Here is a 111,967-nt window from a genome sequence, read left to right as displayed (position 1 = left end):
GTACGTCGCGGTGAGGTGGGCGAAGACGACCACGTTGCCGCGGTAGCCGGTACGCGGTGAGAACCCGCCGCCGCAGGTGATCACCCGCAGCTCGGCGCGTGGGGAGGGGCCGTACACCCGGGTGTCCGGGAAGGTCCTGGCGTCGTGCACCTCGACCGCGTGGACCGTGAACACCGCCGTCCGGCCGTCCGCGCGCGGGACCTCGATCGAGGCGCCGCGGCGCAGCGCACCCAGGCGGTAGAACACCCCCGGGCCGGCGGAGTCGTCCACGTGCCCGGCGATCACGGCGGTGCCGGTGGCGCCCGGGGTGATGCCCTCGCGGTACCAGCCGGCAAGGTCGCGCCGGTCGGGCGGAGGCACTTCGAGATGGCCGCTGCGGTCCAGGCCGAGCCCGATCAGCGGGGCGTCCACCCGGATGGAGGGGATCCTGATCCGCCCGGGCGGCGAGCCGACCAGCGGGGCGATGCCGGGGCCCACGACGCCGGCGGCGGTGAGTGCTTCGGCGGGGGAGGGCAGCGGAGGCCCGACCGGCTCTCGGGAGCCGCTGGTCACGAGCCATACGCCGATGCAGGCGGCGAGCGCGACGAGGCCGCCGTGGCGGGCGGTCGGGCGGAAGTCGCGGGCCATGCCTACCCCCTCCGCCTCTCGTCCGAGGTGACTGGCCGTCGCCCGGCCCCGCGAACGGGGGGGACCTCGCGGGGCGGGCGACGGGGACGGTACCGGTCGGACCGCGGCCGGAGCCGCGGTGGGCGTCCGTCAGCTCCGCGTGCCGCTCGCCCGGCGACGCAGGAGCCAGGTACCGCCGACGGCGGTGACGGCCAGTACGGCCGCTCCCGCCGCGATCTTGGCGGGGTCGGTGGTGGTGGTCGTGCCACCGCCCACCCCGGAGTTGACGTGACCCTGCGGGCCGCGTTCGGTGACCACCAGGTCGCCGGTGGCGAACTTGCCGTTCGCGCAGGTCGCGCCGATGCCGTAGGTGCCGGGACGGGTGCCGCGGGCCACCTGGAACTGTCCCACGACCACCTCCTTGTGGGTGCCCGGGACCAGCTTGAACCGGCCGCCGCCCACCGTGGTGGCATCGCCGTCCGCGTGGCTTCCGGGGCCGCAGGCCGTGGTGTTCACGGTGACGGTCGCGCCCGGGGCGGCGGACTTGGGCCAGACCTCCAGCGTCGCGAAGTCCCCGGGTGCGAAGCCCACCATGCCGAGGTCCGCGGCGGCGACCGCGCCGGCGACCGGGCCGGTGAACGCGACGGCGGTCAGCGCGGTCGCGGTCAGCACGTGTGCGGTACGTCGGCGCATGGGACTCTCCCTGAAGACACGGGGTCGTGTGTCCGAGGAAACCCGGCCCGCCCGTCACGCGCCTGCTGATGTTCCGTCAGGTCGGCCTCGTCGCGCCTCGCTGCGGGACGTTCCCGCAGGTCAAGGTGAGAATGTGACCATCCGGGCCGCCCGCGCCGTCCGGGTGACCGGGCCCCCGGACGGCCGCCGGTGGCTGTCTGGGCCGGGCACCGGCCGGTCGTGCACCAGCGGTGCGTACGGTGGTGGGGCGCAGCGGAGCCGGGCCTCCCGGCCCGGCAGTGGAGTGCTGCGCCACATCCGAGGGAGGGCTCCGTGACATCGGTCGAACGGCCGCAGGAGACGATCATCGCCGCGCTCCCGTTCTTCGTGTACGGGACCCTGCGCCCCGGCGAGGTCAACCACACGCTGTTCCTGCGCGGCCGCACGGCCGCGGAAGAACCCGCCACCCTGCCGGACGCGGCCCTCTACGACGGTCCGGGCTATCCCTTCGCGGTCCACCGGCCCGGCACCGCCGTCGTCGGGGTGCTGATCACCGCCGAGCCCGGCGCGTACCGGGAGCTGCTGGCCGAGCTGGACCGGCTGGAGGAGTACGAGGGGCCGGGGCGGCCGGGGAACGTCTACGACCGGTTTGCCCGTGAGGCCCTGCGCCCCGACGGCACCGCGGTGCGCGCCTGGGTCTATCTGGCGTCCCCGCTGATCGCCCGCGGCCTGCGGGAAAGGGGGACGGAGATACCCGGGGGAGACTGGTTCAACCGCTCGGCCGACCCGTTCGGACACAGCCCGGAGTCCGGCCGGGACGCGTCCTAGAGTCCCTCGGCGCCGCGGTTGCGCAGGCGCTGTCCGTACTGCTGGAGCACCCACAGCTCCTCCTGGACCGCCGCCAGTTGCTCCGGCGGCGCCTGCGCGCCGAGCCGTGACAGCGAGCCCTGGATCTCGTGGACCCGACGGTCGACCGCGCGCAGCCGGACCTGGACCAGCTGGACCCCCGCGTAGACCTCGTCGACCGTCTTCGCGTGGATCGGCTCCACCGCCAGCTCGGTGACCAGGGCGCGCACGGTGTCGTTCGGCGCGGCCTCGCGGACCCGGGCCACATAGTCCTCGGCGGCGGGGGCGGCGCCGCCCGCGTCCTGGATCGCCTGGCGCACGGCCGCGTACGGCGGCGCGGTGAACTCGTCGATCCCGTACGCGTCGAAGGCCGGGGACACCAGGGCGGGCCGCTGCAGGGCGAGCTTCAGCAGCTCGCGCTCGGTGCGGTGGGCGGGGCTGCGCAGGTTCAGCGCGGGGCCGCCGGCCGGCTGGGCGGCGGGCGCGGGAACGTCCTCGTAGGCCTGACGGCCCCCCCGCTGCCGGTTCCCGCCGGGCTGCTGCCCGCCGGGCCGGCCACCCTGCGGTGCACCGCCCTGGCCGCCCTGGCCGCGTTCACGCGCCCAGCGGGCGAGCTGCGCGACCCGCTTGACGACGAACTGCTCGTCGCGGATGCCCAGCATGCCCGCCAGCTGCACCGCCGACTCGTGCTGGATGGCGATGTTCTTGATGTTGGCGACGACCGGCGCCGCCTCGTCCAGCGCGGCGGCCCGCCCCGCCGGGTTCTCCAGGTTGTGCCGGGAGACGATGTGCCGCAGCGCGAACTCGAACAGCGGGGTGCGGGCCTCCACCAGGTTCACGACGGCCGCGTCGCCCTGCGCGAGGCGCAGGTCGCAGGGGTCCATCCCGTTGGGGGCGATGGTGATCGAGGTCTCCGCCGCGAACTTCTGGTCGTCCTCGAAGGCCCGCAGGGCAGCCTTCTGTCCGGCCGCGTCACCGTCGAAGGTGAAGATCACCTCGGCGGTGGCGTTGTCCATCAGCAGACGGCGCAGGATCTTGATGTGGTCGCCGCCGAAGGAGGTGCCACAGGTCGCGATGGCGGTGGTGACGCCCGCCAGGTGGCAGGCCATGACATCGGTGTAGCCCTCGACGACCACGGCCCGGGAGGTCTTGGCGATCTCCTTCTTGGCCAGGTCGATGCCGTACAGCACCTGGGACTTCTTGTAGATCGCGGTCTCGGGCGTGTTCAGGTACTTCGGCCCGTTGTCGTCGTCGCGCAGCTTGCGCGCGCCGAAGCCGACCACCTCGCCGCTGGTGTCGCGGATCGGCCACATCAGCCGGCCGCGGAAGCGGTCGATCGGCTTGCCGCTGCGGCTGTCCTGGGCGAGCCCGGAGGTGATCAGTTCCTTGTCGGTGAAGCCCTTGCCGCGCAGGAAGCGGGTCAGGTGGTCCCATCCGGCCGGGCTGTACCCGACGCCGAAGTGGGCGGCCGCGGCCTGGTCGAAGCCGCGCTCGGCCAGGAACCTGCGGCCGATCTCGGCCTCGGGCCCGTCCAGCTGGTCGACGTAGAACCGGGCGGCCTCCCGGTGTGCCTCGACCAGCCGGATGCGCTCACCGCGGCCGCTGGTGCCGGCGGTGTAGCCGCCCTCCTCGTAGCGCAGGGTGATCCCGGCCAGGCCGGCCAGGCGCTCGACCGCCTCGGAGAAGGAGAGGTGGTCGATCTTCATGACGAAGTCGAGGGTGTCCCCGCCCGCCTGGCAGCCGAAGCAGTGGTAGAGGCCCTTGCTGGGGCTCACCTGGAAGGAAGGGGACTTCTCGTCGTGGAAGGGGCACAGGCCCTTGAGGTTGCCCCCGCCCGCGTTGCGCAGCTGGAGGTAGTCGGAGACCACGGCGTCGATCGGGACCGCGTCCCGTACCGCCTTCACGTCGTCGTCGTTGATCCGTCCTGCCACCCGTGAAGTCTACGGCCGAGCGCGGACAAACCCGTCAGGCCCCCTCCGCCGGGATCAGCGAGGCAAGCGGAACCGACGGGTCCGCGAGGGCCTCGCGGTCCACCGGCGCCTTTGACCTGATCAGGGCCTGGATGTGCTCGGTGACGTCCCACACGTTCACGTTCATTCCGGCGAGGACACGGCCCTCGGAGAGCCAGAAGGCGATGAACTCCCGCTTACCGGCGTCGCCCCGGATCAGTACCTGGTCGTAGCCACCGGGCGGGGCGTACCCGGAGTACTCCAGGCCCACGTCGTACTGGTCCGAGAAGAAGTACGGCACCCGGTCGTAGGCGATGTCGTGTCCCAGCATGGCCCGGGCGGCGGCCGGGCCTCCGTTGAGCGCGTTGGCCCAGTGCTCGACCCGCAGCCGGGTCCCGAGCACGGGGTGGTGGGCGGCCGCCACGTCACCGACCGCGTGGATGTCGGGGTCGGAGGTGCGCAGGGCGGCGTCCACGGCGATTCCGCCGCCGTGCTCCCGGTCGACGAGGGCCAGCCCGGAGGTCTCGGCGAGGGCCGTCCGCGGCGCGGCCCCGATCGCGGCGAGCACCGCGTGCGCGGGGTGCTCCTCGCCGTCGTCGGTGCGGGCGGCCAGCACCATGCCGTCCTGGCCGATGATCTCCGTCAGCCGGGCGCCGAAGTGGAAGCGGACCCCGTGGTCGGCGTGCAGGTCGCCGAAGAGCCGGCCGATCTCGGGGCCGAGCACGGCGTGCAGCGCGGTGGCCTCCGGCTCGACGACGGTCACCTCGGCGCCGTACCCGCGGGCCGCCGCGGCGACCTCCAGGCCGATCCATCCGGCGCCCGCGATCAGCAGGTGTCCGTTGTCCCGGCCGAGGCCCGCCAGGACGTGGCGCAGCCGCTCGGCGTGCGCGAGGCGGCGCAGGTGGTGCACCCCGGCCAGCCCGGTGCCGGGGATGTCCAGGCGGCGCGGTTCGGCGCCGGTGGCCAGCAGCAGCTTGTCGTAGTGCACGACCGTGCCGTCCCCGAGGACCACCTTCTTGGCCTCGCGGTCGAGGTGGACGGCCGGCTGGCCGAGGTGCAGCTCGATGTCGGAGGCCGCGTACCAGGACGGTTCGTGCACGAAGACGCTCTCGCGCTCCTCCTTGCCCGTCAGGAACCCCTTGGACAGCGGGGGGCGTTCGTACGGATGGTCACGCTCGTCGCCGATGAGGATCACCCGCCCGGTGAACCCCTCCGACCTCAGTGTTTCGGCCGCCTTCGCCCCGGCGAGCCCTGCGCCGACGATGACGAATGTCCGGTGTGCGTCGACCACCTGATGCCTCCTCATAACCTCTACGCCACATGCGACCACATGCGAGCGTCCCGCACTGAGCCTGCCGCGTGAAGGGGGAGTGGCTCGATCGGCTCACCCTTCGGCGCGTCGGGTGCGGCGGGTGAGACGCGCGTGCAGGGAACGGGCGGAAGCGTCGGTGAGACACGCGATCTGATCGATGACCGCCCTCTTCCTGGCCCGGTCGTCCGGGGCGGCGTCGAAGATGGCCCGGAACTGCGGGTCCAGGCCCTCGGGGGCGCGGGCGCTGAGCGCCTCGGCCAGTTCGGCCAGGACGATGCGCTGGTCGGCGCGGATGCGCTCCTGCTCGTCGCGCTGCATGACGTACAGGTCGGCGACCGCCTTGAGGACCGCGCACTCGTTGCGCGCCGCGCGCGGGACCACCAGTTCGGCGCCGTACCGGGTGAGGCGGCCCGAGCCGTACGCCTCCCGGGTGGCGCCCTCGGCGGCCAGGCAGAAACGGCCGATCAGCTGGCTCGTGGCGTCCTTCAGACGGGCCTGGGCGACCGCGGAGCCGTCGTACCCGTGCGGCCACCACTCCTGCTCCATCAGCCGATCGAGGGCGGCCCGCAGCTCCTCGGGGGAGGTGTCGGCGGGGACGTAGCGGCCGATGGCGACCTGCCAGATCGCCGCGCGCTCGGGCTCGGCGAACAGCAGGTTGGGGTCGAGGTGCCCGGCGTGCAGGCCGTCCTCGAAGTCGTGCACGGAGTACGCGACGTCGTCCGCCCAGTCCATGACCTGCGCCTCGAAGCACTTGCGGTCGGCGGGCGCGCCGAGGCGCAGCCACTCGAAGACCGGCAGGTCATCCTCGTACGCCCCGAACTTGACCGAGTCCGGGTCGGTCGGGTGGCCGCCGCGGGCCCACGGGTACTTGGTGGCGGCGTCCAGGCAGGCCCGGGTGAGGTTGAGGCCGACACTGACGGGCTCCCCGTCCGCCGGGCCGGGCACGAACCGCTTGGGCTCCAGCCGGGTCAGCAGGCGCAGCGACTGGGCGTTGCCCTCGAAACCGCCGCAGTCCTTCGCGAACTCGTTGAGCGCCTCCTCGCCGTTGTGGCCGAAGGGCGGGTGGCCCATGTCGTGCGAGAGGCAGGCAGCCTCGACGAGGTCGGGGTCGCAGCCGAGCGCGGCGCCGAGCTCCCGTCCGACCTGGGCGCACTCCAGCGAATGCGTGAGGCGGGTACGGGGGCTGGCGTCCCAGTCGTAGGAGCGCGTGCCGGGGGTGACCACCTGGGTCTTCCCGGCGAGGCGGCGCAGCGCGGCCGAGTGCAGGACGCGGGCGCGGTCGCGCTGGAAGGCGGTGCGGCCGGGGCGTTTGTCGGGCTCGGCGGCCCAGCGTTCGGTGTCGGCCGGGGCGTAGGGCGAGTGGAGGTCGTCTGCGGGGGCGTGCGTGGTGCCTTCCATGACAAGACGGTAACCGCAACGACTGACAAACCGGGATCAGGCGGAGACGAGTTCCGGCCGGGTGCGGGCGGCGGGGCGGCGCAGGGCCTCGTCGTAGCGGTGCAGCAACAGCCGGGCCAGGGCCGGGTGGTCGCCCAGCGGGGCGGCCGCGAGGGCGGGCGAGGCCGCGGCGGTCTGGGCGGCGAACCGGCCGGGAGCGGCGAAGTACGAGGCCACCGCGATCCGGTGGTGGCCGCGGGCGGCCAGCGCCCGGAGAGCCTCGGGGGCGGTGGGCGCGGCGGCCGAGGCGTAGCCGGGCACCACCGGGACATCGCCGAGGCGGCCGGAGAGCAGTGCGGCGGTGCGGCGGGTGTCGGCGGCCGACTCGGGGTCGCGGGAACCGGCGGCGGCGAGCACCACGGCGGTGCCGGCGGTCCAGCCGGCCTCCACGAGCCGTTCGTACAGGGCCTCGACGAGCAGCGGGTGCGGCCCGAGCGGGGCGGCGACGCGGGTCTCCAGGTGGGTGGCCCGGGCGGCGGCCTCCGGCAGGTCGCGCTTGACGTGGTACCCGCGGCCGAGCAGCAGCGGGACGAGGACGGCGGCGCCGGACACCGCGCGCAGGGTGTCGTCGAGCAGCGGCTCGTTCAGCTCGATGTGGCCGAGCCGGACGTCGAGCCGAGGGCGGAGCTCGCGGACCCGTTCGAGGAGGGCGAGGGCGGTGTGCAGGGCGCGCGGGTCACGGCTGCCGTGGGCCACGGCGACGAGGGTGGGCTGCTGCATGGGAGGTCTCCGAGGGGCGGGTGCGGGGCGGTCGCAGTCCGCTGAGCTGCGTGCCGAGCTGGGTGGTGATCCGGGCCAGCAGCTCGGCCGCGCTGCCGAACGGGAGGGAGGGGAGGGAGGTCGGGGAAGGCAGGGAGGGCGGGGAGGGCGGGGAAGACAGGGAGAGGCTGTCGGGAGGGTGCACCGGCTCCGTCATGAACCGATCCTGCGGGGTGCAGATTGCGGGTGCGTTGCGCCGGAGTGACAGGTGTTTACGGAGGGCTCACTCGTTCATTCGTACGAGTGAAAGGGGGTGGTGGCGGAACTCCCGGGCCGGTGGTGATCGTCAATGTGTGCGAACGGTATGTGCGGGAGGGGCGGTCATGAAGATCAAGGGCTGGGCGAGGGCAAGGGCGCGGGCGACCGCGATGGCGACGCCGGTGGCGACGGTCAGGGCGCGGGCGAGGGCGCGCGCGGGCGTGGCGGTGAGAGCGTTGGCGGACCGGCGGGCGGGGTGGCCGCGGCGGCTGCGGGGAGTCCCGGGCAGACGGCTGGCGGTGCAGGCAGTGATGGCGGGCTGTGTGCTGGCGCTGCTCCCGTCGGCGTGGACGCACGCGTCGGCCGCCGACCGGCTGCGGTCGACGGCCGACGCACCCGCCGCCGACGTGGCGGTGGTGTTCGGAGCAGGCCTGTGGCGGGGGCGGCCCACCCCCTATCTCGCCGACCGGCTCGACGCCGCCGCCGAGCTGTACCGCACGGGCAAGGTGCGGGTGGTGCTGGTCACCGGGGACAACAGCCGCAAGGAGTACGACGAGCCCGACGCGATGCGCACCTACCTGACCGGGAAGGGGGTGCCGGACGGGCGGATCGTCAGCGACTACGCGGGCTTCGACACCTGGGACTCCTGCGTGCGGGCGAAGGAGATCTTCGGGGTCCACCGGGCCGTGCTGGTCACCCAGGGCTTCCACATACGCCGGGCCGTCGCCCTGTGCCAGGCGGCGGGCCTGGACTCGTACGGCGTCGGGGTCGCCGACGTGCACGACGCCACCTGGCGCTACGGCCAGGCGCGCGAGTTCCTCGCGGCCGGCAAGGCGGCCGTGGACGCGGCCTTCAAGCCGGCCCCGCACTTCCTGGGACCGAAGGAACACGGGGTGTCGCGGGCCCTGGCGGCTCTGGCAGAGTGAGCACCGCCGCATATGACGAATCGTCATATGCGGGGTCGGTCGGTACGAGCGTCAGGGGTGGAACATGGCTGGAGTGGATCTGAGCGGCAAGGCCGTCGTCATCACCGGCGGGGCCCGGGGGCTGGGAGCCGCGGCGGCGCGGGCCGTCGTGGACGGCGGCGGCCGGGTCCTGATCACCGACGTACGGGAGGAGGAGGGCGCCGAGACCGCCGCGAAGCTCGGCGACGCGGCCCGCTTCCTGCGGCACGACGTGACGAGCGAGGCCGACTGGGCGGCGGCGCTGGAGTACGCGGTCGCCCAGTTCGGCCGGATCGACGGCCTGGTGAACAACGCCGGCATAGCCTCCGGCCGGCTGCTGGAGCACGAGAGCGTCGAGAGCTTCCGCCGCGTCGTCGAGATCAACCTGGTCGGCGTGTTCATCGGGATCAGGACCGCCATCCCGCTGCTGCGCGCGCAGGGCGGCGGGTCCATCGTCAACATCTCCTCCGCCGCCGGCCTGACCGGGCTCGCGCTCACCGCCGGGTACGGCGCCTCCAAGTGGGGGGTGCGGGGCCTGTCGAAGATCGGCGCGGTCGAGCTCGCCGAGGCGGGCATCCGCGTCAACTCCGTGCACCCCGGTATGACGCTGACCCCCATGACCGCCCCGGTCGGCATCCGGGCGGGCGAGGGCAACTACCCGGGCGCCCCGATGGGCCGCGTCGGCGTCCCCGAGGAGGTGGCCGCCGCGGTCGCGTTCCTGCTCTCCGATGCCGCCGGCTACATCACGGGCGCCGAGCTCGCGGTGGACGGCGGCTGGACCGCGGGCCTGACCGTGAAACACCTGACGGGCCACTGACCCACGCGGAGGCCGCACAGAATGTGCGTGCGGCCGGCGGGAGCGCACGGCCACGGTCCGCCCCGTGGAACATGACGAGCACATCACCGCACCCCTGCTGCGGGCGGCCGGTGCTCCGCGGCGCCCTCACCGGGGGCGGCGGGCCGCGCTGAGGCGGAGCACCCCGAGCCGTAACGCGGGGCGGCGGCCCGTGTAACACCGCCGACGCATGCTGAACCGTATGCACACGCCGGGATCCACCACCGCCACGCACTGCCCCTACTGCGCGCTGCAGTGCGGGATGAACCTGCGCCCCGAGCCCGGCGGCGCGGGTGTGACGGTGGAGGAGCGCGCCGACTTCCCGGTCAACCGGGGCGCACTGTGCGGCAAGGGCCGTACCGCCCCCGCAGTGCTCTCCTCCCGGGTGCGCCTCACCGAGCCGCTCGTCCGCACCCACGCAGGGCGGCTCGAACCCGCCACCTGGGAGGAGGCTCTCGACGCCGTGGCCGCGGGCCTCGCCCGTACGGCCCGCGCGCACGGACCGGACGCGGTCGGCGTCTTCGGCGGCGGCGGGCTCACCAACGAGAAGGCGTACGCGCTCGGCAAGTTCGCCCGCGTCGCCCTGCGCACCTCGCAGATCGACTACAACGGCCGCTTCTGCATGTCCTCGGCCGCCGCCGCGCACCAGAGGGCCTTCGGGCTCGACCGCGGCCTGCCCTTCCCGCTGGAGGACATCCCCCGCACCGGCTGCGTGGTCCTCGTCGGCTCGAACCTGGCCGAGACCATGCCGCCCGCCCTGCGCTACCTCACCGAGCTCAAGGCCAACGGCGGCACCCTCATCGTCATCGACCCGCGCCGCACGCGCACCGCCGAACAGGCCGACCTGCACCTGGCCCCGCGCCCCGGCACCGACCTCGCCCTCGCCCTCGGCCTGCTGCACCTCGTGGTCGCCGAGGGCCGCACCGACGAGGAGTTCATCGCCGCCCGCACCACCGGCTGGGAAGAGGCCCGGGCCGCCGCCATGGCCCACTGGCCCGAGCTGGTGGAACGCATCACCGGCGTCCCGGTGCCGGCCCTGCGCGAGGCGGTCGGCCTCTTCTGCGCCCCGGACTCCGCGATGGTGCTGACCGCCCGCGGCCCCGAACAGCAGTCCAAGGGCACCGACACCGTCGGCGCCTGGATCAACCTCTGCCTGGCCACCGGCCGGGCCGGCCGCCCGCTCTCCGGCTACGGCTGCCTCACCGGCCAGGGCAACGGCCAGGGCGGCCGCGAGCACGGCCAGAAGGCCGACCAGCTCCCCGGCTACCGCAAGCTCACCGACCCGGCCGCGCGGGAGCACGTCGCCGGGGTCTGGGGCGTCGACCCCGACAGCCTCCCCGGACCCGGCCGCAGCGCCTACGAACTCCTCGACGCCCTCGGCACCGACGTGAAGTCCCTCCTTCTGATGGGCTCCAACCCGGTCGTCTCGGCCCCCCGCGCCGCACACATCGAGGACCGGATCCGCTCACTGGACTTCCTCGCCGTCGCCGACGTCGTGCTCTCCGAGACGGCCGCCCTCGCGGACGTCGTCCTCCCCGTCACCCAGTGGGCGGAGGAGACCGGCACCACCACCAACCTGGAGGGCCGCGTCCTGCTGCGGCGCCGAGCCCTGACCCCGCCCCCGGGCGTCCGCAGCGACCTGGACGTCCTGCACGGACTCGCCGCCCGCCTCGGCGTCGAAAAGGGCTTCCCCACCTCCCCCGAAGAGGTCTTCGACGAACTGCGCCGCGCCTCCGCCGGCGGCCCGGCGGACTACTCCGGCATCACCTACGACCGCATCGAGGCCGAACAGGGCGTCTTCTGGCCCTGCCCCGAGGGCTCCACGGGCACCGAACGCCTCTTCCTGGACCGTTTCGCCACCGACGACGGCCGGGCCCGCTTCGTCCCCGTCGCCCACCGTGACGCCGCCGAGGTCCCCGACGCGGACTACCCGCTCCTGCTCACCACCGGCCGCGTGGTCGCCCAGTACCAGTCCGGCGCCCAGACCCGCCGGGTGGACGAGCTCAACGAAGCCGCACCCGGCCCGTTCGTGGAACTGCACCCCCGCCTCGCCGCCCGCATAGGAGCGGTCGACGGCAGCCCGCTGGCCGTCACCTCCCGCCGCGGGCGCGCCGTGGCCCCGGCCCGCATCACGGACGCCATCCGCGCGGACACGGTCTTCATGCCCTTCCACTGGCCGGGCGAGGGCCGCGCCAACACCCTGACCAACCCGGCCCTCGACCCCACCTCCCGCATGCCGGAGTTCAAGATCTGCGCGGTCCGCGTCGAACCGGCCCAGGGCCCGGCCTGACCGGCCCCGCCTACTTCACGGGGAGCGGTTCCAGGACCACCGCACCGGGCAGCGCCGCGGCCATGTCGTAGGCGTAGACCCCGGGCCGGACCCAGATGAACCAGTTGCCGGCGGCGACGATGGTGTGCCCGTACTCCCGGCGCCCCACCGCAATGCTGTCGCCGATCTCATCCCTGCTGTAGCGGGCCGTGCTCAGCACGTCGATGTCGTTGTAGACGGTGGTCCCACGGTGCTGCACCTCGCAGACCGCATCCGAGCCGAACTTGTTCTCGTTCCGCAGGGTCACCTTGCAGTCGAAGCCGCCCTTCCCCAGCGCGTCCACCACGTCGTCGACCGTGGCGTACTCGGGACCGGTCGGCACATTACTCGGCATCGGCGTCAGCGGAGGGCGGCCTCGGTCCCTGTCGACGAGGCCGCACGCGCTCAGCGTCAGCAGCATCCCCAGCAGCAAGGAGACACACTTCGGTGTGCGCATGGGTCAGTTGCTCCTCGGCGGTGTGGGCGCCGGGCCCGGACTGGGGGAAGGGGTGCCGGGTTCGGCGGGACCGGTTCCCGTCCCGGTGTGCGGCCCGCCGCCCTCATGGTAGATCGGGTCGACGGAGACGTGGTGTCCGGCCGGGGTCTGCGACTCCAGCTGCCGTACGGCGGTGGCCCGTTGCTCATCGGTGAGTGCGTGCCAGGCCATGGCGTCGTCCAGATGCGGCTCCAGCCTGTCCCAGTTCTCGCCCCGGGTCTTGATGTCGAAGGCCCGGTTGCCCGACTCGTCGCCGTACTGCTCGTTCAGCTCCCGCACCTCGGGGGTGTCCGCCGCGTACAGGGTGAAGAGCTGCTTGTCGGTCCTCGCCCCGTAGGGCTCTTCCTGCATGCGTTGCAGGTGGTAGGCGCTCATGCGGATGTTCTCGTCGGGATTCTCCTCGATGTACTTGGTCAGCTGGGCGTCGTCGAGGTCCCCGAGGAAGGTGCCGTCCGGGAGCGTGAACGCCCTCCGGTTGTCCCCCATCACCGCTCGCGCGGTGTCCGGCTTCATGTGCGTGATGCCGAGGGACTTGTCGGGCTTGAGGGTCTGCTGCAGCGTCCAGTTGAAGATCCGTCCCGCCTGGGCCAGCGGGCCGGTCAGGCCGGGGCTGAAGTTCTGGTACCACTGCTGCTCCTGCCACAGGATCGCCAGGAGCAGCTTGCGGCTGATGCCGGTCTCGGCCGCGGCCCGGTTCACCGCGGCGAACTGGGCCGGAGAGACGTTGATCGGGTGCAGCCCGTCCGTGCCGCCCGCCAGGGCCAGGGCGACGGCCAGCGGGGACCCGGGCGTCAGGGCCTCCTTGGCCAGCTCGGGGTCGGAGACGGCGGTCAGCCCCTCGATCGTGCGCAGGGCGCGCGCCGTGTCCACGTCGGCCTGGCCGGCCTTGCGCAGGGCTTCGGTGATGATGCCCTGCGCGTGGTTGACCGGTTCGAGGTGCTCGGTACTGCCCTGCGGCACCATGACGGGCTTCGACAGCTGGACCCGGCCGCTGTCGTCGACCTTCAGCTCACGGGCGCGGGCGTAGTCCAGGGCGCTGTTCAGGTCCCGCTGCGCCGCCGTGATCGCCTCGGCCAGGTCGTCGTAGACCTTGGCCATCGCGCGCAGGGCCAACGCGGAGGTCTCGTAGTCGTCGGCGTGCTTCACGAACCGTTCCGTGGCGGCGCGTCCGGCCTCGCCGACCCAGCACCGGTCGACCGTCCGGGCGACGTCCTGGCGCGCGTACGAGGCGAGGCCGTCGCACTGCTTCGCCACGGCCACCGCGTCGTCGGCCGCGGTGCGCCACTTCTGGGGGTCAGCCTGCTTCAGCTCGGGTACGGAAACCATCAGGCGTCCTCCAGCACGCCGCCGGCCGCGCGCAGCCGGTCGGCTATCGCCTGGTCCTCGGCGTTGACGGCGTTCGTACCCGTGGTCAGGGCGTCGGCCGCGTCGTCGACCAGGTCGGCGAGGTCCCGGAGCCGGCGCTGCCAGGCGGCCACGCAGTCGTTGCTGGCCGTCCCGGCCGCCCATCCGGCGTGGCTGCGGCCGACGGCCTCGGCGTCGTCGAGCGTGGACTTTCCCCGGGCCTCGGCGTTCGCCGTACGGATCCCGGACGCCTTGGAGCGCACGGGGCCGTGGACGAGGGCGAGGTCGGGGTCCCCCGTGGCAGGGGCCGGGGTCGCGGAGGGGCTCGCTGAGGGAGCCGGTGACGGCGACGGACCGGCCGAGGCCAGACGCAGGGCGGCGTCCCCCTTCGCCCGTGTCCATTCCGCTTCGAAATCGAACGTCATGTCCCCAGCCTTGCACACCCCGATTCGCCATGAGGTGCCTGTTTTTGACAGGACATCAGCCGGATGCGCAGCGGTCCGGCAGCCGATCGTCTCGGACATGTGTCCGATCCGCATCGGGGTTCCCGGCCGGGGGTAACCATCGGTCACGCACCGGACTCAGAAAGTGCTCGCACGCCCCTCGTGGCAGCCATGTGTCTTACCCCACACTGAATGCGGTGCCCCCGTCCTCGGAGCCCTGGAGGTCGCCCCCGTGCAGACCCGGACCCTGACCGTGAACGCGAGCGAGTCCTCGGAGGCCGAAGCCGTGGACGAAGAGCCCGAGGTACTGGAGCTGATCGAGCCGGTACCTGTGCAGCGCAGGCGGGAGAGCGACGGGAGCGGGGGCGGAGCGGGACCCTCCGCCGACCTGTTCCGGCAGTACCTGCGCGAGATAGGCAGGATCCCGCTGCTCACCGCCGCCGAGGAGGTGGATCTGGCGCGGCGCGTCGAAGCCGGACTGTTCGCCGAGGAGAAGCTCGGCAACACCCCCGACCTCGACTCCCAGCTCGCCCTCGACCTCGACCGGCTCGTCGTCATGGGGCGCATGGCCAAACGCCGGCTCATCGAGTCGAACCTGCGGCTGGTCGTCTCCGTCGCCAAGCGGTACGTGGGCCGCGGGCTCACCATGCTCGACCTGGTCCAGGAGGGCAACCTCGGGCTGATCCGGGCCGTCGAGAAGTTCGACTACGCCCGCGGGTACAAGTTCTCCACCTACGCCACCTGGTGGATCCGGCAGGCGATGTCCCGTGCCCTCGCCGACCAGGCCCGGACCATCCGCGTGCCCGTCCACGTCGTCGAGCTGATCAACCGGGTCGTCCGCGTACAGCGCCGCATGCTCCAGGAGCGCGGCTACGAGCCCACCGCCGAAGAGGTCGCCGTCCACCTGGAACTGACCCCCGAGCGGGTCCTGGAAGTACTGCGCCTCGCCCAGGAGCCGGTCTCCCTGCACGCCCCCGTCGGCGAGGAGGAGGACGTCGCGCTCGGCGACCTCATCGAGGACGGGGACGCCGCCTCCCCTGTGGAGTCGGCCGCCTTCTTCCTGCTGCGCGAGCACCTGGAAGCGGTCCTGTCGACCCTCGGTGAACGCGAGCGCAAGGTCGTGCAGTTGCGGTACGGGCTCGCGGACGGACGGCCGCGCACCCTGGAGGAGATCGGCCGCATCTTCGGCGTGACGCGCGAGCGGATCCGCCAGATCGAGTCCAAGACCCTCAACAAGCTGCGCGACCACGCCTTCGCCGACCAGCTGCGCGGCTACCTCGACTGAAACGGGCACCCGGCCGGAACGGGAAGGGGCGCCCCGAAGGACGCCCCACCCGCTCATGGCCGGCTCAGTCGACCTCGGCGACCGCCTGCGCGAACTGCGCCGCGTACAGCCGGGCATAGGCCCCGCCCGACGCGAGCAGTTCCTCGTGCGTGCCCTGCTCCACGATCGAGCCGCTCTCCATCACCAGGATCAGGTCGGCGTCGCGGATCGTGGAGAGCCGGTGCGCGATCACGAAGGACGTACGGCCGTGCGCGAGCCGCGCCATCGCCTTCTGGATCAGCACCTCGGTACGGGTGTCCACCGAGCTCGTCGCCTCGTCCAGGACCAGGATCACCGGGTCCGACAGGAACGCCCGGGCGATGGTGATCAGCTGCTTCTCGCCCGCGCTGACCCCCGCGCCCTCGTCGTCCAGCACCGTGTCGTAGCCGTCCGGCAGCGTCCGGATGAACCGGTCCGCGTGCGCCGCCCGCGCCGCCTCCTCGATCTCGGCGCGCGTGACCTCGCGCGAAGCGCCGTACGCGATGTTCTCCGCGATGGTCCCGCCGAACAGCCAGGTGTCCTGGAGCACCATGCCGATACCGCCGCGCAGTTCCTCGCGGGTCATCTTGGCGATGTCCACCCCGTCCAGGGCGATCTCCCCGCCCGTGACCTCGTAGAACCGCATCAGCAGATTCACCAGGGTGGTCTTGCCGGCGCCCGTCGGGCCGACGATCGCCACCGTGTGGCCCGGCTCCACCGAGAGCGAGAGATTCTCGATCAGCGGCCGGTCCGGCTCGTAGCGGAAGGCCACCTTGTCGAAGGTGACCTGGCCGCGCAGCTCCTGCGGACGCTCCGGCACATCGGCGTCGCGCTCCTGCTCCGGGGCGTCCAGCAGCTCGTACACCCGCTCCGCCGAGGCGACACCGGACTGCACGAGGTTCGCCATCGACGCGACCTGCGTCAGCGGCATCGAGAACTGCCGGGAGTACTGGATGAAGGCCTGCACGTCACCGATCGACAGGGTGCCGGAGGCGACCCGCAGCCCGCCGACCACCGCGATCAGCACGTAGTTGATGTTCGAGATGAAGAACATCACCGGCTGCATGATGCCGCTGACCAGCTGCGCCCTGAACGAGGCCCGGTACAGCGCCTCGTTCTGCTCGGCGAAGAGCGCCGCGGACTCCTTCTGCCGGCCGAAGACCTTGACCAGGTTGTGCCCGGAGTACATCTCCTCGATGTGGGCGTTGAGCGTGCCGGTCGTCTTCCACTGCTCCACGAACTGCGGCTGCGACTTCTTGCCGATCTTCGCGGCCACGTAGACCGAGACCGGTACGGTCCCCACCGCGACCAGCGCCAGCAGCGGCGAGATCCAGAACATCATCGCCAGCACGCCGACGATGGTCAGCAGCGAGTTCAGCAGCTGACCCATCGTCTGCTGGAGCGTCTGGCCGATGTTGTCGATGTCGTTCGTGGCCCGGCTCAGCACCTCGCCGCGCTTCTGCTGGTCGAAGTACGACAGCGGCAGCCGCGACAGCTTCGCCTGGAGCTCCTCGCGCATCCGGTACAGGGTGCCGTTCATGACGTGGTTCGACAGCCGGGTCGCGACCAGCATCAGCAGACCCGCCAGGGTGAAGACCACCAGCGCCCAGACCGCCACGACCCCGACGGCACCGAAGTCGATGCCCCGGCCCGGGGTGAAGTCGGTGCCGGACAGCATGTCCGCCATGCCGTCCTGGCCGCGGGCGCGCATCCCGTCCAGCGCCTGCTGCTTGGTCACACCGGCCGGCATCTCCCGGCCGACGATCCCCGCGAAGACCAGGTCGGTCGCCTCGCCGAGGATCTTCGGTCCGACGACCGCGCAGGCGACGCTGCCGACGACGGCCAGGACCATGCCCCACAGCTTGGCCCGGTCCTGCGCGAGCTGGGCCAGCAGCCGCTTGCCCGATCCCCTGAAGTCCAGGGACCGCTGGGCCGGCCCCATCATCATCCGTCCTCCGGGCCCGCTCATGCGGCCTCCGCCTCCGTCAGCTGGGAGAGCACGATCTCCCGGTAGGTCTCGTTGCCGGCCATCAGCTCGTGGTGGCGTCCCTCACCCACGACCTGCCCCTCGTCCAGGACGATGATCCGGTCGGCGTCGCGGATCGTCGCGACCCGCTGGGCGACGATGACCACGGTCGCGTCCTCGGTCTCGCGGGCGAGCGCCGCGCGCAGCGCCGCGTCCGTCGCGTAGTCCAGGGCCGAGAAGGAGTCGTCGAAGAGGTAGATCTCCGGGCGCTGCACCAGCGTGCGGGCGATGGCCAGACGCTGACGCTGGCCGCCGGAGACGTTGGTGCCGCCCTGGGTGACGGGGGCCTCCAGGCCGCCCTCCAGCGCCGAGACGAACTCCTTGGCCTGGGCCACCTCCAGGGCCTGCCACAGCTCTTCGTCGCTGGCGTCCGGGCGTCCGTAGCGCAGGTTGGAGGCGACGGTGCCGGAGAACAGGTAAGGCTTCTGCGGCACCATGCCGACCGTCTTCGCCAGCAGTTCGGGGTCGATCCGGCGTACGTCCTCGCCGTCGACGAGCACCTCGCCGCCGGTCGCGTCGAACAGCCGGGGGACCAGCCCCAGGAGGGTGGACTTGCCGCTTCCGGTGGAGCCGATCACCGCCGTGGTCTCGCCGGGACGGGCCAGCAGGTCCACGCCGCGCAGGACCGGGGCCTCGGCGCCCGGGTAGCGGAAGTCGGCGCCGCGCAGCTCCAGGACGCCGCGGCGGGTGAGTTCGCGTACCGGGTCGGCGGGCGGGACGACGCTGGACTCGGTGTCCAGCACCTCCTGGATGCGCTCGGCGCAGACCTCGGCCCGCGGCACCATCATGAACATGAAAGTGGCCATCATCACGGCCATGACGATCTGCATCAGGTACGCGAGGAAGGCCGTCAGCTGGCCGATCTCCATGCCGCCGCTGTCGACGCGCATCGCGCCGAACCAGATCACGGCCACGCTGGAGATGTTCACGACCAGGATCACGGTCGGGAACATGAGCGCGAGGAGCCGGCCCGAGGCGAGCGAGACGCCGGTGAGGTCGGCGTTGGCCTCGCGGAAACGGTCCTTCTCGTAGTCGTCCCGGACGAAGGCGCGAATCACCCGGTTGCCGGTGATCTGCTCGCGCAGCACCCGGTTCACGGTGTCCAGGCGGTCCTGCATCAGGCGGAACAGCGGCCGCGTCCTGAAGACGATGGCGCCGACCGAGATCCCGAGCACGGGCACCACGGCCAGCAGGACGCCCGACAGCCGCACGTCCAGCGAGAGCGCCATGGCGATGCCGCCGACGCACATGATCGGCGCCGAGACCATCAGGGTGAAGGTCATCAGCACCAGCATCTGGACCTGCTGGACGTCGTTCGTCGTACGGGTGATCAGGGACGGGGCGCCGAAATGGCCCAGCTCCCGGGCGGAGAAGCTCTGCACCCGGTCGAAGACTCCGGCCCGGATGTCGCGCCCGACGGCCGCGGCCGTGCGGGCGCCGTAGTAGACGGCGCCGACGTTGCAGACGAGCTGGACGAGCGAGACGCCCAGCATCAGCGCACCGAAGCGCAGGATGTAGCCGGTGTCGCCGTTGACGACACCGTTGTCGATGATGTCGGCGTTCAGGGTGGGGAGGTAGAGGCTGGCGCTGGTCTGCAGGAGCTGCAGCAGGACCAGCGCCGCGATGGGTTTGCGGTACGGACCCAGATGGGTCCGCAGAAGTCGTATGAGCACGCGCAGGCTCCGGTCGGCACGATCGAGGGGGTTCAACCCATCTTCGGCCAATCGGTCCGACGATCCCCACCGGATTTCGCAAAGGCCGGTCAAAAGGACCAGCCGCGCGGCGCGGGTCCTACGACCCCCGCGCCCGCCCGGATCCGGCGGCGCTCAGAACGCCCCGGGGTGGATCTGCTCCCGCGTCGCCACGTACTGCTGGCGCACGCCCTGCCAGGCCGGGAAGTCCTCGTCCGGCTCGAAGACCTGCGCCGCGGGGGCCGGCCAGACCGGCGGGGCGTGCGGCGCCAGGGTGCCCTGCGCCACACCGAGGGCCCAGGCAGCCTGGCGGGCCGCGCCCAGAGCCGCGTAGTCCGCCGGCGCGGGCACGACGACCTGGGTCCCGAACAGCCCGGGGGCCGCGGCCTGCACGGCGGGCAGCTCGGCGGCCGCGCCCAGCAGGAACACCCGGCGGATCTCGACCCCGCGCGAACGCAGCACGTCGAGGGCGTCCACCAGCCCGCACAGCATGCCCTCGAAGGCGGCCCGGGCCAGGTGCTCGGGCTTCATCGAGTCCCGGCGCAGCCCCGTGAGGGTCCCGGCGGCGAGCGGCAGGTTCGGCGTCCGCTCACCCTCCAGGTACGGCAGGAGCACCAGGCCGTGCGCGCCCGGCGTGGACTTCAGCGCGAGCCCGGACAGCCCCTCCAGGTCGGTGCCGAGCAGCTCGGCGGTGCCGCGCAGGGCCCGGACGGCGTTGGAGGTGTTCACCACGGGCAGGTGCATGCCGCTGGCGTCGGCCAGCGAGGTGATCAGCCCGCCCGGCTCCGACAGCGCCTCGTGGTGCACCGCCATCACCGAACCGGAGGCACCGAGGGAGACCACCGCGTCGCCGGGGCCCAGCCCCAGGCCGAGGGCCGCGGCCATCGTCTCGCCGGTACCGGCGGAAATCAGCAGCCCCTCGGGCGTGGTCCCGGCCGCGTCGGCCGGGCCGAGGACCTCCGGCAGCAGGGCCCGGTGCCCGAGCGCCAGCTCCACCAGGTCGGGCCGCCAGGCTCCGGCGGCCGCCGACCAGTAGCCGGTTCCCGAGGCGCCGCCGCGGTCGGTCGTACGCCGGGCCGGGCGGCCCAGCAGCTGCCAGACCAGCCAGTCGTGCGGCGACATCAGCACGGCCACCCGGCGGGCCGCCTCGGGCTCGGTGCGGGCCAGCCAGGCCAGCTTCGCGACGGGCTGCGCGGAGTGCGGGACCGAGCCCACCGCCTCGGCCCAGGCGTGCCGCCCGCCGAGGGCCTCGGTGAGGTCGGCGGCCGCGACCTGGCCGCGCTTGTCGTTGCCGACGAGGGCCGGGCGCACCAGCGCGCCCTGCGGGTCCAGCGGCAGCAGGGCGTGCTGCTGCGCGGAGACGCCGATGGCCTGGACGCCCTCCAGGATCCCGCCGCCGGCGGCCTCGCCGAGCGAGAGCAGCCAGGCCTGTGGGTCGGTGTCGTGGGGGCTTGCGCCGTCGGGTTCGCCCGCGGGCTGCGGATGGGGTGCGTACCCCTGGCGCAGCACGGCGCCGGTCTCGGTGTCACAGACGACGATGCGTGTGAAGGCGGAAGAGCTGTCCAGCCCGGCGACTATCCCCATGCGGAGAATTCTGCCGCACGCGGGGCCGGTCCTGACCGTCCCGGAGCCCCTGAAACCACATGGGTCCCAGGGGCTCCGGGCACGGCCGGTGACGCATCAGGTGTTACTGGTGCCCCAGTCGTCGTCGCCGACCCCGCCACCCGTACGGCCGCGCAGGCCGGGCACCCGCCGGGCGAGCGATTCCGGCACGGCGCCGCCGGCCTTCTCGCTCACCACGGCGAAGGCCTTCCCGGCGTACTCCCGGCCGGTGTGGCCGGCGGTCTCGGCGGCGTTGCGCACCGCCGGGTTCTGTGCGATCTGCCGGGCGGACTTCTTGAGCTGCTCGTAGCGCTCGCGCCCGGCCCGGCTTCCGAGCACGTACCCGAGGGCCAGTCCGACCACGAACGTGACCTTGTACCGCATGCCTGTCACCCTTCGTCGTGTGGTGCCCGGCCTGCCGTCGATACCGATTGGCGGAGCACCCCCCTGCTTGCGCTAATCTATGTCTCGCAACGGGCGCTCGCCCCCCGGCAAGGCCGGAGGTGCGCCGTTCGATGCACCGCAGCAATCCCCTGTAGCTCAATTGGCAGAGCAGCCGGCTGTTAACCGGCAGGTTACTGGTTCGAGTCCAGTCGGGGGAGCGCAGTCCCCTGTAGCTCAATTGGCAGAGCATTCGGCTGTTAACCGGAGGGTTGCTGGTTCGAGTCCAGCCGGGGGAGCAAGGAGAAGAGGACCCTACGGGGTCCTCTTCTGCTTTTGTCGCCCGTTCCGGGAACCGGGCAGCCCTCGGCGCGGTCTCTCTGAGCAGACGAAGCCGATCATGCGAGGCATCCGAAGCAGGAGATCGTATGAGCGGCTATGCTGCGGCAGACGGCGCGCACACGTGTACGCGCCACGCCGTGAAGGGGCGGTAGCTCAGCCGGTTAGAGCAGCGGACTCATAATCCGTCGGCCGTGGGTTCGAGTCCCACCCGCCCCACCGCGAGCCGCAGGTGCAGAAACGATCGCACCTGCGGCTTCGGCGCTTCCGGGGGCTGTTGTGCCATCAGGCGAGCCGAGCTCAAGCCTTTGGCTGGGAACCACCTGGGAACGAGAGTCCCCCGCTTGGACCTGCTCGCGCCGTCGGCGCGGCACGAGGGAGGCTGCCTTCTCGGCCGCGTCGCGCCCGACTCCACCCAGCAGGTGTGAGTACAGGTCTGTGGTGATCGTCACGGTGGAGTGCCCGAGGCGCTTCGACACGATCACCATGTCGACCCCGGCGGCGAGCATCAGCGACGCCTGCCCGTGCCGCAGGTCGTGCAGCCCCACCCGCCGCAGCCGCCGGCGCTCCCTGTCGGGCAGGTGTGCGTCGTCCTCGAACCGGACGGCGTCGATCTGGCCGCCGAAGAGCTTGGAGACGTGATCCGGGCGCAGGGCATCGCCGTTATGGGCGAACACGAGCCCGTGGTCCCGGTACGCCGACTTCCACTTGCGGCGCTCCTCCTCCCGCCGCAGCTTGTGACTCAGGAGCGCACCGACGGCCAGCTCGTCGAGGTCGATGATCCGGTCCTCACCGCTCGCCGTCTTGGGCCGGGAGAACATCAGACCGATGTGTCCCCCTTCGCAGTACGGGCAGGCCACGGGAGGCATGTCCCGCTTCTTGAGCCCGGACACCTGCACGATCGCTGCCGCATGACGATGACCCGCCGGGCCCTCGACGACCGCCTGCCCAGGGACCAGAGCGTGGCCCTGCGCATCCGCCTCGACCTCGACCAGGCCGAGCCCGGTCTGCGTGAAACCGTCGCAGGTCTGCGGCGCCAGGTCGACGGCTCAGCAGCCGACGGTGACGGGATGCGCAGCGCCATCGCTGCCCGCTTCGCCGACCAAGAAGCGGCGCAGCTCGATGCGTAGCTGACAAGCGCGCCCTACGAGCACAGCCCCGCCAACCAGCGGAACTGTGCTTTGTAAGGGAAAACGTCAGGCCCAGTCAGCTGAGGGCTGGACCGCTTCCCATCCGCCCAAGTGAGGCAGAGGAGCGTGCTTGGCGGCGCCGGGCGGCAGCGCGGCGATGCACGCGGCCGAGCAGGCATTGACGAGCAGTGGCAGGACGTCGGTGGCGACCACGAGCGAGATCCACCGCTGGTGAAGTTCTTGTCCCTCCACCGGTCCGTCACAGACACTGCATGTGCTGATTGCTGTCGTGCCCCACTGCTTCGGGTCCAGTGCGGCGAGGTGGCCGCCGGACTGGACCTCGCTTGTCGTCCGCAGCCGGGGGAAGGGCGGGCGGTACTTGAAGTTGCCGAACAGCGAGCGGGTGCTGACCGTGCTCCTCGCCAGCTTCGAGCACCGGGTGATCTCGTACGGGAGCCAGTGCAGCCGGTGGGACGTGTACGGGCTGAACTCCTCCAGATTCGTCATCGCGCCGATCTCCGGCGGAATGCGCACGAGATTGCTGCCGTAGAGCCTCAGATGCTTGACCTCGGTCAGTCGGGCGATGCTCGCGGGCAGAGTGATGACGTCACGCCGCTCTTGCGGGCTGAGCTCGACGAGCGGGTTGAACTCCTCCCGGCCGTCCGCGGCCGCCTCGTCGACGAGGGCGAGAAGGCGCAGCCAACCCGCCGAAGACGTGTCCTGCTGCTCTCCGTGGAAGCCGACCCGGGCACGTGGTTGCACCTTGTACTGGTTGAAACAGGCGCAGCGTTCCCGGTGGATGGGCTGACCGTCCGGCCCGATTCCTGCGGGCCATCGGTTCGCGAACAGGCGGGGCTCAGGGCTGGTGGCATCCATACGGCCAAGATAGGAACCCCGTAGGACGATCGCACTGGGATTCGGCACTAAGCGCTGTGCACGTCCTGACTGCTGCGATGCATGGTCCAGGCTCGGGCGGCAGCGATCAGGGGGGCACGGTGCGGCGCCGGGTCGCTGGCAGCGCGGCTCTCCCAGACACTGCACAGGGTGGCTGCGAAGGTGGCGACGGCCGAGGGCTCGGCGGTGCTGTAGGCGGGCACCGCTTGGGCGAGGGCTTCGGCCTGCTCCGCGGTGTGGCCGGCGTGGATGAACCGCGGGATGGCGAATGCTGCGTCAGCCCACGCCGGGCCGGGGCAGGCAAGGGCCCAGTCCAGTACGCGGATGCCGTCTCCGGTGGCAAGCATGTTCAGCGGCGACACGTCGGAGTGGACGAGGGCCCCGCCTTCGAGATCAGGGGAGCGGTCGGCAGGGAAGAATCCGGCGTAGCGGATGTGCAGGGGCTTCTTGCGGACCTGCTCGGGCCACGGTGTCTCGGACATGGTGGTGAGCGCGTCGAGGAAGGGGCCGAGATCGGGTGAGCCGGGGCTGAGGTCTGGGTGTGGACCGACGAGGTATTCGTACCCAGTGAGCAGCCAGCCGTCGGCGTCGACCTGCCAGAGCACGCGGGGGGCGAGCGGTGCGACGCGGGTTACGCGTGCTTCGTAGTCGTACATCCACGCCGTGGGCTCGTCGCTACGGGTGCCCTTGACGAAGACGGGCCCGGTGGCGGTGTGGAGGGTGCAGGCGAGGCGAGCCATGACGCCGGTCTCTGCGGTCTCGGCGTGCTCGACGGGGCCGGTGTAGGTCTCGACGGCGCCACGGGCCTCGGGTGGGAGTTCAAGCCATGCGGTGCGGTCCACCCGCGTACTCCTCGTGCAGAACGGAAGCCGGTCCCCGGCTCGGCCACAGAGTGGCACAAGCCGAGGACCGGCCGCAGGCGGTACGTCAGGCGTTCTTGGGGCTGTTGTGGCAGTTGGCGTGGCACTGTGAGCAGTCGGCGAGGTCCAGCTCGGGCCAGAACTCCATGTCGATCACGAACCCGGCCGCGACGATCGCGTCGACCGTCCGGGCGCGCAGGGCCTTGCCCCCGCCGTGCTCCTCCTTGTCGAGGAATCCGGGCTGGTGGTGGACGAACTTGCCGATCGTGCCCGAGCAGAAGTCCTGGTACGCCTGCGTGTGGAGCAGGAAGGCGTGCCAGAAGTCATCGACGAGCGGTGACGGGCTGAGCGGGGTGTCGCTGTACGCGCCGGCCGCGAGGAAGGCGATCATCTGGCCGACGCCGCGGTCGGCCTTGTCGTCGGTCAGCTCGGGGAACTTGGCCTGCATGTTGGACACGAGCGTCGCGCGCAGCTTGGCGCCGATCAGGTTCCGCGCGTCGGTCGCGGGACGTTCCTGGATTACGGTCACGGTCCTTGCCTCCTTGGTCAGTGGTGCATGGGACGTGCTGCCTCGGCCGGCGCGACTGGGGACGGTGCCAGCCGAGGCGTGCCCCGCCCGCCCGGGATCTGTCGGGTCATCCGAGCGAGCGGGGAGATCAGCGCGCCGGAAATCCGGCGTCGGGGAAGGTCATGGCCGACAGCGCGTCGCGGTGGCCGAGCTCAGCGGTGGTCATGGTGGCGAGCGCGGCGGATCCCGCGGCGGTGCCCAGCACCCATATCAAGCTCAGGAACCGGCCCACCGGATCGCCGGATACGGCTCTGCCCTGCGAGGCGTGGCGCGCGGTCATGCCGCGTTCTCCTGTGCCTGCTTGCGCTGGACGATGAGCCGCTCGAACTGGATGGCGTACAGCTCGACTTGGTCTGGTGTGAGGACGAGCACGGACTCGGCCGTAACGCCGTCGTCGTAGTGGACCAGGACCGGCAGCGCGCCTTGCTGGGCCCGGTGGTCGTACACGGCGTCGCGTCGCATGGGGGCCACGTAGGTGGCCTGTGCCGGTACGGGGCGCAGGGTTGCTCCGTCGGCCGGCGCCGACCACTCGTCGCCGCCGCCCGGCGGGCGCAGGTGGTACGTGCTGGCGCCCACTCTCGGCAGCGTCACGACGACGCCGATCCGTCCGTCCTTGGCGGTGTCGCGGGCGAGGTCGCCGAGCCGTGGGACGGTCCGGCCGTTCCTAACTCGCCGCCCTGTGAAGGGATATGCGGTGTTGGTCGTCCTGTCATACCCCAGAAGTTAGGGGCGCGTCAGGGGTCCAATATGAATCGGAGGAATACCGCCCTCATCCGTCCAGGTGGAAGCGGTCTGACATGCGGCGCAGCTTCTCGCGGGTAGCGATTCGCTCGGCGTAGACGATGCCTCGGAGGGTCGACCGGGCGATCGGATGGTTCCGTACGAGCTGGGGGGCGATCCGCTCCGCGGTCTCCAGCTCGGCGAGCGCGCGGTCGCGGTTGCCGTCCCACAGCCACGCGCGGGCGAGGTCCATGTGGTGATGGCCCTGGCGGGAGTTGGGAAGGGCGGCGACGAGCTCGGGGGCGGTGCGACGGTTTATGGCGAGGGCCTTGGTCTGCTCGCCGGTCTCCAGGGCGACGCTGATCGCGTGGATCTGCACGTTGCCGGGGGAGAAGGTGACCGAATGGCGGTCGTAGATCGGTGGGTTGTGATGGCCGGTCATTCTGCGGGCAGCGTCGCGGGCGTGGTTGATCCGCTCGTCGGCCTCGGCCGGTCGGCCGGCACGGGCCGCGGTGACGGCGGCGCGCAGGTGGAGCGTGCCCCACATCCGTAGGGCAAGCGGCTCGCCGAGCTCGTACTCGCGCTGCACGCTGGCGATGGCCTTGTCGGACAGGGTGATCGAGTCGTCCCAATCGGCGGTGGCCCACATGTCCCAAACGCGCATCCAGTCGGCGAGGGCGGGCATGACGGGGTCGGCGGAGAGGCGTGCCGCCCATGCGGCGCGCTCCGCGGCCATCGCGACGAGTTCGGGGTGCCCCAAGGCGTGCGCGGCGGTGTGGGCGAACTTGCACGCTACGGCATAGATCGCGAATGCCTCCTCGCGCTCGTGGCCCGTCGCGGCCTCGGCCAGGGCGCGGGCCTCGCGCAGAAGGTCGGGGAGGGTGGCAAGGATCGCCGTGTTGGCCGCCGCATCTCGCAGGCGGTGCAGGCGGGTCATGTCCCGCCACAGCTCACCGGACGCGCGCGGGGCGCCGTCGAAGATCGGAGCGAGGTCATAGCGGCGCAGCTCACGCAGGATGGATGCCGCCGAGACCTGCCACTGATTCTCGGCGGGGCTACTCGCGTACGGCCGGCCGATCAGGTCATTGGGATGGACGTGTAGCTCGGCGGCGACGAGGTTCAACAACCCGACCCGATCGAGCTCGATCAGGCCGCGCTCCATCTTGGACACCCAGCCCTGAGTCTTCCCCAAGGCTGCGGCGAGGTCTGCCTGCGGCATCCCGAGCCGCAGCCGGGCCCGCCGGACACGACGACCGATCTCCTCGGCTTCCTCCAGCATCAGTGCACCCCCTGCACTTCGGCGGTCAGGTCCTCGGTCTCTCAGACCGGGCCCGCTCACCAGCACCGTACCGAGGCGGGGCGTTGGGCGCTGCTGTTCGACCCTCTCGCAGCATCGCCTTTGCGTTGCAGGGCTACCGCAGGGGGCACCTCACGTTGGACGGGAGTCGACGCCGTGGTGCCTGTCTAGCCTGGCGAGCTCTACGCGTGCACGATGGGCCGCTTCACGGGGTTGATGCGTGTACCAACCCCGTGCGCCGCAGATTCAAGAACCTTCTTCCAGTCCGTGGCAGGAAGCCAGGGCTTGCCCATGAGATGTGCAGTCCAGTGAGCAAGGTCAGCCCATGTCCTGAGCCGATGAACTTCGATTGAGTACGCGTTGGCATCGATATCGGGATCGCAAGCAGCGTGGTGGGCGCACCAGCGGACCGCATCCGGATGGCTCAAGATATCGCCGTAACTGACAACGGTTCGAGTGCCAGGCGGGGCCGCTGCCTTCGTCTCGGCTTCCCAGGTCCGGACAGCCTCCTGCTGCTTCATGATCTTGCCGTAGTCGATCCAGATGCGTCCTTGACCGTCAGCGATCGGTGCCTCGCAGGCATCGCAAACGGCAACGAGCTCGTGGGTAGTCATGGCCGGGATATTGCCTGGCGGTCATGAGCTGCTGCTGGCGATTGGCCAAAAGGGTGAACCCCGGCGCGACTTCAGCGTGAGAACAGGCTGGGAACCGATGGGAACGGACGCACCGGAAAGAGGAGGCAGAGATCGTCACGTCGAGGCGGCGCACGTGGGCCGTGACCAGCCAAAACGACAGAGTGGATCACCCGGCGGCATCCTCCGGATCGTCCTCGATCGGACTCATAATCCGTCGGCCGTGGGTTCGAGTCCCACCCGCCCCACCGCAAGCCGCAGGTGCAGAAACGATTGCACCTGCGGCTTCGGCGTTTCCGGGGCGGGCACGCGGCCTCAGGCCCGGCCGGGCGGGGCGGCGGGGCCCGCGCGGGATGGGGGGTCCCGCCCGGGTGGGCGTCGGGTCCGCTCGGCCGGGGGCGTGGCCGGCGGCGCGGCGGCGCCGGCGGCGCGGCGGCGCCGGCGGCCGAGCAGCGGGAGCACGTCGGTGGCCACCGCGAGGGAGATCCGCCGCTGCTGGAGTTCCGGCCCCTCCGCCGTTACGCCATGGAGCGGTCCGGATCCGCGTGCGGGGCGGATCCGGTTTCGGCGCGCCGGGCCGCTGGAAGCCGCTAGAAGTCCTCCGTTTCGTCCACGAGGTGGCGCAGGACGTCCGTCAGGTCCTGGCGGCGGGCGTAGGCCGTGCGCTGGCGGTGGGCGCCCGAGCCGTCGCGCAGGAGCCCGGCGAGGGTCTTGGCGGCGTGGTCCAGGTCACCGGCGGCGGCCAGTTCCGGGGCGACCAGGTCCAGCAGGGCCTCCGCGAGGTCGGCCGCCGGGAGTTCCGCGCCCGTGTACGGGTCGAGGCCGAAGCCCTCCAGGCCGTCGTGGGCAGCCCGCCAGCGCGCGAGGCGCAGTACGTCGTCCCGTACGGCCGGCTCCGGGCGCTGCTCGGCGATCTCTCGGAGCGCCGTGGCCACCAGCGCGCGGGCCAGTTCGGCCTGGAGGACCGCCGAGTCGACGCCCGGGGACATGTCCGGTGCGCGGAACTCCAGCGTCGGCCAGTGCCCGGAGGGCCGGAGGTCCCAATAGACCATCTTGGTGTCCAGGGCCGCCCCGGAGCCGAGCAGGGTCTGCACGGAGCGCCGGAAGTGGGCCGTGGACGTGAAGTGCGGAGGCAGGCCCGCCGAGGGCCACCCGGACCAGGCCATCGCCCGCCAGCTGCAGTGACCGGTGTCGCGGCCGCCCCAGAACGGTGAGTTGGCGGCCAGCGCGATCAGCGTGGGCAGCCATGGTCTGATCCGGTTGGACACCGCCACCGCCGTGTCCACGTCGAGCGTGCCGATGTGGATGTGGCGGCCGCAGCTGACCAGGGTGTCGGTGAGCGCGCCGAAGCGGCGGTGCTGCTCGCGCTGGCGCGGCTCGTCATCCGTCAGGTGCAGCGGCCCGTCGACCGCGACGACCGGCGAGGGCGCGGCCAGGAGCCGGCAGCCGTGGGCGCGGGCCGCCCGGCCGAGGGTGCGCCGCAGCGCGGCGAGCTCGGCGCGCAGCGAGGACGCCGAGTCGGCGACCGGGGTGGATATCTCCACCTGGTAGCGGGTGCCCTCGGGATGCATCTCGCCCGGCAGCCCGGCGGCCGTCGCCAGGACGAGCGGGGCGGCGGGGACCACCCGGAGGGTGCGGGCGTCGACGAGCAGGAACTCCTCCTCGACGCCGACGGTGAGGGGCACGGTGGGGCGCACCGTGTTCTGCGTCGTGCCGGTGCTCGTGGTGCTGTTGCCAGGATCGATCACTACGCCTCCCTGGACATACGAGTCTTTTCATCATGAGCTGAACACGAGGGGAGGAGCGCGCGGCGAATCAGTCAAATGTCCGGTGATAGTGGCGAGTTACCGGCAACGAGCCGCCCGTGCCGGGAGCCCGGAGCAGGATGGGGCGACTGTTGCCGGTGGGTGAAGCGGGCGGGCGCACCCTGGGGGCGCCGACGGGCCGGTGCTTATCATCCGATGTGACTCGTACCAGTGCGCCAACCCGCCCCCGACGCAGGCTGTTCGCCGACCTGACCCCGCTGCGCACGTCCCCGGACTACCGGAGACTGTGGCTGGGCGGGACGATCTCCTGGGTCGGCCAGGCGATGACCGCCCTCGCGATCTCACTCCAGGTCTACGACATCACCCGCTCCAGCTTCGCCGTCGGGCTGGTGGGGCTCTTCTCCCTCGTCCCCCTGATCGTCTTCGGCCTCTACGGCGGGGCCATCGCCGACACCGTGGACCGGCGCAAGCTCGGCCTCTACAGCTCCCTCGGCGCCGCGGGGCTGTCGGTGGCGCTCGCCGTGGCCGCACTGCTCGGCCGGCACCACGTCTGGTTCCTGTACGCCGTCGTCGCGCTCCAGGCCGTCTGCGGGGCGCTCACCGGCCCGGCGCGGTCCGCCATGATCCCGAGGCTGCTGCCGGCGGAACAGCTGCCGGCGGCCAACGCCCTGAACTCCGTGACCATGACCTTCGGGACGATGGTCGGCCCCGCCCTGGGCGGCCTGATCGTCGCCCTCGGGGGATACGAGTGGGCGTACCTGATCGACGCCGTCACCTTCACCGCCGCGCTCTACGCGATGTGGCGGCTGCCGTCGATGAAGCCGGACCGGGCGGAGGGCGCGCGGGGCCGGGCCTCCGTCGTCGACGGACTGCGCTTCCTCGGCACCCGGCCCAACATCCGGATGACGTTCTTCACCGACATGGCCGCCATGGTGCTGGCCCAGCCGAAGGCGCTGTTCCCCGCCATCGCCGTGCTCTGGTACGGGGACGACGCGAAGACGGTCGGCCTCATGATGGCCGCGATCGCCGCCGGGGCGCTGCTCGGCGGGCTGTTCTCCGGCTGGCAGGCACGGATCCGGCGGCACGGGCTGGCGATCCTGCTCGCCGTCGCCGGATGGGGCCTGGCCATCGCGGTGTTCGGCCTCACGCGGCACCTGTGGCTCGGGCTGTTCTTCCTGGCGCTGGCCGGGTACGCGGACACCGTCTCGATGGTGTTCCGCACCACCATGCTGCAGGCCGCCACCCCCGACGACATGCGGGGGCGGCTCCAGGGCGTCTTCATCGTGGTCGTCGCGGGCGGGCCCCGGCTCGGGGACTTCTTCGCCGGGACCGTCGGCGACCTGACCTCCCCGGCTGTCGCGGTCACGGGCGGCGGGCTGGCCTGCGTGCTGGTGGTGGGCCTGCTGGCCCTGCGCTGGCGAAACTTCGCCCGCTACGACGCGCACTCTCCCCAGGCCTGAGCCCTGTCGCCGGGCCCGCCGCGACCGCCGGCCCCGGCGGTCCGGGGCGACGGCTGTCGTGCCGGGCCCGGTGGGGCCGCGGGTGGCCGGCCCCGCGCGGAGTCCGGTCGCGGTGCCACCTACGCGTCGACCGGTTCGCGGGTGCGTTCGCCGCCCGTGGTGCCGGTGTTGACGGTGCCGGACGGTTCGAAGAGCAGGATGTGGGCCTCCTCGTCCGCCGACGGGCAGTGTTCCGCCCCGCGCGGGACCACGTACATCTCGCCGGGTCCCAGGACCACGTCCCCGTCGCGCAGGCGGATCGTCAGGGTGCCGGCGACCACGAGGAAGAGCTCGTCGGTGTCCTCGTGGGTGTGCCACACGAACTCGCCCCGGACCCTGGCGACCTTGACCTCGTAGTCGTTGACGCGGGCGATGCGGCGCGGTGCCCACTGCTCGGTGAAGCCGGCCAGCTTCCCGGCGATGTCGATCTTCTGTGTCGTCATGCGGACAGCCTGGCGGCCGGTGCGCGGGGGGTCTTGTACGTTCCTGACATGGCCGCGATACGTCCGCGCAGCACCGTCAGCGCCTGGCAGCCGCCGGTGCCGGGCATCGCCGAGGTCTTCCACGCCCGCTTCACCGAGCACGCGTACCCGGCCCACGTGCACGACACCTGGGCGCTGATGATCGTGGACGGCGGGCGGGTGGACTTCGGCCTCGACCGGGAACGGCACGGCGCCGGAGTGTCGGACGCGGTGGTCCTGCTGCCGCCCGGGGTGGTCCACGACGGGCGGACCGTGACCGAGGCGGGCTTCCGCAAGCGCGTCCTGTACCTGGAAACCTCGGTGCTGCCGGAGCGGCTGACCGGAGCCGCCGTGGACGCGCCGCTGCTGGCCGATCCCGCGCTGCGCGAGCGCGTGCACGGGCTGCATGTGGCGCTGGGGGAGCGGGACCCCCTGGAGGCCCAGTCGCGGCTGGCCTTCGTGCAGGAGCGGCTGCACGGGTGGCTGGCGGGCCGCGGGGGGCCGCCGGTGGCGACCGCGGCGGCGCCGGGTGCGCGGCTGGCCGTACGGCTGCGCGAGCTGCTGGACGCGCGAGTGGTCGCCGGGATCACCCTGGAGGAAGCCTCGGCCCGGCTCGGCCACGTCCACCCCACCCATCTGATCCGCAGCTTCCGGACGGCCTTCGGGCTGCCGCCGCACGCGTACCTGACGGGTCGGAGGGTGGCGGTCGCGCGGGGGCTGCTGCTGGCGGGGGCGAGGCCGGCCGAGGCGGCCACCGAGGCCGGCTTCTACGACCAGGCCCATCTCGCGCGGCACTTCGCACGGCACGTCGGAACCAGCCCGGCCCGCTTCGCCCGGTCCGGTCCGGTGTGAGTGAGCCGAGTGCGCCTCGGGCGGGCGGCCGTCCGCTTCAGGCGGGCGCCGGGCCGACGATGCCGCGGGCCACGCCCAGGGAGACCAGGTCCTGGGGGCGGATGCGGAGCTGGTCGGCCGTGGTTGGGGCGGCCGACGGGGGGCGCTTGAGGATGGCCGCGGCCAGTTCCGGGGCGATGACCGAGAAGTAGCTGTCCGGGGTCACCCAGGTGTTCCCCGGGGCGGCCAGCGCGAGGGCGCCGCCCGAACCGCCCTCGCCGATCAGGAGGGTGGTGACGGGGACGGTGGCCGCCGCCAGCGCCGCGAAGGCGTCGGCGATGGCCGGGCCGGCGCCCGCGTGCTCGGCGGCCGCGTCGTTGGCCGCGCCCGGGGTGTCCACCAGGGTGAGGACGGGGATGCCGAGCCGGTCCGCGAGGCGGACCACGCGGGCGGCCGTGCGGTACCCCGCCGGCCGGGTCGCCGTCCCGCACTGGGCGGCGTAGGCCACGGCCCGGCCCTCCCGTAGCCCGAGCCCGCACAGCATCCCCGGGTCCGTGCCGCCCGCCCGGTCCCCGGAGAGGTGCAGGCGCAGCTCGAAGTACGCGTCCAGGTACGCCTCGGCACGCGGCCGGCCGGGTTCGCGGGCCTGCCGTACCGCGTCCCATCCGGTGGCGGGCGGGCGTACGTCGGCCAGTGCGGCCGGGGGCTCGACCGGCTCGCCGGAGCGGGGCGCGGCCAGGACGCGGAGCCAGCGCGCGAGGGTGCCCGGCAGGTGGGCGGCCGGGACCACGGCGTCGACGTGCCCGGCGGCGTACTGGCCTTCGGCGCTGTACGCCGCCGGGTCCGCGTCGGCCGGCCGCACCCGGGACCCGGCGAAGCCGACCTGGGCGCCGGGCAGCGCGAGCACCACGTCGGCGCCGGCCCCGAGGGTGGCCCAGCCGCCACCGGTGGTCGGGTCGCGCAGGACGGCGAGCTGGGGGAGCCCGGCGGCCCGGGTCAGGACGCTCTGGCGGGCCACCCGCTGCAGTTGCGTCAGCGCGAGCATGCCCTCCTGCATCCGGGAGCCGCCCGTGGCGATGAGCGAGACCAGGGGCAGGCGCTGCTCGCGGGCGTGCGTGTACGCGGCTTCGAGCCGGTCGCCGGTGCGCTGCCCCAGGGAACCGCCCAGGAAGCCGAACTCGAAGGAGATCAGGACGGCTTCGCGGCCGCCGATGAGGGCGGTGCCGGTGACGACGGATTCCTGCTCGCCGGTGCGCTCGGCGGCGCGGGCGCGGGAGGCGTCGTACCCGGACCAGGCCAGCGGGCCGTCGGTGGGGGACTCCCGGTGGGGTGCGGGCAGTTCGGCGAACGTGCCGGGGTCGGTCACGGAGGCGATGGCCGCGCGGGCCGAGAGGCGGGTCGTCGTCACGGGTGCACCCCAGGTCGGATCGGTCGAAGTCGTCTCCGGGCGACAGTACTTGGGCCGGTCGGCGACGGTCAGCCCGCGAACCGGACGGCGTACGGCGCCCCGACGGCCGTCGCCAGGCCGGCGCGCAGCAGCCGCAGCGCCCTCTCGGGCAGACGGGGCCGGCGCCGGGCGCCCAGGCTTCGGCCGATCGGACCGCCGGCCCCGCACCACAGCCCGTCGAGCCGGTGCGCAGGTGGCGGCGCCCACGGCCGAGGTGACGAAGGCCGCGGCCGGGGCGACGGGCACGACGGCGGCGACCGGCGCCCCGCGGCGCCGACAGGCGGTCACGGCAGCGGCAGGGCGATCTTCAGCGCGTAGGCGGCGACCAGGCCGTAGCCCAGGCGGAAGGTCCAGACGCGGGCGGTGGCGGAGATGCGGGCGCCCGCGAGGGAGCCGAGCGCGACGAGGGCCTGCTGCCAGAGGAGGGAGGCCGCGCCGACGCCGACGAGGAACGCGGCCCCCGACGGGCCGGAGCCGAGGGCGGCGCCCTGGGCGGTGGTGAGGGCGGCGAAGTAGAGGGCGGTGGTGGGGTTGATCGCGGTCAGGGCGACATAGCGGGCGAACGCCTTGGCCGGCCGCAGGCCGGTGGCCGTTCGCGTGGTGCCCCCGGTGCCGGCGTCCTGCCCGGGATCCGGCACCGGCGGGACCGCCGGCTTCGGGCGGGCTCCGGAGAGGCCGTGGGCCGCGATGGCCAGCAGGATCACGGCCGAGACCAGCCGGACCCAGGCCTCGACGGGGGCGACGTGGGAGGCCACCCAGGGGCCGACGGCGGTGGCGAGGGCCGCGTAGCCGAGGTCGACCACCGCGATGCCGGTGGCCGCGGCCACCGCCGTCCGGCGGTGCCGCATCGCCTCCTGGAGCAGCAGCACGCTCATCGCACCCATCGGCATCGCCACGCCCAGACCGGCGGCGGCACCCGCCAGGGCCGGTGTCATCAGTTCGCTCATACGGGCGAGGGTCGGGCTTCATCCCCGCGCTATGGACGCGAATACCGGGTGCGGCTGCGAGAATCGCGGCATGGACCGCCTCGACAGGGAAATCCTCGGCATCCTGCAGCAGGATGCGCGGATCTCGTACCGCGATCTCGGCGTCCGCGTCGGCCTCAGCGCCAACGCCACCGCGGACCGGGTGCGGCGGATGCGCCGGGACGGGGTGATCCTCGGGTTCACCGTCGTGGTGGACCCGGCCGCCGACACCGCCGGCGGTCTCGTTGTCTTCATTGACGTCACCCTCCGCCAGGACACCACCAACGAGGAGTTCGAGCGTCGGGTCGCGGGGCTGCCCGGGATCACCGAGGTCGTCCATGTGACCGGCGCGCACGACTACCTCGTACGCGCCCGGGCCGCCGACCCCGCAGCCCTCGACGGCCTGCTGCGCCGCCTGAAGCGGGAGGCCGGGGTGGCCCACTCCAACACCCGGATCGCCCTGCGCGCGGCCGACCGCCCCGGCCGCCCCTGACACCCATCGGTCCTCTCCGACACACCCTCCCGGGCGGCCGTACCCCCGGCCCGCCAGGCCGCCAGGCCGCCAGGCCACCAGCCGGCCGGCCGCGCCGTCGCCGTCAGAGGGCCGACTCCCACGTCACCGTCGTGCCCCGCGCCCCCGCTTCCGTGCGCCCGTCGTCCGTCACGGTCAGGCGGACCCGGCCCGGGGACGACGCGTCCACCACCACCTCGACGGAGGCGACCCCGTTGCGCCGGTGCGCGGCGGCGAGGGCGCCGCGCAGGGCCGTGAGCAGGTCGCCCGCCACGGTCGGCGGGAGCAGGGCGTCCACCGCGCCCGCGAAGTGCACCGCCGGCTGGAAGCCGAGCAGGACCGCCGCGCCGTCCGTCTCGCGCAGGACCCGTCCCCGGAAGGTGGTCGGGGCGTCGGTCGGCGGCTGCTGGAGGGCGAAAATGGCCGTGCGGACCTCCTGGATCGTGGAGTCCAGCTCGTCGACGGCGCGGGCGAGTTCGTCGCCGACGGGGTCCCCGGAGGGGGCGTTCTCGGCGCGCCGCCGCGTGCTCTCCAGCATCATCTCGGTGGCGAAGAGCCGCTGGACCACCAGGTCGTGCAGGTCCCGCGCGATCCGGTCGCGGTCCTCGTACACCGCGAGCTGCTCCCGGTCGTGCTGGGCGTCGGCCAGGACGAGGGCCAGGGCGGCCTGCGAGGCGAACTGCGAGGCGAGCAGCCGGTCCACCGCGTCGTACACCGGGCCGCCCCGGGCGCGCGGCAGGGCCAGGGTGCCGATCAGCCGGCCGCCGCTCCGGAGCGGAAGCATCATGCTCGGCCCGAACCGTATCCGGACGTGCGTGGTCATCCGCGGGTCGGTGGCCGAGTCGTCGACGAAGACGGGTTCGCCGCCCAGAAGTTGTTCCAGTACCGGCGATCCGGGGGCGATGGCCGTCCCCACGAGGTCCCCGGGATCCCCCTGGGTGGAGGCGGCCACGATCTTCATACCGCCCTCGGGTGTCGGCTGGAGGACCACCCCGGCCGCTGCGTCGGCGAGCACCCGGGCCCGTTCGGCCACGCACCTCAGGGCGTCCGCCGCGGGGCGTCCCGCCAGCAGGGTCGTGGTCACGGCGGCGGCCCCGTCGATCCAGCGCTCCCGGCGGCGCGCGGTCTCGTACAGCCTGGCGTTGCCGATCGCTGTGCCGGCCTGCGCGGCCAGGACGCGCACCAGCGCGAGGTCCTCCTCGGTGAAGGGGCCGCCGTCACGCTTCCCGGTGAGGCAGAGGTTGCCGAAGACCTCGTTGTGGACCCGGATCGGGACGCCGAGGAAGCTGTGCACGGGCGGGGGGCCGGGCGGGTGGCCGGGCGGGAGGCCGGCTGCCCGCTGCTCCTCGGTCAGGCCCGACGTGAACAGCGCGGTCACCAGGACGCGCTCGGGGTCGAGGATGCCGAGCGCGCCGTACCGGGCCGAGCACAGCTCGGCCGCGGAGTCCACGATGCGCTGGAGGGTGGCGCGCAGTTCCGGTGCGGAGCCGACGCCCAGTACGGCCTCCAGCGCGGGGAGGCCCGCCGGGTCCTCGTCGGACCGGTCGGCGGGCCTCTCCTGACCTGCGTCCGTCATCCGGCCAGCGGGTTGAGGACCATGGGTGCGATCTTCCCTTCGAGCATCGCGCCGAGCCCCAGTACGGCGCAAACGTCCGGCCGTTCGGCGATGGCGACGGGCATTCCGGTGGCGTCCCGCAGCATCTGGTCCAGACCCGGCAGCAGGGCGCTGCCGCCCACCATCATGATTCCCCGGTCCGTCAGGTCGGCCACCAGGTCGGGCGGGCAGTCGCGCAGCACCTTGCCGATCCCGTCGAGGACGGCGGTCAGCGGGGTGTGGATGGCGTCGCGCACGGCCGCGGTGTCCACATGGACCGAACGCGCCAGGCCGGTGGCCACGTCACGGCCGTGGATGAGGGTGGACGCGGGCCCCTCGGAGGTGAGGCCGTTGCCGTGCAGGGCCAGTTGGAGCGGCCGGACGGCCTGGCTGGGCAGCATCAGCTCGTGCGCGTGGCGCAGGTGCTGGACGACGGCGTGGTCGATGGCCTCGCCGCCGACGGGGATCCGCTGGGCGGTGACGATCGAGCCGAGGGAGAGGACGGCGACCTGGGTGGCCGCGGCCCCGCACACCATGATCATCGTCGCGGTCGGCTGCTCCACGGGCAGTCCGCAGCCGACGGCCGCCGCGATCAGGGTGTCGACCAGTTCGACGCGCCGCGCCCCGAGCCCGACCAGGGTCTCCACGGCGGCCCGCTGGGCGAGCGGGTCCGCGTCGTGCGGGGTGCAGGCGGCCGCCCGCAGCCGGGGCTTGCGCCGCAGGGCGCGCCGCAGCTTCTCGCCGAGGAGGTGGCGCAGCATCCGCTGGGCCATCTCGATGTCGACGACGGTGCCGCCGGAGACGGGGCGCACGACCCTGATGTAGTCGGGCGTGCGGCCGGTCATCCGCTCGGCGAAGGTGCCGACGGCGATGAGTGCGCCGGTGCGCGTGTTGACCGCGGCGACGCTGGGTTCGTCGACCACGAGGCCGGCGCCCTTGACGTACACGCGGGTCCTGGCCGCCCCCAGGTCGACGGCGACGTGGCAGCGGCGCAACTGCTCAAGACTGACGGTCACGGCAGTACCTCCCGAGAGCGCTGACGCAAGAGGACCGGCGGAGTGCCGGTCGCTTGTCCTATCATCTCGGGCATTTCGGGCTATCCGCCCGTTGTAATGCTCCGGTCGTGGGTGTGTCGCGGCCGTGCCGCGCCTGCATGGGGGTGGATTTCTGTACCGACAGGCACCACCATGCCCGCACCGCACGCGCTACTCGCGCGTAACAAGGTAAGGGGGCACCGATGCTGACGGTACGACAGGGACTGATCGCGCTCCTGGCGCTCTGCCTGGCGCTCACGGCCTCCGCCGCGGCCCACGCCTCCGGCCGGGGCCCGGCCCCCGCCGCTGACCGGGCATCACCGCGCAGCCCGGTGGTCTTCGTGCACGGCTACAACGCCGACCCCGGCGTCTGGGGAGCCCTCCGCGCCGACCTGCGCGCCGACGGGTACACCGACGCGGAGCTGTTCTCCTTCGGCTACGACACCCACCAGTCCGTCAACGAGGTCCTCGCCGGGCGGCTCGGCACCTACGTCGAGCAGGTCCGCCGGGAGACCGGCGCCGCCACGGTCGACCTCGTGGCGCACTCCTTCGGCTCGCTGGTCAGCCGCTGGTACGTCAAGTTCGGCGGCGGCACCGACACCGTGGATCACTGGGTGTCGCTGGCCGGCCCCAACCGCGGCACCTCCACCGCGTGGGCCTGCGCCCTGTGGGACCAGGCGTGCCGGGACATGACCCCCGGGTCGTACGTGGTGAAGAACCTGGGCAGCGGGGACGCCACCCCGGGCGCGGTGAAGTACGCGACCTTCTGGTCGGACTGCGACGAGGTGATCAACCCGGACGACAGCGTCCCGCTCACGGGCGCCACCAACACGCCCGTCGGCTGCCTGGCACACAACGACCTGCTCGGCGACGACGCGACCTCGGCCGGGGTGCGCGCCTTCCTCGCCTCCTAGAAGGCGCGCGGCGAGTGCTGCTGACGCGCTGTTTAGGGGATACGGGCGACAGTGGGGGAGGCCGCCGCATCCTGAGGGGGAAGCACCGATGCCGGACCGGGTCCGCACCCGCACCACCGACGCACGGCCCGCGCCGCCGCGGCGTCCCGTCACCCGTCTGCGCCTCACCTGCCTGTACGGCGGGGTGTTCATGCTGGCCGGGACGGCGTTCCTGGCCGTGACCCTCCTGCTGGCCGAGCAGGCCGTGAGCAGGGGCAACGGCCCCCTGCTCGAAGTGGGCCCGGAAGGCCCGGTCGCCCTGGCGGCCGCCCGCTGCCCGGCGTCGGCGAACGGCGGGCCGCCCTCCTGCGAGTCCCCCGGCCGGGACCGCGCCCACGACCCGCTGTTCCTGTCGGCCCTGCCGGTCCTGGCCGTGCTCGGCCCCCTGTCGGCCGGCGCGGGGTACCTGATGGCCGGGTACGCGCTGTCGCCGCTCCGGCGGATGACCCGCACCGCCCGCGCCGCCTGCCGCTAGGGGGTGTCCGCCACGGGCGTCTCGCCGTCATGCCGGACTCGCGGGCCGGGCCGACACGTCCTGGGTCGTGGTCACGCGCTGGAGCAGGCCGTAGGTGAACTCCGCCACGCAGGGCCGCCCCCGCGCGGTGAAGGCGAGGCGCCAGCGGGTCGGCGCGGTGCCCTCCATCGGCCGGACCGGCGCGAAGGCCCGCGCCACCTCGTCCACCGTCGCAGACCAGGGCAGCAGGTCGTCCGGCGAGTCCAGTACGGGCCCCCGCGCGCCCGGGGCCCGCACGAGCCACTCGTTCCACACCGCTCCGTCCGGCGCGGCCAGCACCTCGAAGCGCAGGTCCGGCCAGAGCGGCAGCGGCCACTGCAGGGCCTCGCACTCCAGGTCGCCGATCGCGCGGTGCCCGGTGGACTCCGGGGGTCCGAGCACCGAGCGGTACCGGGTCAGCGCCCCGCGCGACCGCGGTGAGCGGACCATCGCCTGCCAGCGCTTGTTCGCCTCCCGCTGGTCCGCGAGCGAGGCGCCCAGCCGCCGGCGGGCCTCGTCGGCGAGGTCCGGCTGGAAGTCCGCCATCCGCCGCAGCAGCACCAACTGGAACGCGGCCGGCCCGAAAGAAGTCATGGAGGGAACGATTCCACACAGGATCCTTACGTTCTCGGGATCCGGATGTTGTCTCCCAGCGCGTAGCCTGCGGGCGCCATGAACTATTGCCACGCCTGCCGGAGGCACCTCAACGGCGCATTGGCGTGCGCCGGATGCGGAACGCCCGCCGAGTACCTGATACCCGCCGCCCCCACCGCCGGGCCGCCGCAGCAGCCCGCGGTCGAGGGGCCCGCCGCCGAACCGCCGGCCGCCCTGGCGGACGTGTTCGCCGACTCCCTCGTGGTGCTGTCCGCCCCGGACGGGCGCAGGTCCGGCGCCCGCCGCCGGGCCGCGAACCGGCGCCGCCGCCGCACCGTGGTGTCACTCTCGCTCGGGGTGCTGCTCGCCGCCGCGGCCTCCCTGACCGTGGCGGGCATGGCCGCCGACGGGGAGCGCACCGACCGGGCCTCCGACGTCGTCCTGACGGACGACGCACCCCGGGAGCCCGCTCCGCTGCCGGACGCCCCGACGGCCGGCGCGCCCACAGGCCCGGGGAAGGCCACCGTGAAGGCCCCGGTCGCGGCCACGAAGAAGGCCGGCTCCCCGGCGCCCTCCGAGAGCGTCGCACAGCCCGGTCCGACCGGCGCCGCGTCCTCCCCCGCCCCCACCTCGTCGGTGCGGGCGTCCCGCACTCCCGGTCCGGGGACGTCCGTACAGGGCAGTGGCTCCGGTTCGCCGTCACCCGGCGGCAGCCCCACCCCGACCTCGACCGGCACGCCGGCGCCCGAGCCGACCAAGGACTGCTGGATCTTCTGCGGCTGGTTCTGAGCGGCCGCGGGGGCAGCGGGGGCCGCCGGGGCCGTCATGCAGACGTCCGCGGATCGGGGTCGGGCACCTCCCCCCGGGCCCGGATCAGCCCAGCATCCGTTTGAGCAGGTCCCGCAGTACGGCCCGCTCCGCGGGGGACAGCCCGGCCAGCGGCTCGCGCGCGAAGTCCAGCGACTCGCGCAGCCGCTCCGCCGTCCGCAGCCCCTCCTCGGTGGGGGCGGCCAGCTTGACCCGCCGGTCGGCGGGATCCGGACGGCGTTCCACCAGACCGCGGCTCTCCAGCCGGTCGATGATGCCCGTCACGTTCGAGGGCTCGCACCGGAGCTTCTGCGCGATGCGGCGCATGGGTGTCGGCTCCAGGGCGAGCAGGTTCAGCACCTTGGCCTGGGCGCCGGTCAGCTGATGGCTGGCTGCGGCGTGCTCGTACTCCATGTGGTACCGGCTCACGACGTCACCGATGAGTTCGACGACCTCGACGGTCACTGGGTCTGCGCGATGACTGGGCATGGATCCAGCGTACCCATTTACTTGACAACATGAAATATCCAGGCGCATGGTTGTTTCACCCAGTGAAGCAATTTCGTTCTGACCAGGAGCGCCGCAATGTCTGAGATCCCCGCCGTGAGCCGCGAGTGGCACATCGTCCGTCGCCCGCAGGGCTGGCCCGTCGCCGAGGACTTCGCCCTGCGCGAGGTGCCCGTGAACGCCGAGCCCGCCGCCGGCCGGATCCTCGTGCGCAACCTGCACATGTCCGTGGACCCGTACATGCGCGGCCGGATGAACGATGTGAAGTCCTACATCCCGCCCTTCCAGCTCGACCGGCCGATGGAGGGCGGCGCGGTCGGCGAGGTCGTCGCCTCCAGCGCCGAGGGCTTCGCCGTCGGCGACCATGTCCTGCACGGCCTGGGCTGGCGCGAGTACGCGGAGCTCGACGCGAAGCACGCCACCAAGGTCGATGCCTCGCTCGCCCCGCTCTCCACCTACCTGGGTGTCCTCGGTATGCCGGGCCTGACCGCCTACGCCGGCCTCTTCGAGGTCGCCTCCTTCAAGGAGGGCGACTCCGTCTTCGTCTCCGGCGCCGCGGGCGCGGTCGGCGGTCTCGTCGGCCAGTTCGCGAAGATCAAGGGCGCGTCCCGGGTCGTCGGCTCCGCAGGCTCGGACGAGAAGGTGACGCTCCTCACGCAGAAGTACGGCTTCGACGCCGCCTTCAACTACAAGAACGGCCCCGTCGCCGAGCAGCTGCCCGCCGCCGCCCCCGAGGGCATCGACGTCTACTTCGACAACGTCGGCGGCGACCACCTGGAGGCCGCCATCTCCTCCATGAACGTGAACGGCCGCGCCACCCTCTGCGGAGCGATCGCCCACTACAACGACACCGAGGCCGCCCCCGGCCCGCGCAACCTGATGCAGGTCATCGGCAAGCGGCTGCGCCTGCAGGGCATCCTCGTCAACGACCACGCCGGACTCCAGCAGCAGTTCGTCCAGGACGTCGCCGGATGGCTGCGCTCCGGTGAGCTGCGCTACGACGAGACGGTTGTCGAGGGCGTGGAGAACGCCACCTCCGCCTTCCTCGGCATGCTCCGCGGGGAGAACACCGGAAAGATGATCGTTTCCTTCACCGGTTAGGCTCACCCCACAACCGTCGTGGCCCGTGGGCGCGAGTCGCGGCGATCACCAGGAGGAACATTCTTCATGTCCATCCAGCAGTCCGACGTCGCGTACACCGCCGTGGCCACCGCCGAGAACGGCCGTGACGGCCGCGTCGCCACCAACGACGGCCGGCTCGACGTCGTCGTGAACCCGCCCAAGGAGCTCGGTGGCAGCGGCGCCGGCACCAACCCGGAGCAGCTCTTCGCCGCCGGCTACAGCGCCTGCTTCCAGGGCGCCCTGGGCGTTGTCGCCAAGAACGTGAACGCCGACATCTCCGGCTCCACGGTCACCGCCGAGGTCGGCATCGGCAAGAACGACGACGGCTTCGGCCTGATCGTCAAGATCTCCGCCGTGATCCCGAACGTGGACGCCGCCACCGCCAAGGAGCTCATCGAGAAGGCCCACGAGGTCTGCCCGTACTCCAAGGCCACCCGCGGCAACATCACCGTCGAGCTCGCCGTCTGATCCGGCAGCCGCACAGCGAGGGCCGCACCCCGATCGGGGTGCGGCCCTCGCCGTAGACTGGCGCCATGCACGATCTTGCGGGGGGTTTCCGGTACCTGCTGGCCGGACAGCGATGGGTGTTGCGACACGGCCGGTGGCTGGGCTTCGGGCTGCTGCCCGGGCTCGTCTCGCTCGCCCTCTACGCCGGCGCCCTCATCGGGCTCGGCTACGGCGCCGACGACCTGACCGCCTGGGCGACCCCGTTCGCCGACGACTGGTCCGCCTTCTGGCTCGGCCTCTTCCGCGGCTTCCTCACCGCCCTGTTCTTCGGCCTCGGGCTCTTCCTCGCGGTGATCACCTTCACCGCCGTGACCCTGCTGATCGGCCAGCCCTTCTACGAGTCCCTCTCGGAGCAGGTCGACCGCAGCGAGGGCGGCGAGGTCCCGCAGTCCGGCCTCCCGCTCTGGCGGGAGCTGTGGATCTCCGCCCGCGACAGCGTCAAGGTGCTCGGCCGGGTGGTGCTGTACGGCATCGGACTCTTCGTGCTCGGCTTCGTCCCGGTGATCGGCCAGACGGTCGTCCCGGTCCTCGGTTTCTGCGTCTCCGGCTACTTCCTGACCCAGGAGCTCACCTCCGTGGCGCTCCAGCGCCGCAAGATGGAACTGCCCGAGCGGCTGGTGCTGCTCCGGTCGCGGCGGCTGCTGGTGCTGGGCTTCGGCGTGCCGCTGGTGCTGGCGTTCCTGGTGCCGCTCGTCGCGGTGTTCCTGATGCCGGGCGCGGTGGCGGGAGCCACGCTCATGGCGCGCGACCTGATGCGCACCGACGACACCCCGGCCGCCGAGGCCGCCCCCGCCGGCTTCGGACCGCCGCCGCCCGCGTTCTCGTAGGCCGTCCGCCGCGGAGCCCTACGACACCACCTGACAAAGCCCTACGGGCGCTTCTTCAGCAGCAGGATGGCCCCCGCCGTGTCCTCCCCGCCGTGGGCCGCCGGGTCCGCGGCCAGCCGGCGGTGCATCAGATCCAGGTACGGGGAGATCAGCTCGGCGCTGACCCGCTGCTCCTCGGCGGTGCGCAGCAGGGTGCCGGTCGCCGCGACCTGCATGGCGAGGTTCGACACCACCCCGGAGGTGAAGTCCCGCGAGGTGAGCCGCTCGGCGGCGTTGCCGATGAAGAAGCCCATCGCGCCCAGCCACTCGGACAGCAGCGGAGACAGGTCCTTCGGGGCGATGTCCTCGCCCTCGGTCAGCGCGAAGGCGTGCGAGATACCGGCGAACATCCCGTACATCGCGCTGAGCAGCGCCACGTCGTGCAGGGCGGCGTGCCCGGGGTCCTCCCCGACGAAGCGGGCGCCGGCCGGGACCTCCAGCGTCGCGCGGTGGGCGTCGAAGAGGGCTTGCGAGCCGCTGTAGAAGACGTATCCGCCGGCCTCCGGGACGCCGATCATGTCGGGTGTGGCCATGATCCCGCCGTCCGTGTACCGGGCGCCGCGGGCCTCGGCCCAGGCGGCCCGGGCCCGGGCGTCGGCCGGGGTGCCGGTGGTGAGGTCGACGAGGTCCTTGCCGGTCAGGTCGATGCCGTCCAGGGTGGAACGCACGCTGGCGTCGTCCAGCAGACAGGTCACGACCAGCTCGTTCGCCGCGACGGCCGCCGCGGCGCTCGGGGCGACGACGGCGCCCTCGGCGGCGAGCGGTGCGGCCTTGGCGGCGGTGCGGTTCCAGACGGTGAGGGAGTGCCCGGCGGCGAGCCAGGTGCGGGCGAGGGCGGTGCCCATGTCGCCGAGTCCGAGCAGGGTGAGCGATTTCCGCGATGTGGTGTCGGTCATGGCGTTTAGCCTGGTTGCAGGCAGTGCGGTGCTCAAGTACGCACTTCGGAGTGGGTGGTTACCCCGAAGTGAGCGAGCAGGTGGGGAGGATGCGCGATGGCGTTGACACGAAGGCCCGGTGCGGACGAGTGCGGGATCGCCGCGGCGATGTCCGTGATCGACGGCAAATGGAAGGTGTCGCTCCTGTGGACGCTGGAGCAGCGCCCGCGCCGTTTCGGCGAGCTGCGCCGGCTCGTCCCCGGCGTCTCCGAGAAAGTCCTCGCCGCCCAGCTGCGCGAGCTGGAGACCGACGGCATCGTCCACCGCGAGGTGTACGACGAGGTCCCGCCGCGCGTCGAGTACTCCCTGACCCCGCTGGGACGGGACCTGAACGCGGCCCTGGAGCCGTTGGGGGAGTGGGGCACGAAGCACCTCCTCCCGGATTCGGCCTGAGTGCGTTGCCGGCCCGGCCGGAGATCGGTTGCCGGCCGCCGCCCGCCCCCGGCGGGCCCGTAGTATGCATGGCAGCAAATGCCAAGGCTGTCTCCCACTGCCCTTGAGTCCGCCCTGGCCCGGAGCTTCGGCGGGGGGCCGGAGTCGCGCAGCGGCTTGCCGAGCCACGACCGGCCACCGGGCCGAGGACCGACCAGCAGTAGGGACACAGCAGTGACAGTCAGTACCGAGGGCACGGCGACCGTGCTGCCCCCGGGCGGACCGGCCGCGCCCGCCCGTCCGATACCGGCGACCCGGCGGGGGATCGGCTCACGCGGCACGCTCCTGCTCCTCGAAGCCGCCGTCGCCTTCGCCGCGGCGCTCGTGCTGCCGCTGCTGGCCCGCGGCTTCAAGCTGAACCCCCTGGACCGGATCGCGCAGGTCAGCGGCCTCGCCGCGATCCAGCTGCGGTTCGCGCTCATAGGCCTGGTGTTCATCGGCGCGGTGGCGCTGGCCGTACGACTGCGCGGGGGCCGGCACTTCGACCTCGCCACCCGGTTCGCCTCCGCCGCCCTCGCCGGCCTGGCCAGCGGTTTCGTCGCCGCCGGAGCGGTCGTCGCGCTCCACGGGACGCCCTGGCCGATGTTCGGCCTCAACGGCGACAGCGGCCGTATCGTCGAATGGGCCCAGGCGGTGGCCAACGGCCGTCCCTCGGGCTCGCCGGTCTACCCCCCGGCCCCCCTCCACACCCTCGGCCACTACGCCGAATGGTTCCGCGGCGGCAACACCGCCTACGCCTTCAAGGACCTCCAGATCCTCGGCGCCGCGGCGTTCGGACCGCTGGTCTACCTGTGCTGGCGCATGCTCCTCGGCCCGGTCCGGGCCCTCGCCTTCGGCGTCGCCCCGGCCTTCGCGCTGATCGACGCGTACAAGCCGTACAGCCAGACCGTCCTCGTCGTGCTGGTCCCCGTCCTGGTGGCGATGGTGGTGTCGCTGAGCCGCAGCGGCACGTGGAACTGGCGGCCGCTGCTGCTCAAGGGCGCGGGATTCGGCGCGCTGCTCGGCCTGATGTTCCTCACCTACTCGGGCTGGTTCCTGTGGAGCGCGGGGGGTGTGCTGTTCGCCGCGCTGCTGTACTTCCCGTGGCGGGACGGCCGGCTCGGCCGTCTCAAGGGCGCGGCCTTCCTCGGCGCCTCCCTGGCGGCGTTCCTCGTGGTCGCCGGGCGCTACCTCATGGTCATGCTGACCGAGGGACAGACCACCAAGGACTACAACTTCCGGTTCGACAACTTCACCGACCCGGCGTACTACCTCATGTGGCGCACGGACATGCCCGGCAAGGTCGGCGAGTGGCCGCTGCCCGGCGAGTACGGCGGGGTCGGGCTGTTCGCCCTGGTCACCTTCGCCGGCCTCGGCGCCGCGATCTGGCTGGGCCTGCGCAAGCCGATGGTGGTCACCATCGCCGCCATGTTCATCAGCGCGTGGGTGATGCGCATGTACATCGCCTCGCACATGTACGAGACGCAGACCGTCCAGCTCTACACCCGCACCAACAACCAGCTGCTCTACTGCGGGCTGCTGCTGTGCGCGCTGGTCGTCCACCTGGTCTCGCTGCGGATGGCCGAGCGCCGGACGCAGCCCGCGGCGGACACCGTCCCGGCGCGGACCACGCCGGGCACCGGCTTCCCCGGCCGTGAGGGCGCGGTGATCGGAGCCCTGTGCGCCCTGCTGCTCCTCCTCGGCACGGTCTCCTCCTCGATGGCCGACCGCTACATGCCGGCCAAGGAGAACACGTACCGGATCCTGCCCTGGGTGTCGCACACCATCACGGAGCGGGACGGGAGCTGCCCGAAGTACGCGCCCGGCGGCACGTGCTCCAAGGACGGCGACCAGAGCTGGCTCGGCTTCATCCGATGACCCCGGGGGACCGATGACTTCCGCACTGACACGACTCGCCGACTGGTCGGCCGGAACCCCCCGACGGCTCTGGCTGATCTCGTTCGCGCTGTTCTTCACGCTCACGGGCTCGTGGGCGGCCGCCAGCCCCATCGGAAGCTCCCCGGACGAGCACGCGCACTTCATCCGTGCCGCCGCCGTCGCCCGGGGCCAGATCGGCGGCACCGAGGTGATGGTCCCGCACACGGTCGCGGGCATCGAGGGGCACTTCGCCGAGACCGGCGTGCAGCTCCCCGAGTGGTACCGGAACCTGCCCACGGTCCACGAGTGCTACTCGTGGAAGCAGCGGCAGCCCGCCTCCTGCGCGCCCTCGCCCGGCAATTCCGGGAAGATCGCGCAGGCCACCACGGCGGCCGGCCGCTACCACCCCGGCTACTACCTGGTGACCGGCTGGCCGAGCCTGCTGGCCGACGGCCCCAAGGGGCTGTACCTCATGCGCTTCATGTCGGCGCTGCTCTGCTCGGCCCTGCTGGCGAGCGCGGTGGTCACGGCCGCCGAATGGCGGCGGCGCTCGCTCGCGATGCTCGGCGTGTTCGCCGCGGCCACGCCGATGACGCTCTACATGTCCGGCATGGTCAACCCCAGCGGCGGCGAGATCGCCGCCGGGATCCTGGTGTGGACGGCCCTGCTGTCGATCGTCCTGTCGCCCGACCCCGTGCTGCTCAACCGCCGACTGGCCCGGCTCGGCATCGGCGGCCTGGTGCTGATCAACATCCGGCCGCTCGGGCTGATCTGGTTCGGCGGGGCGGTCGTCTTCTGCCTGCTGCTGACACAGCGGCGCGGGCTGCTGGGACAGGTGCTGCGCCGCAAGGCCCTGTGGCTGTGGACGGCTCTGCTGGGGCTGGCGACGGCCGGTGCGCTGCTCTGGGCGGCGAAGCATCCCGACAACTCGAAGATCGACATCCCCGACTCGCTGACCACCGGCGTGGCCGCGAAGCGGACCCTCGGCAACACCGAGGTCTACATCAAGCAGATGCTGGGCTTCTTCGGGTGGCTCGACACCCCCGCCCCGGCCTTCATGTACCTGGTGTGGATGGCCGTGCTCACCACCGTCGTGGTGCTGGCGCTCGTCCACGGCCGGGCCCGCGAAGTCGTTGCCCTGCTGGGCATGCTGATGGCCGTCGTGATGGTGCCCGTGGTCGCGCAGGCCTCGCAGGCGGAGCGCATCGGCATGGTGTGGCAGGGCCGCTACCTGCTGCCCTTCGCCGTCGGCCTGCCGCTGATGGCTGTACTGATCTGCGCCACGCGGGCCCCCGAGCGCGGCCTGCCCTGGCGGCGACTGGTCGGCCTGTCCGTCGTCGCCCTCACCCTGGCCGACGTGGCGGCCTTCTACTGGACGCTGCGCCGGTTCGCCGTCGGCACCGCGGGGTCGTGGGTGGCGACCTCGGCGCACTGGGCGCCGCCCGGCGGGTGGGTGTTCTGGACCTGCCTGTACGCGGCGGCCGCCGGCGCCGTCGTACTGCCCGCCCTGCTCCCGGACCGCAGGGACGAGGCCGTACGGTTCCCGAACCTGGGCAGTCCGCGTACGGGCGGCCGCTCGCGGGTGCCCGAGCCCGCCTGACGCACCCCGCGCGACGCCGTCCCGCCCTGGCCCGTCAGACGGCGGGGCCGATCGCGGCGGTCACCACCGACGGGGTGCGGTCGTCGGCCTCGGCGAGCAGCGCGCCGCCCGGGGCCCACACGGCCGAGCGGCCGCAGCCGGTCCACGGGCCCGCCGGGCCGACGTGGTTGGCGAGGACGACGTACAGGCCGTACCGTTCGGCGATGCCCGGGTGCACGGTGGCCCGCTCGCGGATCCCGTCGCCGGTCCCGTACAGGGAGCTGGCCAGGTGGACCCGGCAGCCGGCGGCCGCGCCCCGGCCGGGCAGTTCGGGGAAGTGGTTGTCGTAACAGACGCCCAGCGAGAAGCGGACCCCGAGGAGCTCGAAGCACCCGTCGCCCGTGCCGGGCTCGAAGAGGTCCTGCTCGTGCCGGAACAGGTGCTGTTTGCGGTACGTCGTCACGTGCGCGCCGTCCGCGTCGTGGACCAGCGTCGCGATGACGGGCCGCGGGCCGTCGCCGGGCAGGGCCACGTTGACCGCGGTGGCGATCCCGGCGGCGCGCAGCGGGTCCAGCCGGGGGTCGTCCGCGCCGGTCCACAGACCGGGGTCGGCGGCGAGCGCGTCGAGTTCGTAGCCGGTGAGCGTGAACTCGGGGAACACCACCAGTGCGGCACCCTGCTCACGGGCCGTCACGGCGAGGGCGGCGGCCCGGGCGGCGTTGGTGCGGACATCGGCGGGGGCGCACGTCATCTGTGCGGCGGCGATCTTCACCGGTTCAGGATGCCAAGCCGTCCGCGGCCTCCTTCAGCAGGGCCAGCAGGGCCGAGGCGGCGGGGGAGGGGGAGATCCCGCGCGGGGTGGCCGCGTAGACCCCGCGGCGCGGGGCGTCGTCCGGGTGCAGGGGGACGAGTACGAGGTCGGGACGGACCGAGGAGGCGGCGAGCTCCGGGACCAGCGTGACGCCGAGCCCGGCCGCGACGAAGCCCTGCTTGGCGATCCAGTCGGCGGCGACGAAGCCCGTACGGGGGCGGAAGCCGCTCGCCAGCGCGGAGTGCATGAGGGTCTCCTCGGGGCGGGTGCCGGCGGCGATCCAGTCCTCGTCGGCCAGTTCGGCCAGCCGCAGCCCGGCGCTCCCGGCGAGCCGGTGGCCGCCCGGCAGGGCCACGTACATCCGCTCGTCGAGCAGGTGGTGCGGGGTGCAGTCCCGGGGCGGCCGCCCGGAGGTGTCGGCGACGACGGCGAGGTCCAGTTCACCGGCCGCGAGGAGGGCGAGGTGCCTGGCGGACGGACCCTCGGTACGGGTGACCGTGACGGCGGGGTGCCGGGCCCGGAAGGCGGCCAGCGCGCGCGGCAGCAGCGCGGCGTCCGCGGTGGAGAAGGAGCCGATCCGCAGCCGCCCGGCGCCCAGGGTGCGCAGCGCGTCGAGCTCGGCGCGGGCGGTGCGCAGACGTTCGCCGACGGCCTCGGCGTGCGGGAGCAGGAGCCGGCCGGCCTCGGTGAGGCGGACGCCGCGCGGGAGGCGGTCGAAGAGCGGGGTGCCCCACTCGTCCTCCAGGGTCTGGATCTGCCGGGAGACGGCGGACTGGGTGTACCCGAGGGAGCGGGCGGCGGCCGTGAAGGACGCCAGCCGGGCGACGTGCAGGAAGACCTCGTACAAGCTGTGCGGAGTCGGCATGACGGCCATGCTAGGGATGTGCCGTCCTCATGGACGGTCCGTCACCCGCCGTGCGGTGACCACGGGCTGACGGTGCGGATCAATCTGCATAAAATGCCGGTGTGATCTTCATTGTGGTAAAATTCCCCGTCAAGCCCGAATACGTCGACGCGTGGCCCGACAAGGTCGCGCCGTTCACCCGCGCCACCCGTGCCGAACCGGGCAACCTCTGGTTCGAGTGGTCGCGGAGTCTGGAGGAGCCGGACACCTACGTGCTGGTCGAGGCCTTCCAGGACGACGCCGCCGAAGCGCACGTCACCTCCGAGCACTTCCGTGCCGCGCTGGAGACCATGCGGCCGATGGTGACCCGTACGCCCGAGATCGTCAGCACCACCATCGAGGGCGCGACCGGCTGGAGCCGGATGGGCGAGCTCCAGGTCGACTAGTCGACGCCTGCGACACCTACGCCTCCGGGCCCCGCAGCAGGGTCAGGAAGGCGCGGAAGGCGGCGGGCATGTCCACGGACTCCGGGTCCAGCAGCCACTGGTACTGGAGGCCGTCCATGACCGCCGTCAGCAGCGGCGCCGCCTCCTGCGGGGTGAGACCCGAGGGGAGGCGGTCGCCGAACTCCGCACGCAGCACCGCCGCCATCTCCGCGCGGACCTGGGCGTAGCGCTCGGTGAAGAACTCCCGGGCCGGGTGTCCGTCCGTGACGCTCTCGCCCAGCAGCGCCGAGAAGGTCTGCACGATGCCCGGGCGCATCGCGTTGTAGTCCACCAGTGAGGCCAGCAGGTCCAGCCGCCAGGTGTCCGCCGCCGCGCGCGAGCCGCCGCCGGTGTCCCACCGGTCGCGCTCCTCCAGCACCGCGACGAGCAGCGCCTCCTTGGTCGGGAAGTAGTGCAGCAGCCCCTGCTGGGTCAGGCCCACGCGCTCCGCGACCGTGCCCAGGGACGCCCCCCGGTAGCCGCGCTCCGCGATCACCTCGACGGCCGCGCGGACGATCTCCCCGCGCCGCTCCTCGCTCCTCGCCCTGGCCATCGCCATGGCACCCCTTCCGTCCACTCCCGTCGGCAGGACCGTAGGAGGACCGTACGACATTCGAAATATCACGAAGAGATCACAAAGCCTACCGTGCAACAGGCCGCAGGTTCACGATGGGGGCACCCGCACCGCGCCGCACCGCGCAACCGCACGCACTCGACGAGGAGGCTCGGCCGTGACCGACGCCGATCAGGTCCGCGATCAGATCCGGGAAGACGCCGTGGAGGCGGCGCTCGACAAGCTCGACCTCGACACCAAGACCCTGCTCCTGGCGGGCCAGGACATGTGGTCCCTGCCGGCGGTCCCCGCCATCGGGCTGCGCTCCCTGGTCATGTCCGACGGCCCCGTCGGGGTGCGCGGCGTGCGCTGGACCGCCGACGACCCGTCCGTCGCCCTGCCCTCCCCGACGTCGCTGGCCGCCGCCTGGGACCCCGGGCTCGCCCGCCGCGCCGGCCGGCTCCTCGCCCAGGAGGCCCGCCGCAAGGGCGTCCACGTCCTGCTCGCGCCGACCGTCAACCTGCACCGCTCGCCGCTCGGCGGCCGGCACTTCGAGTGCTACTCCGAGGACCCGTACCTCACCGGAGCCATCGGCGGCGGCTACGTGAGCGGCGTCCAGGACGGCGGCGTCGGGACCACGGTCAAGCACTTCGTCGGCAACGACGCCGAGACCGACCGGTTCACCGTCGACAGCGTCATCGCCCCGCGCCCGCTGCGCGAGCTGTACCTGGCCCCCTTCGAGGCCATCGTCGAGAACGCCCGTCCGTGGGGCGTCATGACCGCCTACAACCAGGTCAACGGCACGACGATGACCGAGCACCACCACCTGGTGAACGAGGTCCTGCGCGGCGAGTGGGGCTTCGACGGCTGCAACGTCTCCGACTGGACGGCCGCCCGCTCCACCGCCGGCGGCATCCTGGGCGGCCTGGACGTGGCCATGCCCGGCCCCACCACCGTCTACGGACCCGCCCTCGCCGAGGCCGTCCGCGCCGGGGAGGTCCCCGAGTCCGCCGTCGACGACGCCGTGCGCAACGTCCTGCGCCTCGCCGCCCGCGTCGGGGCCCTGGAGGGCGCCCCCGCGGTCGTCGAGACCCCGCCGGCCCCGGTCGACGGCCGGGCGCTGGCCCGTGAGCTCGCCGCCCGCGGCTTCGTCCTCGTGCGCAACGAGGACGGCGCCCTGCCGCTGGACGCCTCCGCCGGCCGCACCGTCGCCCTCCTCGGGGCCGCCGCGCGCGACGCCCGGGTGCTCGGCGGCGGCAGCGCCACCGTCTTCCCCGAACGGATCGTCTCCCCGCTCGACGGACTGGCCGCGGCCCTCCCGGACGGGGCCCTCACCTACGCCGTCGGCGCCGACCCCTGCGAGGAGCCCGCCCCCGCAGGCAAGGGCTTCGAGCTCGTCGCCGTGTGCCGCGACGCCTCCGGCGCGGTCCTCGGCGAGGGCGCCCTGCCCACCGGACAGGTCCAGTGGATCGGCGACGACCTGCCCGCGGGCGCCACCTACGAGACCATGGCGAGCATCGAGGTCCGCGGTACGTTCGTACCGCGCGAGAGCGGCGAGCACGCCTTCGGCACCCGCGGACTCGGCGCCTTCTCCCTCGCCGTCGGCGGACGGCCGCTGTGGAGCGGCGTCCAGGAGATGGGCGACGAGGCCGACCCCTTCGAGGCCTTCTTCGGGGCGCCCAGCGTGCGGGGCCGTGTCACCCTCACCGAGGGCGAGCCCGTCGAGGTGTCGCTGACCTGCCAGGTCCCGGACACGCGCGGGCTCCCGATGCGGGCCGTCATGTTCTCGCTGCTCCATCTCGGCCCGCGGCGCGACCCCGACGAGCTGATCGCCGAGGCGGTCGCGGCCGCCCGCGCCGCCGACACCGCCGTCGTGGTCGTCGCCACCACCGAGCGCGTCGAGTCCGAGGGCTTCGACCGGAGCGACCTCGCCCTCCCGGGCCGCCAGGACGACCTGGTGCGTGCCGTGGCCGCCGCCAACCCGAACACCGTGGTCGTCGTCAACGCGGGCTCCCCGGTGGAGCTCCCGTGGCGCGAGGACGTCGCCACCGTCCTGCTGACCTGGTTCCCCGGGCAGGAGGGCGGGGCCGCGCTGGCCGACGTACTCCTCGGCGAGGCGGAGCCGGGCGGGCGGCTGCCCACCACCTGGCCCGCGCGGTTCGCGGACGCGCCCGTCACCGAGGTCGTGCCCGCCGACGGGCGCCTGGAGTACGGCGAGGGCCTCTTCATCGGCTACCGGGCCTACGAGAAGCACGGCGTCGCCCCCGCCTACCCGTTCGGGCACGGCCTCGGCTACACCGACTGGGCGTACGAGTCCCTGGAGGCCACGGCCGACGCCGTACGGGTCCGCCTCACCAACACCGGCACCCGCCCCGGCCGTGAGGTCGTCCAGGTCTACCTGGCGCCCCTGCGGGACACCGTGGAGCGGCCGGCGAGCTGGCTGGCGGCCTTCGCCGGCGTCACCGCGGGGCCCGGCGAGAGCGTCGAGACCGAGATCCCGCTGCCCGCCCGGGCCTTCGAGATCTGGGACGAGGAGGCCCGCGCCCGGCGGCGGATCCCCGGCGCCTACGAGGTCCGCGCGAGCCACGCGCACGGCGACACCCGGCTGACCGCCACGCTCGACATCGCGTGACACACCGTATGGCCGGAAATCACCGCTGAAAGCCGGTCCGGGGGCGGGTCCTGACACCCGCCCCCGGACCCTGCGCGCACGGCGGCGTCAACGCGGCGGTTCGGCGGCCGTCACCTGGCGGTGCGCCAGTTCCGCCAGCCGCGCCTGTCCGTCCTTGCCCGGGTGGAACCAGTCCCAGCGGCTCAACTGATCCGCCGCGAAGGGGTACTGGAAGACCGCGCCGCCGTCGTAGCGGCACAGCGCGTCCTTCCCGCAGACCTCGCGCAGCACCTCGTTGTACTCCACCACCCGCGCCCGCACCTGCTCGCGCCGGGCCGTGGCCCCCGTGGCCAGCGACAGCGGATCGGCGAGCATCGACTGGCAGATGCCCAGCTTCCAGACCTGGCGCACCATCGGCAGGTCCTTGCCCTGCTCCCACAGCCGCTGCAGGTCGGGCACGCTGGAGACGTACACCTGGGAGGCCGGGGACGCGGCCCGCAGCTGTGCCAGGGCCTGCTCGAAACCGGACCGGAACTCCGCCACCGGGGTCATCGACGAAGCGGTGGGCCGGCAGGCGTCGTTCGAGCCCACCATCACCGTGACCAGGTCGGGCTTGTGCGCGGCGGCCGCCGTCAGCTGGCCCGGCAGGTCCGCCATCCGCGAGCCCGTCACCGCGTAGTTCCAGCTGCGCTCGGGCACCGCAGCGTCCCCGAGCAGCCGGGCGGCGAGGGAGCGGACGGCGGGGTCGTTGCCCGTGGCCCAGGAGACCTCGGGGCAGTCGGCAAGGACCGAGCAGGCGTCGAAACCACGGGTGATGGAATCACCGGCGGCCGCGATCGAGGTGGGCGCCGTGTTCCAGCGCGGTGCCGACTGCGACCCCCGCTCGCCCGGATCGGCCGGTCCGCCCGACTGACACCCGGTCAGGGTCCCGGCCAGCAGCGCGACCACCGCGCCCGCGCCCGCGAGAGCACGGCGCGTGCGGCGGCGGGCGGGGGTGGTGCGCATGGGAAGGACCCCTCCTTGTCGACCCCGCGTCGTCCGGGGGGTCCTGCTGAGTGAAAGCTCCGTGTTTACCGGCCTTGGAGCGACCGTACGTCACACCAGGACCCCTGGCGCACGGTAGCTTTTTCCCGTGGCGTTTCAGCCGCAGGTCCCGTAGCGCAATGTCAAATAATTTCCGTTACATTACATCACGTCACAAACTGTCCCTTTTCTGGAGTTTATTCCCGACCTCGTCCACCACTGGAGGTCCCGGTGACGACACGTGGAGTTCTGTACGTGCATTCCGCACCGCGCGCGCTCTGCCCGCACGTGGAATGGGCCGTAGCGGGCGTGCTCGGGGTGCGGGTGAACCTCGACTGGATCAGGCAGCCCGCCTCCCCGGGCACCTGGAGAGCCGAGTTCTCCTGGCAGGCCGAGGCGGGCACCGCCTCGAAGCTCGCCTCCGCCCTGCGCGGCTGGCACCTGCTGCGCTTCGAGGTGACCGCGGAGCCCTGCCCGACCGCCGAGGGTGAGCGCTACAGCTCCACACCGGAGCTGGGCATCTTCCACGCCGTCACCGGTCTGCACGGCGACATCCTGATCCCGGAGGACCGGCTGCGCGCCGCGCTGGCCCGCTCCGTGCGCGGCGAGACCGACCTGGAGGCGGAGATCTCCAAACTGCTCGGCAAGCCCTGGGACGACGAACTGGAGCCCTTCCGCTACGCGGGCGAGGGCGCGCCCGTCCGCTGGCTCCACCAGGTCGTCTGAGCCGGGACGCATCCCGTGCACCTGAAAGGGCCCCGCACGGCGACTGCCGTGCGGGGCCCTTTCACAGGGAACCGGTTCAGACGCTGCGGAACGCCAGGGTGACGTTGTGGCCGCCGAAGCCGAAGGAGTTGTTGATCGCGGAGATCGGGCCGTCGGCCGGCAGCTTGCGCGGCTCGTTCACGACGATGTCCGCGTCGATGTCGTCGTCGAGCGCGTCGACGTTGATCGTCGGCGGGGCCACGCGGTGGTACAGCGCCAGCACGGTCGCGACGGTCTCGATGCCGCCCGCGCCACCGAGGAGGTGACCGGTCATCGACTTGGTCGCGGAGATCGCGATGTGGTCGAGGTCGTCGCCCAGGACCTTGCGCAGGGCCTTGATCTCGGCCGTGTCACCCTGCGGGGTGGACGTGGCGTGCGCGTTGACGTGGACCAGCTCGGCCGGGTCGAGACCCGTGTTGTCGAGCAGGTTCTGCACCGCGGCAGCGACACCGCGGCCGGTCGGCTCCGGCTGCGCGATGTGGTGGCTGTCCGCGGACAGGCCCTGGCCCAGCACCTCGCAGTAGACCCGGGCGCCGCGCCTCGCGGCGTGCTCGGCGGACTCCAGGACGACGACGCCCGCGCCCTCGCCCAGGACGAAGCCGTCACGGGCCTTGTCGTACGGACGGGAGGCCGTCTGCGGGCTCTCGTTGTTCTTCGACATCGCCATCATGTTGGCGAAGGCGGCGATCGGCAGCGGGTGGATCGCGGCCTCGGTGCCGCCCGCGACGACCACGTCGGCGCGGCCGGTACGGATCATCTCGACGGCGTAGCCGATGGCCTCGGCGCCGGACGCGCAGGCGCTGACCGGGGTGTGCACGCCCGCCTGGGCGTTGACCTCGAGGCCGACGTTGGCCGACGGGCCGTTCGGCATGAGCATGGGGACGGTGTGCGGGGAGACCCGGCGCACACCCTTTTCCTTCAGTACGTCGTACTGGTCGAGCAGAGTGGTGACACCGCCGATACCGGAGGCGATCACGGTGCCCAGGCGGTCGGGCGCGACGGACTCGTCCTCGCCCGCCGGGGCGGTGTAGCCGGCGTCGGCCCACGCCTCGCGGGCCGCGATGACGGCGAACTGCGCCGAGCGGTCCAGCTTGCGGGCCAGCGGCCGGGGCAGGACCTCACTCGGGTCCACGGCGACCGGGGCGGCGATCCGTACCGGGAGTTCGGCGAAGCGCTCGCCCTCCAGGGGCTTGACGCCGGAACGGCCGGCGAGCAGACCTTCCCAGGTCGAAGCGCTGTCGCCACCCAGCGGAGTGGTTGCGCCGATACCGGTGACGACCACGGTGCGATTGGTCGGGCTCACAGGAATTCTTTCTCCACGTCTCAGAGGGTGCTGAATTGTCACGGCGCCACCGCCGGGTGGCGACAAACGCTCGTCAGGCTCAGGCCTGGTGCTTCAGGATGTAGTCCGCGGCGTCGCCGACCGTCTTGAGGTTCTTGACGTCCTCGTCCGGGATCTTGACGTCGAAGCGCTCTTCGGCGGCGACGACGACCTCGACCATGGACAGGGAGTCGACGTCCAGGTCGTCGGTGAAGGACTTGTCGATCTCGACGTCCTCGACCGGGATGCCCGCGATCTCGTTGACGATCTCGGCGAGGCCCTCGACGATCTCCTGCTGCGTGGCGGCCATGTGGCGCTCCTTCTCTGGGTAACTGGGTAAGACAGACCGGGATGCGGATCCCGGCCCTAGGGGAGGGTAACGACCGTCGCGGCGTAGACGAGCCCCGCCCCGAAGCCGATGACGAGCGCGGTGTCGCCGCTCTTCGCCGCTCCGGTCGCCAGGAGCCGCTCCATGGCGAGCGGGATCGAGGCGGCCGAGGTGTTGCCGGTGGTCTCCACGTCACGGGCGACCGTGACGTGCTCCGGCAGCTTCAGAGTCTTCACCATCGAATCGATGATCCGCATGTTCGCCTGGTGCGGGATGAAGACGTCCAGGTCGTCCGCGGTGATCCCGGCGGCGTCGAGCGCCTGCTGGGCCACCTTGGCCATCTCGAAGACGGCCCAGCGGAAGACCGCCTGACCCTCCTGCGTGATGGCCGGGAACTTCTCTCCGGCGTCCTTGCCGAGGTACTCGTCCCACGGCACGGTCTGCTTGATCGTGTCGGACTTGTCGCCCTCCGAACCCCACACCGTGGGGCCGATGGCCGGCTCGTCCGAGGGACCGACGACGACGGCGCCGGCGCCGTCACCGAACAGGAAGGCCGTCGCGCGGTCCTCCAGGTCCGTGAGGTCCGAGAGCCGCTCCACGCCGATGACGAGGACGTACTCCGCGGAACCCTCCACGACCATGCCCTTGGCGAGCGTCAGGCCGTAGCCGAAACCGGCACAGCCCGCGGAGATGTCGAAGGCGGCGGGCTTGACCGCGCCGATCCGGTGCGCGATCTCGGTCGCGACGGCCGGGGTCTGCTTGAAGTGCGAGACCGTGGAGACGATCACCGCACCGATCCGCTCGGGGGCCACACCGGCGTCGGCCAGCGCCTTGCCCGAGGCCTCCACCGACATCGCGGCGACGGTCTCCTGGGGCGAGGCCCAGTGCCGGGTCGCGATACCGGAGCGGGAACGGATCCACTCGTCGGACGAGTCGATGGTCTCGAGGATGACCTCGTTGGGCACCACACGGGTCGGGCGGTAGCCGCCGACACCGAGGATGCGGGCGTAGGGGGAGCCCTTGGCCGGCTTGATCTTGGACATGCTGTGTGGGCTCCTTCTCTCAGACCGTCAGTTCGGCGACCAGCGCCGCGGCCTTCTCGAGATCGTCCGGGGTCTTCAGCGCCACGCTCGGTACGCCCTTCAGCGCGCGCTTGGCCAGACCCGTCAGGGTGCCGCCGGGGGACAGCTCGATGATCCCCGTGACGCCCAGTTCGGCGAACGTCTCCATGCACAGGTCCCAGCGGACCGGGTTCGCGACCTGGCCGACCAGGCGGGCGACGACGTCGGCACCCGTGGCGACGACGAGGCCGTCCTTGTTCGAGACGTACTTCAGGGCCGGGTCGGCCGGGGACAGGGCCTCGGCGGCCTTCTCCAGCTCGGCGACCGCGGGGGCCATGTGGTGCGTGTGGAAGGCGCCCGCGACCTTGAGGGGAACGACCTTCATGGAACCCTCGGGCTTGTCGGCCTGCAGGGCTTCGATCTGCTCCATCGTGCCGGCGGCCACGATCTGGCCCGCGCCGTTGATGTTGGCCGGGGTCAGGCCGAGCTTCTCGAGGTGTGCGACGACTACGGCGGGTTCCCCGCCGAGCACCGCGGCCATGCCCGTCTCGGTGACGGCGGCGGCCTCCGCCATGCCCAGCCCGCGGGTCCGGACGAACGACAGCGCGTCCTTCTCGGGCAGTACGCCGGCGATGGCCGCGGCGGTGATCTCACCGACGCTGTGGCCGGCGACGGCCCCGAAGGACGAGGTGGAACCCAGCGCGGAGGCGGACAGCAGACCGGCGGCCACCAGCAGGGGCTGGGCCACCGCGGTGTCGCGGATCTCCTCGGCGTCGGCCGTCGTGCCGTAGCGGGCGAGGTCCAGCTTGAGGGCGTCCGACCACTCGGCGACGCGGTCAGCGGCACCGGGGAGGTCGAGCCAGGGAGTCAAGAAGCCGGGCGTCTGAGCGCCTTGGCCGGGAGCGACGAGTACGAGCACCCTCACACTCTCTCTTGTGGATGGTCCCTGCCGCCCGTGGGGACAGGGACCAAGAACCGTCGGGGTAATTGTTGATGTCCAACAAAATGCTAGGACTGCGTGTCGCCGTCGGCCAGACGCCCCAGAATCAGGGCGATCCGCAGGGTGAACGCCGATCGGACATCGGACGGCGACCATCCGGTGACGTCGGTCACACGTCGCAGCCGGTAGCGCACCGTATTGGGGTGCACGAACAGCATCCGGGCAGCCCCTTCGAGGCTGCTCGCCTGCTCCAGGTAGACGCTCAACGTCTCCAGCAGTGCTGACCCCGCCTCCTCAAGCGGTCTGTAGATCTCCTCCACCAGTTGTTCCCTGGCTGCCGGATCGGAGGCGATCGCGCGTTCCGGCAGGAGATCATCCGCCAGGACCGGCCGCGGCGCGTCCTGCCACGCCGTACAGGCCTTCAGCCCGGCCGCGGCGGCCTGCGCCGACTTCGTCGCGTTCAGCAGGTCGGCCACCACCGGGCCGGCCACCACCGGACCCGCGGCGAACGGCCCGATCAGGGACTTCGCCACCTGCATCGGGTTGTCGCTGCCACCCGCGATCACGACCAGACGGTCCCCGAGCACCCCCGTCAGGACCTGCAGCTTGTGGTGGCGGGCCGCGCGCCGGATCGCCTCGACCGTCAGCTCGCTGTCGCCCTCGGGCGCGGTGCCCAGCACCACGCACACGTGCTCCGGGGAGTTCCAGCCCAGCGCCGCCGCCCGAGACAGCGCGCCCTCGTCGGCCTCGCCCGACAGCACCGCGTTGACCACCAGGGACTCCAGCCGGGCGTCCCACGCCCCGCGCGCCTCGGCGGCCTGCGCGTACACCTGGGCGGTCGCGAAGGCGATCTCCCGCGCGTACACCAGCAGCGCCTCACGCAGGATCGACTCGTCACCGGGGGCCGCGACCTCCTCGATCGCGGTCTCCATGACCTCGATCGTGGTGCGCACCATCTCGACGGTCTGGCGCAGGGTGATCGCCCGGGTCAGCTCGCGCGGAGCCGTACCGAAGACATCGGTGGAGATCGCCTGCGGGGTCTCCGGATGCCGGAACCACTCGGTGAACGCGGCGATACCGGCCTGCGCGACGAGGCCGATCCACGAGCGGTTCTCGGGTGGCATCGCCCGGTACCACGGCAGGGTCTCGTCCATGCGCGCGATCGCGTTGGCGGCGAGCCGGCCGGAGGACTTCTCCAGACGGCGCAGCGTCGCGGCGTGCGGATGCGCGGGAACGGGATGCGCGGAGTGTGTGGCGGGGGAATGCTCACGTTCGGGTTGAGGCACGGGACAAGACTGCCTTATCGGGAGGGCTGCGCCGAGTCCGGTCCCGTGTCCGCGCCCGGCCCCGTCCCGCGGCTGGGGCTACCGTGGCCCTCATGATTGATGTACGCCGAGGCGCCGAACGGTACGAGGGAGGGGACCCGGCCGCCGGGATCACCACCCGGCACGCCTTCTCCTTCGGGTCCTTCTACGACCCGGACAACCTGCGCTTCGGTCCCGTCCTGGCCTGCAACGAGGAGACCCTCGCGGCCGGCGCGGGCTTCGACGAGCACCCGCACAGCCACACCGAGATCGTGACCTGGGTGATCGACGGCGAGCTCACCCACCAGGACAGCACCGGGGAGAAGAGCCTCGTCCGGCCCGGTGACGTGCAGCGGCTCAGCGCCGGATCCGGGGCGCGCCACGTCGAGCGCAACGACGGCGACCGGCCGCTGCGCTTCGTGCAGATGTGGCTCTCGCCGCTCGCCGCGGGCGGCGACCCCTCGTACGAGGTGCTGCGGGGCGTCCCCGACGGCACGCCCTACGAGGTCCGCGCGGCCGGGGCCGCGCTGCACGTGCGGCGGCCGGGCGCGGGCGAGCGGGTCGCCGTACCGGCCGCCGAGCGGGTGTACCTGCACGTCGTACGCGGGGACCTGCGGCTGGACGGGGCGGAGCTGGGCCCGGGGGACTCGGCGCGGATCACCGCCGAGAAGGGGCTGGAGATCGTCGCCGGGTCCCCGGGGGAACTGCTGATCTGGGAACTGCCGGGCTAAGGGGTGTCCCTGCACGCCCCCGCTCAGGCGGAGCGCAGTTCGGTCAGGACCGCGTCGGTGAACGGGGTCCAGGCCTCGGTCGCCCACGGGCCGAAGGGCCGGTCCGTCAGCGCCACGCACGCGGCGCGCGCGTCCGGGTCCACCCACAGGAAGGTGCCGGCCTGGCCGAAGTGGCCGAAGGTACGCGGGGAGGAGGTCAGGCCCGTCCAGTGCGGGGACTTGCCGTCGCGGATCTCCATGCCGAGGCCCCAGTCGTTGGGGGACTGGCTGCCGTACCCCGGCAGGACGCCCTTGAGCCCCGGGTGGACGACGGAGGTGGCCTCGGCGACGGTGCGGACGTCGAGCAGCCGGGGCGCCTGCAGTTCGGCGGCGAAGCGCAGCAGGTCGGAGACGGTGGAGACGCCGTCCTTGGCGGGCGACCCGTCCAGGGTGGTCGACGCCATGCCCAGCGGCTCGAAGACGGCCTGGTGCACGTACTCCGCGAAGGGGATGCCGGTGGCCTTGGCGATGTGGTCGCCGAGCTCCTCGAAGCCCGCGTTCGAGTACAGCCGGCGGGTACCGGGCGCGGCCATGGCGCGGTGCTCGTCGAAGGCCAGGCCGCTGGTGTGCGCGAGCAGGTGACGGACCGTCGACCCTTCGGGCCCGGCCGGTTCGTCCAGCTCGATCGCCCCTTCCTCGTACGCGACGAGGGCGGCGTACGCGGCGAGCGGCTTGGTGACCGACGCCAGCGCGAAGCGGTGGTCGACGGGCCCGTGCGAGCCGGCGAGGCTCCCGTCGGCACGTACGACGGCCGCGGCGGCGGTGTCCACGGGCCAGGTCTCGATGATCCGCAGGCTTTCCATGCCGCTCACGGCGTCCTTGCTGTCCATGCGGCCGAGCCTACTTGCTTGGAGTGCACTCGAGGGTTCTAGCGTGGGGCCATGAGCCAGAGCGGGAGCCGGAGCCAGAGCCTGACGCAGACGCGGTACACGATCAGCGAGGTGGAGGCCCGGACCGGTCTGAGCCGGCACACCCTGCGCTGGTACGAGCGGATCGGCCTGATGCCGCACGTGGACCGCTCGCACTCGGGTCAGCGGCGCTTCACCGACAAGGACCTCGACTGGCTGGGCTTCGTGGGCAAGCTGCGCGCCACGGGGATGTCGGTGGCGGACATGGTCCGCTACGCCGAGCTGGTCCGCGAGGGCGAGCACACCGTCGGGGAACGCCGTGACCTGCTGGAACGGACACGGAGCGAGGTGCGGGCGCGGATGGCGGAGCTGACGGACGCGCTGGCCGTACTGGATTACAAGATCGACATGTACGCGATGAAGACGGTCTCGGGGAAGGGACGGCAATGACGGAGTACGCAGACACCCTGGAGCAGGCCGAACTCGGCAGGGGCGGCCCGCTGGTCGGCGTCCAGGGCCTGGGCTGCATGGGCATGAGCGAGTTCTACGGCGACACCGACGAGCCGGCCGCCCGGGAGACCCTGGAGGCGGCGCTGGACGCCGGGGTCACCCTCTTCGACACGGCGGACGTCTACGGCCGCGGCCGCAACGAGGAGTTCCTGGCCCCGTTCGTGGCCGCGCACCGGGACGGGATCACGCTGGCGACGAAGTTCGCCATGGAGCGCAATGACGACCCGGCCTACCGGGGCGTCCGCAACGACCGCGCGTACGTCCGCGCCTCCGTCGAGGGCAGCCTGCGCCGGCTCGGCGTGGACGTCATCGACCTCTACTACATGCACCGGCGCGACCCGGCCGTCCCGTTCGCCGAGTCGGTGGGCGCCATGGCGGAGCTGGTGCGGGAGGGCAAGGTGCGCCACCTCGGGCTGAGCGAGGTCACCGGCGCGGAGCTGCGCGAGGCGCACGCCGTGCACCCGATCGCGGCGCTCCAGTCGGAGTGGTCGCTGTTCAGCCGGGACGTGGAGCGCAGCGCGGTGGCCGCGGCGGCGGAGCTGGGCGTGGCCTTCGTGCCGTACTCCCCGCTCGGCCGGGGCTTCCTGACCGGGGCCTTCGCGGACGCGTCGGCCGAGCTGTCGCGGGACGACTTCCGGCGCCACCAGCCGCGGTTCACCGGCGACAACGCGAAGGCCAACGCGGCGTTGCTGGACCCGGTCCGGGAGATCGCACGGGAGCTGGGTGCGACCCCCGCGCAGATCGCCCTCGCCTGGGTCCAGCAGCGTGCGGCGGTGCACGGGCTGACCGTGGTCCCGATCCCGGGCACCCGCCGGGCGGAGCGACTGCGCGAGAACGTCGCGGCGGCCCGGATCACGCTCACGCCGGCGCAGCTGGCGCTGCTGGAGCCGATCGCGGCGCAGGTCGCCGGGGACCGCTACCCGGACATGACCTTCACCTCGGCGGCCCGGGAGGAGTGACCGCGGCCCGTCCCCTCAGGGGTGGCGCTTCCGCAGCACCGCGAAGGCACCCCAGAGGGCGAGGGCGGCCAGGACCAGGACGATGCCCGTCTCGACGGACTGGGTCGGCCAGTAGTGGGCGTACGGGTGGTAGTCGACGTACTGCCTGGTCACATCCAGTTCGGCGGGGCACAGGTCGTGGCTGCTGGAGCGCGGGCAGGCCCATTCGGGCAGGCGCCCGCCGGAGGACGTGATGAAGCCGAAGTCGGTGGTGAAGGCGTCCCGCGGCGGATGCGGAAACGGGATCCCCAGGGGGGAGGTGACGGTCCGGGTGGACAGGAAGGACCAGCGCAGGGCGCCGAGCACCGCCATCACCAGGCCGGTGACCAGCCCGGTGACCGCCATCGCGGCGACCGTGCGCCGTACGAGCTGGCCCACCAGTGCTCCGACGGCCACGCCGAGGAGGCAGTACGCGGGGAGCACCGTGCCCAGCGTCGCGTAGGGCCCCGGTTCCGACCACGAGTAGTGGTCCATGGCGGAAAGGGGCAGCCGGCCGAACTGGTGGATCTGGCCGAAGGCGGCCGCACTGGCCACGGCGGCCACTGCCGCCGCGACGACCTTCGAGGCGAGCCAGGACTTCGGCGTCGACGACTGAGTCAGGGCCAGGCGGTAGGTGCCGCTCTCCAGTTCGCGGGCGACCATCGGGCCGGCGACGAACGCCCCCGCCAGCAAGGGCAGGAGCAGTGCGGCGAGCCCGCCGTATCCCATGGGCTCCCGCAGGTCGCGCAACGGGTCGGTGCCGGTCGGGGCGCTCGCCCCGGCGGCCTGCCACCGGAGCGCGACCACAGCGGCCAGGCTCGCGGCGACGGCGGCGGCCAGGGCCCACAGCGCGAGCCGGTGCTGGCGGACGGTGACCCAGTGCGGGCCCTTCAGGGTCAGCATGCTCATGCCCGCACCGCCTCGGCGGTGCGGGGGCCGATGGTGAGGGCCGGCGCGCCGGGGGAGCGCAGATGGGCGAGCAGGAGTTCCTCCAGTGACGGGTGGGCCGTCTGCCAGGTGCCGGCGTCGAGCGGGCCGTGCGGCCTCGCGAGGGCCGTGAGCAGGCGTCCGCTCGTCCGTGACTCGACGACGGTGTGGGATGCCAGGTCGTCGACGGCCGCTGCGGGTCCGGTGACCAGCCGGTGTGCCGCGACGATGTCGTCGACAGGGCCGGAGAGACGGATGCGGCCGCCGTCGACGAGCAGCAGGTGGTCGCAGACGTTCTCCAGTTCGGCGACGATGTGCGAGGACATCACCACGGACGTGCCGTGGTCGGCGGCGTCGGCCATCAGCGCCCCCATCAGCCGGTGCCGGGCCAGTGGGTCGAGGTCCGCCATCGGTTCGTCCAGCAGGAGCAGGCTGGGGCGTTTGCCGAGGGCGAGGGCCAGGGCGACCCGGGTGCGCTGGCCGCCGGAGAGGGACCGGATCCGGGCGCTGCCGTCGAGGCCGCCCTCCCCGACGATCCGCTCGGCGCTCTGCGCGTCCCAGCGGCCCGGGTTGAGCTCGCGTCCCATGCGGAGGGTCTCGTCCACGGTCAGCTGCGGATAGAGGGGCTTGTCCTGGCCGACGTACGCCGTCTCCTCGCGCGGCGGTGCGCCGATGGTGCCCTCGGTCGGGCGGAGCAGGCCCGCGGCGAGCGCCAGCAGGGTCGACTTGCCCGCGCCGTTGGGGCCGACGAGCGCGCACACGCTGTGGGCCGGCAGCCGGAAGGAGCAGTCGCGCAGGGCCCAGCCGCGCCGTCGTGCGTAGCGCACGCCCAGCCCCGTCGCCTCGATCACCGGATCGTCCGTCACGTGTCGTCCCCCTTGAAGTGTTGGTCCAGTACGGAAGTGAAGAGCGCGGCCACGTCGTCCCGTTCCATCCCCGCGGCGCTCGCGCGCCGTGCCCACTCGGCCAGTTCCGCGCGCAGGGGCGAGTCGGCCGGGGCGCCCCCCAGGGACCTGCGCACGAAGGTGCCCATGCCCCGGCGTCCCTCCACCAGGCCCTCGCGCTCCAGCTCCCGATAGGCCTTGAGCACCGTGTTCGGGTTGATGGCCGTCGCCTCGACGACCTCGCGCGCGGTGGGCAGCTGATCGCCGGGTGCAAGCAGGCCCAGGCGCAGGGCCTGCTTGGTCTGGTGGACGATCTGCAGGTAGGTGGCCATGCCGCTGCGCCGGTCGATGCGGTACTCCAGCACGTCCAGCACCCTTTCACTAGTCAAGTAGTGAAAGGGTGCCGCGCGGGGCACCGCATGTCAACGGGCTTTTCTCCCGGGCGTGTTGAGGGCGACTGGTGCTACTGGTGCGACTCGGCGGTGAAGCGGTCTCGGAGGGTGGCGTACTCGACGTCGGTCAGGAGGCCGGCCGAGTAGAGCTCGCTCAGGTGCCGCAGCCGCTCGTCGCCGGAGCGGCCGCGGGCCGCGGCGACCGGGGTGCGGCTGCGCGTGGCGGCCAGGACGGCCGCGGCGAACGGCAGCGACTCGTGCACCGCCCCGTAGCCCACGCCGAAGACGGCCGTCGAGAGGTCGTGGTCGGGGCGGGGGTCGGCCGGGGTCTGCCGGGGCTCGCGCAGCAGCAGCCGCAGGTGACCGCCGGCGCCGCCCGGGGAGCGCCATTCGACGCCGGCCAGCTCGGCCAGCGGGTACTGCTGGTCGCCCGCCTTCCACTTCGTGCCCGTGGCGCCGGTGCGCGACCACTGGAAGGCGACCGAGGAGCCGTCGAAGCCCACCCGCGCGTCGTGCGCCTTCAGCTGGAGCGGCGGCTCCGGTACGTCGACCAGGAAGCGCGGGGCCGGCTCGGCGGCGTCCGGCCCGAGCCGGGAGCGCAGGGCGGCGGCGAACGCCGCGGCCGATGTCGCGCGCTCGCCCGGCAGCACCATCCGGTACGGGTCGCACGCCTCCTTGAGCTGACCCGCGGCGGCCTCCATCAGCGGATCGGCGCCGGGGCGCGGGACGGCACGCAGAACCACCGTGTCCCGCCTTCCGGCGGTCACGGTCACGGTGGACACCGCTTCCAGGGGAATCCGGCGCGAACCCAGCGCTTGCCACAGTCTCGGCGTTCGCATCCCCCGTGCGAAGCGGATGAGCACCGAGTCCGAGTCGAACTCCCAGACGGCATGGTTTCCGGCCAGTACGTCACCCATGCGCCACATGGTAAAGGGAGCCACCCCCGTGCGTCCCCCTCGATGCAGTGGCCGATTTCCGCGCCTCTACGCGCGTCAGTCCTGCTCTGTCCCGGAAATTCCGCGTCGGCACACGTCGTCGCCGGTCGCGCACACAATGGAAGCGAAGCTGCCGGTTCCGATCTTGGCGAAGTTGGCGACCGAATCCGTACCTGGCGCGAAATAGCCGGTGTGGCTCTTGGCCCTGGCCGAGGAGAGCAGCCGCGCGCCGAACTCCGGGGACACCGGATCGGCGCCGTGGCCCACACCGCCGAGCTCCAGGTGCGGCACGTCCGCGATCCAGTCGCCCTCGTCGCGGGTCGCCCAGACCCGGGCCGAGGTGCGCAGGTCCTGGACGTTCTCCGCCCGCATGCCGGGGCTGCCCGCCACCACCACGTCCGTGACCCGCCTGGGCAGCTCGCGTGCGGCGACCCCGCACACCACCGACCCGTAGCTGTGGCAGAACAGCGCCACGCTGGAGTTCCCGGGCAGGGACACCGTCAGGTCCTTCAGGCGGACGGCGCCGTCGAAGGCCATCCGGCCCGTGGCGGCGTCCACGCCGACCCCGGTGGGGGAGGTGTAGCCGGCCCAGGCGATGACCGCCGTCCGGCTCTTCGGCGAGGCCGCCCGCTCGGCCCCGTACAGCGCCTCGGCCATGCCGACCGGGGAGGTCAGCCGGCGCTGGGTGCGCTCGAAGGTGAGGAGGTCGGTGTCCACGCCCGGAACGATCACCGAGACCCGCTCGGCTTCGTCGAGGTCGCCGAAGACCTCGGCCACCCGGCCGCCGCCGGTGGGGTCGAAGGCGAGGATCTGCCGGCCCGGCTCGGCGAGCGAGGCGAAGCGGTGGGAACGCCGGGTGGCCTCGGCCCGGTCGGCCGGGGTCAGCGCGACGTCGCGGCTGCGGGCCTCCTCCACCAGGCGGGCCTTCTCCAGGCCGCGTTGGTTGGCCCGGTAGCGCGTGGTGACCGGCGCCCCGTCGAGGTTGCCCACGACGAGCGGGTGACCGTCGGCCAGACGGGCCCGCTGCGCACCGTCGAGGGCGGCGAAGAAGCGGGCCACCGTCCGCACGGGGGCGTCCGCCGGCGGCACCGGGCGGCCGTCCAACAGGGCCGTGGACCAGGCGTCGAGGGCGGCGGCCCGCAGCGGGGTGCCCCCCTCGGGCCGGTGCACGGCCGTCCAGCCGGTCGTCGCCAGCATGATGAAGACGACCGCCAGCGCGAGCAGGGTGCGCAGGGCGGCCGGGCGCGGGTCGGCGCCGGGAACGGTGGGGTGGGCGAGGCCGGGCAGATTCACTGGGACCAGCCTAGGAGACCGATTCCGGCCGCGGCGCGCCGGGTGACGGGGTTCACGCCCGACCGTGGGACCCCGTACGGGGTGGAGCCCGCGCCGCCGAACTTCGGGGGGAAGATCCGGAATGCCGCTTTTCGGTGGTGACTCAGCGCCAGCGTCCTGCCAGAGCTGGGGTGATGCCGTCGAGGTACGTGTCCGTCAGCCGGCGGATCGCCTCCACGCTGGTGTCGTCCCCCTGCCCCCAGAGCCGCCCCGTGACCCTCATCACTCCGAAGAACGCGGCGACGGCCACCCGGGGCCGCGGGTCGGCGTCCACGTCCAGGCCCTCGCGGGCGGCGATCAGCCGGGAGATCCGCTCCTCCAGGCCCGTGGAGCGCCGCAGGTGCACGGCGAGCAGGGCCGGCGTGGACTCGATCAGCCGGTAGCTGCGCATGTAGAGGTCGACCGGGACCACCCCGCCGAGGGCACCGTCGACCGTGTCCCACGCGGCGAGCACGGCGCCCCGCAGGGCTTCGAGGGGCCCCTCGGCCGGCGGCCGGGCGTGCAACTCCGCGACGAAGTGCGACTCCATCAGGTCCTGGACGGCGAAGACGACCTCTTCCTTGTTGGCGAAGTAGCGGAAGAAGGTGCGCTGGGACACGGCCACCGCGGCGGTGATCTCGTCGACGGTGGTGCGCTCGTACCCCTGGGACACGAAGAGCACGAGGGCGGCGCGCAGCAGCGCGCTCCGGGTGCGCCGTTTCTTGCGTTCGCGCAGTCCGGTCTCCCCGGTCACCGCGGTCCCCCCGGTCCCCCCGGTCACCGCGGTCCCCCCGGTCCCCGCGGTCCCCCCGGTCACCGCGGCCGCCGGGGCGGCCGGCGCCGTCCGCTCCTCGATCGTCACCGCCGGGCTCCTTTCTGACGCCGAGGGCGGTCAGAGTACCCGTGACCGACGGCGCGGCGGCCGATCCGCCGAGCCGTTTCGCGAAGGCGCGGCGACCCCGTCCGGTCACGCGATCGGGGGGTCGCGGATGACACGTTCGGGTCGGCCGTGAACGGCGTCCGCAGCCGTACCGGGGCGGGCGCGGGCCCGCCGCTAGGGCTTCCGGAGGGGTCAACTCCGTACGGGTGGACGGCCCGCCGGACGGTTCCGCCCGGGCTGTCGCCTATCAGGGTGGACCCGGCCGGCCCCTCTTCCGTACGACCGTCACCGCAGGTCAGCGTGGTGTCGGCGGAGCACCGGAAGCGGTCCGGGCGCCCGCCGTCCACAAGGAGTTGACCCGTCATGCGTACGTGTGGAATCACCCGCGTCATCCCCGCCCGCGTCATCCCCGCCCGAGCCACCACCGCCCGAGCCACCACCGCCCGCGTCACCGCCACCCTCGCCGCGACCGCCCTGGCCCTCACCGCCCTCATCCCGACCGCCGCCGGTACGGCGCACGCCGCGGGCCCGCCGGGCCTCGGGGCCTGTGCGAGCGGACAGCTGTGCCTGTGGGCGAAGCCGGACTTCAAGGGCACCCGGCAGACCCACGAGCTGAGCACCCTGGACATCAACAGCTGCACCGCCCTGCCCGCCGGCACCAGCGCCCAGTCTCTGGTCAACCGGACCGGGCGGCCGGTCACCACCTACCAGTCGGCGGAGTGCGCGGAGACCGGCGAGTTCCAGACCTATCCGGGCGACGGGGTCTGGCTGCCCCAGTCCCCGTACCAGGTACGCGCCTTCAAGGTGTGGGAGCGGTAGCCCCGCGCTGCGCCGGCGGGGCGGTGGCCGGGGCCGCCGTCCCGCCCAGCCGGGCGACCTCGCCGCGCAGCGCCCGTACCTCCGCCTGGAGTTCCAGGATCGCCGCCAGCTGGAGCCGCTCCGCCTGGTCGTCGCGCTCGAAGCGGGAGATGAACCACGCCGCGATGTTGGCGGTCACCACACCGAGCAGGGCGATCCCGGACAGCATCAGGCCGACCGCCAGGACCCGGCCGAGGCCGGTGGTGGGCGAGTGGTCGCCGTACCCGACCGTCGTCATCGTGGTGAAGGACCACCACACGGCGTCGCCCAGGTTCTTGATGTTCCCGTCGGGCGCGTCCCGCTCCACGCTCAGCACCGCCAGCGAGCCGAACATCATCAGCCCGACGACCGATCCGGCCACGTACGTCGTCAGCTGGATCTGCGGGGCCATCCGGGCCCGCCGGCCCACCAGCAGCAAGGTGGCCACGAGCCGCAGCAGCCGCAGCGGCTGCACGAGCGGCAGCACCACGGCCGCCAGGTCCAGCCAGTGGGTCCGTACGAACCGCCCGCGCTCCTCGGAGAGGGCCAGCCGCACCAGGTAGTCGGCGGCGAAGGCGCCCCACACCACCCACTCCACAGCGGTGCAGGCGCCGTGCACCCGCGCACTGGCGTCCGGAGCGACGATGGGCACGGCGTACGCCACGGCGAAGGCCACGGCGAGGACGAGCAGCGGGGTCTGGCTCCGCCGCTCCCAGAGCAGCCGGCGGGATGGTTCCTTCATGCGGAGCATCGTAGGCAACGCACAAAGGGGCGCGGGCCCCGGCCGGAGCCGGGACCCGCGCCCACGCCCGCCGCGAGGCGACTACGCGTCGCCGCCGGCCGCGCCCGGGTCCGCCGCCGCCACGTCGAGCAGCTGGTACTTGTCGACGGCCTGCTTCAGCACCGAGCGGTCCACCTTCCCCGCCTTGGCCAGCTCGGTCAGCGTCGCCAGCACCACCGACTGGGCGTCGATGTGGAAGAAGCGCCGGGCCGCACCGCGCGTGTCCGCGAAGCCGAAACCGTCCGCGCCCAGCGAGGTGTACGCGCCGGGCACCCACCGCGAGATCTGGTCCGGAACGGAGCGCATCCAGTCCGAGACCGCCACGAACGGCCCCTCGGCGCCCGACAGCTTCCGCGTCACATACGGCACGCGCTGCTCCTCCTCCGGGTGGAGCAGGTTGTACTCCTCCACCTCGACGGCCTCGCGCCGCAGCTCGTTCCAGGAGGTCGCCGACCAGACGTCCGCCCGGACGTTCCACTCCTCGGCGAGGATCCGCTGCGCCTCCAGCGCCCACGGCACCGCCACGCCGGACGCCATGATCTGCGCCCCGATGCCGCCCGCGGTGCCCTGCGAGACGCGGTGGATGCCCTTGAGGATGCCGTCCACGTCCACGTCCGCCGGCTCCGCCGGGTGCTGGATCGGCTCGTTGTAGACGGTCAGGTAGTAGAAGACGTCCTCCGCCTCCGGGCCGTACATCCGGCGCAGACCGTCCTGGACGATGTGCGCGATCTCGTACCCGTAGGCCGGGTCGTACGCCACACAGCCCGGGTTCGTCGAGGCCAGCAGCTGGGAGTGACCGTCCGCGTGCTGCAGGCCCTCACCCGTGAGGGTGGTCCGCCCGGCGGTCGCACCCAGCACGAAACCGCGCGCCAGCTGGTCGGCCATCTGCCAGAACTGGTCACCCGTGCGCTGGAAACCGAACATCGAGTAGAAGACGTAGACCGGGATCAGCGGCTCGCCGTGCGTCGCGTACGCCGAACCCGCCGCGATCAGCGAGGCCGTGCAGCCCGCCTCCGAGATGCCGTCGTGCAGCATCTGGCCCGTCGGGGACTCCTTGTACGCGAGCAGCAGGTCGCGGTCGACCGCCTCGTACTGCTGGCCCAGCGGGTTGTAGATCTTGGCGCTCGGGAAGAAGGCGTCCATACCGAAGGTCCGGTACTCGTCGGGCGCGATCAGCACGAACCGCTTGCCGATCTCCTTGTCCCGCATCAGGTCCTTGAGGATGCGGACGAAGGCCATCGTGGTGGCGATCGACTGGTGGCCCGAGCCCTTCTTCGCCGCCGCGTAGGTCTTCTCGTCCGGCAGCGGCAGCGGCTTGGCGCGCACCACACGGGTCGGCACGTAGCCGCCGTGCGCACTGCGCTGGTCGTGCATGTACTGGATCTCGGGCGAATTGCGGCCCGGGTGGTAGTACGGCGGCGCGCCGCTCTCCAGCTGCGCGTCCGTGATCGGGATGTGCAGCCGGTCGCGGAAGCCCTTGAGGTCGTCGACCGTCAGCTTCTTCATCTGGTGCGTGGCGTTGCGGCCCTCGAAGTTCGGACCCAGCGTCCAGCCCTTGACCGTCTGCGCCAGGATCACCGTCGGCTGGCCCTTGTGCGCCTTGGCCGCCGCATACGCCGCGTAGACCTTCTTGTGGTCGTGACCGCCGCGGCCCAGGTGCTGGATCTGGTAGTCGGTCATGTTCTCGACCATGGCGCGCAGCCGCTGGTCCCCGCCGAAGAAGTGCTCGCGGATGTACGCGCCCGACTCGGTGGCGTACGTCTGGAACTGCCCGTCGGGGGTGGAGTTCATCTTGTTGACCAGGATGCCGTCACGGTCCTGGGCCAGCAGCGGGTCCCAGGAGCGGTCCCAGATCAGCTTGATCACGTTCCAGCCGGCGCCCCGGAACTGCGACTCCAGCTCCTGGATGATCTTGCCGTTGCCGCGCACCGGACCGTCGAGGCGCTGCAGGTTGCAGTTCACGACGAAGGTCAGGTTGTCCAGGCCCTCGCGGGCGGCGATCGACAGCTGGCCGAGCGACTCGGGCTCGTCCATCTCGCCGTCGCCGAGATACGCCCAGACGTGGGACCTGGAGGTGTCCGCGATCCCGCGCGCCTCCATGTACCGGTTCATCCGGGCCTGGTAGATCGCCCCCAGCGGGCCGAGGCCCATCGAGACCGTCGGGAACTCCCAGAAGTCCGGCATCAGCCGCGGGTGCGGGTAGCTGGAGAGGCCGTACGGGGCCTTCGACTTCTCCTGGCGGAACGCGTCGAGCTGCTGCTCGGTGAGCCGGTCCAGGAGGTAGGCGCGGGCGTAGATGCCGGGGGAGGCGTGGCCCTGGAAGAAGATCTGGTCGCCGCCGTCGCCCTCGTCCTTGCCCCGGAAGAAGTGGTTGAAGCCCACGTCGTAGAGGGAGGCGGAGGAGGCGAAGGTCGCGATGTGGCCGCCGACGCCGATCCCGGGACGCTGGGCGCGCGAGACCATGACGGCCGCGTTCCACCGGGTGGCGTTCAGGACCTTGCGCTCGATCTCCTCGTTCCCGGGGAAGAACGGCTCGTCCTTGGTGGCGATCGTGTTGACGTAGTCCGTGCTGCGCATCTCGGGCACGGCCACACGCTTCTCGCGCGCCCGCTCGATCAGCCGCAGCATGAGGTAGCGGGCGCGTTCACGGCCCCGCTCGTCGACCGCTGCGTCCAGGGAGTCGAGCCACTCCTGGGTCTCCTCCGGATCGAAGTCCGGGACCTGACTCGGGAGGCCGCCAATGATGATCGGATTGCGATCGGATGCGGAAGCCACGCTGTTCCTTCGCTGTCGGGGAAGTCGTGCTGAGGTCGTCACTGGGGGGCGCCGCCTCCCATGGTCTTACGCTCGGCCGCCTTCGTCATCCGTACCAATGGGTAATCCCTGCGATCGACGGGGATGCCCGGCAGGGTGGAGGGGGCCCGGCGAAGTGCGGACGGGTCCGGTTCCGCGGTGCGGGGTGGCGGGTGCGACCAAACCGCAACCTTACGCCCAAGGCGGTCGCCGGCTCCGGGAGGCCGTTCGTCCCTCAAACAGGTAGGAAAGTCCTCATGCGATGCGAATGAGCTGGAATGGTGTGGGATGAATCACCAGAGGTGCACACGAGCACGCTGAAAGTTGCGGCGAGACGGCCGTAATCGTCACCGTTTCGACGGTCTCGGCGGCCGGGTACTTGCGCGATCCGCCGCGCCCGTGTGGACTACGCCCAATGCTGCGCGTACGCGCGCCGCCGAAGACATTCACCGAACATGAGCAGGAGGCACCCCGTGAGCGCGACCGCGGACCACGCGGAGAGCCTGGCCGCCCGGCTGGGTTTCCAGTCCGAACAGGTGGTCCAGGAGATCGGCTACGACGACGACGTCGATCAGGAATTCCGTGACCTCGTCGAAGAGCTCGTCGGCGAACTCGTCGACGAGGAGTACGACGACGTCGCCGACGCGGTTCTGCTGTGGTTCCGCGAGGACGACGGCGATCTGACGGACGCGCTGGTCGATGCCACCGAGCTGGTCGAGGACGGCGCACTGATCCTGCTGCTGACCCCCAAGACGGGCCGTGACGGCTACGTCGAGGCCAGCGACATCAGCGAGGCCGCCGAGACCGCCGGTCTTTCGCAGACCAGGAGCGTCAGCGTCGGCAAGGAGTGGGCCGCCACCAAGCTGGTGACCCCCAAGACCGCCGCCAAGTCCAAGCGCTGAGCCGCGCCCGCTGCCGAGCGGACACGCTTCCACACCCCGCCGACCAGGTGATCCCGGTCGGCGGGGTGTGTGCGTTTCCCGTGATTCGTGTGTTTCGCGGATCCGGGTGGGCCGGGTCAGGATCTAGGCTGTGACTCACCCGAACAGCCCAACGCGGGGATGCGGGAACGAAGGGATGCGAGAGATGGCGATCGAGGTCGGCGACAAGGCCCCGGACTTCGAGCTCAAGGACAACCACGGCGCCACCGTGCGGCTCTCCGACTTCCGGGGGGAAAAGGCCGTGGTGCTGCTCTTCTACCCGTTCGCCTTCACCGGTGTCTGCACCGGCGAGCTGTGCGAGCTGCGCGACCAGCTCCCGCGCTTCCAGAACGACGACGTCCAGCTCCTCGCCGTCTCCAACGACTCCGTGCCGACCCTGCGGGTCTTCGGGGAGCAGGAGGGCCTGGAGTACCCGCTGCTGTCGGACTTCTGGCCGCACGGCGAGACCTCCCGCGCGTACGGCGTCTTCGACGAGGACAAGGGCTGCGCGGTCCGCGGCACCTTCATCATCGACAAGGACGGCGTGGTGCGCTGGACTGTCGTCAACGGACTGCCCGACGCGCGTGACCTGAACGAGTACATCAAGGCGCTCGACAGCCTCTGAGCGCGACTGCGCGGGCCGTTACGCGCAGTTCCCTGCGAAAACCGCTAACCGGCGGGAACCCGTCACTAGGATCGAAACGTTGATCCGGTAGCAACCGCACGACGGGGCACCGCCCCACACAGAACCCAATGGAGGACCCGTGGGAGTCAGCCTCAGCAAGGGCGGCAACGTCTCGCTGACCAAGGCCGCGCCTAACCTGACGGCGGTCATCGTCGGTCTGGGCTGGGACGCTCGCACCACCACCGGTGTCGACTTCGACCTCGACGCCAGCGCGATCCTGACCAACGACCAGGGCAAGGTCGCCAGCGACGCGAACTTCGTCTTCTTCAACAACCTGAAGAGCCCCGACGGTTCGGTCGAGCACACCGGTGACAACACCACCGGTGAGGGCGAGGGCGACGACGAGGCGATCAAGGTCAACCTCGCCGGCGTCCCGGCCGACGTCGCCAAGATCGTCTTCCCGGTCTCGATCTACGAGGCCGAGACCCGCCAGCAGAGCTTCGGCCAGGTCCGCAACGCCTACATCCGCGTGGTGAACCAGGCCGACAACACCGAGCTCGCCCGCTACGACCTCTCCGAGGACGCCTCGACCGAGACCGCCATGGTCTTCGGCGAGCTCTACCGCAACGGCGCCGAGTGGAAGTTCCGGGCCATCGGCCAGGGCTACGCCTCGGGCCTGCGCGGCATCGCGCAGGACTTCGGCGTCAACGTCTGAGTCCGAGAGCAGTTCGTCCGTCCGGCGCCGTGCACTGTGTGTGTACGGCGCCGGACGCGCTTCGCCCGCTGCACGGGCTGCACCGCACCACCGCACCACCGCCACATCGCCACCGTCGTCCGGGGAGGACCACAACATGGGCGTCACACTCGCCAAGGGGGGCAATGTCTCCCTGTCCAAGGCCGCACCGAACCTCACCAGGGTTCTGATCGGTCTCGGATGGGACGCGCGCTCGACCACGGGAGCCGACTTCGACCTCGACGCCAGCGCGCTGCTCTGCAACGGCGGCCGGGTGCTGGGGGACGAGTACTTCGTCTTCTACAACAACCTCAAGAGCCCCGACGGCTCCGTCGAACACACGGGGGACAACCTCACGGGCGAGGGCGACGGCGACGACGAGTCGATCATCATCGACCTCACCAAGGTGCCGGCGAACGTGGACAAGATCGTCTTTCCGGTCTCCATCCATGAGGCGGACAGCCGCCGGCAGAGCTTCGGCCAGGTCAGCAATGCCTTCATCCGGGTGGTCAACCAGGCCGACGGTCAGGAACTGGCCCGCTACGACCTCTCCGAGGACGCCTCCAGCGAGACCGCGATGATCTTCGGCGAGGTCTACCGGTACGGGGGCGAATGGAAGTTCCGTGCAGTGGGACAGGGGTACGCGTCGGGGCTCCGGGGCATCGCTCTAGACTTCGGGGTCAACGTTTCGTAAAGCCGTACACAGACGCATGGGGTGCCAGGTGCCAGTGGTTCTGAAAACCTTCGGCTGGTCGTTCGCCATCACGGCGCTCGGCCTTGCCTTTGCCGCGTGGCAGTGGGGGTGGGAAGCCTTCGGGGTCGTACTGATCCTGTCGATCCTCGAAATCTCCCTGTCGTTCGACAACGCGGTCGTCAATGCCGGAATCCTGAAGAAGATGAATGCCTTCTGGCAGAAGATCTTCCTCACCGTCGGCATCTTGATCGCCGTGTTCGGTATGCGGCTGGTCTTCCCGGTGGCGATCGTCGCCATCAGCGCGAAGGTCGGCCCCATCGAGGCGATCGAGCTGGCACTGGACCAGCCCGAGCAGTACGAGGCCCTGGTCACCGACGCCCACCCGGCCATCGCCGCGTTCGGCGGAATGTTCCTGCTGATGATCTTCCTCGACTTCATCTTCGAGGACCGCGACCACAAGTGGCTCGCCTGGCTGGAGCGCCCGCTGGCCAAGCTCGGCAAGGTCGACATGCTGTCGGTCTGCATCGCCCTGATCGCGCTGCTCGTCTCGGCGATGACCTTCGCCGTCAACGCCCACACCAGCACCGGCCACCAGGACAAGTCCGCCACCGTGCTGCTCGCCGGCGTCGCCGGCCTGATCACCTACCTGATCGTCGGCGGCCTGTCCTCCTACTTCGAGGACAAGCTGGAGGAGGAAGAGGAGCGCGAGCACGAGGAGGAGGAGAAGGCCAAGGCCGCGGGCAAGCCCGTCTCCGCCGTCGGCCTGGCCGGCAAGGCCGCGTTCTTCCTCTTCCTCTACCTCGAGGTCCTCGACGCCTCGTTCTCCTTCGACGGGGTCATCGGCGCCTTCGCCATCACCAACCACATCTTCTGGATGGCGCTCGGCCTCGGTATCGGCGCCATGTACGTCCGTTCGCTCACGGTCTACCTGGTCCGCCAGGGCACCCTGGACGACTACGTCTACCTGGAGCACGGCGCGCACTACGCGATCGGCGCGCTCGCGGTCATCCTGCTGGTCACCATCCAGCACGAGATCAGCGAGATCATCACCGGCCTCATCGGCGTGGTGCTGATCGCGGCCTCCTTCTGGTCCTCGGTGCGCCGCAACAAGCGCCTGGAACTGGAGGGTTCCACCGTCGACGCATGACCGCGCCGTTAATGCGGAACGCTCCATTGCGGGGCGGTCCGCCGGGTTCACGGACCCGGCGGGCCGCCCCGCTTTCCGTAGGCTTCGCGGGGATCAGGGGATCAGGGGACCAGGGGGTAGGGGATGGGATTCTTCGACGGCATCATGGGCAGCCGGGCCGTGCAGTTCCAGTCGGGCAGTGCCTCGTCGAACGCGATCGAGCTGACCAAGCGACAGCCGACGGTGTCGCTCACCAGGCAGGGAGCCGTCCACGGCAATCTGCGCGTCAATCTGTCCTGGCGCATGCGCACCTCGGACATCGGCGGCCGCTCCGGCCAGAGCGGCCAGCTTTTCCGCCACCCGTTCAAGCTGTTCAAGCCGGACATGGTGCAGGCGCACACCCAGGGCATGGTCAACGTCGACCTCGACATGGGCTGCCTGTACGAGCTGACCGACGGCACCCGCGGCGCCGTCCAGCCGCTGGGCAACCTGCTGGGCGACCTCAACGACCCGCCGTTCGTCAAGCTCAGCGGCGACGACCGGTTCGGATCGGGGTCCGGGGAGACCCTCTACATCAACCTCGACCACGCCGACGACATCAAACGGCTGCTGGTCTTCGTCTACATCTACGACCAGACCCCGGCCTTCGACCGGACGCACGCCATGGTGACCCTCTACCCGGTGACGGGCCCGCGGATCGAGATCCCGCTGGACGAGCGGCACCCGCAGGCCCGGTCCTGCGCGGTGGTCTCCCTGGAGAAGGTCAAGGGCGAGCTCGTCGTGAAGCGCGAGGTGAAGTTCGTGTACGGGTTCCAGTCCGAGCTGGACCGCCTGTACGGCTGGGGGCTCCAGTGGGGGCGGGGCTACAAGAGCACCAAGAGGTGACCCCGGAGCCCCGCAGCGCCGGGGGCGCGTCCCGCTCGGCAGTGGACCGGCTCGCTCAGTGGCGGATGAACTGCGGGCCCTGCGCCGGCAGCCGGAAGGACGGGTCGCCGCCCGGACCCGGCACCGGAGCCGGGGACACCGGCTGCGGATACCCGTAGGCGGGCTGGGCGGCCGGCGGGGCCTGCGTCGGCGGGGCCATCGCGGCCGTCCGCTCGGAGGCCCCGCCCGCCGGGCCCGCCGCGGCCGCCGCGGGGCCGGAGGCCACACCCGCCTCGGCCTCGGCGGCGTTCTCGTCGACCGAGATCCCGTGGTCGGTGGCCAGCCCCACCAGCCCGTCGGAGTAGCCCTCGCCGAGCGCCCGGAACTTCCACCCGTCGCCGCGGCGGTACAGCTCGCCGCAGATCAGCGCGGTCTCCGCGCCGGTCTCGGGCCGCACGTCGAAGTAGGCCAGCGGCTCCGAGCCGCCGGTCGCGGTGGCGTCGTACAGCAGGATCCGCAGGTCACGGACCCGCTGGAAGGGGACGTCCTCGGCCGAGGCGACCACCAGGATCCGGTCCACGCTCGGGGTCACCGTGCGCAGGTCCGCCTGGACGGCGTCGGTGATCGCGTCGCCGACCTGCTTCTTGCCGAGGCGCCAGACGGCTCCCGAGGGGTGCCGGGGCTGGTTGTAGAAGACGAAGTCCTCGTCCGAACGCACCCGGCCGTCCGGGCCCACCAGCAGCGCCGAGGCGTCCACGTCCGGCACCTCGGGGCCGCCGGTCCAGCGCAGCACCGCCCGGACCGCCACGGGGGCCACCGGGATGTTCGAGCCCTTCTGCATCGCGTGCGTCATGCACGTCATCCTGCCCTCCCGGGGCGGGGCCGGACAATGCGGCCCCCCGTATGACCCCACAGGGCCTTGACCGATTGCGGTACCGATCGCGCGAGCTGGGCATGGTGCAAGAGGGTTACCTGAACTTCATGTGCTCGAGGAACTCTTGACTCACGTTCGTACGTACTATTACCGGCCATGCCAGTCGGGCCGCCGAGGCAGTACGGGGGATAGCACATGCGTCACTTTGGGCACGTATCGCCCACGGTCCGTAAGGACCTCTTCCACCAGGAACCGGCGGAATTCACCGGAGCCTCGCCCGCCCACGTCCTCGCGGCCGCCCTCGGCGCGACGCTCTACAGCCCCGCCACCCGCCCCGCCCTGGCCGCCGACGTCCGCAAGCAGGCGGGCCGCGGCGTCGTCTCCATGGTCCTCTGCCTGGAGGATTCCATCAGCGACGCCGACGTGACGGGGGCCGAGGAGAACCTCGTCCGCCAGTTCGCCGACCTCGACGGCGACGCCGGCGAGCTCCCACTGCTCTTCATCCGCGTCCGTACGCCCGAGCAGATACCGGACCTGGCGCGCCGCCTGGGCCGCTCCGTACGTCATCTGGCCGGATTCGTACTCCCCAAGTTCGACGAGCGGCGCGGCATCCCCTTCCTCGAAGCCGTCGCCGACGCGGAGGCCGCGACCGGAAAGGCCCGGCTGTATGCCATGCCCGTCCTGGAGACCCCGGAGCTCCTCCACCTCGAAACCCGCGTCGAAGCCCTCGCCGGCATCTCCCGCACGGTCAACAGCCACCGCGAGCGGGTCCTGGCGCTCCGCCTCGGCGTGACCGACTTCTGCTCCGCCTACGGGCTGCGCCGTACCCCCGACATGACCGCCTACGACGTCCAGATCGTCGCCGGCGTCATCGCGGACGTCGTCAACGTCCTCAGCAGGGCCGACGGCACCGGCTTCACCGTGACCGGCCCCGTCTGGGAGTACTTCCGCAGCCAGGAGCGCCTCTTCAAGCCCCAGCTGCGCCGCAGCCCCTTCCTGGAGGAGGGCGTCGAGGAACTGCGCACCGCGCTCATCGAACACGACCTGGACGGGCTGCTCCGCGAGATCGAACTCGACCGGGCCAACGGCCTGCTCGGCAAGACCTGCATCCACCCCGCCCACGTCCCGCCCGTGCACGCCCTGTCGGTCGTCTCCCACGAGGAGTTCTGCGACGCCCAGGACATCCTGAGACCCGAGCGCGGCGGCGGCGGGGTGATGCGCTCTGCTTATACGAACAAAATGAACGAGGTGAAGCCCCACCGGGCCTGGGCCGAGCGCACCATGCTGCGCGCCGAGGTCTTCGGTGTGGCGAAGGAGCAGGTCGGCTTCGTCGACCTGCTCACGGCCGGGCTCCAGGTATGAGCGGGCCCGTGCCGAAGCGGACGACGAGGAAAGGCAAGACGATCGACGAGGTGTGGTCGGGTACCTGGGTCGCGGACCGGCTGGGAGTCGCCCTGCACGACTCCGAAGGGGGCCCGCGGCCCGGACCGCGGCTGAGCCCGCGGCTCACGGACCTGCTCGGACTGGCCCTGCGGCGCAACCCCAAGCGCGCGCACCTGCTGGTCTCGCAGGTCCTGGGCAAGCACGTCCCGCAGTCCCCGCACACGGTGTACGCCGCCGGGTACGGGCTCGGGACACGCGTACGGGCACTGCTCGGCGAGGAGGCCGCCGAGGCGGCCGTGGTCCTCGGCTACGCCGAGACCGCCACCGGGCTCGGCCACTGCGTCGCCGACGGCCTGGGCCCCGCCCCGTACCTGCACTCCACCCGCCGGCCCGTGCCGGGCGTCGCGACCGCCGGCGGCTTCGAGGAGGCGCACTCGCACGCCACCTCCCACCTGCTGCTGCCCGAGGACCCCGCGCTGCTCGCGGGCGACGGGCCGCTGGTCCTCGTCGACGACGAGTTCTCCACCGGCAACACGGTCCTGAACACCATCCGCGACCTGCACGCCCGCCACCCCCGCTCGCGCTACGTGGTCGTCGCCCTCGTCGACATGCGCTCCCCGGCCGACCGCGACCGGCTCACCGCCTTCGCCGCCGAGCTGGGCGCCCGCGTGGACCTGATCGCCCTCGCCTCGGGCACGGTGTCCCTCCCCGACGGGGTCCTGGACAAGGGCCAGGCCCTGGTGGAGCGGCACGAGGCCGAGAGCCGGGCCCCGGTGGAGCAGCACGAGGCCGCCGACGCCGTGCACGTCGCGGCCACGCCCACCGGGACCCCGGAGGTCGTCCGGGTGGACCTGGGCTGGCCGCGGGGGCTGCCCGACGGCGGCCGCCACGGCTTCACCCCCGCGCACCGGCAGCGCCTGGAAGCCGCCCTGCCGGACCTCGCCGCCCGGCTCACGGCCGCCCTCGGCACCGACCCCGGACGGCTCCTCGTACTCGGCAACGAGGAACTGATGTACGCGCCGCTGCGCCTCGCCAAGGCTCTGGAGGAGACCGGCGCGGCCCGCGAGGTCCGCTTCTCCACCACCACCCGCTCCCCGGTCCTCGCCGTGGACGACCCCGGCTACGCCATCCGCACCCGGCTCGTCTTCCCGGCCCACGACACCCCCGCCGACGGCCCCGGCGACCGCTACGCCTACAACGTCGCCCGCCCCGCGCACGGCGCCGGCTTCGACACCGTCGTCGCCGTCGTGGACTCGGCCGGCGACACCCCCGAACTGCACACCGGGCTCCTCGCGGCCCTCGCCCCGCACACCGGCCGCCTCGTCCTGGCCGTCGTCCCGTCCTACATACCGCCCCGGGCGTCCGCACCGACCGCAGCCCCCGTGGCGGCCGTACCGTCCGTACCCGCCGTGGCGTCCGTACCCCCCGTGGCGGCCGTACCCCCCGTGGTGTCCGCACCCCCCGTACTTTCCGTGGCATCCCGTACGTCCCACCACCGGCAGGAGCCGACCATGTCCGAGCCCCTGCGCGGCCCCGCCTTCTCCTCCTACGCCCCCGAGGACGTCGGCTGGCTGCTCCAGGACCTCTCCGGCGTCCGGCTCGAAGCCCCGACCGAGGAGCGCGAGGAGGCCATCCAGGCCGGCGGCGCGCACTACGCCGAGTCCCTGCCCGTCGAGTACCAGCCCTCGCCCCAGTACCAGGAGCTCTACCGCAGCGCGCTGACCGCCTCGGCCGCCCGCGTCGCCCGCGCCGTCGGCACGGTCACCGAGACCGTCCTCGCCGAACGCTCCCCCTCCCCGGTCCTGGTCTCCCTGGCCCGCGCCGGCACCCCCGTCGGCGTGCTGATGCGCCGCTGGGCCCGCGCCCGGCACGGCCTGGACCTCCCGCACTACGCCGTCTCCATCGTGCGCGGCCGCGGCATCGACGCCAACGCCCTGCGCTGGCTGGCCGCTCACCACGACCCCGCCGACGTCGTCTTCGTCGACGGCTGGACCGGCAAGGGCGCCATCACCCGCGAGCTGAAGGCCGCCCTGCGGGAGTTCCCCGGCTTCGACCCGGAGATCGTCGTCCTCGCCGACCCCGGCTCGTGCGTGCCCACCTACGGCACCCGCGAGGACTTCCTGATCCCCTCCGCCTGTCTCAATTCCACCGTGTCCGGACTCATCTCGCGTACGGTTCTCAGGTCCGACCTCGTCGGACCCGCCGACTTCCACGGCGCGAAGTTCTACCGCGAGCTCGCCGGAGCCGACGTCTCCGTCGAATTCGTCGACGCCGTCGCAGCCCACTTCGACACGGTGGCGGACGCCGTCGACGAGGAGGTCAAGGAACTCCTCGCGGCCGACCGCACTCCCACCTGGGAGGGCTGGGCGGCCGTCGAGCGGATCAGCGAGGAGTACGGCATCCACGACGTGAACCTCGTCAAGCCCGGCGTCGGCGAGACCACCCGCGTCCTGCTGCGCCGGGTGCCGTGGAAAATCCTGGCGCAGCGCGGCGCCGGGGCCGATCTGGACCACGTACGGCTGCTCGCCGAGCAGCGCGGCGTCCCGGTGGAAGAGGTCGACGGACTGCCCTACACCTGCGTCGGGCTCATCCACCCCCGATTCACGCGCGGCGCCACCGGCGCCGACGGAAAGGCTGTGGCCTCCAAGTGACTGTCCTCGTAGCCAGTGACCTCGACCGTACGCTCATCTACTCGACGGCCGCACTCGCTCTGACCATGCCCGACCCGGTCGCCCCGCGGCTGCTGTGCGTCGAGGTCCACGAGAGCAAGCCGCTGTCCTACATGACGGAGACGGCCGCGGCCCTGCTGGCGGAGCTCACCGAGGACCCGTCCGTCGTCTTCGTCCCCACCACCACCCGCACGCGCAAGCAGTACCAGCGCATCCGCTTCCCCGGCCGCCCCGCCCGGTACGCGATCTGCGCCAACGGCGGTCAGCTCCTCGTCGACGGCGTACCGGACCGCGACTGGCGGCGGCAGGTCGCGGCCCGCCTCGCCGAGGAGTGCGCCCCGCTGGAGGAGGTCCACGACCACCTGCTGGCCACCGCCGACCCGGCGTGGCTGCGCAAGGCCCGGGTCGCGGAGGACCTCTTCGCCTACCTCGTCGTCGAGCGGGCCCTGGTTCCCGACGAATGGCTCAAGGCCCTGGCGGAGTGGGCCGGGGCCCGCGGCTGGACCGTCTCCCTCCAGGGCCGGAAGATCTACGCCGTGCCGCGCCCGCTCACCAAGAGCGCGGCGCTGCACGAGGTCGCCCGCCGGACCGGAGCGACCACGACCCTGGCCGCCGGCGACTCACTGCTCGACGCCGACCTGCTGCTGGCCGCCGACGCCGGCTGGCGCCCCGGCCACGGCGAACTGGCCGACGCGCGGTGGACCGCGCCCACGGTGACGGCCCTCGCCGAGGCCGGTGTCCTGGCGGGCGAGGAAATTGTGCGGGCATTCACCCGCGAGGCCGGGCGGCTCGGCAGACTGGACGCATGAGCAAAGGCAACAGCACGAAGATCACGGACGAGCTGTACCAGTACATGCTCGACCACAACCCCCCGCTGGACGCCGTCCAGCGGGGGCTCGTGGCGAGGACGTACGCCAAGTTCCCCGACGTCGCCGGGATGCAGTCCGCGGAGGAACAGGGGCCGCTGCTGGCCTTCCTCGTCCGCCTGACCGGCGCCCGCCACATCGTCGAGGTCGGCACCTTCACCGGCTTCTCGGCCCTGTCGATGGCCCAGGCACTGCCGCCCGACGGGCGCCTCATCGCCTGCGACGTCTCCGAGGAGTGGACGGCGTACGGCAGGGAGGCGTGGGAGGAGGCCGGCGTCGCGGACCGCATCGAGCTGCGCATCGCGCCGGCCCTGGAGACCCTGCGCGCCATGCCCGCCGAGCCCCACATCGACATGGCCTACGTGGACGCCGACAAGGAGAGCCAGATCTCCTACTGGGAGGAGCTCGTCCCGAGGCTCCGCCCCGGCGGACTGATCGTCACGGACAACACGCTGTTCCACGGCACGGTCCTCGACGCATCGGCCACCGGCTCGGCGGCGGGCGTGCGCGCCTTCAACGACCACGTCACGGCGGACCCGCGCATGGACTCCGTCCTGCTGGCGATCTCGGACGGCCTGACGCTCTCGCGCAAGCGGTAGCGGGGGCAGCGCGGGCGGCGGCAGACGGCGGCAGGCGGCAGCGGACGGGCGGGCGGCGGGCGGCGGGCGGCGGCGGGCGGCGGCCTCGGGGGTCAGCCGCAGCCGCCGCCCCCGCAGCAGCCGCCGCCTCCGCCGCCCATGGGACGGGCGGGCGCGGGAGCGCTGCTCGACCCGCCCACGGCGACCGCGGACAGCAGCTTGACGGTGTCGGCGTGCCCGGCCGGGCAGTCGGCGGGGGCGGAGGACTCGGCCATGGGGCGGCTCACCTCGAAGGTGTCGTCGCAGGTCCGGCAGCGGTATTCATAACGAGGCATGCGCACAGGCTAAGCGCGTCCGCCGCCCCCGCGCTACGGCTCTCAGACGGTGTCGGGCCGCGCGAGCCGCCTCTGCGCCATGCGTGCCCGGTCCTCCCGGGCCGCCTGCTCGGGGTGGCGGGCACGCCAGTACGGATTGTCGTGCGGCAGCGCGCTGCCCACCCGCCCGTACATCCCGAACCACATCAGCATCACGCCGACGACGAAGCTGAACAGCACGTTCTGGATCTTGAAGGCCAGGAAGTTCAGCCCGGTGTCCAGCAGCGCGAGGTTCACGAAGCCGCTCGCGATGAACAGCACGCCCAGCACGATGTTCAGTGTCGAGGCGAAGGTCCCGCCCACCACCATCCCAACGATGAGCAGCCCGCCGATGCAGATCGACAGGACGCTCAGCGCGCCGTTGGTGTTCAGCGCGAGCACCGTGTCGCCGCCCGTGTCGAAGAACCCGATCCGGTCGATCAGGCCCAGGATCCCGAAGACCACCAGGAGCAGACCGGTCAGCCCCGCCCCGACCCGGTACACCTGGCTGAGCTTGTGATCGATGGGCAGGTGCTCGTCGAGCCGCGCGTTGACGGGGTGCAGGGCCCGCCGCACGCGCCGCGCCACCCAGTGCGGATCCTGCGGCACGACCGGCCCGTACGGCTCGTGGGCCACGTAGGGCGCGTAGTGCTCGTGGGGCTCGGTGCACCCGTACGCCGCGTGGGGCGCGTACGGCGCATGGGGCGCGTGGGGCGCGTGGGGCGCGTGGGGCGCGTGGGGCACCGGGGGCACCTGGGACGCACGCGGCTTGTGGAAGGTATGGGCAGCCATGGAGGCCTCCTCTGCTCCGTCCCGTACCCCCAGCATCCGCCGCCCACCACCCCACGACAACCAGTACGAGGGCGGGGTGCGGGCCGGGGCCGGGGGAGCGGCGGCGGCTGGAGGAGGCAGTGCGCCCTGAAGCCCTGAAGGAGGACGGACCGGCGGGAGCGGGCGATGCCTCGGGGGTGTCCGGCGGATCAGGGCCGGGGCGCCGATCCGCCGGACACCCCTAGGCGTGGCCGCGCTCCTCCCGGATTCCGGTCACCACCCGGTTCACCGAGGCCCGTACGGCCTCCATCTCCTGCAGGAACGCCCAGTAGTCCGGGTGCCGCCCCTCCAGCCCCTCCAGCGCCCGGCCCACCCGGGCCACCGCATCGTCCAGCGGCCGCGCATGCCGCGGATCCGGCACACTGCGGCCGGCCATCGCCAGCCGCTGCGCGTCCCGGATCGCGAAGCGGGTCCGGTCCACCTCCGCCTGCGGATCCCGCGCCACCGCCTCCAGCCGCGTCAGCCGGTCCTGCGCAGCCGACACCGCCTCGTCCGTCGCGTCCAGCGCACCGCGGACCGCCTCGATCAGCGTCCCCACGTCCGCCCAGCGCTGCTCGTCCCGGGCCCGGCCCGCCTCCCGCAACTGCTCCTCGGCCCGTGCCACGTCCCGTACCGCCTGGTCCGGCACGTGCTGCAGGTCCTGCCAGCACGCCGCACTGAACCGCCGCCGCAGCTCGCTCAGCACCGGATCCACCCGGTCCGCCCGGTTGCGCAACGCCTGCGCCCGCGTCCGCAGGCTCACCAGCCGCCGGTCGATCTCCGCCGCCCGCTCCGGCAGCCGCGCCGCCTCGGCCCGTATGGCCTCCGCGTCGCGCAGGATCCGGTCCGCCCGCTGCACCGTCTCCTGCACCCCGTGCCGGGCCGCGCCCTGGTTCAGCTTGGTCAGCTCCGGCCCCAGCGCCGCCAGCCGCGCCGCCAGGTCGTCCGCCCGCATCCCCTTGGCCCGTACGGCGTCCAGCGCGTCGCTGGCCCCGATCAGCGCGGCCCTGGCCCGCTCCCGGGCCGGCGCGACCCGCGCGAGCTGCGTCTCGGCCTTGTCCAGCAGCGGCTGCAGGCCCTGCGCGAACCGCTCCAGCTCCTCCTTGACCCGCACCAGTTCATCGCGGGCGCGGGTCAGCTCGTCCCGCGCCCGCGTGGCCGCCGAGGCATCCAACTCCGCCCGGTCCAGGTCGTGCGCGTCGACCGCCTCGATGTAGACGTGGCTGACCTGATCGATGCGCTGCCCGAGCGCGGCGAACCCCTCGGTCGCCTGCCGCGCCGCGGGCGAACCGTCCGCCGCTGCGATGGTCTCGATCGAGATCCGCAGATCCCGCTGCGCCGTGTCCAGCTCGTAGAACGCGGCCGCGGCGGCGTCCTTGGCCGCCTGCGCATCCGCCCGCCGACTCTCGTCCCGCCCACCGAACCACCGCCGGGATGCCGTCGTCACAGTCCCTCTCCCGTAGGTGTCCGCCATGCCCCGGTCCATTCTCTCCCACGGGAACCGGTTTGCGTGGGGGGCCTGCCCGCCATGTAGGCTGTCCACTCATCCACGGGTGCGTAGCTCAGGGGTAGAGCGCTGCTCTTACAAAGCAGATGTCGGCGGTTCGAAACCGTCCGCGCCCACCGTGCTTGACCAGGCATTTCTTGATGACGGGCTTCCGGGAGACTTTCCGGGAGCCCGTTTTGTTCACCGGGTGGCCTTGCCGGTCGGCATTCTGCGCCCACCAGGTAAGTTGCCCGTGTGTCCACCTGTGTCAGAGCCGCCTTCGCCGGCCCCGCGGCCGTCCGGTCGAGCCGCCGGGTGTTTCCGGCGGTGCTGCTGGCCATGTCGGCGGTACTGACGGGCTGTTCCGGCGCGGGAGCTCCCGATCGCGCGGCCGGGAGCTCGGCTGCGCGTGACAGTCTTCCGGAGCAGAGCACGGCCCCTCCCGGCCCGACCGCGCCGGCCGTCTCTCCGGCTGCTCAGCGACTGATCCCGGTGCGGGGCAGGTACTTCGGCGTCAGCGCGCTCGAGACGCCGTGGTCGCCCCAGGAGACGGACATGGTGGCGCAGCGGGCGGGTGCGCGACCGAACCTGCTGGAGTACTTCGCGAAGTGGACCGAGGACTATCGCCGGGACGCCGTCGACGCGGCGTACCAGCAGGGCGCTGTCCCGCTGCTGACGTGGGAGCCCTGGGGCTCGGGCGCGGCGGGGACCGAGCAGCCGGAGTACGCGCTGGCGGAGATTTCCAACGGTCGCCACGACGCCTACATCAGGCGCTTCGCCCACGACGTGAAGGCACACGGCCGGCCGGTGATCCTGCGGTTCGCGCACGAGATGAACGGCACGTGGTTCCCGTGGGCGGAGCAGCGCAACGGCAACAGCGCCGGCGAGTACGTGGAGGCCTGGCGCCACGTCCACGACATCTTCACCGAGGCCGGCGTGCGCAACGTGGCCTGGCAGTGGAGCCCGAACATTCTGCGCACGGTGGAGAAGGTCCGGCTGCAGCCGTTGTACCCCGGCGACAAGTACGTCGACATCATCGGCCTGAGCGGCTACCGCAAGCACGAGATGCGGGCCGCGGACGTCTTCGAACCGGCGCTCAGGGAGATGCGGGCGTTCACCCGGAGGCCTGCCCTGATCGCGGAGACGGGCGCTCGGCCCGGCGACGACAAGGCCCTGTGGATCGCGGACTTCTTCACCTGGCTGCGGGGGCGCCCCGACGTGATCGGCTTCGTGTGGTTCGAGCGGAGCATCGAGCAGGGGGGCAAGCAGGACTGGCGGTTCGCGGAGACCGCCGAGACGCAGAACGCCTTTCGCCAGGGGCTCGCCGACCTGGACCTCGCGGACGCTCCGGGCGGCGAGCCGGTTCTGTCGGGCTGAGCGTCCGGTCTGATCGCCGGGGCGCGCGAAGCCGCTCGGCCAGGCGCGGAAACCGGGTCCGAGGCCGTCTCCCTCGCAGGCGAGGGAGACGACGGCCCGAAGCCCCCCGCGGCTGCCGGTACTCGGGCCGGTGGAGAGAGAGTCAGCCGGACTGCCGGGCGGTCGACACGAGGTCGATTCCGCTGAGTCCTGTCCTGAAGGACTGGGTCGTCGCCGGGTCGGTGGAGAAGCGCCAGTCGGCGCCGCCGCCTTCGTTTTCACTGCGCTCGAACCAGATGAACCCGATGACGTCCGGCACCTTGTCGAGCCAGGTGAAGAAGTCCGCGGTCCAGGGTGCCTTGAGGGGGCCCGGCCGGGCCCCGGTCTCGGTGATGAGCACCGGGTGGGCGGCGAACTTGCGCAGGGCTTCCAGGGTGGGGTCGAACACCTGGGCGGCATTCTTCTCCTCGGCCGCGTAGCCCACCAGACCGACCCAGTCGACGTACTCCTTACCCGGGTACAGGGCCTGAAGGCTCACCTTCGGTACGGGGCGCAGGATGTTCGGACTCCACACCCAGATGACGTTCTCCGCTCCGGCGGCCTCGAAGAGCTGGTGGATGTGCTGCCACGCCTTGACGTAGTCACCCGGCTTGTTGCCGCTGCGCTGCTCGGACCAGGGGTACCAGTTGCCGTTCATCTCATGGGCGAAGCGCAGGGCGACGGGCCACTTGTGATCACCGATGCCCTTGGCGAAACGACTGATGTACGCATCGTGCTCGCCCGCCGCGATGGACGCCAGGGAGTACGCGGGCTGGTCCAGCCCTGCCTTGGGCCCCGCCCAGGGTTCCCAGGAGAGCACGGGCAGCATGCCCTGCCGGTAGGAGGCGTCGACCGCCTCCGGCTCGAAGTCCTCCGTCCACTTGACGAAGTACTCGACCATGGTGGGGCGGGTGCCGGCTGCGGTGGCCACCTTGTCGATCTCCGAGCTGGACCACGGTGCTTCGAAGGTGCTGACGCCGAAGTGCTTGCCCTTCGGCGCGAGGAAGTCCGCGCGATTGGGTATCGGCTTGTCGGTTGAGCCCGGCTTGAGTCGTTCGGTGATGCCCGGCTTGTCCTCCTGCTGTCCGAAACCCGCGAAGGCGGGCGTCGCGTTGGACTGCACCAGCAGGTACACGCCGTAGCTGAGCCCGCAGAGCAGCACCAGGTTGAAGGCCATCCACAGGCGAAGCCGGATGCCGGTACCGCGGTTCCACCAGCGCAGGCGCCTGCGGCGCCGACTCTTGGCCCTGGCCCTAGACACTCATCATCACCGATCCGAACAGCAGGGCTCCGCCGAGGAGGTAGGGGATGACGACCAAGGGGCTGCGGGCGCTCTCACCGGCGAAGCTGTCGGCGCGTGTGCCCCAGCTCGCGTTGTGAGCCATACGGAAGAACCCCAGCAGGCGTACGGGCAGCAGGAGGAACGTGTTGATCAGCATGAAGACCGGGAGGAAGAACATGTCCTGAGGGCGGTAGGCGAAGTGCCTGCCGAACCTGACCGCCATGGAGAGGATGGACATGACGGCGGCGAGGGCCAGGATGAACAGCAGTGCGTGCCAGGGCACTTCGGGCAGGGGCAGCTCATTGTAGATTCCGGGCTTGTCCCGCTGGAAGGCGGAGACGCCCCACGAAGCGAACGTGCCGAGCAGGACGAACGGGACGAGGATGTCCGCCATGTAGAAGAGCCACAGGATCTTGGCGTGCCGCAGCATCCACCAGAACATGCGCATCGTGTTGTACTGCGAGCCGCGCGCCCAGCGGTACTGCTGCTTCGCCAGCTTCTTCAGTTCCAGGGGGGCGTCCGTGTACACGAGGGACGTGGACTGGTAGACGCACTTGTAGCCGGCCTTGAGCGTGTAGTTCGTCAGGGTCCGGTCGTCGCTCACCTCGAGGAAGACGCCCAGGAACTTCTCGCTCAGGAAGTCTTCCATGCATCTGTCGAGTATGTGCTTGCGGAACGCGATGGTGCGGCCGGGCAGGCAGCCGACGGTGCCCACGACGCTCATGGCGGGCAGCGAGTACTGGCACCGGACGCTCTCCAGCCAGTCCGCCCAGCGGGTCAGGACCGAACGGCCGGGGTCCAGGATGCGCTGGCGGGTGGTGACGCCGCCGACCTTGCGCTGGCGGAACGGCTTGATCAGCTCGGTCAGGGTGTCCTTGGTCCAGATGGTGTCCGAGTCGACGAGCACCGCGATCTCACCCGTGGCGTGTTCCAGGCCGACGCGCAGGGCATTGCGCTTGCCGGGGATCTCGGTCCACAGCCACATCACACCGACGTCGTCGCAGATCCGTTCGAGCTCGGGATTCCGTCGACCGTTGATCACGACGATGATCTCCGTCGGCCGCTGGTCGATGATGCGCCGGAGAACGGACCTGAACAGGTCCTCCGGCTCGTCGACCACCGGGATGATGACGGAAGTGGAGGCGTCGTAGGACCGGGTCCAGGGCTTGTAGCGGCGGGCCAGGAAGATGCGAAGCACCCAGAGTGCCCAGATCATCGTCATGAAAACGGCGAACGGGTAGACGCTCCCGTGATTCCACCATTCTCTGATCTCAAGCAGAAACGCGAGCATGTGCCATCCTCGGAACCGGGCTGTCAGGCGCAGGGCGCGTGACCGCACGTGTCCCGTCTGTGTGTAGAAAAAGTGAAGAGATTGCGACGGCTCTGGCGAGCGGGTTTTCTGGACTCGGTCAAGCTATGGGAGCTAACGAGCCTCGAAACTGTCTCAATTCGGTCATTACGGCTCAATGGTCTCGCCTGCGAGTCCTAATCGTTCCAGGACTGATGTCGAAAAGATGCCCGATCCGTTACAACCCTTCTGGGTCGCCACTGTGGGTCGTCTGGTGAATTCGTGCGTGTTCTGCGGGTTTAAGGTGTTGATCCGAACAGTGAAACAACCGCACACAGGGCGGCTGACCGAGGGGGCCGCATGCCTTTCCGCGTCACAGTAATAGGCACCGGCTACCTCGGTGCCACGCATGCGGCCTGCATGGCCGAGATCGGACACGAGGTGCTCGGGGTCGATGTCGACGCCGAGCGGGTCGCCGCGTTGCAGGCCGGCCGGGCGCCCTTCTACGAGCCCGGTCTGGAGGCTCTCCTCGCCAAGCATGTGGCCGACGGCCGCCTGCGGTTCACCACGTCCTACGAGGAAGCGGCCGCATTCGGCGACGTGCACTTCTCCTGCGTGGGAACACCCCAGGTCGAGAACGGCTATGCCGCGGACGTGCGCTACGTCGACGCGGTGATCGAGCAGCTCGCGCCCCACCTGAAGCGGCCGTGCCTGGTGGTGGGCAAGTCGACCGTGCCGGTGGGTACGGCCTCTCGCCTCGCCGATCGGCTGACCGAACTCGCGCCGGTCGGCGAACTCGCCGAGCTGGCCTGGAACCCGGAGTTCCTGCGCGAAGGCTTCGCGATCGAGGACACCCTGAGTCCCGACCGGCTGGTCTTCGGGGTACGGTCCGACGCGTCACGGGCGACCCTCGAGGAGCTCTACCGGCCCGTGACCGACAAGGGGACGCCGGTCGTCGTCACCGACTTCCCGACCGCAGAGCTGGTCAAGACGTCCGCCAACGCCTTCCTGGCCACCAAGATTTCCTTCATCAACGCCATGGCGGAGGTCTGTGAGGCCGGCGGAGCCGACGTCGGCAAGCTTGCCGAGGCGCTCTCCCACGACGAACGCATCGGCGGCCGGTTCTTGCGCCCCGGTGTCGGATTCGGCGGGGGCTGCCTGCCCAAGGACATCCGCGCATTCATGGCCCGGGCCGGAGAGCTCGGTGTCGATCAGGCACTCACCTTCCTCCGGGAGGTGGACTCCATCAACATGCGCCGCCGCACGCGTACCGTCGAACTGGCGCGGGAACAGTGCGACGGGCAGTTCCTGGGCCGCAGGATTGCCGTGCTCGGCGCAGCGTTCAAGCCCGACTCCGACGATGTGAGGGACTCACCCGCACTCAACGTGGCGGGCCGGATCCAGCTGATGGGGGGTGACGTCACGGTCTACGACCCCAAGGCCATGGACAACGCGCGCAAGTCCTTCCCGACCCTCGGCTATGCCCTGAGCCCGGAGGACGCCCTCCAGGGGGCGCATCTCGTCCTTCTGCTGACCGAATGGGAAGAGTTCCGCAACCTGAATCCGGAGAGGCTTCGCGATGTGGTCGCCGTACCACGGGTCGTCGACGCCCGCGGAGCACTGGATCCCGCGCAGTGGCGTCGGGCCGGATGGACCTATCGGGCACTCGGCCGGCCGTGAAACACCCCGCGTCCGGGGACGAGTGAAAACGCGCTGACCGGCATTGCGGAAACTCGCGGTGTGAACCTGAAACAGGCCCTGGCGGCGTTGAAGTGGATTGTGTGCGTTCTGACAGGGAATTGCGTGACGTGACGCGTTTTCCCCTGATATGCGAAGACCCCCGGCCCTGTGGGGCGGGGGTCTTTCGGTCGGCTCAGGCGTTGGGGCGCTTGCCGTGGTTGGCCTTCTTCTTCTTGCGGGCCCGCTTCTTGTTGCCTCGCTTGGCCATGGTGACAGTCTCCCTACTCTCGGTGACCTGCATGACGCCGCCAGTCTAGGCCCGGACCGCCGTGCTCGCATCAGCGCCGGGAAGTCCCGCGGTCTTGGCCGCCGCCCCGGGGCGTGGGATCGTCGGAGGATGGGCGACTGGCTCGCGTGGGGCGCGGTGGCCGCGGCGGTGCTCGCGGCCGTGCTGGTACTGGTGGTCACGGAGCGCTCCCTGGGCGCGGGCTTCGAGCGGAAACGCGACGAGGAACGGGAACGGCTGCTCGCGCACCTCACCCGAACCGCCGGGCCCGACGACGCCGCGCAAGGACCCACTCTCGCCGTGCCGGGGCCCCGGAAGTTCGAGGACGTCGGCGGCATCCGGACCCCGGACGCGCACGCGCAACTCGGCGACCGCCGGGACGACTTCACCCCGATCCTCGTCGAGTACTACGCCTACGGGCTCACGCAGGCGCGCAGCAGCTTCGGGACGAGCCAGCGGTTCGCGGGAGCCGGGGCGGCGATCCTGCTCCTCGGCATCGGGCTCGCCGTCCGCAAGGCCGAAGCCGGCGGGGAGCTGTACCTCGGCATCGTCACCAGCGCGACGGGCCTGGTCACCACCCTGATCGGGCAGCTCTTCCACCGGCGGGCCGACATCGCCCTGCGGCACATGGCCGACCAGACCGCCGCGCTGCGCGACGACCGCCGGGCCGCCGAGACGACCCAGCAGGCCATCGGGCTGCTGGAGACGGTCGACGACCCCGAACTGAGGGCCCGCCTCCAGGCCGGCCTGATCATGAAGCTTTCCGGGGCCGAACTGCCCCGGTGAGCGGGATAGTGGAGATATGTGCCGATCGATCAAGACCCTGCGGCCGCCCGCCATCCCCGAGAAGGCCACCGAGGAGGAGATCCGGGCCGCCGCCCTGCAGTACGTACGGAAGGTGTCCGGCTTCCGGGTGCCCGCCGCACACAACCGCGAGGTGTTCGACGCGGCGGTGGACGCCGTCGCCGAGGCCACCGCGGCCCTGCTCGACGGCGTCCACGTACGGGGGCAGGCCGCCCCGGCGTGATCCGTCGCCTATGCGGCGGCGCGGCGGCGCAGCACCCACACCCCGCCGGCCAGGGCGCCCACGGCGAGGGTGCCGCCGACGGCGATCCGGGCCGGGCTCATCGAGCCGACGCTGCCGCCCGTGCCGCCGCGAGCGGCACCCGGGGTGACCTGGAGGGAGACGGAGACGCTCTCGCCGCCCGGGCCGCCGCACTCGAAGGTGACCCGGTGCGTGCCGGGATTGGCGTTGGAGAAGACCGTGGCGTTGCCGAAGAGGTTGGTGGCCTCGAGGTTGCCGGGAGTCAGCCGAACCTCGTTGAACGCGGTCGACGTGACCCGGGCGACCTTGGTGCCGCACCCCGTGACGTTCAGGGCGACCCGGCCGCCCGGGGCGACCGCGGTGGGGGAGACGCCGGCCGACGGGGCCGCGTGGGCGAGCGTGACGGGTGTGGCGGCGGTGACGATGAGGGCGGCGGCCGCGGCGGTCATCAGACGGCGCGGAGCGGCGGACCGCGGACGGGGCGCGGTGGCCGGCGGCTGGGCGAGCGACGTGGCGGGCATGGAGAGAACTCCTCGGCTCCTCGAAACGGCGCGACCGGGCCACGGATGTGACGCGGATGAGGTTGCGCACCGTTCTCCGGACGCTAGGAGCCCGGGCCGGAGGCGGCGATCGGGGCCGGGTGAACGGGTGAGCCACTGCTCCGCCCGGGGGATCCCTCCCCCCGGATCAGACGCTCGCCCCGGAGCGCGTCCGCCCGGCCGACCGGACCGGACGTCACCCTCCTGCGCCCCTAGGGCCTCCTACGCCCCTACGTCCCCTACGCCGCCGGGGACGCGGCCGGAGCCGAGGGCGGACGGCGTACGAGGAAGGCAGCCAGCGCGCCCGCGGCGAACAGGGCGACGATCGACACCGCCGTGCCCAGCCACTGCGTACCCAGCCACTGGGTGCCGAAATAGCCGAGGGCCACGCTGTAGCCGGCCCACGCCATGCCGGCCAGAACCGACCACGGCAGGAACTCCGCCACCTTGCGCTGCGTCTTGCCCGCACCCAGGGACACCACGCTGCGCCCCGCCGGGGCGAAGCGCGCGATCACCACCAGGGCCCCTCCACCGCGCGCGAGGGCCGCGCCCAGGCGCTCCTGGGCGCGCGTCAGCCGACGCGAGCGGGCGATGGCCCGGTCCAGCCTGGCCCCGCCGCGCCGGCCCAGCCGGTACGCGGCCATGTCACCCAGCACCGACGCCGTCGTCGCGATCACCAGCAGCAGCAGGATGTCCGGCACCTGCTCCGGCCCCGGGACCGGCACGGGACCCGCCGCACCGGCGGCCGCCGCGGCCGCCGCAGCGGTGATCACCAGCACCCCGCTCGGCAGCACCGGGAGGAAGACGTCGAGCACGATGGACAGCGCCACCAGGGCGTAGATCCATGGGCTCGCGGTCAGCGACCCCAGAGTCTCAAACAAAGCGGGACTCCCCAGTCCGGTTGACGTGCTGCGGCATGAAGCGCCGCGACGTCGCGGGGGAGCGGCAGGGGCGGCTGACAGCCATACAGCGTACGCCCGGCACTCCCGCCCCGGGTGCCCGGGGCGCACCGCGCACCACCGCCGTGTCAACTCCGCCGCCACCCACCCCGTCCCGTACTCACCGCGCCTGCCGGACGCGGCTATTCCGCCGCGGTGAGCTCCCGGTCCAGCACCGTCACCAGCCGGGCGCCCCGACGCTTCTTGCGCGCCTGGTCCAGCCGCAGCCGCGCCGTCCGCCCGGACAACGCCAGTGTCATCAGCTGGTTCCCGAACCACGGACCGCCCGTACGCCGCCAGTTCAGCGGCGGCCGCCCCGTCCGCCCGTGCAGCGAGAAGCCGCGCCCCAGCCACCGGCCCGTACGCGACCAGCCCAGCCGGAACCCCCACTTCACCACGGTATGGATCGAATTGTGGACCGGTGAGCACGTCAGCTGGAATATGCGGGAGGTGCTCGGTATTCGAGGCTCGGCCACATACGCGTGGTGCACGTCCCCGGAGAGCACGCACACCGTCGCTGGCGCCCGGGGCCCCGTCCCGACCTCCTCGATCAGATCCGTCAGCGCCGCGAACGACGCCGGGAACGCCGCCCAGTGCTCCAGATCGCTGCGCCGCCGCAGATCCTCACCGATCCTGGCCCACCGCGGCCCGCGCTCACCGCGGCACAACGCCGCATTCCACGTCTCCGCGTCGTGAATCAGCGGAGGCATCAGCCAGGGCAGCGAGGACCCGATCAGCAGGTGGTCGTAATTCCCGTGCCCGGCCAGCGCGTTCTCCCGCAGCCACTGCTGCTCCGCCGGATCGAGCATCGCCCGCCCGTCCTCGGCCAGTACCCGCGCGGCCCGCGTGTCCACCATCAGCAGCCTGGTCCGCCCGAAGTCGCGCCGGTAGCTCCAGCGCACCGAGGCCGGATCGGCGTCCGCCGCGGACGCGAAGGCCCGTAGCGCGTCGGTGCCGTCCCTGTCCTCGCGGACCGCTCCGTACAGCCCGTCGGCCGCCAGCTCGGCGGGCGAGAGATTGCCCAGGTGCTGGTACACCCAATACGACATCAGGCCGCTGAGCACACGCTCCCGCCACCACGGGGTCGCCCGCATCTCCGCGAGCCACGCCTCGCTCGTGTTCCAGTCGTCGATGACGTCGTGGTCGTCGAACATCTGCAGGCTCGGCACCGTCGACAGCAGCCAGCGGATCTCCGGGTCGAGCCACGACTCGTAGTAGAGCCGGGTGTACTCCTCGTAGTCCGCGACCTGGGCACCGGGCGGATCCCGCAGATCCCGGCGGGCGGCGAGCCACTGCCGGGTCTCCTGCGACAGGGCATCCGCATACACCTGGTCGCCGAGCAGCAGCAGGAGCTCCGGGCGCTCCGCCTCCGGGTCGGCGGCCAGCCGCGCCGCGAGGGTGTCGAGCGCGTCCGCGCCGTGCGGCCCGTGCCGGCCGGCGGGCGGCGCGGCCTGCCGGCAGGACCCGAAGGTGACGCGCAGCCCGGGCCGGCCCGAGCCCGCCACGGCCGGAGTGGTGATCGTGCTCGGCGGGAAGGCGCTGCCGGGCAGCGGCCACACCTGCCGTCCGTCGAGCAGCACCTCATAGGCCGTCGTGGCGCCCGGGGTCAGGCCGGTCACCGTCACCAGCGCGTAATGGTGTCCGGCTATCTGGAAGGTCCGCGTGCTGCCGCCGGCCCCGTCCGCGCACCGCACCTCGGCCGTGCACGGGCGGTCCGCCTCGACCCATATGGTGGCCGCTCCGCCCGTCTCCCAGTCGACGTGACGCAGCAGCGGACCCAGACGCAATCCGGCCATGCAACTCCCCCTCCTCCGTATCCCCTTCGATCACGGTACGACGGGGAGGGGGAGCGACGCCTCCCCCTGACGGGGGAAAGATCGACCGGCGGGGCGGGCGGCGGCGGGTCGGCGGCCGACGACCGGTCGGTCAGCCGTCGGTCAGCACTCGGTCCGCAGCCGGTCGGCAGCCGGTCGGCAGTCCGTCCGCAGTCGGTCAGCAGCCGTTCAGGACGTTGACCAGGGCCGTCTTCTCGCCCGAGTCCATGCTCAGGCCCCAGTACTGCTTCACGTTGACCCACATGCGCGCGTACGTACAGCGGTAGGCCGTCCGCGGCGGCAGCCACTTGCCCGGGTCGAGGTCGCCCTTGGCCTGATTGACGTTGTCGGTGACCGCGATGAGCTGGGGGCGGGTGAGGTCGTTGGCGAACTGCTGGCGCTTGGAGGTGGTCCAGGAGGCGGCGCCGGACCGCCAGGCCTCGGCGAGCGGGACGACGTGGTCGATGTCGATGTCGGAGGCGGCCGTCCAGGTGGCGCCGTCGTACTCCGAGTACCAGCGGCCGCTCACCGCGGCGCAGGAGGAGTCCTGGACGACGTTCACCCCGTCGCGCTTCAGCACGGTCTCGCGGGTGTTGCAGGTGCCGGAGACGGTGCTCCAGTGCGGGAAGAGGTCGCGGCTGTAGCCGCTGGTGGATCCTTCCGTCTTCGGCGTGACCGTCGCCAGGTAGGCGCGGGCGGCCGAGGCGCTCATGGGGGTGGGCGGGGCGGCCTGGGCGGCCGGTGCGTTGAGGAGGGAGGTGAGCGCGGCCAGCGCAGCGGCTGACGCGAGCACGCCAACTCGACGCGCGTAGACGTTGGATATGAGTGCCATGAGGGGCTCCCTGGGTGCGGGGGGTACGGCCGTGTCGCCCCGGCGGGGCTCGGCCATGCTGGCGCCATCGGGTTGCGAGGGGATGGGCGCCGGATGACAGCCTGGCGACATGGGCACGTCACATCAAGCCGCGCAAGCACCCTGATTTAAATGGAGGTTGAGATTCCGCCGCTGGCGGCCGGTCGCACCGAGGGGCGGCCCGGGACGAGGCCGGGCAGGCCGGGACCAAAGGCCCATGACGGTTGGCCGTCCGCGTCGCGTACTCTGTTCGGAGCAGAAGGGGAGTAGCTCTTCGCCGGACCGTCGACATACTGCTGGGTCACCCAGCCGGCGCCCGGAGGCAGGCCACGAGCAGCGGTCGGCCAGCGAGACCTTCGGCCGCAGTGTCCTGTCCCGGCGTGGGCGCGTTCCGTACGCGCACGCGCGAGCCAGGGTGCCGCCGAGCCGAAGCGACCCCTGACACACCCCAGGTCTCTCGGTACCGACGGCGTCCTGCCCGACCGATTGAGGTTCCACCCCCGTGTTCAGCTTCAGCATCACGGCGATCGCCTTCGGCGTCGTCTTCCTTGCCGAACTCCCCGACAAGACGGCCCTCGCCGGCCTGATGCTCGGCACCCGCTACCGCGCCTCCTACGTCTTCGCGGGCGTCGCCGCCGCCTTCGCCGTGCACGTCGCCCTCGCCATCGCGGCCGGCAGCGTGCTCACCCTGCTCCCGCACCGCCTCGTCCAGGCCGTCGTCGGCCTCCTCTTCCTCGTGGGCGCGGCCATGCTGCTGCTGAAAAAGGACGACGGGGACGAGGAGATCAAGCCGCCCGCCGACCAGTCCTTCTGGAAGGTCTCCGGGGCCGGCTTCATGCTGATCCTGGTGGCGGAGTTCGGTGACCTGACCCAGATCATGACCGCCAACCTCGCCGCCCGGTACGACGACCCCGTCTCCGTCGGCATCGGCGCCGTGCTGGCCCTGTGGGCGGTCGCGGGCATCGGCATCCTGGGCGGCCGCACCCTGATGAAATACGTACCGCTGCGGCTGATCACCAAGATCGCGGCTGCCGTGATGGCGGCGCTGGCCGTGTTCTCGCTGTACGAGGCGATCACGGGCTGACCGGGCCGGGCCGGGCCGGGGCGCGGTGCGGTGCGTGGCCGGCCCGGTCGCGGGGGCGGAAACTCCGTTGCGGAGGGCGTGCCCCGGGGTCACGCTCGGGGCGTGATCGACTCGACCCCCGCCACCGGCCCCGCCACCGGCTCCGGATCCGGTGCCGCGCCTGCCCCCGACCGCCGTTTCGGCTGGTCCAACATGTTCGTCCACCCCGACGAGGACACCCGTACCGACGGCGGCTTCCGGGGCGAGCGTGACGTACTCGCCGGCTACCTCCGCGACCAGCGGCTCACCCTGGAGCTCAAGTGCGCGGGCCTCGACGCGGAAGCCCTGGCGAGGCGCTCGGTGGCGCCGTCCGACCTCTCCCTGCTGGGGCTCGTACGCCACCTCGCGGGGGTGGAACAGTACTGGTTCCGGAAGGTCATGGCAGGCCAGGACGTACGCCGCCACTACCGGACGGAGGAAGAACCCGCCGGGGAGTTCACCGGCGCGGCGGCCGACCCGGAACTGGTCGCCGACGCATGGACGACCTGGCGGGCCGAGGTCGCCTTCGCGGAACAGTTCGTCGCGCAGGCTCCCGGGATGGACGTCACGGGCGACTGCGGCGATGAGCCGATGGAACTCCGCGAGGTGCTCGTCCACATGATCGAGGAGTACGCCCGCCACAACGGCCACGCGGACTTCCTGCGGGAGTGCATGGACGGGCGCGTAGGGCAGTAGGCGGCCGGGGGAGCAGCCGGGGAGCAGGCGCGGTCGGGGCCTCGGCCTCCGGTCGGCGCGCTACCGCGCGGGCGCGTCCTGGTGCTCCGCCCGCAGGGTGATGCGGATCGAGCCGTCGGGGCCGGCCGCCACATCGAGGAACGTCAGGTCAGGAACGTGCACCGTCGGGCCGTGCGCGGCAGCGCGGGGGCCCACGCCGATCACGCGCATGCCCGCCGCCCGGCCCGCGGCTATACCCGCGGCCGAGTCCTCGAAGACGATGCAGTCGGCCGGGTCCACTCCCAGCGCGGCGGCACCCTTGAGGAAGCCCTCGGGGTCCGGCTTGCTGGCGCCGACGGACTCCGCCGTGACCCGCACCTCGGGCATCGGCAGCGCGGCGGCCGTCATCCGGGCGGTGGCCAGAACGGCATCGGCGGACGTGACCAGGGCGTGCGGCAGAGCGCCGATCGCGGCCATGAAGGCCGGGGCGCCCGCGACGGGGACCACACCGTCGGTGTCGGCCGTCTCGCGGGCCAGCATCTCGGCGTTCTCGGCGAGGTTGACCTCCATGGGGCGGTCCGGCAGCAGCACGGCCATGGTGGCGTAGCCCTGGCGGCCGTGGACCACCTTCAGGGCCTCTTCCGGGTCCAGGCCGTGGGAGACCGCCCAGTCGCGCCAGCAGCGCTCCACCACCGCGTCGGAATTGACGATCGTGCCGTCCATGTCCAGGAGCAGGGCCTTGGCGGAGAGGACTGCGGGTGCGGTGGTCGTGGTGGTGCTGGCCGGCATCGGCGGGGCTCCAGACGGGCGGGAAAAGAGAACAAGTGGTTCCGTCCACCGGTCAGGGAGTGTGGACGGAACCACTTTGTTCCTCAACGATACAAAACGTGGGACGGTCTGCGCCACTCAAGGGCGTGTGACCCCTGTCGCGCTCCCTGCCCCGAGGGCCGCGCCGCCTCCGGCGCACCCCTCGCCCTCTCTTCAGTTGTGTCTCCGCGCAGCGTCCCAGCGGTATCGCGTCTCGCCGCGTCTCGCCGCACCGTCCCGGCCCGTCCTGGCGGCCTACCCCTCCAGCGCCTTGCGGGTAACAGGCCCGTAGATGCCCCACTCCTGGTCGTCGATCCCCTGGTCGTACTGGAACTCCGACAGCGCCCTCTCGACCCGCCAGTCGAACTTTCCGTGGAACTTGCCCCCGTAGAGACCCTGCCCCGCCAGCAGCCGCTGGAGCTTCTCCACCTCCGGACCCGAGTCCCCGTAGCGCAGAACCGGGGCCTGCGCGGGCGGTGGCGGACTGGAGGAACGGCTCGCGCTGGGCGACGCGCTCGGGGACGGCGGCGCGGAGGAAGCCGACCGGGACGCGCTCGGCGACGGCGACGGCGACTTCGAGGCGCTCGGCGACGCGGAAGCCGACGGGGACGCGGAGGTCTTGCTCGGGCTGCCGGACGGCGTGGCCGGAGCGGCGCTCACCGCGGGCGCCGAGGCCTTCGCCTCCACCAGGGCCGCATCGCTCTCGGAGGAAGCAGGAAGCACCCACACCGCCACGGCCGTGCCACTGAGAGCCACGGCCGCCGCGGCGCCGACCAGCAGGGCCAGCGGCCGCCGGCGGGAAGGCCGGCTCGACCACTCCTCCGGGCCCCCGCCCCCGCCCCCACCCCCTCCTTCGCCCGGTGCGGGGCCGGCTGCCGGGACCGCACGCAGCCGGACCGTCTCCGTCGGGTCCGGCGAGGGCACCGGAGGGCCCGACTGCCACGGGCTCTCCTGCCACGGGCCGTCCTGCCACGGCCCGGCCGCGGGCGCCACGGGTATCCCGTACGCCGGAGTGGCGTCCTCCTCCGCCGGAGTGTCGTCCTCAGCCGCCGCATGCCGGGGCGCGGCAGCCGCGGGCGGCGGGGCGACCACGCCGGCCACGGGCTGCGGTGACGGCGGCGCGGCCTCCGCGGGAAGCTCGCCCGGATCGGACAACGTCACATACGGACGGATGCGCAGAGGGTTGAAACCCACACCCGGCGCACACCCGCAGGCGGCGCCGGCAGCGTCGCAATTCGGACAGTGCTCACCGTTCACTGGGACTCCCTCCCCTGGCCATTGCCTGCGATTATGCAGACCCGTCGCAGACCTCCCAACCGTCCGAGAGGCCATAACCGGACACACCGCTCAGGATGGAAATGTTGATCCGGCCGGAGGAGGGATCGATGGCTCAGGATGCGACCAAAGGTGCCGTGGGCCCGGTCCCCGGCCCACAGAAGCCCGGCCCCGCAGGTGAGCACAGCTCCCGCGAGGTGCTCGTCCCCATCGGCGCACTGCTCCTGGGGCTGCTGATCGCGGCGCTCGACCAGACCATCGTCTCCACCGCCCTGCCGACCATCGTCAGCGACCTCGGCGGCATGGCCCACCTCTCCTGGGTCGTCACCGCCTACATGCTCGCCGCCACCGCCGCCACCCCGCTGTGGGGCAAGCTCGGGGACCAGTACGGCCGCAAGAAGCTCTTCCAGTACGCCATCGTCCTCTTCCTGATCGGGTCGGCACTGTGCGGACTGGCCCAGGACATGCCGCAGCTCATCGGCTTCCGCGCCCTGCAGGGCCTGGGCGGCGGCGGACTGATCGTGCTGTCGATGGCGATCGTCGGCGACATCGTCCCGCCCCGTGAACGAGGCCGGTACCAGGGCCTCTTCGGCGCCGTCTTCGGCGCGACCAGCGTGCTGGGCCCCCTCCTGGGCGGCCTGTTCGTCGACAACCTCTCCTGGCGCTGGGTCTTCTACATCAACCTCCCCATCGGTCTCGTCGCCCTCGTCGTCATCGCCGCCGCCCTCCACATCCCGGTGCGGTCCTCGAAGCACACCATCGACTACCTCGGCACCTTCCTCATCGCCTGCGTCGCGACCTGCCTCGTTCTCGTCGCCTCCCTCGGCGCCACCTGGGGCTGGGGCTCCGCCCGGATCGTCGGCGTCGCCGTCCTCGGCATCCTGCTGCTCGCCGGCTTCCTCCTCGTCGAACGCAAGGCCGCCGAACCGGTCCTGCCGCTGAAGCTCTTCCGCATCCGCACCTTCACCCTCTGCTCGGCGATCAGCTTCGTCGTCGGCTTCGCGATGTTCGGGGCGATGGTCTACCTGCCGACCTTCCTGCAGATCGTCCAGGGCGTCTCACCCACCATGTCCGGCGTCCACATGCTGCCGATGGTCATCGGCATGCTGATCTCCTCCACCGCCTCCGGGCAGATCGTCAGCCGGACCGGCCGCTGGAAGGTCTTCCCGCTCGCCGGCACCGCCGTCACCGCCCTCGGCCTGCTCCTCCTCCACCAGTTGCACCGCACCAGCTCCACCTGGGAGATGAGCGTCTACTTCTTCGTCTTCGGCGCCGGACTCGGCCTGGTCATGCAGGTCCTCGTCCTCGTCGTGCAGAACGCCGTCAGCTACGCCGACCTCGGCGTCGCCACCTCGGGTGCCACCTTCTTCCGCTCCATCGGCGCCTCCTTCGGCGTCGCGATCTTCGGCACGGTCTTCACCAACCAGCTCGACGACAAACTGTCCGCCTCCCTGGCCGGCGTCACCCTGCCCGCCGACGCCGGCATCCCCGAGCTCGAGGCGGACCCCAGAGCCATCGGCGCACTCCCCGGGGACCTACGGCCCCGCGTGCTCGACGCCTACGCCACCGCCATCACCGACGTCTTCCTCTACGCCGTACCCGTCGTCCTGATCGCCTTCGTACTCGCCTGCTTCCTGAAGGAGGACAAGCTCCGCGCCTCCGTCACCGCACCCGACGTCACCGAGACCCTGGCCTCCAACCCCGTCCAGCGCTCCTCCCGCGACGAGGTCGCCCGCGCGCTGTCCGTCCTCGGCAGCCGCGAAGGCCGCCGCCACGTCTACGAGAAGATCACCGCGAAGGCCGGCTACGACCTGCTGCCCGCCTCCAGCTGGCTGCTGCTGCGGATCAACAAATACGGCTCGGCGGAACCGGCGCTCCTCGCCGAGCGCGTCAACGTGCCACTGACGGTCATCACGGACGCCGCCCGCCAGATCGAGGAGCGCGGGCTCGCCGTCCGCGACGGGCTGCCGCTGGTCCTCACCGAGCAGGGAAGAGAAGTCGCCGCGAAGCTCAGCGCGGCCCGGCTGGAGTCCCTCGCCGAACTCCTCGGCGACTGGTGGGGCCCCGACCGCCCGACCGACCTGATCGAACTGGTCGAGGAGATCAACACGGAGCTGTGCGGATCCGACGCCGAGGAGCCCTACGACGCCGAGCCCCGGCGCGACCACGCCGCACCTTAGAACCAGGCCCTGCCGCACCCCTCCCTCACGGGATCAGACCAGGCGCTTCTCGAACCAGTGCTCCGCATACGGGCCGGAGTTGTACGCGGGTATCTCGTGATAGCCGTTGCGCGCATACAACGCACGGGCCTCCACCAGGTCCGACCGGGTGTCCAGCCGGACCCGCTCCGCGCCCAGCGCACGGCTCTCCGCCTCCAGGACCCGGAGCAGGGCCGCCCCGCCGCCGGTACCGCGGGCGCGCCCGTCCACATACACCCTGGTGAGCTCGGCGGTCTTCGCGTCGAGCATCCGGACGCCGCCGCACGCGAGCGCCTCGCCCGCCAGGCGGCCGACGACGAACTGTCCCGTCGGCGGTGCCAGCCCGTCGTCCGGGAAATCCAGCAGCCCCTGGTCGATCTCGGCCTCGGTGACCTGGCGTTTCCAGTACCGGCCGGCGACCTCGGCGTAATAGGCACGGCGCAGCCGGGTCGCGTCGCCCGTCGTGAACGGTTCCGGGGACACGGTCCACGAGGCGCGAGCGGACGGCGTAGGGATGAGGTGTTCGCTGTGAGTGGTCATGGCGTCATTGTGGAGTGGGCGCGCGATCTCCCGCGTGGAATATCCACAATGGCGGGCTGATGATAGGAAAAACGAACATTCCGCGTACCCGGAGGGTGTGAAACGCCATGGCAGAGCATCCGGACTGTGCCCTGATCCGCCGCGGCTACGAGGCCTTCGGCAACGGCGACATGGAGGCGTTGGGCGCGCTCATGACGGCCGACGTCATCCACCACGTGCCCGGCGACAACCCCATGTCCGGGCACCACAAGGGCCGGGAACACGTCCTCGACCTCTACCGCCGCATCGGCGAGGAGACGAAGGGCACCTTCCAGGTCCACCTGGAATCCGTGCTCGCCGACGGCCGGGGACACGTGATGAGCTTCCACACGGCGCGCGGTGACCGCGGTGACCGCGGTATCGAGATCCGCCAAGGACTCTTCTTCACGATCGTCGGCCACAAGATCACTGACATCGACGAGTGCACCGCGGACATCGACGAGGAAGACGCCTTCTGGAGCTGACCCGCGACCTCCGACCCGCGACCCCGACCCCCGACCCCGACCCGCGACCCGACCCGCGACGCCCGCCCCGACCCGCGCCCCGCCTCCGACCCCGATCGCTCCCGACCGCGGCCGAAGCACCGGCAACCGTCCGGACCCCGGAGCACCCGCCCGAGGTCCGGCAGCTGCGCGCACCGGCCGGAGTCCGGCCGCTGCGCGCACCGGGCGCGGGAAGGTGTGGCGTCAGGGCTGCTTCGGTGCCGCCTGCTGCACGACCTCGAACGACCAGACCGTCGACGCCGAGGCCGCCGGCTTCGGCCGCTCCGCACCGCCGCCCGCACCGCCCTCGCCGCCGCCACCGCCGCCGCCACCGCCCTGGTGAGCGGCCTTCATCGGCCCCTCCATCCACGCCTGGAAGTCCTCCTCCGAACGCCACCGCGTGTAGACGAGGTACTGGTCGGTGCCCTCCACCGGGCGCAGCAGCTCGAACCACTCGAACCCGTCGGAGCTCTCCACCGCCCCCGCACGTGATGCGAAGCGCCGTTCCAGGACCTCCCGCTGCTCGGCGGGAACCGTCAGTGCGTTGATCTTCACGATGCTCATGGAGCCATCCTAGGGATCCTGCGGGGGATATCGTCGTGCGGGTAATGGAGCGCGGCAGCCAGGCGAAGTCGGGGTTGCGGTCAACAGGGCGGAGGCCGGCGGGGCGTGGCGAACGCGGCAGAGCACAGCACAGCGGACGGACATGCCGGGGTCATAGGCGGCAGCAGACTCGGCGCGGCGCGTCTCCTCCTGTGGGCGCTGGCCGGGGCCCTCGCCGTCAGACAGGCCGCCGCGGTGCTGCGCGTTCCGCCGGGCGAGTGGCTGGGCGGCTTCCACCTCCCCGGCGCGGGGGGCTCCGTCTACGACGTCGGACAGTTCGCCGGCACCCCCTTCGCCGGGCTGGTCCTCAAGCCGTTCGTCGGCCTCGCCGCGCCCTCGCTGGAGGTCGCCTGGACCTGCGTGACGCTGCTGTTCGTCGCCGGCATCGGTCTCGTCGCCGCCCGCGGCCTGCCCGACCCGGTGCCGCGGCGCACCGCGCTGCTCGCCGCGCCCGTCCTCACCGCCCTGATGATGGTCTCGCTGCCCGTCCGCGAGGCCGCCTCACCCGGCCGGACCGCCGTCGTGCCCGTCCTGCTGCTGCTCCTGGCCGTCTTCCGCGTGCCCGGAGACCGGCCCGCAGGTGTCCTGGTCGGCCTCGCCGCCGCGCTCCAGCCGGCGCTGCTGCTCTTCGCCCCGCTGCTGTGGCTGACCGGGCGCCGCCCCGCCGCCCGGACCGCCGCCGTGACCTTCGCCGCGGCCACCGCCCTTTCCTGGGCGGCCCTGCCGCGCGACTCCTGGACGTACTGGGTCCGGCACCTGGCCGGCACCGGCCTCGGCGGCGCCCCCGACGGCCTCGCCAACCAGTCCCTGCACGGCGCGCTGCTGCGCCTCGGCCTGACCGGACCGGTCGAGATCTTCCTCTACGCCGCCCTCGCGGGCGCCGTCGTCTGGTTCGGCCTGCGCCGCGCCGTCCGCTACGCCCGCGACGGCCAGCTGCTGCTCGCCGTCGCCGTCACCGGCTGCGCCGCCGTCGCCGTGTCGCCGGCCGGATGGCGCCACCAGCTGCTGTGGGTGCTGCTCGCCGTCGCCGGCAAGGTGGGCAGGCGCGCCGCCGACCGGCGCGTGTGGCCGGTCGCGGTGGTCCTCGCCATGACCCTGCCGAGCGCGGTGCTGCTGCCGAACCTGGCCGCGCTGGCCCCCGTACGCGACAACGTGCTGCTGCTCATCGCGGTGGCGGCGGCATGCGCGGTGCCGTTCCTGCCGCGCTCGTCCCCGTACTGGCGCGATCCCGTGCCCACCGACTACGGGCGGCCGGCGGCGGCCCGCTGGTCGCGCGTGCCGCTGCTGCCGTTCTGGCGGCGCGTGCTGTCCCGCCCGAACCTGCTGCTGGAACTCCTGCTGATACGGGTCGGCTACTCGCTCTACTCCCACATCCGGGCGGCCGCCCCCACCAGCCGCTCCCTCGCCGAGGGCAACGGCAGCCAGATCCTCGGGATCGAGCGGGTACTGGGCATGGACATCGAACACGCCGTCAACCGCGCCGTGGTGGACACGCCCTGGCTGGAGGCCTTCTTCAACTTCTACTACACCTCCTTCCACTTCGTGGTCCCGCTGACGATCCTGGCGGTCCTGTACTGGCGGCGCCCCGGCGACTACCGCTGGGCCCGCGCCTCCCTGGGCCTGGCCACGGTCCTGGCCCTCGCCGGCTTCTGGCTCTACCCGCTCGCGCCGCCGCGCCTGATGCCGGGCCTCGGCTTCGTCGACACCGTCCACGGCCCGCAGGACCTGGCCAACCCGTCGTACGGGGCCATGACCGCGATCTCCAACCAGTACGCGGCGATGCCCTCGCTGCACTTCGGCTGGTCGCTGTGGTGCGGGATCGTGATCGTGATGCTGGCGCCGAAGGGCTGGCAGAAGCTGCTGGGCGCCCTGCACCCGCTGATCACGGTGTGCGCGATCGTCGCCACCGCCAACCACTGGGTGCTGGACGCGGTCGGCGGAGCGGTCGTCGTGGCCGCCGGCTTCGGGCTCGTCCACGTCCTGTCCGGGCCGCGCGGCCTGCACACGAGCCTGCCCGCGCAGCAGCACGAGGACGGTACGGAACGGGCGGCGGCCCCCGCCGAACCCGTCGCCGGGGCGCGCCCCTAGAACGCCTGGGCGGCCCCTGCCCTGCCCGCCGTCGCGCGGGCGTCAGCCGCCGCCGTGCCGCCCCCGCGCAGCAGGGCGCAGCGCGACGGCCAGCCGTATGCCCAGGCGACGACGACCTGCGCGAACCTGCGCGGGGGCGGACCCGGCCGTGCGCCGGGCGCAGGCCGAAGGGGCGCCGGGGCGCACATCGCCCCGGCGCCCCTTCGGCTGGATCGCCGCTGTGAGTCAGGATCACCCCGTTCGGGCCGGCCCGCCACTCGAACGGGGGGCCGGGAGCGACCAGCGGACGGCAGGGGCCGGGGCGTGGGAGGAGCGGCCCCTGCCGTCCTGGGTCACGGGTCAGCCGTGGCTGACCCGGAGTTCCTTGATGCCGTTGAGCCAGGCCGCCCGCAGCCGGCGCGGTCCCTCGCCGGCCAGCCGCAGGTCGGGCAGGGCGTCGGCCAGGGCGTTGAAGATCAGGTCGATCTCCATCACGGCGAGGGACTTGCCGAGGCAGAAGTGCGGACCGCCGCCGCCGAAGCCCAGGTGCGGGTTCGGGTCGCGGGTGATGTCGAAGACGTCCGGGTTCTCGAAGACCTCGGGGTCGTGGTTGGCGGAGGAGTAGAACATCCCCACCCGGTCTCCCGCCCTGATCTTCTGACCGCCCAGCTCGGTGTCCCGGGTGGCGGTGCGCTGGAAGGACACCACCGGGGTGGCCCAGCGGACGATCTCCTCCGCGGCGGTGGACGGCCGGGTCGCCTTGTAGAGCTCCCACTGCTCGGGGTGGGTCAGGAAGGCGTGCATGCCGTGGCTGATGGCGTTGCGCGTGGTCTCGTTGCCCGCGACCGCCAGCAGCAGCACGAAGAAGCCGAACTCGTCGGAGCCGAGGTTGCCCTGTCCCTCGGCGGCCACCAGCTGGGTGACGATGTCCTGGGCCGGGCACTCCTTGCGCTGCGCGGAGAGGTTCATCGCGTAACCGATGAGCTCCATGGCGGCGTTGGAGCCGACCTCGGCCGTGATCGCGTACTCCGGGTCGTCGTAGGCGATCATCTTGTTCGACCAGTCGAAGATCTTGGAGCGGTCCTTCTGCGGTACGCCGATCAGCTCGGCGATGGCCTGCAGCGGAAGCTCGCACGCCACCTGCGTGACGAAGTCGAAGCTCCCGTCGGCCGCCGCGGCCGAGGCCTCCTCGACGATCCGCCGGGCCCGGTCGCGCAGTGCCTCCTCCAGCCCTCGGATGGCGCGCGGGGTGAAACCGCGCTGCACGATCTGGCGTACGCGGGAATGTTCCGGCGGATCCATGTTCAGCATGATCAGGCGCTGGGCATCGATCGCGTCACGCTGGATGTGCTCGTTGAAGCGGATGATGGCGGTGTTGGTGGTCGAGGAGAACAGCTCGGGGTGCGTGGAGACGTACTTGACGTCCGCGTGCCGGGTCACGGCCCAGTAGCCCTCGTCGTCGAAACCGGTGACCCCCCGGCGCTGCGGGCACCACCACACCGGGGCGGTCTGCCTCAGCCGCGCGAACTCCGGGTAGGGGACCCGGCTCTGGAGCAGGTCGGGGTCGGTGGCGTCGAAGCCGTCGGGGAGCGCGGGGCAGGACATCGGGCAACTCCAAAGTCTGACGGACCATCAGAAGTTGGCTCGAAGGTAGTAACGAGTTCCAGAAGTGACAAGGGTCGGCGCGCCAACTGTTGCGTGGGGAATCCGTGCAGGCCGCGTGCAAGACCCTTGCGTGCCGGGCTCGAGGTCATAAGACTGCGGATAGAACTAGAACGCGTACTAGTTCGGGGCGGGGCGCCGGGACGGCCCGCCGCGCTGGCGCTGTGCAGGAGAGGACGAGCTCATGGCCGCGGAACCCGTCATCGTCGAAGCCGTACGCACCCCGATCGGCAAGCGCGGAGGTGCGCTCGCCAACCTCCATCCCGCCTACCTGCTCGGCGAGACCTACCGCGAGCTCCTCGCCCGTACCGGAATCCAGCCGGACTGCGTCGAGCAGATCGTCGGCGGCACCGTCACCCACGCCGGCGAGCAGTCCATGAACCCCGCCCGCACCGCCTGGCTCGCCATGGGGCTCCCGTACGAGACCGCCGCGACGACCGTGGACTGTCAGTGCGGCAGCTCCCAGCAGGCCAACCACATGGTGGCCAACATGATCTCCGGCGGGGTCATGGACATCGGCATCGCCTGCGGCGTCGAGGCCATGAGCCGCGTACCGCTGGGATCGGGCTCCAAGCACGGCCCGGGCAAGCCCTTCCCGGACGAGTGGAACGTCGACCTCCCCAACCAGTTCGAGGCCGCCGAACGCATCGCCCGCAACCGGGGCCTGACCCGCGAGGACGTCGACCGTCTCGGACTGCTCTCCCAGGAGCGGGCCAATGCCGCCTGGGCCGAGGAGCGGTTCAAGCGCGAGACCTTCGCCGTACAGGTGCCCACCACGGAGGAGGAACAGGCCGCCGGGCAGGGCATGTGGCGCCTGGTCGACCGGGACGAGGGCCTGCGCGACACCAGCATGGAGGCCCTGGCCCGGCTCAAGCCCGTCATGCCCACCGCCGTGCACACCGCCGGGAACTCCTCGCAGATATCCGACGGCGCCGCCGCCGTGATGTGGGCCTCGCGCAAGATGGCCCGCGCCCTCAAACTCAAGCCGCGCGCCCGGATCGTCGCCCAGACCCTCGTCGGCGCCGACCCCCACTACCACCTGGACGGGCCGGTCGACGCGACGCGGGCCGTGCTCGGCAAGGCCGGGATGTCCCTCAAGGACATCGACCTCGTCGAGATCAACGAGGCCTTCGCCTCCGTCGTCCTCAGCTGGGCCAAGGTCTTCGACCAGGACCTGGAGAAGGTCAACGTCAACGGCGGCGGCATCGCCCTCGGCCACCCCGTCGGCGCCACCGGCGCCCGTCTGATCACCACCGCACTGCACGAGCTGGAACGCCGCGACAAGGAGTTCGCCCTGATCACCATGTGCGCCGGGGGCGCGCTGGCGACCGGGACGATCATCCAGCGCCTCTGACCGCGCCCCGCGCACACCCCCCGCGCGCAGGGCGCACGCGATCCCGTGGGATGGGATGCAGAAGGCCCCGGCGGCCGGACCTGGGGAGGCCGGCCACCGGGGCCTTCGAATGTCTTGCTACTGCTACTGCTACTGCTACTGCTACTGGTGCTGCCGCGGGCGACGGCTCAGTACCAGTGGTTGGCCTGCCAGAAGTTCCAGGCGCCGACGGGGCTGCCGTAGCGCTCGTTCATGTAGTCCAGGCCCCACTTGATCTGGGTGGCCGGGTTGGTCTTCCAGTCGGCGCCCGCGGAGGCCATCTTCGAGGCCGGCAGGGCCTGGACCAGGCCGTACGCGCCGGAGGAGGCGTTCGTGGCGGTGTGGTTCCAGCCGCTCTCACGGGAAACGATGTTGTTGAAGGCCGCGAACTGCGCCGGGTCCTTGATCATCTGCTGCGCGATCGCCTTCGCACCCGTCGGAGCGGCCTGCGCGGGAACCGCGGCCAGCATGGAACCGGCGACGCCCAGGGCGAGGACGGAACCGACGAGGGTCTTCTTGGAAGCGGCGATGCGGCGGATGACAGCGTTGGACACGGATGAACCTTCCGAAGGGGACAAGGGCGGTCGCACGCATGCCGAGGACATGCGTGAGCCACTCACGCGAAGGAGAGGGGTTCGTCGGCGGGGGGTCGAACACCCCGGCCGCCTTGCGACTCATCCAGTTCTACCGACGCCCCGACGTCCTGGCAAAGAGCCCGGCTACTAGCCCACCCCGCACATCGGGAGCCGCCGAACCCGGGCGAACCGGATGAACAGTGGTCTAACGGGCGCCCCGCGGCCTACT

General features: G+C 72.1%; 109 protein-coding genes and 5 tRNA genes (1 of these 114 only partly in view). 50 read left to right on the top strand and 64 right to left on the bottom strand.

The genetic code is table 11. The features are described 5' to 3' along the window. Positions 1-627, bottom strand: partial view of a class F sortase gene (locus NRK68_RS11245; RefSeq protein WP_183065264.1) — the 5' portion only. It extends 3 nt beyond the left edge of the window; the window shows 627 of its 630 coding nt (coding positions 1-627); its start codon is at positions 625-627; its stop codon lies beyond the left edge, outside the window. A 129-nt stretch (positions 628-756) separates the two neighbouring features. Continuing rightward, positions 757-1,299, bottom strand: a complete 543-nt coding sequence (locus NRK68_RS11240) for a GVDTG sorting domain-containing protein (protein ID WP_257855708.1) — start codon at positions 1,297-1,299, stop codon at positions 757-759. 312 nt (positions 1,300-1,611) lie between these two features. Here NRK68_RS11240 and NRK68_RS11235 point away from each other — a divergent pair, with 312 nt between their 5' ends. Continuing rightward, positions 1,612-2,106, top strand: a complete 495-nt coding sequence (locus NRK68_RS11235) for a gamma-glutamylcyclotransferase family protein (RefSeq protein WP_183065263.1) — start codon at positions 1,612-1,614, stop codon at positions 2,104-2,106. On the opposite strand, the gene dnaG is transcribed toward NRK68_RS11235, so the two are convergent. The 4 genes from dnaG to NRK68_RS11215 form a co-directional block, all read right to left on the bottom strand. Continuing rightward, positions 2,103-4,055, bottom strand: coding sequence for a DNA primase (gene dnaG, locus NRK68_RS11230; RefSeq protein ID WP_183065262.1), 1,953 nt, complete (start codon positions 4,053-4,055; stop codon positions 2,103-2,105). The two genes, NRK68_RS11235 and dnaG, sit on opposite strands and share 4 nt — an antisense overlap. A 34-nt stretch (positions 4,056-4,089) precedes the next feature. Then, a complete protein-coding gene (locus tag NRK68_RS11225) occupies positions 4,090-5,364 on the bottom strand; it encodes an NAD(P)/FAD-dependent oxidoreductase (protein WP_183065260.1) in 1,275 nt (424 codons plus the stop codon). A gap of 93 nt (positions 5,365-5,457) precedes the next feature. Beyond that, positions 5,458-6,783 carry a deoxyguanosinetriphosphate triphosphohydrolase gene (locus NRK68_RS11220; protein ID WP_183065258.1) on the bottom strand — a complete coding sequence of 442 codons (1,326 nt, stop codon included), beginning with the start codon at positions 6,781-6,783 and terminating at the stop codon, positions 5,458-5,460. Between the two features lie 36 nt (positions 6,784-6,819). Continuing rightward, on the bottom strand, positions 6,820-7,542 hold the full coding sequence (locus NRK68_RS11215) for a sirohydrochlorin chelatase (RefSeq protein ID WP_183065257.1): 723 nt from the start codon (positions 7,540-7,542) through the stop codon (positions 6,820-6,822). A gap of 548 nt (positions 7,543-8,090) precedes the next feature. Between NRK68_RS11215 and NRK68_RS11210 the strand changes: the two genes are divergently transcribed. From NRK68_RS11210 to NRK68_RS11200, 3 genes are all read left to right on the top strand, one after another. Next, the gene (locus tag NRK68_RS11210) at positions 8,091-8,705 is read left to right on the top strand and encodes a SanA/YdcF family protein (protein ID WP_257857821.1); all 615 of its coding nucleotides are present in this window, start codon (positions 8,091-8,093) and stop codon (positions 8,703-8,705) included. Between the two features lie 64 nt (positions 8,706-8,769). Further along, positions 8,770-9,540, top strand: coding sequence for a glucose 1-dehydrogenase (locus NRK68_RS11205; RefSeq protein WP_183065256.1), 771 nt, complete (start codon positions 8,770-8,772; stop codon positions 9,538-9,540). 220 nt (positions 9,541-9,760) lie between these two features. After that, the gene (locus NRK68_RS11200; protein WP_183065255.1) at positions 9,761-11,848 is read left to right on the top strand and encodes a molybdopterin oxidoreductase family protein; all 2,088 of its coding nucleotides are present in this window, start codon (positions 9,761-9,763) and stop codon (positions 11,846-11,848) included. A gap of 10 nt (positions 11,849-11,858) precedes the next feature. Here NRK68_RS11200 and NRK68_RS11195 read toward each other — a convergent pair whose 3' ends face one another. The 3 genes from NRK68_RS11195 to NRK68_RS11185 are packed head-to-tail and all read right to left on the bottom strand — an operon-like array spanning position 11,859 to position 14,131. Continuing rightward, positions 11,859-12,323: a hypothetical protein gene (locus NRK68_RS11195; RefSeq protein WP_257855707.1), complete on the bottom strand. Its 465-nt coding sequence runs from the start codon at positions 12,321-12,323 to the stop codon at positions 11,859-11,861. Between the two features lie 3 nt (positions 12,324-12,326). Beyond that, positions 12,327-13,688 carry a hypothetical protein gene (locus NRK68_RS11190; RefSeq protein ID WP_183065254.1) on the bottom strand — a complete coding sequence of 454 codons (1,362 nt, stop codon included), beginning with the start codon at positions 13,686-13,688 and terminating at the stop codon, positions 12,327-12,329. Beyond that, complete coding sequence (locus NRK68_RS11185) at positions 13,688-14,131, bottom strand: hypothetical protein (RefSeq protein WP_046774987.1); 444 nt, start codon at positions 14,129-14,131, stop codon at positions 13,688-13,690. The genes NRK68_RS11190 and NRK68_RS11185 overlap by 1 nt, the downstream gene beginning before the upstream one ends. A 163-nt stretch (positions 14,132-14,294) precedes the next feature. Here NRK68_RS11185 and NRK68_RS11180 point away from each other — a divergent pair, with 163 nt between their 5' ends. Next, positions 14,295-15,434, top strand: coding sequence for an RNA polymerase sigma factor (locus tag NRK68_RS11180; RefSeq protein WP_373023511.1), 1,140 nt, complete (start codon positions 14,295-14,297; stop codon positions 15,432-15,434). Between the two features lie 64 nt (positions 15,435-15,498). On the opposite strand, the gene NRK68_RS11175 is transcribed toward NRK68_RS11180, so the two are convergent. The 4 genes from NRK68_RS11175 to NRK68_RS11160 form a co-directional block, all read right to left on the bottom strand. Continuing rightward, positions 15,499-17,421, bottom strand: a complete 1,923-nt coding sequence (locus NRK68_RS11175; RefSeq protein ID WP_183065253.1) for an ABC transporter ATP-binding protein — start codon at positions 17,419-17,421, stop codon at positions 15,499-15,501. Beyond that, positions 17,418-19,151 carry an ABC transporter ATP-binding protein gene (locus NRK68_RS11170; protein ID WP_183065252.1) on the bottom strand — a complete coding sequence of 578 codons (1,734 nt, stop codon included), beginning with the start codon at positions 19,149-19,151 and terminating at the stop codon, positions 17,418-17,420. Before NRK68_RS11170 ends, NRK68_RS11175 begins: the two co-directional genes overlap by 4 nt. A gap of 153 nt (positions 19,152-19,304) precedes the next feature. Continuing rightward, a complete protein-coding gene (locus NRK68_RS11165; protein WP_183065251.1) occupies positions 19,305-20,753 on the bottom strand; it encodes an FGGY family carbohydrate kinase in 1,449 nt (482 codons plus the stop codon). Positions 20,754-20,849: 96 nt separating this feature from the next. Next, the gene (locus NRK68_RS11160) at positions 20,850-21,155 is read right to left on the bottom strand and encodes a YtxH domain-containing protein (RefSeq protein ID WP_183065250.1); all 306 of its coding nucleotides are present in this window, start codon (positions 21,153-21,155) and stop codon (positions 20,850-20,852) included. A 145-nt stretch (positions 21,156-21,300) separates the two neighbouring features. Between NRK68_RS11160 and NRK68_RS11155 the strand changes: the two genes are divergently transcribed. The 4 genes from NRK68_RS11155 (at position 21,301) to NRK68_RS11140 (ending at position 22,621) form a co-directional block, all read left to right on the top strand. Next, positions 21,301-21,373 (top strand) — tRNA-Asn (locus NRK68_RS11155). Between the two features lie 5 nt (positions 21,374-21,378). After that, positions 21,379-21,451, top strand: a tRNA-Asn gene (locus NRK68_RS11150). Between the two features lie 185 nt (positions 21,452-21,636). Beyond that, positions 21,637-21,710, top strand: a tRNA-Ile gene (locus tag NRK68_RS11145). Between the two features lie 239 nt (positions 21,711-21,949). Beyond that, positions 21,950-22,621 (top strand): hypothetical protein, encoded by a 672-nt coding sequence (locus NRK68_RS11140; RefSeq protein WP_257855706.1) that lies wholly within the window; start codon positions 21,950-21,952, stop codon positions 22,619-22,621. A gap of 66 nt (positions 22,622-22,687) precedes the next feature. Here the strand turns inward: NRK68_RS11140 and NRK68_RS11135 are convergent, their stop codons facing one another. The 7 genes from NRK68_RS11135 to NRK68_RS11105 all read right to left on the bottom strand — a co-directional run bounded on the left by NRK68_RS11135 (position 22,688) and on the right by NRK68_RS11105 (position 27,574). Next, positions 22,688-23,497 (bottom strand): leucine-rich repeat domain-containing protein, encoded by an 810-nt coding sequence (locus NRK68_RS11135; protein WP_257855705.1) that lies wholly within the window; start codon positions 23,495-23,497, stop codon positions 22,688-22,690. A 47-nt stretch (positions 23,498-23,544) separates the two neighbouring features. Then, the gene (locus NRK68_RS11130) at positions 23,545-24,357 is read right to left on the bottom strand and encodes a phosphotransferase (protein WP_257855704.1); all 813 of its coding nucleotides are present in this window, start codon (positions 24,355-24,357) and stop codon (positions 23,545-23,547) included. Positions 24,358-24,442: 85 nt separating this feature from the next. After that, a complete protein-coding gene (locus NRK68_RS11125) occupies positions 24,443-24,904 on the bottom strand; it encodes a glycine-rich domain-containing protein (RefSeq protein WP_257855703.1) in 462 nt (153 codons plus the stop codon). A 127-nt stretch (positions 24,905-25,031) separates the two neighbouring features. Continuing rightward, positions 25,032-25,223 (bottom strand): hypothetical protein, encoded by a 192-nt coding sequence (locus NRK68_RS11120; RefSeq protein ID WP_257855702.1) that lies wholly within the window; start codon positions 25,221-25,223, stop codon positions 25,032-25,034. Further along, positions 25,220-25,519: a hypothetical protein gene (locus tag NRK68_RS11115; RefSeq protein ID WP_257855701.1), complete on the bottom strand. Its 300-nt coding sequence runs from the start codon at positions 25,517-25,519 to the stop codon at positions 25,220-25,222. Before NRK68_RS11115 ends, NRK68_RS11120 begins: the two co-directional genes overlap by 4 nt. 193 nt (positions 25,520-25,712) lie before the next feature. Then, positions 25,713-26,942: a helix-turn-helix domain-containing protein gene (locus NRK68_RS11110; protein WP_257855700.1), complete on the bottom strand. Its 1,230-nt coding sequence runs from the start codon at positions 26,940-26,942 to the stop codon at positions 25,713-25,715. Positions 26,943-27,142: 200 nt separating this feature from the next. Continuing rightward, positions 27,143-27,574: a hypothetical protein gene (locus NRK68_RS11105; protein ID WP_257855699.1), complete on the bottom strand. Its 432-nt coding sequence runs from the start codon at positions 27,572-27,574 to the stop codon at positions 27,143-27,145. A gap of 182 nt (positions 27,575-27,756) precedes the next feature. On the opposite strand from NRK68_RS11105, the gene NRK68_RS11100 reads away from it, so the two are divergent. Then, a tRNA-Ile gene (locus NRK68_RS11100) sits at positions 27,757-27,840 on the top strand. Positions 27,841-28,182: 342 nt separating this feature from the next. Here NRK68_RS11100 and NRK68_RS11095 read toward each other — a convergent pair. Then, on the bottom strand, positions 28,183-29,340 hold the full coding sequence (locus NRK68_RS11095; protein ID WP_183065249.1) for a carboxylate-amine ligase: 1,158 nt from the start codon (positions 29,338-29,340) through the stop codon (positions 28,183-28,185). Positions 29,341-29,555: 215 nt separating this feature from the next. On the opposite strand from NRK68_RS11095, the gene NRK68_RS11090 reads away from it, so the two are divergent. Beyond that, on the top strand, positions 29,556-30,818 hold the full coding sequence (locus NRK68_RS11090; protein ID WP_257855698.1) for an MFS transporter: 1,263 nt from the start codon (positions 29,556-29,558) through the stop codon (positions 30,816-30,818). A 119-nt stretch (positions 30,819-30,937) separates the two neighbouring features. Here NRK68_RS11090 and NRK68_RS11085 read toward each other — a convergent pair whose 3' ends face one another. Continuing rightward, entirely contained in the window at positions 30,938-31,300 is a 363-nt protein-coding gene (locus NRK68_RS11085; protein ID WP_183065247.1) for a cupin domain-containing protein, read from the bottom strand. Positions 31,301-31,348: 48 nt separating this feature from the next. Here NRK68_RS11085 and NRK68_RS11080 point away from each other — a divergent pair, with 48 nt between their 5' ends. After that, positions 31,349-32,170 carry a helix-turn-helix domain-containing protein gene (locus tag NRK68_RS11080; protein ID WP_183065246.1) on the top strand — a complete coding sequence of 274 codons (822 nt, stop codon included), beginning with the start codon at positions 31,349-31,351 and terminating at the stop codon, positions 32,168-32,170. Between the two features lie 37 nt (positions 32,171-32,207). Here the strand turns inward: NRK68_RS11080 and NRK68_RS11075 are convergent, their stop codons facing one another. Together NRK68_RS11075 and NRK68_RS11070 are read right to left on the bottom strand one after the other, a co-directional pair. Next, entirely contained in the window at positions 32,208-33,557 is a 1,350-nt protein-coding gene (locus NRK68_RS11075) for a carboxyl transferase domain-containing protein (RefSeq protein ID WP_257855697.1), read from the bottom strand. Positions 33,558-33,880: 323 nt separating this feature from the next. Next, positions 33,881-34,543: a LysE family transporter gene (locus tag NRK68_RS11070; RefSeq protein WP_183065245.1), complete on the bottom strand. Its 663-nt coding sequence runs from the start codon at positions 34,541-34,543 to the stop codon at positions 33,881-33,883. Positions 34,544-34,613: 70 nt separating this feature from the next. Here NRK68_RS11070 and NRK68_RS11065 point away from each other — a divergent pair, with 70 nt between their 5' ends. Further along, complete coding sequence (locus NRK68_RS11065; protein ID WP_183065244.1) at positions 34,614-35,054, top strand: Lrp/AsnC family transcriptional regulator; 441 nt, start codon at positions 34,614-34,616, stop codon at positions 35,052-35,054. A 103-nt stretch (positions 35,055-35,157) separates the two neighbouring features. Here the strand turns inward: NRK68_RS11065 and NRK68_RS11060 are convergent, their stop codons facing one another. Both NRK68_RS11060 and NRK68_RS11055 read right to left on the bottom strand, forming a co-directional pair. Then, positions 35,158-36,648: a sensor histidine kinase gene (locus NRK68_RS11060; RefSeq protein ID WP_183065243.1), complete on the bottom strand. Its 1,491-nt coding sequence runs from the start codon at positions 36,646-36,648 to the stop codon at positions 35,158-35,160. After that, positions 36,645-37,682, bottom strand: coding sequence for a rod shape-determining protein (locus NRK68_RS11055; RefSeq protein WP_030957548.1), 1,038 nt, complete (start codon positions 37,680-37,682; stop codon positions 36,645-36,647). The genes NRK68_RS11060 and NRK68_RS11055 overlap by 4 nt, the downstream gene beginning before the upstream one ends. A gap of 221 nt (positions 37,683-37,903) precedes the next feature. On the opposite strand from NRK68_RS11055, the gene NRK68_RS11050 reads away from it, so the two are divergent. Further along, entirely contained in the window at positions 37,904-38,614 is a 711-nt protein-coding gene (locus NRK68_RS11050) for an esterase/lipase family protein (protein WP_257855696.1), read from the top strand. A gap of 88 nt (positions 38,615-38,702) precedes the next feature. After that, entirely contained in the window at positions 38,703-39,128 is a 426-nt protein-coding gene (locus NRK68_RS11045; protein ID WP_257855695.1) for a hypothetical protein, read from the top strand. Positions 39,129-39,155: 27 nt separating this feature from the next. Here NRK68_RS11045 and NRK68_RS11040 read toward each other — a convergent pair whose 3' ends face one another. Beyond that, a complete protein-coding gene (locus NRK68_RS11040) occupies positions 39,156-39,740 on the bottom strand; it encodes a hypothetical protein (protein WP_257855694.1) in 585 nt (194 codons plus the stop codon). A 78-nt stretch (positions 39,741-39,818) separates the two neighbouring features. Here NRK68_RS11040 and NRK68_RS11035 point away from each other — a divergent pair, with 78 nt between their 5' ends. Beyond that, the gene (locus NRK68_RS11035) at positions 39,819-40,529 is read left to right on the top strand and encodes an SCO2400 family protein (RefSeq protein WP_257855693.1); all 711 of its coding nucleotides are present in this window, start codon (positions 39,819-39,821) and stop codon (positions 40,527-40,529) included. Between the two features lie 84 nt (positions 40,530-40,613). Here NRK68_RS11035 and NRK68_RS11030 read toward each other — a convergent pair whose 3' ends face one another. After that, positions 40,614-41,036 carry a MarR family winged helix-turn-helix transcriptional regulator gene (locus NRK68_RS11030; RefSeq protein ID WP_183065238.1) on the bottom strand — a complete coding sequence of 141 codons (423 nt, stop codon included), beginning with the start codon at positions 41,034-41,036 and terminating at the stop codon, positions 40,614-40,616. A 96-nt stretch (positions 41,037-41,132) separates the two neighbouring features. On the opposite strand from NRK68_RS11030, the gene NRK68_RS11025 reads away from it, so the two are divergent. The 3 genes from NRK68_RS11025 to NRK68_RS11015 all read left to right on the top strand — a co-directional run bounded on the left by NRK68_RS11025 (position 41,133) and on the right by NRK68_RS11015 (position 43,510). Further along, positions 41,133-42,155, top strand: a complete 1,023-nt coding sequence (locus NRK68_RS11025; protein WP_257855692.1) for an NADP-dependent oxidoreductase — start codon at positions 41,133-41,135, stop codon at positions 42,153-42,155. 66 nt (positions 42,156-42,221) lie between these two features. Then, positions 42,222-42,644: an organic hydroperoxide resistance protein gene (locus NRK68_RS11020; protein ID WP_030841164.1), complete on the top strand. Its 423-nt coding sequence runs from the start codon at positions 42,222-42,224 to the stop codon at positions 42,642-42,644. 65 nt (positions 42,645-42,709) lie between these two features. Next, positions 42,710-43,510 (top strand): EI24 domain-containing protein, encoded by an 801-nt coding sequence (locus NRK68_RS11015; protein WP_183065236.1) that lies wholly within the window; start codon positions 42,710-42,712, stop codon positions 43,508-43,510. Between the two features lie 41 nt (positions 43,511-43,551). Here the strand turns inward: NRK68_RS11015 and NRK68_RS11010 are convergent, their stop codons facing one another. Next, positions 43,552-44,445, bottom strand: a complete 894-nt coding sequence (locus NRK68_RS11010) for an imine reductase family protein (RefSeq protein ID WP_183065235.1) — start codon at positions 44,443-44,445, stop codon at positions 43,552-43,554. A gap of 96 nt (positions 44,446-44,541) precedes the next feature. Here NRK68_RS11010 and NRK68_RS11005 point away from each other — a divergent pair, with 96 nt between their 5' ends. The 3 genes from NRK68_RS11005 to NRK68_RS10995 all read left to right on the top strand — a co-directional run bounded on the left by NRK68_RS11005 (position 44,542) and on the right by NRK68_RS10995 (position 48,373). Next, positions 44,542-44,877 carry a winged helix-turn-helix transcriptional regulator gene (locus NRK68_RS11005; RefSeq protein WP_046775005.1) on the top strand — a complete coding sequence of 112 codons (336 nt, stop codon included), beginning with the start codon at positions 44,542-44,544 and terminating at the stop codon, positions 44,875-44,877. 213 nt (positions 44,878-45,090) lie between these two features. Continuing rightward, a complete protein-coding gene (locus NRK68_RS11000) occupies positions 45,091-46,773 on the top strand; it encodes a hypothetical protein (protein WP_257855691.1) in 1,683 nt (560 codons plus the stop codon). 13 nt (positions 46,774-46,786) lie between these two features. Further along, positions 46,787-48,373 carry a DUF2142 domain-containing protein gene (locus NRK68_RS10995; RefSeq protein WP_257855690.1) on the top strand — a complete coding sequence of 529 codons (1,587 nt, stop codon included), beginning with the start codon at positions 46,787-46,789 and terminating at the stop codon, positions 48,371-48,373. A 34-nt stretch (positions 48,374-48,407) separates the two neighbouring features. Here NRK68_RS10995 and NRK68_RS10990 read toward each other — a convergent pair whose 3' ends face one another. Together NRK68_RS10990 and NRK68_RS10985 are read right to left on the bottom strand one after the other, a co-directional pair. Further along, positions 48,408-49,124, bottom strand: a complete 717-nt coding sequence (locus NRK68_RS10990; protein WP_183065232.1) for a carbon-nitrogen hydrolase family protein — start codon at positions 49,122-49,124, stop codon at positions 48,408-48,410. A 4-nt stretch (positions 49,125-49,128) separates the two neighbouring features. Continuing rightward, on the bottom strand, positions 49,129-50,037 hold the full coding sequence (locus NRK68_RS10985; RefSeq protein ID WP_373023508.1) for a LysR family transcriptional regulator: 909 nt from the start codon (positions 50,035-50,037) through the stop codon (positions 49,129-49,131). A 92-nt stretch (positions 50,038-50,129) separates the two neighbouring features. Between NRK68_RS10985 and NRK68_RS10980 the strand changes: the two genes are divergently transcribed. Continuing rightward, positions 50,130-50,453, top strand: coding sequence for a putative quinol monooxygenase (locus tag NRK68_RS10980; RefSeq protein ID WP_183065230.1), 324 nt, complete (start codon positions 50,130-50,132; stop codon positions 50,451-50,453). Positions 50,454-50,469: 16 nt separating this feature from the next. Here NRK68_RS10980 and NRK68_RS10975 read toward each other — a convergent pair whose 3' ends face one another. Next, positions 50,470-51,045: a TetR/AcrR family transcriptional regulator gene (locus NRK68_RS10975; RefSeq protein ID WP_183065607.1), complete on the bottom strand. Its 576-nt coding sequence runs from the start codon at positions 51,043-51,045 to the stop codon at positions 50,470-50,472. A 178-nt stretch (positions 51,046-51,223) separates the two neighbouring features. Here NRK68_RS10975 and NRK68_RS10970 point away from each other — a divergent pair, with 178 nt between their 5' ends. Next, positions 51,224-53,677, top strand: a complete 2,454-nt coding sequence (locus NRK68_RS10970) for a beta-glucosidase family protein (protein ID WP_257855689.1) — start codon at positions 51,224-51,226, stop codon at positions 53,675-53,677. Between the two features lie 87 nt (positions 53,678-53,764). Here the strand turns inward: NRK68_RS10970 and NRK68_RS10965 are convergent, their stop codons facing one another. Then, on the bottom strand, positions 53,765-54,661 hold the full coding sequence (locus NRK68_RS10965; protein ID WP_183065228.1) for an SGNH/GDSL hydrolase family protein: 897 nt from the start codon (positions 54,659-54,661) through the stop codon (positions 53,765-53,767). A 249-nt stretch (positions 54,662-54,910) separates the two neighbouring features. Between NRK68_RS10965 and NRK68_RS10960 the strand changes: the two genes are divergently transcribed. Continuing rightward, a complete protein-coding gene (locus NRK68_RS10960) occupies positions 54,911-55,405 on the top strand; it encodes a DUF3145 domain-containing protein (RefSeq protein WP_046775012.1) in 495 nt (164 codons plus the stop codon). Between the two features lie 76 nt (positions 55,406-55,481). Here NRK68_RS10960 and fabF read toward each other — a convergent pair whose 3' ends face one another. The 5 genes from fabF to NRK68_RS10935 all read right to left on the bottom strand — a co-directional run bounded on the left by fabF (position 55,482) and on the right by NRK68_RS10935 (position 60,380). Next, on the bottom strand, positions 55,482-56,747 hold the full coding sequence (fabF, locus tag NRK68_RS10955) for a beta-ketoacyl-ACP synthase II (protein WP_183065227.1): 1,266 nt from the start codon (positions 56,745-56,747) through the stop codon (positions 55,482-55,484). 79 nt (positions 56,748-56,826) lie between these two features. Further along, positions 56,827-57,075 (bottom strand): acyl carrier protein, encoded by a 249-nt coding sequence (locus tag NRK68_RS10950; protein ID WP_030657054.1) that lies wholly within the window; start codon positions 57,073-57,075, stop codon positions 56,827-56,829. Positions 57,076-57,131: 56 nt separating this feature from the next. Then, entirely contained in the window at positions 57,132-58,136 is a 1,005-nt protein-coding gene (locus NRK68_RS10945) for a ketoacyl-ACP synthase III (protein WP_183065226.1), read from the bottom strand. A gap of 19 nt (positions 58,137-58,155) precedes the next feature. Then, positions 58,156-59,073, bottom strand: coding sequence for an ACP S-malonyltransferase (locus NRK68_RS10940; protein WP_183065225.1), 918 nt, complete (start codon positions 59,071-59,073; stop codon positions 58,156-58,158). A gap of 89 nt (positions 59,074-59,162) precedes the next feature. Next, positions 59,163-60,380 (bottom strand): PucR family transcriptional regulator, encoded by a 1,218-nt coding sequence (locus NRK68_RS10935; protein ID WP_183065224.1) that lies wholly within the window; start codon positions 60,378-60,380, stop codon positions 59,163-59,165. A 92-nt stretch (positions 60,381-60,472) separates the two neighbouring features. Here NRK68_RS10935 and NRK68_RS10930 point away from each other — a divergent pair, with 92 nt between their 5' ends. Next, positions 60,473-61,129 carry a pirin family protein gene (locus tag NRK68_RS10930; protein ID WP_183065223.1) on the top strand — a complete coding sequence of 219 codons (657 nt, stop codon included), beginning with the start codon at positions 60,473-60,475 and terminating at the stop codon, positions 61,127-61,129. 23 nt (positions 61,130-61,152) lie between these two features. Here NRK68_RS10930 and NRK68_RS10925 read toward each other — a convergent pair whose 3' ends face one another. After that, positions 61,153-61,971 (bottom strand): serine hydrolase domain-containing protein, encoded by an 819-nt coding sequence (locus tag NRK68_RS10925; protein WP_183065606.1) that lies wholly within the window; start codon positions 61,969-61,971, stop codon positions 61,153-61,155. 78 nt (positions 61,972-62,049) lie between these two features. Between NRK68_RS10925 and NRK68_RS10920 the strand changes: the two genes are divergently transcribed. Together NRK68_RS10920 and NRK68_RS10915 are read left to right on the top strand one after the other, a co-directional pair. Beyond that, positions 62,050-62,466 (top strand): MerR family transcriptional regulator, encoded by a 417-nt coding sequence (locus NRK68_RS10920; protein ID WP_183065222.1) that lies wholly within the window; start codon positions 62,050-62,052, stop codon positions 62,464-62,466. Beyond that, positions 62,463-63,485, top strand: coding sequence for an aldo/keto reductase (locus tag NRK68_RS10915; RefSeq protein WP_257855688.1), 1,023 nt, complete (start codon positions 62,463-62,465; stop codon positions 63,483-63,485). The genes NRK68_RS10920 and NRK68_RS10915 overlap by 4 nt, the downstream gene beginning before the upstream one ends. 15 nt (positions 63,486-63,500) lie before the next feature. Here NRK68_RS10915 and NRK68_RS10910 read toward each other — a convergent pair whose 3' ends face one another. The 6 genes from NRK68_RS10910 to NRK68_RS10885 all read right to left on the bottom strand — a co-directional run bounded on the left by NRK68_RS10910 (position 63,501) and on the right by NRK68_RS10885 (position 68,733). Next, entirely contained in the window at positions 63,501-64,412 is a 912-nt protein-coding gene (locus NRK68_RS10910; RefSeq protein ID WP_257855687.1) for an ABC-2 membrane transporter-related protein, read from the bottom strand. Next, positions 64,409-65,296, bottom strand: a complete 888-nt coding sequence (locus NRK68_RS10905; RefSeq protein ID WP_257855686.1) for an ABC transporter ATP-binding protein — start codon at positions 65,294-65,296, stop codon at positions 64,409-64,411. The genes NRK68_RS10910 and NRK68_RS10905 overlap by 4 nt, the downstream gene beginning before the upstream one ends. Beyond that, on the bottom strand, positions 65,293-65,679 hold the full coding sequence (locus NRK68_RS10900) for a GntR family transcriptional regulator (RefSeq protein ID WP_257857819.1): 387 nt from the start codon (positions 65,677-65,679) through the stop codon (positions 65,293-65,295). Before NRK68_RS10900 ends, NRK68_RS10905 begins: the two co-directional genes overlap by 4 nt. Before the next feature lie 98 nt (positions 65,680-65,777). Beyond that, positions 65,778-66,623: a DUF4429 domain-containing protein gene (locus NRK68_RS10895; protein ID WP_183065218.1), complete on the bottom strand. Its 846-nt coding sequence runs from the start codon at positions 66,621-66,623 to the stop codon at positions 65,778-65,780. A gap of 75 nt (positions 66,624-66,698) precedes the next feature. Continuing rightward, a complete protein-coding gene (locus NRK68_RS10890; protein WP_257857818.1) occupies positions 66,699-67,928 on the bottom strand; it encodes an alpha/beta hydrolase in 1,230 nt (409 codons plus the stop codon). A 148-nt stretch (positions 67,929-68,076) separates the two neighbouring features. Continuing rightward, positions 68,077-68,733, bottom strand: coding sequence for a TetR/AcrR family transcriptional regulator (locus NRK68_RS10885; protein WP_444465704.1), 657 nt, complete (start codon positions 68,731-68,733; stop codon positions 68,077-68,079). A 462-nt stretch (positions 68,734-69,195) separates the two neighbouring features. On the opposite strand from NRK68_RS10885, the gene NRK68_RS10880 reads away from it, so the two are divergent. Then, the gene (locus NRK68_RS10880) at positions 69,196-69,651 is read left to right on the top strand and encodes a peptidase inhibitor family I36 protein (RefSeq protein WP_183065217.1); all 456 of its coding nucleotides are present in this window, start codon (positions 69,196-69,198) and stop codon (positions 69,649-69,651) included. On the opposite strand, the gene NRK68_RS10875 is transcribed toward NRK68_RS10880, so the two are convergent. Together NRK68_RS10875 and aceE are read right to left on the bottom strand one after the other, a co-directional pair. After that, positions 69,632-70,411 carry a potassium channel family protein gene (locus NRK68_RS10875; RefSeq protein WP_257855685.1) on the bottom strand — a complete coding sequence of 260 codons (780 nt, stop codon included), beginning with the start codon at positions 70,409-70,411 and terminating at the stop codon, positions 69,632-69,634. The two genes, NRK68_RS10880 and NRK68_RS10875, sit on opposite strands and share 20 nt — an antisense overlap. An 81-nt stretch (positions 70,412-70,492) precedes the next feature. After that, positions 70,493-73,225 carry a pyruvate dehydrogenase (acetyl-transferring), homodimeric type gene (aceE, locus tag NRK68_RS10870; protein WP_257855684.1) on the bottom strand — a complete coding sequence of 911 codons (2,733 nt, stop codon included), beginning with the start codon at positions 73,223-73,225 and terminating at the stop codon, positions 70,493-70,495. A gap of 491 nt (positions 73,226-73,716) precedes the next feature. On the opposite strand from aceE, the gene NRK68_RS10865 reads away from it, so the two are divergent. The 6 genes from NRK68_RS10865 (at position 73,717) to NRK68_RS10840 (ending at position 78,226) form a co-directional block, all read left to right on the top strand. Further along, on the top strand, positions 73,717-74,145 hold the full coding sequence (locus NRK68_RS10865; RefSeq protein WP_030841248.1) for a DUF3052 domain-containing protein: 429 nt from the start codon (positions 73,717-73,719) through the stop codon (positions 74,143-74,145). Positions 74,146-74,329: 184 nt separating this feature from the next. Continuing rightward, positions 74,330-74,788 carry a peroxiredoxin gene (locus tag NRK68_RS10860; protein WP_030819487.1) on the top strand — a complete coding sequence of 153 codons (459 nt, stop codon included), beginning with the start codon at positions 74,330-74,332 and terminating at the stop codon, positions 74,786-74,788. Between the two features lie 139 nt (positions 74,789-74,927). Beyond that, positions 74,928-75,503 (top strand): TerD family protein, encoded by a 576-nt coding sequence (locus tag NRK68_RS10855; protein ID WP_030026013.1) that lies wholly within the window; start codon positions 74,928-74,930, stop codon positions 75,501-75,503. 136 nt (positions 75,504-75,639) lie between these two features. Next, positions 75,640-76,215 (top strand): TerD family protein, encoded by a 576-nt coding sequence (locus NRK68_RS10850; RefSeq protein ID WP_030841252.1) that lies wholly within the window; start codon positions 75,640-75,642, stop codon positions 76,213-76,215. Positions 76,216-76,249: 34 nt separating this feature from the next. Then, positions 76,250-77,362, top strand: coding sequence for a DUF475 domain-containing protein (locus NRK68_RS10845; protein WP_183065603.1), 1,113 nt, complete (start codon positions 76,250-76,252; stop codon positions 77,360-77,362). A gap of 123 nt (positions 77,363-77,485) precedes the next feature. Beyond that, entirely contained in the window at positions 77,486-78,226 is a 741-nt protein-coding gene (locus NRK68_RS10840) for a TerD family protein (RefSeq protein WP_183065214.1), read from the top strand. A gap of 55 nt (positions 78,227-78,281) precedes the next feature. On the opposite strand, the gene NRK68_RS10835 is transcribed toward NRK68_RS10840, so the two are convergent. Then, positions 78,282-79,058, bottom strand: a complete 777-nt coding sequence (locus NRK68_RS10835) for a TerD family protein (RefSeq protein ID WP_257855682.1) — start codon at positions 79,056-79,058, stop codon at positions 78,282-78,284. Between the two features lie 216 nt (positions 79,059-79,274). Here NRK68_RS10835 and NRK68_RS10830 point away from each other — a divergent pair, with 216 nt between their 5' ends. From NRK68_RS10830 to NRK68_RS10815, 4 genes are read left to right on the top strand one after another with little or no spacing between them, the layout of a single operon-like run. Next, positions 79,275-80,441, top strand: coding sequence for an HpcH/HpaI aldolase/citrate lyase family protein (locus tag NRK68_RS10830; RefSeq protein ID WP_183065212.1), 1,167 nt, complete (start codon positions 79,275-79,277; stop codon positions 80,439-80,441). An 8-nt stretch (positions 80,442-80,449) separates the two neighbouring features. Further along, a complete protein-coding gene (locus NRK68_RS10825) occupies positions 80,450-83,113 on the top strand; it encodes a phosphoribosyltransferase (RefSeq protein ID WP_257855681.1) in 2,664 nt (887 codons plus the stop codon). Further along, a complete protein-coding gene (locus tag NRK68_RS10820) occupies positions 83,110-83,940 on the top strand; it encodes an HAD family hydrolase (RefSeq protein ID WP_183065210.1) in 831 nt (276 codons plus the stop codon). Before NRK68_RS10825 ends, NRK68_RS10820 begins: the two co-directional genes overlap by 4 nt. Next, positions 83,937-84,596 carry an O-methyltransferase gene (locus NRK68_RS10815; RefSeq protein ID WP_183065209.1) on the top strand — a complete coding sequence of 220 codons (660 nt, stop codon included), beginning with the start codon at positions 83,937-83,939 and terminating at the stop codon, positions 84,594-84,596. Before NRK68_RS10820 ends, NRK68_RS10815 begins: the two co-directional genes overlap by 4 nt. Positions 84,597-84,688: 92 nt before the next feature. On the opposite strand, the gene NRK68_RS10810 is transcribed toward NRK68_RS10815, so the two are convergent. The 3 genes from NRK68_RS10810 to NRK68_RS10800 form a co-directional block, all read right to left on the bottom strand. Continuing rightward, positions 84,689-84,910, bottom strand: a complete 222-nt coding sequence (locus NRK68_RS10810; RefSeq protein WP_183065208.1) for an FmdB family zinc ribbon protein — start codon at positions 84,908-84,910, stop codon at positions 84,689-84,691. 42 nt (positions 84,911-84,952) lie between these two features. Beyond that, entirely contained in the window at positions 84,953-85,516 is a 564-nt protein-coding gene (locus NRK68_RS10805; RefSeq protein ID WP_183065602.1) for a DUF4383 domain-containing protein, read from the bottom strand. A 424-nt stretch (positions 85,517-85,940) separates the two neighbouring features. Then, positions 85,941-87,224: a coiled-coil domain-containing protein gene (locus NRK68_RS10800; RefSeq protein WP_257855680.1), complete on the bottom strand. Its 1,284-nt coding sequence runs from the start codon at positions 87,222-87,224 to the stop codon at positions 85,941-85,943. Positions 87,225-87,289: 65 nt separating this feature from the next. Here NRK68_RS10800 and NRK68_RS10795 point away from each other — a divergent pair. Together NRK68_RS10795 and NRK68_RS10790 are read left to right on the top strand one after the other, a co-directional pair. Beyond that, a tRNA-Val gene (locus NRK68_RS10795) sits at positions 87,290-87,361 on the top strand. 418 nt (positions 87,362-87,779) lie between these two features. Continuing rightward, positions 87,780-88,601, top strand: coding sequence for a glycoside hydrolase family 26 protein (locus NRK68_RS10790; RefSeq protein WP_257855679.1), 822 nt, complete (start codon positions 87,780-87,782; stop codon positions 88,599-88,601). A 142-nt stretch (positions 88,602-88,743) separates the two neighbouring features. Here the strand turns inward: NRK68_RS10790 and NRK68_RS10785 are convergent, their stop codons facing one another. Together NRK68_RS10785 and NRK68_RS10780 are read right to left on the bottom strand one after the other, a co-directional pair. After that, positions 88,744-89,880, bottom strand: a complete 1,137-nt coding sequence (locus NRK68_RS10785; protein ID WP_257855678.1) for a glycoside hydrolase family 26 protein — start codon at positions 89,878-89,880, stop codon at positions 88,744-88,746. Next, the gene (locus NRK68_RS10780; protein WP_257855677.1) at positions 89,873-91,117 is read right to left on the bottom strand and encodes a glycosyltransferase family 2 protein; all 1,245 of its coding nucleotides are present in this window, start codon (positions 91,115-91,117) and stop codon (positions 89,873-89,875) included. Before NRK68_RS10780 ends, NRK68_RS10785 begins: the two co-directional genes overlap by 8 nt. A 432-nt stretch (positions 91,118-91,549) precedes the next feature. On the opposite strand from NRK68_RS10780, the gene NRK68_RS10775 reads away from it, so the two are divergent. Further along, positions 91,550-92,869 carry a UDP-glucose dehydrogenase family protein gene (locus tag NRK68_RS10775; RefSeq protein WP_257855676.1) on the top strand — a complete coding sequence of 440 codons (1,320 nt, stop codon included), beginning with the start codon at positions 91,550-91,552 and terminating at the stop codon, positions 92,867-92,869. Positions 92,870-93,062: 193 nt separating this feature from the next. On the opposite strand, the gene NRK68_RS36920 is transcribed toward NRK68_RS10775, so the two are convergent. Beyond that, positions 93,063-93,137 (bottom strand): 50S ribosomal protein bL37, encoded by a 75-nt coding sequence (locus NRK68_RS36920; RefSeq protein WP_099895366.1) that lies wholly within the window; start codon positions 93,135-93,137, stop codon positions 93,063-93,065. Positions 93,138-93,266: 129 nt separating this feature from the next. On the opposite strand from NRK68_RS36920, the gene NRK68_RS10770 reads away from it, so the two are divergent. Both NRK68_RS10770 and NRK68_RS10765 read left to right on the top strand, forming a co-directional pair. Then, a complete protein-coding gene (locus NRK68_RS10770; RefSeq protein WP_257855675.1) occupies positions 93,267-93,941 on the top strand; it encodes a TRADD-N-associated membrane domain-containing protein in 675 nt (224 codons plus the stop codon). Positions 93,942-93,957: 16 nt separating this feature from the next. Further along, a complete protein-coding gene (locus NRK68_RS10765; RefSeq protein ID WP_046775049.1) occupies positions 93,958-94,182 on the top strand; it encodes a DUF2277 domain-containing protein in 225 nt (74 codons plus the stop codon). An 8-nt stretch (positions 94,183-94,190) separates the two neighbouring features. On the opposite strand, the gene NRK68_RS10760 is transcribed toward NRK68_RS10765, so the two are convergent. The 4 genes from NRK68_RS10760 to NRK68_RS10745 form a co-directional block, all read right to left on the bottom strand. Then, entirely contained in the window at positions 94,191-94,721 is a 531-nt protein-coding gene (locus NRK68_RS10760) for a hypothetical protein (RefSeq protein ID WP_257855674.1), read from the bottom strand. A gap of 257 nt (positions 94,722-94,978) precedes the next feature. Beyond that, complete coding sequence (locus NRK68_RS10755) at positions 94,979-95,620, bottom strand: DedA family protein (protein ID WP_183065204.1); 642 nt, start codon at positions 95,618-95,620, stop codon at positions 94,979-94,981. Between the two features lie 200 nt (positions 95,621-95,820). After that, positions 95,821-97,473: an alkaline phosphatase D family protein gene (locus NRK68_RS10750; protein ID WP_257855673.1), complete on the bottom strand. Its 1,653-nt coding sequence runs from the start codon at positions 97,471-97,473 to the stop codon at positions 95,821-95,823. Between the two features lie 196 nt (positions 97,474-97,669). Then, entirely contained in the window at positions 97,670-98,314 is a 645-nt protein-coding gene (locus NRK68_RS10745; protein WP_183065597.1) for an HNH endonuclease family protein, read from the bottom strand. 529 nt (positions 98,315-98,843) lie between these two features. Between NRK68_RS10745 and NRK68_RS10740 the strand changes: the two genes are divergently transcribed. Both NRK68_RS10740 and NRK68_RS10735 read left to right on the top strand, forming a co-directional pair. Beyond that, positions 98,844-99,425, top strand: a complete 582-nt coding sequence (locus tag NRK68_RS10740; RefSeq protein ID WP_183065202.1) for a TMEM165/GDT1 family protein — start codon at positions 98,844-98,846, stop codon at positions 99,423-99,425. 192 nt (positions 99,426-99,617) lie between these two features. Next, positions 99,618-100,139: a DinB family protein gene (locus NRK68_RS10735; protein WP_257857816.1), complete on the top strand. Its 522-nt coding sequence runs from the start codon at positions 99,618-99,620 to the stop codon at positions 100,137-100,139. Positions 100,140-100,199: 60 nt separating this feature from the next. On the opposite strand, the gene NRK68_RS10730 is transcribed toward NRK68_RS10735, so the two are convergent. Beyond that, complete coding sequence (locus tag NRK68_RS10730) at positions 100,200-100,907, bottom strand: HAD-IA family hydrolase (protein WP_257855672.1); 708 nt, start codon at positions 100,905-100,907, stop codon at positions 100,200-100,202. 273 nt (positions 100,908-101,180) lie between these two features. Then, positions 101,181-102,086: a peptidoglycan-binding domain-containing protein gene (locus NRK68_RS10725; RefSeq protein ID WP_257855671.1), complete on the bottom strand. Its 906-nt coding sequence runs from the start codon at positions 102,084-102,086 to the stop codon at positions 101,181-101,183. A gap of 224 nt (positions 102,087-102,310) precedes the next feature. On the opposite strand from NRK68_RS10725, the gene NRK68_RS10720 reads away from it, so the two are divergent. Beyond that, entirely contained in the window at positions 102,311-104,380 is a 2,070-nt protein-coding gene (locus NRK68_RS10720) for an MDR family MFS transporter (protein ID WP_257855670.1), read from the top strand. 33 nt (positions 104,381-104,413) lie between these two features. On the opposite strand, the gene NRK68_RS10715 is transcribed toward NRK68_RS10720, so the two are convergent. Continuing rightward, on the bottom strand, positions 104,414-104,938 hold the full coding sequence (locus tag NRK68_RS10715; RefSeq protein ID WP_183065198.1) for a GNAT family N-acetyltransferase: 525 nt from the start codon (positions 104,936-104,938) through the stop codon (positions 104,414-104,416). A 107-nt stretch (positions 104,939-105,045) separates the two neighbouring features. Here NRK68_RS10715 and NRK68_RS10710 point away from each other — a divergent pair, with 107 nt between their 5' ends. Further along, complete coding sequence (locus tag NRK68_RS10710; protein WP_046775055.1) at positions 105,046-105,441, top strand: nuclear transport factor 2 family protein; 396 nt, start codon at positions 105,046-105,048, stop codon at positions 105,439-105,441. Positions 105,442-105,663: 222 nt separating this feature from the next. Here the strand turns inward: NRK68_RS10710 and NRK68_RS10705 are convergent, their stop codons facing one another. Then, complete coding sequence (locus tag NRK68_RS10705; RefSeq protein WP_183065197.1) at positions 105,664-106,023, bottom strand: antibiotic biosynthesis monooxygenase family protein; 360 nt, start codon at positions 106,021-106,023, stop codon at positions 105,664-105,666. 105 nt (positions 106,024-106,128) lie between these two features. Between NRK68_RS10705 and NRK68_RS10700 the strand changes: the two genes are divergently transcribed. Further along, positions 106,129-108,150 carry a bifunctional glycosyltransferase 87/phosphatase PAP2 family protein gene (locus tag NRK68_RS10700; RefSeq protein ID WP_257855669.1) on the top strand — a complete coding sequence of 674 codons (2,022 nt, stop codon included), beginning with the start codon at positions 106,129-106,131 and terminating at the stop codon, positions 108,148-108,150. A 339-nt stretch (positions 108,151-108,489) separates the two neighbouring features. Here NRK68_RS10700 and NRK68_RS10695 read toward each other — a convergent pair whose 3' ends face one another. After that, positions 108,490-109,734, bottom strand: a complete 1,245-nt coding sequence (locus NRK68_RS10695) for a cytochrome P450 (protein WP_183065195.1) — start codon at positions 109,732-109,734, stop codon at positions 108,490-108,492. A gap of 241 nt (positions 109,735-109,975) precedes the next feature. Between NRK68_RS10695 and NRK68_RS10690 the strand changes: the two genes are divergently transcribed. After that, positions 109,976-111,145, top strand: coding sequence for a steroid 3-ketoacyl-CoA thiolase (locus NRK68_RS10690; RefSeq protein ID WP_183065194.1), 1,170 nt, complete (start codon positions 109,976-109,978; stop codon positions 111,143-111,145). A 167-nt stretch (positions 111,146-111,312) separates the two neighbouring features. Here the strand turns inward: NRK68_RS10690 and NRK68_RS10685 are convergent, their stop codons facing one another. Next, the gene (locus tag NRK68_RS10685; protein ID WP_453912525.1) at positions 111,313-111,717 is read right to left on the bottom strand and encodes an aggregation-promoting factor C-terminal-like domain-containing protein; all 405 of its coding nucleotides are present in this window, start codon (positions 111,715-111,717) and stop codon (positions 111,313-111,315) included. Between the last annotated feature and the right edge of the window lie 250 nt (positions 111,718-111,967).

This window comes from Streptomyces yangpuensis (genome assembly GCF_024666385.1).
Taxonomy (GTDB): domain Bacteria; phylum Actinomycetota; class Actinomycetes; order Streptomycetales; family Streptomycetaceae; genus Streptomyces; species Streptomyces yangpuensis.
The sequence above is the reverse complement of the archived record's forward strand: the minus strand, read 5'-3'. Positions and strand labels throughout refer to the sequence as shown.

Coding starts and splice junctions, on each gene's coding strand:
- NRK68_RS10945 (WP_183065226.1), bottom strand. CDS start 58,136: ATGTCCAAGATCAAGCCGGCCAAGGGCTCCCCCTACGCCCGCATCCTC.
- NRK68_RS10815 (WP_183065209.1), top strand. CDS start 83,937: ATGAGCAAAGGCAACAGCACGAAGATCACGGACGAGCTGTACCAGTAC.
- NRK68_RS10995 (WP_257855690.1), top strand. CDS start 46,787: ATGACTTCCGCACTGACACGACTCGCCGACTGGTCGGCCGGAACCCCC.
- NRK68_RS11010 (WP_183065235.1), bottom strand. CDS start 44,445: ATGACCGACACCACATCGCGGAAATCGCTCACCCTGCTCGGACTCGGC.
- NRK68_RS11085 (WP_183065247.1), bottom strand. CDS start 31,300: ATGACGACACAGAAGATCGACATCGCCGGGAAGCTGGCCGGCTTCACC.
- NRK68_RS10915 (WP_257855688.1), top strand. CDS start 62,463: ATGACGGAGTACGCAGACACCCTGGAGCAGGCCGAACTCGGCAGGGGC.
- NRK68_RS10770 (WP_257855675.1), top strand. CDS start 93,267: ATGGGCGACTGGCTCGCGTGGGGCGCGGTGGCCGCGGCGGTGCTCGCG.
- NRK68_RS10850 (WP_030841252.1), top strand. CDS start 75,640: ATGGGCGTCACACTCGCCAAGGGGGGCAATGTCTCCCTGTCCAAGGCC.
- NRK68_RS11040 (WP_257855694.1), bottom strand. CDS start 39,740: ATGACTTCTTTCGGGCCGGCCGCGTTCCAGTTGGTGCTGCTGCGGCGG.
- NRK68_RS10910 (WP_257855687.1), bottom strand. CDS start 64,412: ATGAGCATGCTGACCCTGAAGGGCCCGCACTGGGTCACCGTCCGCCAG.
- NRK68_RS10760 (WP_257855674.1), bottom strand. CDS start 94,721: ATGCCCGCCACGTCGCTCGCCCAGCCGCCGGCCACCGCGCCCCGTCCG.
- NRK68_RS10800 (WP_257855680.1), bottom strand. CDS start 87,224: ATGGACCGGGGCATGGCGGACACCTACGGGAGAGGGACTGTGACGACG.
- NRK68_RS11195 (WP_257855707.1), bottom strand. CDS start 12,323: ATGCGCACACCGAAGTGTGTCTCCTTGCTGCTGGGGATGCTGCTGACG.
- NRK68_RS11105 (WP_257855699.1), bottom strand. CDS start 27,574: ATGACTACCCACGAGCTCGTTGCCGTTTGCGATGCCTGCGAGGCACCG.
- NRK68_RS10695 (WP_183065195.1), bottom strand. CDS start 109,734: ATGTCCTGCCCCGCGCTCCCCGACGGCTTCGACGCCACCGACCCCGAC.
- NRK68_RS10930 (WP_183065223.1), top strand. CDS start 60,473: ATGATTGATGTACGCCGAGGCGCCGAACGGTACGAGGGAGGGGACCCG.
- NRK68_RS11070 (WP_183065245.1), bottom strand. CDS start 34,543: ATGAGCGAACTGATGACACCGGCCCTGGCGGGTGCCGCCGCCGGTCTG.
- NRK68_RS10925 (WP_183065606.1), bottom strand. CDS start 61,971: ATGGAAAGCCTGCGGATCATCGAGACCTGGCCCGTGGACACCGCCGCC.
- NRK68_RS11050 (WP_257855696.1), top strand. CDS start 37,904: ATGCTGACGGTACGACAGGGACTGATCGCGCTCCTGGCGCTCTGCCTG.
- NRK68_RS10880 (WP_183065217.1), top strand. CDS start 69,196: ATGCGTACGTGTGGAATCACCCGCGTCATCCCCGCCCGCGTCATCCCC.
- NRK68_RS10810 (WP_183065208.1), bottom strand. CDS start 84,910: ATGCCTCGTTATGAATACCGCTGCCGGACCTGCGACGACACCTTCGAG.
- NRK68_RS11015 (WP_183065236.1), top strand. CDS start 42,710: ATGCACGATCTTGCGGGGGGTTTCCGGTACCTGCTGGCCGGACAGCGA.
- NRK68_RS11210 (WP_257857821.1), top strand. CDS start 8,091: ATGGCGGGCTGTGTGCTGGCGCTGCTCCCGTCGGCGTGGACGCACGCG.
- NRK68_RS10720 (WP_257855670.1), top strand. CDS start 102,311: ATGGCTCAGGATGCGACCAAAGGTGCCGTGGGCCCGGTCCCCGGCCCA.
- NRK68_RS11185 (WP_046774987.1), bottom strand. CDS start 14,131: ATGACGTTCGATTTCGAAGCGGAATGGACACGGGCGAAGGGGGACGCC.
- NRK68_RS11190 (WP_183065254.1), bottom strand. CDS start 13,688: ATGGTTTCCGTACCCGAGCTGAAGCAGGCTGACCCCCAGAAGTGGCGC.
- NRK68_RS11080 (WP_183065246.1), top strand. CDS start 31,349: ATGGCCGCGATACGTCCGCGCAGCACCGTCAGCGCCTGGCAGCCGCCG.
- NRK68_RS10765 (WP_046775049.1), top strand. CDS start 93,958: ATGTGCCGATCGATCAAGACCCTGCGGCCGCCCGCCATCCCCGAGAAG.
- NRK68_RS10985 (WP_373023508.1), bottom strand. CDS start 50,037: ATGGCCGTCATGCCGACTCCGCACAGCTTGTACGAGGTCTTCCTGCAC.
- NRK68_RS11025 (WP_257855692.1), top strand. CDS start 41,133: ATGTCTGAGATCCCCGCCGTGAGCCGCGAGTGGCACATCGTCCGTCGC.
- NRK68_RS10875 (WP_257855685.1), bottom strand. CDS start 70,411: ATGAAGGAACCATCCCGCCGGCTGCTCTGGGAGCGGCGGAGCCAGACC.
- NRK68_RS11165 (WP_183065251.1), bottom strand. CDS start 20,753: ATGGGGATAGTCGCCGGGCTGGACAGCTCTTCCGCCTTCACACGCATC.
- NRK68_RS10895 (WP_183065218.1), bottom strand. CDS start 66,623: ATGGGTGACGTACTGGCCGGAAACCATGCCGTCTGGGAGTTCGACTCG.
- NRK68_RS11045 (WP_257855695.1), top strand. CDS start 38,703: ATGCCGGACCGGGTCCGCACCCGCACCACCGACGCACGGCCCGCGCCG.
- NRK68_RS11060 (WP_183065243.1), bottom strand. CDS start 36,648: ATGACGGACGCAGGTCAGGAGAGGCCCGCCGACCGGTCCGACGAGGAC.
- NRK68_RS10730 (WP_257855672.1), bottom strand. CDS start 100,907: ATGCCGGCCAGCACCACCACGACCACCGCACCCGCAGTCCTCTCCGCC.
- NRK68_RS11205 (WP_183065256.1), top strand. CDS start 8,770: ATGGCTGGAGTGGATCTGAGCGGCAAGGCCGTCGTCATCACCGGCGGG.
- NRK68_RS11005 (WP_046775005.1), top strand. CDS start 44,542: ATGGCGTTGACACGAAGGCCCGGTGCGGACGAGTGCGGGATCGCCGCG.
- NRK68_RS11160 (WP_183065250.1), bottom strand. CDS start 21,155: ATGCGGTACAAGGTCACGTTCGTGGTCGGACTGGCCCTCGGGTACGTG.
- NRK68_RS11135 (WP_257855705.1), bottom strand. CDS start 23,497: ATGGATGCCACCAGCCCTGAGCCCCGCCTGTTCGCGAACCGATGGCCC.
- NRK68_RS10860 (WP_030819487.1), top strand. CDS start 74,330: ATGGCGATCGAGGTCGGCGACAAGGCCCCGGACTTCGAGCTCAAGGAC.
- NRK68_RS11065 (WP_183065244.1), top strand. CDS start 34,614: ATGGACCGCCTCGACAGGGAAATCCTCGGCATCCTGCAGCAGGATGCG.
- NRK68_RS11035 (WP_257855693.1), top strand. CDS start 39,819: ATGAACTATTGCCACGCCTGCCGGAGGCACCTCAACGGCGCATTGGCG.
- NRK68_RS10835 (WP_257855682.1), bottom strand. CDS start 79,058: ATGACGCACGCGATGCAGAAGGGCTCGAACATCCCGGTGGCCCCCGTG.
- NRK68_RS11220 (WP_183065258.1), bottom strand. CDS start 6,783: ATGGAAGGCACCACGCACGCCCCCGCAGACGACCTCCACTCGCCCTAC.
- NRK68_RS11175 (WP_183065253.1), bottom strand. CDS start 17,421: ATGAGCGGGCCCGGAGGACGGATGATGATGGGGCCGGCCCAGCGGTCC.
- NRK68_RS10950 (WP_030657054.1), bottom strand. CDS start 57,075: ATGGCCGCCACGCAGCAGGAGATCGTCGAGGGCCTCGCCGAGATCGTC.
- NRK68_RS10790 (WP_257855679.1), top strand. CDS start 87,780: ATGGTGGCGCAGCGGGCGGGTGCGCGACCGAACCTGCTGGAGTACTTC.
- NRK68_RS11240 (WP_257855708.1), bottom strand. CDS start 1,299: ATGCGCCGACGTACCGCACACGTGCTGACCGCGACCGCGCTGACCGCC.
- NRK68_RS10975 (WP_183065607.1), bottom strand. CDS start 51,045: ATGGCCAGGGCGAGGAGCGAGGAGCGGCGCGGGGAGATCGTCCGCGCG.
- NRK68_RS11200 (WP_183065255.1), top strand. CDS start 9,761: ATGCACACGCCGGGATCCACCACCGCCACGCACTGCCCCTACTGCGCG.
- NRK68_RS10690 (WP_183065194.1), top strand. CDS start 109,976: ATGGCCGCGGAACCCGTCATCGTCGAAGCCGTACGCACCCCGATCGGC.
- NRK68_RS10840 (WP_183065214.1), top strand. CDS start 77,486: ATGGGATTCTTCGACGGCATCATGGGCAGCCGGGCCGTGCAGTTCCAG.
- NRK68_RS10705 (WP_183065197.1), bottom strand. CDS start 106,023: ATGAGCATCGTGAAGATCAACGCACTGACGGTTCCCGCCGAGCAGCGG.
- NRK68_RS10735 (WP_257857816.1), top strand. CDS start 99,618: ATGTTCGTCCACCCCGACGAGGACACCCGTACCGACGGCGGCTTCCGG.
- NRK68_RS10710 (WP_046775055.1), top strand. CDS start 105,046: ATGGCAGAGCATCCGGACTGTGCCCTGATCCGCCGCGGCTACGAGGCC.
- NRK68_RS11120 (WP_257855702.1), bottom strand. CDS start 25,223: ATGACCGCGCGCCACGCCTCGCAGGGCAGAGCCGTATCCGGCGATCCG.
- NRK68_RS10830 (WP_183065212.1), top strand. CDS start 79,275: ATGCGTCACTTTGGGCACGTATCGCCCACGGTCCGTAAGGACCTCTTC.
- NRK68_RS11020 (WP_030841164.1), top strand. CDS start 42,222: ATGTCCATCCAGCAGTCCGACGTCGCGTACACCGCCGTGGCCACCGCC.
- NRK68_RS10775 (WP_257855676.1), top strand. CDS start 91,550: ATGCCTTTCCGCGTCACAGTAATAGGCACCGGCTACCTCGGTGCCACG.
- NRK68_RS10750 (WP_257855673.1), bottom strand. CDS start 97,473: ATGGCCGGATTGCGTCTGGGTCCGCTGCTGCGTCACGTCGACTGGGAG.
- NRK68_RS10715 (WP_183065198.1), bottom strand. CDS start 104,938: ATGACCACTCACAGCGAACACCTCATCCCTACGCCGTCCGCTCGCGCC.
- NRK68_RS10780 (WP_257855677.1), bottom strand. CDS start 91,117: ATGATCTGGGCACTCTGGGTGCTTCGCATCTTCCTGGCCCGCCGCTAC.
- NRK68_RS10965 (WP_183065228.1), bottom strand. CDS start 54,661: ATGCGCACCACCCCCGCCCGCCGCCGCACGCGCCGTGCTCTCGCGGGC.
- NRK68_RS10920 (WP_183065222.1), top strand. CDS start 62,050: ATGAGCCAGAGCGGGAGCCGGAGCCAGAGCCTGACGCAGACGCGGTAC.
- NRK68_RS11215 (WP_183065257.1), bottom strand. CDS start 7,542: ATGCAGCAGCCCACCCTCGTCGCCGTGGCCCACGGCAGCCGTGACCCG.
- NRK68_RS11030 (WP_183065238.1), bottom strand. CDS start 41,036: ATGCCCAGTCATCGCGCAGACCCAGTGACCGTCGAGGTCGTCGAACTC.
- NRK68_RS11110 (WP_257855700.1), bottom strand. CDS start 26,942: ATGCTGGAGGAAGCCGAGGAGATCGGTCGTCGTGTCCGGCGGGCCCGG.